This window comes from Nocardioides sp. B129/18 (assembly GCF_055282735.1).
This window is the reverse complement of the sequence record NZ_JBUZJI010000005.1, coordinates 111,392-193,399: the sequence shown is the minus strand read 5'-3', so window position 1 is coordinate 193,399 and position 82,008 is coordinate 111,392. Positions and strand designations below refer to the sequence as shown.

Genomic DNA, 82,008 nt, shown 5'->3' with positions numbered 1-82,008 from the left:
ATCCCGTGCCAAGCGCACGGTTCGCATGCCAAGTCCGACCCCGGACGACGACCTCAGGCGTCGATCGGCACCAGCAGCGTGGCCTGGTAGCCGTCGGTGATGCTGCCGGTGACGGTGGCCAGCTGACGCACGCCCTTGTCGTCGCGGAAGACGTTGTCGGTCGACAGCGAGATCCGGTTCAGGTTGGTGGCCGAGCTGCTGTAGCCCGACGCGTGCCCGTAGACGTGGGCCGACTGCTTGCGGGGCATCGCGATCTGGGAGGTGGCCAGGGGCGTCCCACCGCTGGTGGCCTCCTTGCGCGACCGGTAGACCTCGAAGTGGATGTGCGGCCAGCGCCCGGAGTAGCAGCCGGGGTAGATCGTGCGGAAGCGCACCTTGCCGAGGTGGTTGGTCACCTGGACGCCGCGCAGGTAGTTCTCGTCCTCCAGCCCCCAGGAGTACATCGAGTACCTGCCGTCGCGGGTGGCGTGCCAGGCGTAGATCGCCAGGCCGCTGACGACCTCGCACGTGGAGGTGTCCTGCAGGGTCAGGGTGACGTCGAGCGTGACGCCCTTCGCGACGCCGTCCGCGTCGCCGATGCTGCGACGGATGTCGCGCCGGACGACGCCGTCCTCGAGCAGCACGTCGGGGCCGTTGGAGCCGTCGCCCGGGTACGGGCCCGCGGTCTCGTTCGGGATCTCGGTGCCGACGCAGGTGGCCGCGGACGCGGCGCTGACGCCGCCCTGGCCGAGCGTCAGCAGGCCGGCGGCACCGACGCCGCCGGCGCCGAGAAGACCCAGCAGGCTGCGGCGTCGCATCCGCTGCTGCTGCTCCTCCAGGCGGGCGAGGTCATGGGCGAGGCCGAGGTCGAAGGGGTCGTCGTGGTCGTGGCTCATGACGAGAACGCTCGTGCCGCGCGCTGGCACCGCCGTCGCACGGCGCTGTGGACCTCCTGTGAGCGCTGTGCCCCGCGCCACGTCGCCACCTGAGCCCTGCGGGAACGACGAGGGCCTTGCCGGTGTTGGACACACTGGCACCACCGACCCTTCAGGAGGTCTCCATGTTCTTCACCCGCAAGCAGACGTCGCTCGTCGAGGAGTCCCAGACGCTCCCCGGCCGCACCCAGCGCTCCTTCCCGCTCGCCCCGACGCACGCCGTCCTCGGCACGCCGCTCGAGGCGACCCCCGGCGACGGCACGACGCCCGAGGGCTACGAGGTCGCCCTCTTCGGCCTCGGCTGCTTCTGGGGCGCGGAGGAGATCTACTGGCAGCTGCCCGGCGTCTACTCCACCTCGGTCGGCTACGCGGGCGGCACCACCCCGAACCCCTCCTACGAGGAGGTCTGCTCGGGCATGACCAACCACACCGAGGCCGTCCGGATCGTCTTCGACCCCGCCAAGGTGGCCTTCTCCGACCTCGTCAAGCTGTTCTTCGAGGTGCACGACCCCACGCAGGGCATGCGTCAGGGCAACGACATCGGCACCCAGTACCGCTCGGCGATCTACTACACGACGCCCGAGCAGGAGAAGGTCGCCCGCGAGCTCACCGACGTCTACGGCGCCGAGCTGGCCCGCCGCGGTCTGGGCGACATCACCACCGAGATCCGCCAGGCCCCGACGTACTACTTCGCCGAGGACCACCACCAGCAGTACCTCCGAAAAGTGCCCCACGGGTACCGCTGCCACGCCAACACCGGCGTGAGGTTCCCGACGCTCACCTGAGCTGCCCCGGACGGCGCCTGGCTGCCCACGCAGCCGGGCGCAGCGCGCCATCGACAGCTTGCACCATCGACGATCTTCAGTCCGGCGGGCGGTGCGTCCTTGCTCGATGGCCAGCCTCCGTGCACTCCGCACCACAAACGACGGGAGGACCGATGGATGCTGGTTCGGGGGCCTCAGATCCCGCGCGACGGCGGTTGAGCCAGACCTTCTGCACGATCGGCGAGCGATGCATGATCCTCGGGCAGCGGCGCTGGCGGACACGGCAGGGTGAAGCTGAAGCAGGCGCCGGACGGCTGGCTGTCCGTGATCTCGATGCGACCGCCGTGACTGGTCACGATACGGCGAGCGATCGAGAGGCCGAGCCCTTGGCCGCTTCCGTCCTGACGAAGCCGGTGAAAGGGCCTGAAGACGTGCTCACGCTCCTCAAGCGGGATCCCGGGGCCGTCATCGGCGATGCTGTAGCGCGTCCAGCCGTCGTTCTCGATCCCGCTGATGACGATCGTAGCCGCCCGGCCGTCGCCGGCGTGAGAGATGGCGTTGCCGACGATGTTGTCGACGACCTGTCGGATGAGTCCGGCTTGGCCGACCGCCGGCGGAAGCGGGCCCAGGACGACTCGAGTCTTCGGATCAGCCGAGGCGAGCCGCATGTCCACGACCGAGGTGACCAGCTCCTCCATGTCGATCTGCTCATCGCGGGAGGCCCGCCCCTCGCGGGAGAAGTCGAGGAGATCGGTGATCAGGAAGCCCATCCGCTCGGCTGCCCTGTCAGCACGACTCAGCGTCTCGACGAGCTCAGGATCACGTCCGTGTCGAGATTCGGAGATCATCGCGCTCAGCTCCACCCATCCCCGCAAGGCGGTCAGGGGAGAGCGCAGATCATGTGCGACCGACCCCGCGAAGGACTCCAGCTCCTGGAGACGACGATGCTCGTCGGTGCGATCGCGATAGACCACGAGCACCCGCTCCACGCGCCCCACGTCGCCGTGGAGGGGTGTCGCGCTGACGCGCACCACCCGCTGGTCGCCCCCCTTCAGCGGCGTCACGACGAGATCCATCTCGACAGGCCGTCCCTCTGCGGCTGCGAGGGCGATCGGCAGCCGGCCCTCCCGCACCTCCTCGCCGGCCAGCGTGGTGAATCGGAAGTCGCCCGAGGGAAGGCGCGTCGGCGGAAGTCCATCGTGGCCCTTCATCGCGACCAGCGCCTTGTTGCAGCTGATGACGCAGCCCATCGGATCGACGAGTGCGACACCCTCGTCGACGGCATCGGCGAGCAGGTGGAAGCGATGGGCCTCCACGTCGGACCGGGCCTTCGCGATGGAGAGCTCGACCAACGTCGCCGCCCGCTCCTCACGGCCGAGCGAGAACGCCAGGCCGAGGATGCAGGACGTGACGATGATGAGCTGGGTGATGATCCCGATCGCCTGGACGCTGGGAAGACCTGCGACCGGACCGATGCCGTGAAGAGTCAAGGTCACCACGATCGCGGACACTGAGAGCGCGTGGACCAGCGCGAAGGTGACCCCGAAGCGAGTCCCGGCCCAGAGCGTGGCGAGCATGATGACGAACACGACCGGCAGGTCGGGGTACCTCACGAAGGACGCCCAGTACACGGCCCCGGTGAAGCAGATCAGGGCGATGACCTCGACGCCGCGCTGCCGGAGAAGCTCCAGGCCCTGGACGAGCGTCTCCCGCACGACGGAGCCGGGCGAACCAGCTCCGCGGCCCAAGATGCCGACGGCAGCGACGACGACCACCATGCCGGCGAGGTTCCGCGCCCACCACACCACGAAGTCGGCCGGGCCGAGGTCGACGATGACCCATCGGGCCGCGACAGAGCCGAGGCCGGCCCCCGCGGCGGTCGCGACGAAGGCGTGCCGGGCCATCCGCCAGAGGTCGGCCACGTGCATGGGCACGCCGATGCAGCCCACGACTCCCGCATCGTCCCTTGCACGGGGACCGCGACAGAGCACCACGAACAGCGTCACCTGACAGGTGTTGGCGAGGATGAACGCGATCACCAGCTCCCACGGGGCGCCTGTCACACGGTTGACGACGGCCGTGCAGCCGATGAGCAACGCCATGTCGACGAGGAACCACGATCGGGTCGAGCCCAGGAGCCAGACGGCCGCGATCCCGGCCGCCGGCCAGACGAGGCTCATCGCCGTGCCGTCGATGATCGTCGCGCGCCCGCCGAACGCCGCGAGGACGAACATCACAGCCCAGATCGCGGAGCGCACGAGAGGCTGACGCCGTTCACCGCGCTCCGCCGCCGTGACGAGCGCCTCAGAGATCACCATAGACAGACCATCGTCCGCCGGCCTACCCCCTTGAGCCCGGGTTCCCAACTGTTGCCCGCCTGTTGACCGACTGTGGGTCAGCACCGTCGCCGTCACCGGCGTCGCGCGGCGCTCACGCTCTCGGCAGCGTCAGGGCGAAGGTCGTCCCGTGCGGCCCCGTCGAGGCAAGAGCCAGCTCGCCGCCGTTGGCACGCGCCAGCTGACGTGCGATGAACAGACCGAGCCCCGACCCGGGGAGCGCCGAGTCTCCCCGACTGAAGCGCTCGAACGCAGCGGACGCGACGTCCGGGGTCATTCCGGGGCCTTCGTCGTTGATGAGAAGCACGACCGACTCCCCGTCATCGCCGTCGTCGTCGGGCGCCAGCCGGATGCGGCGCAGACCGGATGCGTAGAGATCCGCGTTGGTCGACAGGTTGTCGATGATGTGGGCGAGATGAGCGGCCTCGCACTGCACGGTCGTCTCCGCAGGCAGGTCGCCCACGTCCATGCCGTCGAGCTCGAGCGAGACGAGGACGTCGTGCACGCGGGTGAGCTCCTCGCGCGCGACGAGCCTGTCGCTCTCGATCGCGACGAGATCGAGGACCTCGTCGACGGTCTGGCCGATGCGGGCCGCGTTCCGAGCCACCAGGGAGACGAAGGCCTCGGCGGTCTCGGGGGTGGGCCTCTCGGCCCAGGTGACGCCGGCCGCGTCCGAGCCGAGGAGCAGCGTCGCCACCGGGTTCTTGAGCTGGTGCCCCATCAGCGCGAGCAGATCGCTCTTCATCTGGTCGCTTCGTCTCAGGTGAGCCAGCGCCTCGTCGCGTCGTCTCTCGGCGCGTCGCTGGTCGCTGATGTCGTGGAAGGCCGAGACGAAGCGGTACGGCCGTCCGTCGTCGTCGCGGATGACCGACGAGGTGAGCCGTACCTCGAGGACGGAGCCGTCGCGCCGCTGGAGCGAGCTGTCGAACTCGACGACGTCCTGCTCTCCGGACATGACCGGCTCGAGGAGGCGACGGCGCTCGTCGCGTGCGGCCACCGGAGCGAGGTCCTCCGCCGGTCGTCCGATCAGGTCGGAGGCCTCCTCGTAGCCCGGCATGCGGAGCAGAGCCGGATTCACCGCCTCGAGGACGTCCTCCCTGTTGCGGATGGCCTGGCCGACGGCGGTGTAGGCGAACTGCGAGTGCAGGAGGCGCTCGCTCCGTCGCAGGGCGAGCTCGGTCGCCCGGAGTTCGGTGACGTCGGTGAGGACGACCAGGAGTCCGCCCGGCCCGGGGTCACCCTCACCGAGCGTGCACGAGCGGCACAGGACGTCGATCTCACGGTCACCGCTGCCCCGTAGGACCACCTCCCCCGTCCAGCGGTCCTGCGTCCGAACGGCGCTCAGGAGGTCGACGTCGGGACTGACGCTCACCACGAGCTGATCCAGCCGGCGGCCGACGGCCTCGGCCAGGCTCCGCCCCAGCAAGGCCTCCGCTCCCGCGTTCCAGTGCCGGATGGAGCCGGCCGCGTCGAGGAGGATGACGGCGTCCGCGGTCTGCTCCACCATCCTGGCGCGATCGGCGAGCCTGCGCTCTCGCTCGATCCGCGAGGTCGCGTCCTCGAGCGTGGTCACGGTCGTCCGCCGGCCGTCGTCCGTGCGCCCCGAGCGGGAGCGGAGCTCGAGGTGGTGCACGCCGTCGTCGTCGCTCGGGATGGTGATCGTCTCGTCGACCCGCTCCCGCGGATCGACGACGGCTCGACCGTGTGCCTCGTCCAGCACCGCCCTCTCCGCCGACGTGAGCGCGGAGCATCGCCCCAGCCGCTCCGTGGACGACGACTCGGCGCCGCCCACGGTCGTCACCAGCACGGAAGCCGGCAGGAGATCGACGGCATCGCGCAGCGAGGCCGACATCCCTGCAGCGTGACCCTCGTGGCGCGCCCGCGCACGCGCGACGGCCAGCACCACGAAGCTCGCCTCGGTCCCGCTCGTCACGTCGAGGTGGGGTGAGATGGAGTGCTGCACCCAGACGTGCCGCCCTGCGGGGAGGGGATGACGCAGGTCGACGGTGACCACCCGGCCCTCGTGCAGCGCACGCGTCGCATGGAGCCCGACGACCCCGCAGTCGGCCGGCTCGGTCAGCTCGTCGAGCCGGCGGCCGTGGATCTCCTCCAGCGTCGAGCCGACCATGTCGGCGAAGGCGCGATTGGCGCGGTGGATCGTGCCACCGAGTCCGCAGGCGAACGCCGGCATCGCGCTGATCCGGTTGTCGTTCAGCAGCGTGCTCCAGGGGTGTCGCGTCGCCGACGTCAGCTCCTGGTCCGGCCGAACCTCGAGGTCGCTCATGGGCAGACCACCAGACCGTCGATCCGAAGTCGGGCGGCGTGAGCGCTCCACACGAGACCGAGGGCCGCGAGGTCGGCACGGCTCAGGGCCGCCCCCAGCATGGCGCTCGGCTCGCCGTCACGATCGACCTGCAGGACGACGCCACGCCAGAAGACACCGTCCAGGCCGCGAATGACCACGCGCTGGCCCAGGCCGAGCCACGATGCCCCCTTCGCTCGGCGCAGGGGCACGATCGCCCCGGCGGCGCGTCCCCGGAGCACGAGCGGCGAGTCGACCAACGCTGGAGCGGGACGGGGCGCGGTGTGGCCGTTCACGCCAGCACCGCCCGCTCGTCGAGCAGGATCTGGACCCGCTCGAGGAGCTCGGTCATCGCGTAGGGCTTTGCCAGGTAGTCATCAGCCCCGGCGACGTATCCGGCTCGGACGTCGGCGCGCGAGCAGAGCGCCGAGAGCATCAGCACCGCGGGCTGCGGGCCGCTCCTCGCACGGATCTCGCACAAGACCTCCAATCCCGTGATGCCGGGCATCATCACGTCGAGCACGAGCAGGTCGAAGGCCTCGTGCTCGGTGAACGCAAGCGCATCGGCGCCGTTGCGGGCGGTGGCCACCTCGTGCCCCACCGACTCCAGGACGATCGCCATCAGCTCGCGCAGATCGGTCTCGTCGTCGACGATCAGCAGCCGGCTCACGAGTCGCCCCCCGCCGACCGACCGGAGGCCGTGGCGCGGACGCGAGCGCGATCCGGCTCGACCCGCTGCTCGCTGGAGCGAGCCGACCTGACGTCCTGCCCCAGTGCCACCAGCAGAGCCCTGGTCTGGCGGGTGGTCAGCATCCGACCCGACACCGGAGGTCGCGCGATCGGGTCCACGTGCCGGAGCGCGCCCATCAGGTACCGGGTGTCGCTGAGACCGAACTCGATGTCGTCGACACGCAGCGTCCACCAGACGTCGTCGAGGCACCGGGCCACGACGATCTCTCCGAGGTCGAGGCCCCGATCGAGCCCCAGGCCGTGATGCCCGACGTCGATCATCGTCGAGGGGCGCCATCCGCGGCCCTCCGCAGGCAGGTCGATGGTGAGCATCCGGCTCCTCCAGCTCTGGCACACGACCCGTCGGCACGGACGCGACGGGATCTCGGCGGCTCTTGGTGACTCAGCATGACCCCGCCCCCCGTGGCTCCGGACCGTGCTTTGGACGATCTTCACGACCGAGGGATGACGCGAAGATGTCGTGAAGGCCGGTGGCGGGAGGACGCGGGCTGCCGATCCTGGGAGCGTGATCAAGACCGCCCTCCACCGCCCCCTCGGCGGCGAGCATCTCGTGCTCAGGCGTGTGCGCGCCCTGAGCGGTCGCGTCGTCTCCGAGACGCGGGTCCCTGACGTGCTCATCTGCGTGCTCCTGCTCGTCGTGGCGACGGGCTCGGTGGCGCTCCGTCCTCCCGGCTCGACCGTCGCCGCCTGGTGGCCCGGCGCCGGCGTGGCCACCTGGCTCCTCCTGCGTCGACGCTCGGCCGTGGGGCGCCTGGCAGCGGCCGGACTCGTCGTCGCAGTGACGGGAGTGGCGAACGTCGTGGCCGGTCATCCGCCCGTGCTGGCCCTGGCGTTCAGCCTGGCGAACGCGACCGAGGCCCTCGTCGCAGTCTGGTTCCTGGCGCCGAGCGCGAGAGCTCCCTTCGCCCTCGACTCCTTCGGCTCCTACGGGCGGCTGCTGGGCGCAGCGGCCGCGGGCGCAGCAGCCATCGCAGCGCTCGTCGCTCTGACGGTGTTCCTCATGTTCCGAGCCGATCCGCGCCCGGTCGCCGTCAGCGTGTTCCCGTCCCATCTCTCAGGCCAGCTCCTCGTGCTGGGCATCGTGCTGGCGCCACCGCGCGGCTCGCTGCAACGCGCGCACGGGCTCGCCATCGCGGCGGTCGCGGGAGTGCTCGTCGCCACGCTTCTTCCGGTGTTCTGGCTGACGAGCGGCCAGTCGCTCGCATTCCTCCCCCTCGCCGCGATGGTGATGGCGACCTTCGTGCTCACGCCCCGGCTGACGGCCTGGACGGCGCTCGCCGTTGCGACGTTCGCGACGATCGGAACCGGCCAGGGGCATGGCCCGTTCGTCGACGACTTCGCGCGCTCGCCTGCCGCGACCGCTGCGATGGTCCAGCTCTACGTCATCTGCGTGATCGCGCTGGCCACCCCTCTCGCGCTCGCCATCCGCGATCGCGCGGTCGCGGTGGAGCACGAACGAGAGGCCCGGGAGGAGCAGATGGAGTTCGTGCGCATGCGCACTGCGCTCCTGTCATCGGTGACCCACGAGTTCCGGACGCCGTTGACGGTGATCATGGGCTACAGCGACGTCCTGGTCTCCGGCCTGGCGGGGGAGGTGAGCGCCGAGGTCCGCGGCATCGCCGGCAGCGTGCACCGCAGCGGTCAGCGTCTCGCCGCGCTCGTGGAGGACCTCCTGCAGGCGACGGCACTCGACAGCACCCCCGGAGCACAGCACGCCCCGGTCTCCCTCGATCAGGTCGTCGAGCAGGCGGTCCACGCTGCCGGCGGAGACGGCGAGGGGGTCATCCTCTCCCTCTCCACGGAGGTCCGCGATCGGTCTGTGGACGGCGACTCGCGGCAGCTCCGCAAGGTCGTCGACCAGCTGCTCTGCAACGCTCGGCACGCGCGATCCGAGGGCACCACCATCGCAGTGGCCCTCCGTCACGCGGACGGGGCACAGGACGCGGCCGAGCTTCAGATCGTGAACCAGGGCGACACGTTGCACGGCGCCGAGCTGGCTCGGGCCTTCGACGCCTTCTATCGCACCGAGGCCGCGGAGAGGGAGGCGCGCCCCGGGGTGGGGCTGGGCCTCACCCTCGCACGCGAGATCGTCATCGCCCACGGAGGACACCTCACGCTGACGTCGCACGACGGCGTGACCGTGGCGACCATGACCATCCCCTGGCACGGCACGAGCCCGGCAGCCGCCGACGGCCTGAGCCCGCTCAGCGCAGCAGCCCCACTGCGTCGTCGACCAGCGACCCGAGGCTCACGACCGCCCGCCCCAGCCGCTCGATAGCCTCCTCGCGGGCTGCATCGCTGAGCCCGACCCGTGGGTCGAGCATGCCCGCGATCACGTTGAGCGTGGCCATCGCGTTGTTCAGGTCATGGGCGAGAGCGGCGTGGCCGCCGCCCTCGAGATCACGCGGCGGAGCACCGCTCTCCGACACCGCACGACTCAGTCGTTGATCGCCGCCGGCGTCCTGATGGACCATGCGATAGCCGATGCCGCTCTCGGTCTCGATGAGCGAGGCCTCGCCGCCTCCCCGGGACAGCTTGGCGCGCAGCGCGCCGACGTGCACCCGCAGCGTCTCGCGCGCCTGCGCGTACTCGGCCTGCCCCCAGACCGACTGCGCCAGGACCCGGTGGCTCACCACGCGGCCGCGGCCCTGCGCGAGCACCTCGAGGACCTTCCACTCGGTCGGCGTCAGGTGACGGGGATGATCGTCGACCATCACGGTCCGCGCGTCGAAGTCGATCACGAGTCCACCCACCGCGATCCTCGTGCCGGGCCCGTCGCCGGCTCCGCGCCTCAGCACGGCCCGCAGACGTGCCTCGAGGTCGCCCAGCCGGAACGGCTTCGCCACGAAGTCGTCGGCCCCGGCGTCCAAGGCGGACGACACCGCGTCGGACTCCCTGCTGCCGCTGAGCACGATGATCGGCGTGGACCGGCTCGCCCGCACGCGACCGATCACCTCGAGCCCGGAGAGACCCGGCAGTCCGAGGTCGACCAGGATGACCTCCGGCTCGTGATCGAGCGCACGGAGTCCTTCCAACCCGTCAGCCGCCGACCGGACGTCGTGCCCATGACGCTGCAGCACCGCCTCCAGAGCCGCTCGGAGCTCGGCATCGTCCTCGATGAGGAGCAGGCGCACCATCCAACCATCCTAGACGTCGGCCGGCTCTGACGGACCTGGACGAGGCCCCGGAGATCCGGCCGCCTTTATGGACTCTTGCTGTGAGGAAGCCGCAAAGTCGCCGTCGCCGCCGACGGGCAGGACCAAGACTCCTCACGTGGTCATCACTCATGCGTCGACTCGCACCTGCGCGGCAGGCATCCGACCGATCGGCACCCTGACCGCCGTCCTTCCAGCCCACGACGAGGCGGCCGGCATCGCCGAGGCCATCGGGTCGCTGCGCCGCCAGATCGCACCCCCGGACCGGATCGTCGTGGTCGCCGACAACTGCACCGACGAGACGGCCGCGATCGCCGCCGCGCACGGCGCGGAGGTCCTCGTGACCACCGGGAACGAGCATCGCAAGGCCGGGGCACTGAACCAGGCCTTCGCGGCACTCGACGGCGGCTGGGGGCCGCACGACCTGGTGCTCGTGATGGACGCCGACTGCACACTCGACCCGCGCTTCCTCCACACGGCCCGCGAGCACCTCGCCGATCCAGGGCTCGGCGGCGTCGGTGGGACCTTCCGGGGTGGGCCTGGCGGCGGCCTGCTCGGCACCTTCCAGCGCAACGAGTACGCGCGCTACGAACGCGACGTCCGCCGGCTGCACGGGCGCGCCCTCGTGCTCACCGGCACCGCCTCGGTCTTCCCGTGGGCGGTCCTGCGGCAGGTGCGCGAGGCCCGTCAGGACGGACGACTTCCCGACGCCTCGGGCTGCGGCGACGTCTACGACGTCCACGTCCTCACCGAGGACAACGAGCTGTCGTTGGCGCTGATGCATCTCGGCCACCGGATCCTCGCCCCCGTCGAGTGCACGCTCGAGACCGAGGTGATGACCACGTGGTCGGCGCTCGCCCAGCAGCGCCTGCGCTGGAAGCGGGGCGCGCTGGAGAACCTGCTCGACTACGGCTGGACGCCGGTCACCCGCCCCTACTGGGGCCGCCAGGTCCTGAGTCTGGTCGGGGTGGTGGCGACGCTTCTCTACCTCGCCAGCGTGATCTACGGCCTCGCCGTGGGCATGACCCTGCACCCCCTATGGCTCGGCGTCACGGCGATCTTCTCCGTCGAGCGGGTCGTGACGGTCAGGGCACGGGGCGCCCGCCAGATGGCGCTGGGCGCGACGGTGGTCGTCGAGATGGTCTTCGACGTGTTCCTGCAGCTCGTGCAGGCGCGCGCCTTCTGGCAAGCGGTGATGAGCTCGGAGAGGAGCTGGTGAGATGTACTCGAACCCGATGGCCGGTCCAGGTGTGATCGCCGGGGCGGGGAGCCTGCTGGGATCCGGCGGCCTCGCAGCGACCGGGATGGCCTTCGACGGCGTGTGGATGTTCCTCGCCGCCTTCGCCCTCCTCTCCGCGCTCCTCGCGATCAGGCGCGTCCTGCCCGCGGGCCGATGAGCGTGCCTGCGTCACCCGGGACGTGGACGCCTCGCGCTGGCCGGGGCCGCGGGAGGCGCGCTCTCGCGCTCCCCCTGGCAGCGACCCTCGCAGCTGTCGCGCTGGCCGTCCTGGCTCCCGACGCCGTCGCATGGTGGTGGGGCACGAGCCGCGCGGAGGTCGCGCAGTCGCGCCTTGCGCGCGAGCTGGATCGCACGGGTCCGCGTCCGGTCGGGAGCATCGGCCGGCAGGTTCCCGGACGGACGGGACCGATGAGGGCTCAGGCTGCGCCGGTGGCATCACCTGCAGCGGAGGGCGACGCTCTGGCGACGCTGCGGATCCCGGCCCTCGGCTCGGACTGGCGATGGGTCGTCGTCGAGGGCACGGCGGCCGAGGATCTCGCAGAGGGCCCGGGTCACTACGCGGCCACGCCGTTGTTCGGGGCTGCCGGCAACGTCGGCGTCGCGGGCCATCGCGCCGGGCACGGCTCCCCCTTCATCGACCTCGACCGGCTCGTCCCGGGGGATCGGATCATCGCCACGCAGGGCCGGGCGCGTTGGACCTACGAGGTCATCCAGGCAGCCCGGATCATCGACGTCGACGACGTGTGGGTGCTCGCGCCGCGCGCTGGACCCACTCTGACGCTCACCACCTGCTGGCCGCGATACGGCTCCTCGCGACGGATGTACCTGGTGGCGCGTCAGGTGTCCGCGCGTTGGTCCGTGCGGTGATCCGTGCCGTCGCCGACCGTGCGCGCCTCAGCGTGAGCGCCGACGTGAGTCCGCGATCGCCAAGCGGAACGCGTCGAGGGACGCGGTGCTCGACTCGACCCGCCAGTCGCGCTCCTTGGTCGCCTGGAACCAGATCAGGGCGCTGACCCTCGGGAAGGCGGTGCTTGCCAGCATCTGGCGGACCCAGGCGCCCTTGCTGTGGGCCGTGTCGATCGGCGCCCCGTCGTCCACCGTCGGCTCCTTCGAGGCCACCTCGCAGATCCAGACTGGCGCGGACGGGTGCAGCGCAGTGAGACGCCGGTACTGGGTGGCGAAGATCTGATCGAAGCTCAGCCACCGACCCCAGGCGCCGTCGGCTCCCCAGTTGAATCCGTCGAGGCCCAGTACGTCGACGTAGGAGGAGCCGGGCCATATCCGCGACACCGCCGTCGTCTCGGCGTAGGTGTCGGCCGTCGGATTGAACACCCACCGCAGGTTCGCGACACCGCGGGATCGGAAGTAGGCGACGACATGGCGCCACGCCGCCTTGAACTCGTCGTAGGTACCGCCGAAGCGACGCTCGCCGGCCGCGGTGGGCTGGAAGTCCTGCCAGTCGCCGTTCATCTCGGGCCACGGCCGGATGAAGAGGATGGAGGGGTACGCACGCGCGGCGTCGGCGATCTGCGCGAGATAGTCGTCGTGCCGGCCCGCCGCCCACTCCGCGAAGCGGGTCGGTCCCATGTCCCACGACACCAGGACGCGCCGACGCCCGCCGTCGGCCAGGGCACGCTCCGTGTCGCCCGGGAACACCTCGCCGTAGCCGCGGTAGTACGACGCGATCGCGGCGCGGCGTCCGATCTGCGACTCGAAGGCAGTGAGCCGAGCCGGGTCGGCGGCCATCCCCTCGACGTAGGTCCCGAGCTGCACCTCGACGATCGACCGTCGAGCGACAGGGCGCGGCGCGGTGTGGCCGTCCGCGGTCGCGGGCTGGATAGTGACCGAGGCGAGGATCGCGAGCGTGGTCGCGACCGCACGAAGGACGCGGACGGGCAGGGCTCTGAGAGGCATGGGGGATCCCTCGGTGAGTGCGGCGTGTCGTCGGGGGCGACGCGTCACGGGGGTGGGATCAGATCATCGGCCCGCCGACGCGCGACCTGAGATCAGTCGCGACGTCCCGGCGTCGTGCCCCCGAAGGGGTGAGACCGAGCCTGCTCGGGTTGCCGACGGCTGCGCGGGGAATGAGGAGGCAGGTCGCGGTCCCGCGGCTCTCGAGCGTTCACCCCTCACCGGCGGAGCTCTCCGCCATCGATCCTGAGAGGCTCACATCATGGGTTACGGATTCGGCGGTTTCCTGACCGCCATCGGTCTCGTCCTCGCCCTCGCGGTCACCGACCGCGTGAACGGGGTCGACCTCACCACCGTCGGCTGGATCCTCGCCGCCGTCGGCATCGTCCTGCTCGTCCTCACCGCCGCGACGGCCAACCGCCGTACCGGCGCCCGCACCACGGTCACGACCACGGACGCGGCGGGCAACCAGTCCGTGCGCGAGTCGCGCTCAGAGTTCTGAAGCAGCAGCGACGAAGGCCTTCGTCATGAGCAGGAAGCCTGTCGATGCCGACGCATCCGACCCTGGGGAGCCCACTCGACCGATCCATCGGCCGTCCGCCCTGCGGACGCCGACCGAATACGTGCAAGCCCAAACTCTGGCAGCAGTACCTGAGGAAGGTCCCCAACGGGTACCGCTGCCACGCCAACACCGGCGTGAAGATCCCGACGCTCACCTGAGCGCAGATTCATCCCGACGCCCGGCTGCCTGATGGTGGCCGGGCGTCGTGCGTCGTCGGCCGACCTCGGCATGCTCCTCGGCTGCGCGCGGATGGGATGCTGCCGTCATGGCGAGACGGGGCGAGCAGTCGAATCATCCGGAGCACTGGGACGCCGAGCTCGAGCGCACCGGCAGCGTCTCCTTCCATCTCTCGACCCGACGGCTCAGATGGGTGTCGGTGGCCGGGGTGGTCTTCTTCGCCGCGGGCGTCGCGACGGCCGTGGCCGGAGAGTCGACGAGCGATCGCATCGTCGGTGCGCTTGCTGCGTTGATGGGCGTCGGGGGCGTGGTGGCGTGCAGCCTGCAGCTGAGGCAGAAAGGCCCGGCGGTCGTGGTCGACTCGCGAGGCGTGACCGCCCACTACCTCCGGCACGGGGAGCGCCTCGTGCCGTGGGCGGAGATCGAGGACGCCGGCGTCTTCCGAGCTCGCGGCACCGCGATGGTCCTCCTCGTGATCAGCTCCGAGTTCGAGTCGCGGTGGCTCTCGGACCACCAGGCAGGACGCGCCAGCCGCGCGCTCGCAGTGGCGAATCGCAGGCTGGTCGGAGCGCCGAGCATCGCCCTGCCGTCGCCCCTGAGGCTCGACCCGGACGAGCTCGCGGGGTGGATCGCTCAGCAGGCCGAGGCACGCCACGGCGGCTGAGCGGATGCGACGCGTCTCCGCCTGCCTGCAGTGAGATCAGGCCGTTCCCCGCGGGCGAACGGCCGACGACGTCGAGGGGCCGAGCACTGAGTGACGCCTGATCGTGTGGCGCCTGCTCGATCGGTGGGGAGTGCATGTCCACGCGCAGGATCCTGCACGGCGCCCGCCGTCACCTCACGCGCCGGCGCCGCCGTCGACGGGCACGATCGCGCCCGTCACCGCGGACGCCCGGTCGCTCAGCAGGAACGCCGCGACCTGAGCGACCTCGATCGCCTCGGCCATCCGGCCCAGCGGGATCCCGGCCGTCGCCGCCGCGATGACGCCGGGAGCGGCCGCGTCCCACTGCGTCATCATGTCGGTGGCGGTCGCCCCCGGGGCGAGGCCGTTGACCCTGATGCCGTCCGGCGCCCAGGAGACGGCCGCGGGCTCGGTGATGCTGTTCAGGGCCCGCTTCATCGCCCCGTAGGCCGGCAGCGTCGGATTCGCCCGGCGGGATCCGATGCTCGAGGTGTTCACGATCGCGCCCCCGCCGCTGCTCCGCATGAGCTCGGCCTCCGCGTTCATCGCCGTCCACTGGCCGCGGAAGCTCACGGCGAACTGCTCCTCGACGTCCGCGTCGCTGGTGGTCTCCGGCGGACCCGGCCGCTGCACGACGCCGGCGTTGGTGAAGGCGCCGTCGAGCCGTCCGCGCAGCTCGGCGACCCGCTCGACGGCCGCCCGGATCGACGCGGGCCGGGTGAGGTCGATCGGCACGGCGTCCGCGGAGCCGCCGGTCCCCCGGATCTCCTCGACGACGCCCTCCAGCGCCGCCAGGCTGCGCGCAGCGAGCACCACGCGGGCCCCCTCTGCGGCGAAGAGGCGCGCGGCCGCGCGGCCGATCCCGCGACTGGCGCTGGTGACGAGCACGACCTTGCCGGCAAGGAGGCCGGGGACGGGGACGGGCTGGGTGCTGTCTGCATCGAAGGTGGTCATGGCGACCACGCTGCGGCACCGCCTGCGGCCGATCCAGGCACGAACCGGGCACCCCTGAGCGGCCCCCGGAGCACGAACCGCCGAGCGTGATGGCGTCGTGGACAGGGAGGAGCTCGGCTCGTTCCTCCGGAGCAGACGCGTGCGCCTGGCACCGGAGGACGTCGGCCTGCCCTCCGGCCCGCGCCGCCGCACCCCCGGCCTGCGCCGCGAGGAGGTCGCCGTGCTGGCCCACATCTCCACCGAGTACTACACGCGTCTGGAGCAGGCCCGCGCCTCGCGGCCCTCAAGCGACGTCTGCGCAGCCCTGGCCGGGGCGCTGCGCCTCGGGGAGAACGAGACGTCCCACCTGTTCGTGCTCGCGGGCGCCGCCGACGTCCGCCCAGGCTGCACAGCCGCCTGGTGCGCCCCAGCATCCTGTCGCTGATCGACGGACTGCCCCGGACCGCCGCGCTCGTGCTGTCGGCCGCCTACGAGGTGCTCGCCTGGAACGGTGTCGCCGCCGTGCTCCTGGAGGACTTCGACGCCCTCGAGCCGAGGGAGCACACCTCGCCCGCCGCGCCTTCCTCGGAGCACCGGGGAGCCCCGCCCTCTACGGGATCGCCGAGGACGCCGCCTTCAGGATCAGCATCGTCGCGACCCTGCGCTCCACCGTCGCCCGCTACCCCGACGACTCTGACGTCGTCCGTCTGGTCGCCGATCTCAGGGAGGTCATCGAGCACTTCGCGCGGCTGTGGGACCGCCAGGACGTCCAGGCGCCCCGGATGCTGACCGAGACCTTCCACCACCCCGAGGTCGGCCCGCTCACGCTCGACTGCGACGCCATGCTCCTGACCGACGGCGACCAGCACCTCGTGCTCGACAGCGCGCGCCCCGGCTCCCCCGCCGACGACGCCCTCGCACTGCTGGAGGTCCTGGGCGCATCGCGCTGACCTCGGCCGCGCACCAGGTCGGGACCAGGTCGGGACCAGGTCGGGACCAGGTCGGGACCAGGTCGGGACCAGGTCGGGACCCGGCAGGACCAACGGCCCTGTCCGCGGCGGCTCCCCACCGCGAAGGCTGACGCCGTGGCTCGGCTCCTGCTCATCGACGACGACCCCGTGCGCGGTGCGCTCCTGGGCGTGCTGGAGCGTCAGGGCTTCGAGGTGCGGGCCGTGTCGGCAGGCCGACTCGACCCGGGGGTCGACCTCGACGGGAGCGACGTCGCGATCGTCGACCTGCGACTGCCCGACGTTCGCGGTCTCGCCGCGATCGAGCGGATCCGGGCGGCGTCGACGGTGCCGATCCTCGTCGTCAGCAGCAGCCGGCAGGCCGACACCGTCGCCCGAGCCCTGGAGGCGGGGGCCGACGACGTGCTCATCAAGCCGTTCCGTCGGGCCGACCTCGACGAGCGGCTGCAGGGCGTGCTGCGGCAGCGCAGGGGCGACGCCGACGCGGACGGGCTGGTCTCCGGCGACCTTCACGTCGACTTCCAGAGCCTCTGCGCGCGCCGCTCGGGCGGCGACGTGCGGCTGACCCCGACGGAGTGGAAGGTGCTCCACTCCCTCGCCCGCGCCCAGGGGCGGGTGGTGAGCCACGGTGCGCTCGCCCGCTCGGTGTGGGGCGACGCGGAGCCGCGGCAGAGCCGTGACGCGCTCCGCGTCCATGTCGGGTCGCTGCGCGCCAAGCTGTGCTCGCCCGTGGCCGAGGACGCCGACCTGATCCGCACCGAGCCGGGCATCGGGTACCGGCTGGCTCCGAGCCCGAGGGCCGGGAGAGCCACCGACGCCCCGACCGCTCCTAACCCGGGACTCCGCCAGGACCTGGTCGCCGCCATGGCGGCGGTGCGGGTGATCGCCGGGATGCTCGACCCCGCCCTCGACCTGAGCCACTCCGCCCGGGCCGAGGCCGGCGAGCGCCTCGGTGACGCCGTCGAGACGCTCGCGCGCCTCGTCGCCGAGGCTGCCCAGCGCCTCCCCTGACCGAGGGCCTCAGGCTCTGACCCCGGGTCAGACCCCGAACGGACGACCCCGCTTGATCGGAACGTGTGGGCAGTGGTCGGGGTGACGGCGCCAGCACCGCCACGCGCTGCGGAGGCTGTGGTGGATGCTGCGATCGACGCTGCGCTGGACCTTGCGCCCGAGCGAGGCCACGTCACACCATCCGCAGCGCGCTCAGGAGCAGCACCGCTGACGCTCCCGCCGCGTAGCCCAGCGCCAGCAGCAGCGCAGCCACCAGCCCGTAGCGCCACCACGGCCCTCGTCCGGCGTCCTCCGCGGTCCCGCTCGGCGGGGCCTGCTCCTCCCAGCCCTCGACGGCGCTCATCCCCATGACGTCCGCACCCCTCTCGCTCTCCCCGAGCCCCGTCGGCCCGGTGCCGGGCCATGGCAGCCGAGAGGACCGGGGCTTGTGGAGGTGGTCTGGGCCGGTGGTCCAGATGGCCTCGCCCCGCCCTGGTCATGCCGCGCCCGGCATGATGGGCCGATGAGGACCATGCGCACCTGGGACGTCCTCCTGGACTACATCGACGGCTGGGCCGACGTGCAGGAGGTGTCCGGCGGGCTCCTCATCACCGTGCCGCAGCAGGGCGGCCGCCGTCAGCGCATCGAGGTGGTGCTCACGCGGGCTCAGTGGGACGTCTACGCGATGGTCATCCACGGGACGGCCGACCCGCGGGCCACGCCGTTCAAGGAGACGGTGCTCGGAGCGCTCGGACGCACGCGGTTCCTCGTGCACCACGAGCACGGCTGGCTCGCCTCCGACACCCGCGAGCCGTTCGAGGACGAGCCGCCGCCAGGGCCCGGGTACTGGGTGGCCGGCTGAGGCTCAGCCGCGGCGCGGGCGGCCGACGCCCAGCTCGCCGAGGATGCCGACGCCGAGGCGCACCAGGAAGCCGCCGATCACCAGCGGCGTCAGGACGGCGCCGACGATCAGCACGGCGCCGAGCAGCGGCGTCCACTGCGTCGCCACGGCGAGCCCGAGAAACGCCAGCCAGATCAGGAAGGCGGAGAGCTCCCAGCCGAGAGGTCGCAGACGCATGCCCCCACGGTAGGCCATCGATGCGGCCGCGCTACTTGATCAGCCGACGAGCGCCTCACGCGTCGTAGTCGACGCGCACCTCCTCGCTCACCGGATGGGCCTGGCAGGTGAGGACGTAGCCGGCGGCGATCTCGGCGTCGTCGAGGGCGTGGTTCTGGTCCATGACCGCGCGCCCGAGGGTCACCTTCGCGCGGCAGGTGCCGCAGGCGCCGCCGGCGCAGGAGTAGGGCGGCTCGAGGCCGGCCTGCAACGCGGCGTCGAGGAGGGTGTCGCCCGACGAGCGCAGGTCGAGGCTGCGCTCGGCGCCGCCGACGGCGATCGTCACCCGGCTCTCGACGTCGAGGGCGGGTGCCGCGCTCTCGGCGTGGAAGACCTCGGTGAGCACGCGCTCGGTGGTGCCGAGCTCGACGGCGAGGTCGTCGACGAGGGCCTGTGGGCCGCAGAGGAGCCAGGCGTCGACGGGCTCGGCGCCCGCGAGCTCGCGCACCAGCGCCGGGGAGATCCGGCCGGGCCGCTCCCCCGCGGCGGGGTCGCAGGCGGCGGTGCGGGAGAGGACGTGGTGGACGCGCACCCGCGGGTCGGCGGCGAGGGCGTCGAGCTCGGCGCGGAACATCGTCGAGGCCGGCGTGCGGTTGCCGTAGACCAGCGTCACGGTGCTGTCGGGCTCCTCGGCGAGGGTGGTGCGCAGGATCGAGAGGAGCGGGGTGATGCCCGAGCCGGCGGCCACCGCGACGTAGCGGCGGCGGGCCGAGGCGTCGAGCTCGGTGCGGAAGTGGCCGGCCGGCGGCAGGACGTCGAGGAGGTCGCCGGGGGCGAGCTCGTCGCGGACGTAGGTGGAGAAGAGGCCGCCCTCGACGTGGCGCACGGCGATGGCGAGCCGGCCCGACGAGCGGGACGCGGCGGCGTCGACGATCGAGTAGGTGCGGGTGACGGCGCGCCCGTCGAGGATCGCGCGGACGGAGACGTGCTGGCCCTGGCGGTGGGCGTAGACCTCGGCGAGGTCCTCGGGCACCTCGAGGACGACGAGGCGGCTCTCCTCGGTGAGCGGCTCGACGGCCGCGACCCGCAGGGCGTGGGCCTGGGCGGGCACTCGGCCGGGGCCGGCGGCCGCGGCGGCCGGGCCGTCGACGGCGGGGTCGGTGAGCCGCCGCCAGGTGCGGTACTCGTCGGGGGTGAGCGAGCGGCCGAACCAGGTGGAGATGGCGGCGTCGCGGTCGAGGTAGGCCTGCTCGTTGCGGCGCCAGGCGCGCACGTAGCGGTAGAACGGCACGCTCGGGTGCAGGTGATGCACCAGGTGGTAGTTCTGGTAGACGAACAGCGGCGTCATCCACGACTCGCGGCCCACGCGCACCCGGGTGGCGCCGTACTTGTGCTCGCGCTGGGTGAACCCCAGGCCGTGGTGGGGCAGGTAGTCGAACCACCAGGCCAGCACGAGGATGCCGAGCCGCTGCCCGGCGAGCCACAGCAGCACCTCCGAGCCGAGGCCGGCCACCGACAGCCCGACCAGGGCAGTGATCGCGACGCCGAACACCGTGAGCGTCGAGACGACCTCGCGACGCGGGCGCTCGCGCACCCGCCCGAGGTAGTAGACGAGGTACCAGACGTCGAGGGTCGCCCAGCGCAGCGGCAGCTGCCAGGCCGGGCCCTCGCTGGTCCACTGGTCGGGGTCGACCGACTTGGGCTCGTTGGTGTTGCGGTGGTGCTCGATGTGGATGAACTTGATGAGCCCGAAGCTCGCGTAGGGCGCCACGAACGGCACCGACGCGCGTCCGAAGGCGTCGTTGAGCCGGGTGCGGGTGCTCACCGCGTGATGCACCGACTCGTGGAGCACGGTGAACATCAGGTAGGTGACGGCGCCGCCGAGGGGCACCAGCAGCCACGGGGTCCAGCCCCGGGCGAGCCCGAGCAGCTGGACGCCGCACAGCGCGAGCGAGACGACGTACAGCGCCGCCGTGGGCCGGGCCAGCGCAGGCACCCGCTCGGCGGGGTCGGGCAGGCCGAGCGCCGGGCGCGGATCGGTGGGCCGGGGCGTCACGGGCGTCGCGGTCATCGTCGCTCCTGCTTGACAAAAGGGGGAGGAATGTCAAGCAGGATGCCATGCGCGACCCACGTCACACAAGCGCCTACGGCCGGTCGCCCGAGGGAGGGGCGACCGGCCGTCGGCAGACCGGGGAGGGCGGGGTGCGTCAGCGGCCCAGGCCGGCGACGTCGATGCGACGGTGGTAGGCCATGCCCGCCACGCCACCGGCGATCGCACCGATCAGAGCAGCGGCGATCACGCCGACGACCGCGACACCGGCCTGCAGCGTCAGCTCACCGAGGTCGCTGGGGATGCGCGGGAAGGAGTCGATCTGACCCAGCACGTCGTACTTCGCACCGGCCACGACACCGAGGACCGCCAGGACGACGGTCATCACCACGGTCCAGGCGAACACGCCCAGACCCTGACGGGCACCGTCGAAGCGCGCCATCCGACCCGCCACGTAGCCACCGGCGACGAAGGAGACCGCGACGACCGCGATCACCAGGATCACCCCGTCCCAGCCGATCGCGTCCGAGGTCTTGCCGTCGGAGACCAGGTTGATCGTCACGCCCGTGGCCGCCACCAGACCCGAGAGGAGCACCACCAGACCGGTCGCGGAGAGCCAGCCGAAGAAGCCGGCCCCGGGCTTGATGCCCCCGAACCGCTCCTTCTGACGCTCCACGACCGCCTTGCGGTCGGTGGCGGTGGTGTCAGCGGGGGTGGCGACGGTGTCGTGCTGAGTGGACATCTCGACCTCTTCTCGCGGCGCGCTCCAGTGCCTCGTGCACTAGATGCTTGCTTTCGAGAGAGTTCCCCGGACGGGCGGCGTCCACGCCACCGGAAGGGTGGTCGGAGCACATCCGTGCACCGACCACCCCGGCGGGCGAGGTCGCCGGCGGACGACCCCGCGCAGGACGGGTCAGCGCCAGACGATGACGTGCAGCGTGCGCGGGCCGTGGACGCCCTCGACGCGGTTCAGCTCGATGTCGCTGGTGGCCGAGGGGCCGCTGATCCAGGTGAGCGGACGCGCGGGGTCGAGCCGGCCGACGGCCTCGGGCACGTCGGCGACGACCTGGTCGGCCGCCACGACGCACACGTGCAGGTCGGGCACCAGCGAGATCGCGCGGCGGCCCTGGGCGTCGTCGTGGTCGAGCACGATCGTGCCGGTCTCGGCGATGCCCACCCGGGCGCGGGTGACGACGGCGTCGAGCGCGTCGAGGGCGGGGGCGTCGAGGCCAGGGTGGTCGACGACGGCGCCGGGCACCTCGAGGTCGAGCCCGGCGGGGACGACCACGCGCGCGCCGTCGGGCAGCGCCGCGGCGACGCGCGCGGGCAGCTCGGCGGCGGTGCACACCTCGGCCACGGCGCGGTAGTCGACGACGCGCTCGACGAACCGCTCGAGCAGCTCGGCGTCGGCGACGGCCGCACCCGGCGGGGAGACCACGGGGGCCGTGGGCGCCTCGACGCCGGCAAGCGCCGAGCGGACGGCGTCGAGGATGCGCTCGCGGGAGCCGGCGCTGCTCATCGGATGCCTCCCTCGGTGCGGTCCCACCAGTCGCGGAACGACTCCGCGGCGGGTGCGGGGACGTCGCGGGCCCCGGACCAGCCCGGCACGGGCAGGGTGGGACGCACGAACCGGCCGGTGCGGCCGGCGATGCGCTCCAGGCGCCGCAGCCGCCGTGCGTCGCCCAGGGCGCGCGAGGCCGCCTTCATGGCCAGCGCCTCGACCTTGGGCACCCGGTCGCCGCGGTGGGCGTCGACGACCTTCGAGCGCAGGTGGACGAGCACCTCGGGGATGTCGATGCGCACCGGGCAGGCCTCGAAGCACGCCCCGCACAGCGAGGAGGCGTAGGGCAGGGAGTCGGTCTGCGGGTCGCCGGTGCCGTGGAGCAGCGGGTTGAGGATCGCGCCGATCGGGCCGGGGTAGACCGAGCCGTAGGCGTGCCCGCCGGTGCGCTCGTAGACCGGGCAGACGTTGAGGCACGCCGAGCAGCGGATGCAGCGCAGCGCCTGGCGGCCGACCTCGTCGGCCAGCGCGCGGGTGCGGCCGTTGTCGAGCAGGACGACGTGCACCTCCTGCGGGCCGTCGCCGGGCGTGACGCCCGACCACGTCGAGGTGTAGGGGTTCATCCGCTCACCGGTGGACGAGCGGGGCAGCAGCCGCAGGAGCGGATCGAGCTCGGCCCAGGTGGGCACGACCTTCTCGATGCCGACGACGCTGATCAGCACCTCGGGCAGCGTCAGGCACATGCGTCCGTTGCCCTCGGACTCCACCACCACGAGGGTGCCGGAGTCGGCGACGGCGAAGTTCGCGCCGGAGACGCCCACCTTCGCGCGCAGGAACTTCTCACGCAGGTGCGCGCGGGCGGTGGCGGCGAGCACGGCCGGCTCGTCGGTGAGGTCGGCGGGCGCGGGCCGGCCGACGGCGGCCATCTCGCGCAGGAAGATCTCGCGGATCTCCGCGCGGTTGCGGTGGATCGCGGGCACCAGGATGTGGCTGGGGAGGTCGCCGCCGAGCTGGACGATGAGCTCGGCGAGGTCGGTCTCCCAGGCGTCGATGCCGGCCTGCTCCAGCGCGCCGTTGAGGTCGATCTCCTGGGTGACCATCGACTTCACCTTGACGACCTCGCGCGCCTCGTGGGCCTGCGCGATCGCGACGACGATGGCATTGGCCTCCGCGGCGTCGTGGGCCCAGTGCACGGTGGCGCCGTTCGCGGTGAGCGAGGCCTCGAGGGTCTCCAGGTGCGTGGCGAGGTCGAGCAGCGCGCGCTCCTTGACCGCCGCGCCCGCGAGCCGCAGCTCCTCCCACCCCTCGACCTCCTCGACGACCGCCGCGCGCTTGGCGCGGATGGTGCCGGTGGCGTGGGCCAGGTTGTGGCGCAGCTGGGAGTCGGCCAGCGCGGCGCGCGCGGCGGTCGGGAAGGCCGGCATGCCGACGAACGTGCCGCTCATGCGGACGCACCAGACACCGGCAGCGCCACGGGCGCGTCCTCGGTGGACGCCAGGATCTCGGCCAGGTGCATCGTGCGGACGCCGGCGCGCTGACGCTGCAGCAGGCCGCCGAGGTGCAGCAGGCAGGAGGAGTCGCCGGCCACGAGCACCTCGGCCCCGGTGGAGCGCACGTGACGCACCTTGTCGACGCCCATGGCCACCGAGGTGTCGGCGTTCTTCACCGCGAACGTGCCGCCGAACCCGCAGCACTCCCGCTCGGAGGGCAGCTCGCGCAGCCGCAGGCCGCGCACCGCCTCGAGCAGGCGACGCGGCCGGTCGCCGACGCCGAGCATCCGCAGCGAGTGGCACGTCGGGTGGTAGGTGACGGTGTGCGGGAAGTAGGCGCCGACGTCGGTGACGCCGAGGACGTCGACGAGGTACTCCGAGAGCTCGTAGGTGCGCGGCGAGACCTCCGCGACGGCCCGCTGGAGGCCGGCGTCGCCACTGCGCTGCGCGACCATCGCGTGCTGATGCCGCGCGGAGCCCGCGCAGGAGCCGGACGGCGTCACGATGGCGTCGTAGCCGGCGAAGGCGTCGACGTAGGTGCGCACCACCGGCACGGCCTCGTCGAGGTAGCCGGTGTTGACCATCGGCTGGCCGCAGCAGGTCTGGGCGTCGGGGAACTCGACGTCCACGCCCAGGCGTCGCAGCAGGCGCACGGTGGCCTGCCCGACCTCCGGACGCAGCGCGTCGTTGAGGCAGGTGACCATCAGCGCCACCCGAGGCGAGGAGCTCATGCGTCCACCCTCTCCCGCAGGCGGGCCTCGGCGCCATCCCAGTCCAGGCCCGGGCGCGGCGTGTAGCGGTGCAGCTCGTGGGTGCGCCGGATGAGCGCGCGCATGGCGGCGAGGTCGGGCAGGTCGGCGCCGAGCGTGCGGGCCTGCACGAGCACGTTGCCCAGCGCCGCGGCCTCCGAGGGCCCGGCCAGCACCGGGACGCCGACGGCGTCGGCGGTGAGCTGGCACAGCAGCTGGTTCTGCGAGCCGCCGCCGACGACGTGGACGACGTCGATGCCCTGCCCGGCCAGCTCGCCCGCGCGCCGCAGGTGGCGGCGGTAGGCCAGCGCGAGGCTGTCGAGCACGCAGCGCGCGATCGCCAGCGGGGTGCGCGGGATCGGCTCGCCGGCCTCCTGGGCCAGCGCGACGATGCGCGCGGGCATGTCGCCGGGCGGCAGCAGGCGGGGGTCGTTGATGTCGACGACGGTGCGCAGCGCCGGCAGGTCGTCGGCCGCGGAGAGCAGCGAGACGAGGTCGGTGCCGGGCAGCCGCTGCTCGCCCCAGGTGCGGATGCACTCCGAGAGGACCCACAGGCCCATGACGTTCTTGAGGAAGCGGATCGTGCCGTCGACCCCGCCCTCGTTGGTGAAGTCGGCCTCGCGGGCGGCCTCGGTGAGCACCGGCGCGTCGAGCTCGAGTCCGACCAGCGACCAGGTGCCCGAGGAGATGTAGGCGAACCGCTCCCCCTCGGCCGCGGGCACGCCGACGACGGCCGAGGCGGTGTCGTGGGAGCCGACGGCCACCACCGGCACCCGCTTCGGGATGCCGGCCTGACGCCCGACGTCGCCGAGCACGGGGCCGATGACGGCGCCGGGGTCGCGCAGCGGCGGCAGGACGCCCCACGGCAGCTCGAGGCGCTGCGCCAGCTCGCGCGACCACTCCCTCGTGCGCACGTCGTAGAGCCCGGTGGTGGAGGCGTTGGTGCGCTCGGCGCCGGCCTCGCCGGTGAGCCAGTACGCCAGCAGGTCGGGCAGCAGCAGGAGGGTCTCGGCGGCCTCCAGCGCCGCCGATCCGCGGGCGGCGACGAGCTGGTAGATCGTCGTGAACGGCAGCTGCTGCAGACCGGTGACGGCGTACATCTCCGCCGGCGGCACGACGGTGGCGACCTGGGCCGCGACGCCGTCGGTGCGGGCGTCGCGGTGGCTGTGCGGGTTGCCGAGCAGGTGCCCGTCGCGGTCGAGCAGGCCGTAGTCGACGGCCCAGGAGTCGATGCCGATGCCGTGCAGCGGCCCGGTGCCGGCCACCGCGCGGATGCCGGCGAGCATCTCGCGGTGCAGGCCCAGGACGTCCCAGTAGAGGGTGCCGTGCGCGCGCACCGCGCCGTTGGGGAAGCGGTGCAGCTCCTCGAGGTGCAGGCCGCCCGGGCTCACCGTGCCGGCCATGATCCGGCCGCTGGTGGCGCCGAGGTCGACAGCGGCGACCCGGACGGCCGCGCTCATCGCAGGAACGCGGCGGCGACGCCCGCGTCGACCGGCACGTGCAGGCCGGTGGTGTGGGTCATCTCCGGGCCGCACAGCACGAACACCGCGTTGGCGATGTGGGCCGGCAGCACCTCGCGCTTGAGGATCGTGCGCTGGGCGTAGAACTTGCCGAGGTCCTTCTCCTCCACGCCGTAGACCGCGGCGCGGTTGGCGCCCCAGCCGGAGGCGAAGATGCCCGAGCCCGCGACGACGCCGTCGGGGTTGACACCGTTGACCTTGATGCCGTGCTCGCCGAGCTCGGCGGCCAGGAGCCGCACCTGGTGGGCCTGGTCGGCCTTCGCGGCGCCGTAGGCGACGTTGTTGGGCCCGGCGAACACGGAGTTCTTGCTGGAGATGTAGACGATGTCGCCGCCGAGGCCCTGCGCGATCATCGCCTTCGCGGCCGCCTGGGCCACGAGGAACGAGCCCTTGGCCATGACGTCGTGCTGGAGGTCCCAGTCGGCCTCGGAGGTCTCCAGCAGCGAGCGCGAGAGCGAGAGGCCGGCGTTGTTGACGACGAGGTCGAGCCCGCCGAAGGCGAGGACCGCGGCGTCGACGGCGGCCTGCACGGCCGCGGCGTCGGAGACGTCGACCTGCACGCCGACCGCGACGTCGGTGCTGCCGATCTCGGCGGCGGTGGCCTCGGCCTTGGCGAGGTCGAGGTCGGCGATGACGACGCAGGCGCCCTCGGCGGCCAGCCGCTCCGCGGTGGCGCGGCCGATGCCGGAGGCGGCGCCGGTGACCAGCGCGATGCGGGTGGCCAGCGGCTTCGGCTTCGGCATCCGCTGCAGCTTGGCCTCCTCCAGCGCCCAGTACTCGATGCGGAACTTCTCCGACTCCTCGATGGGGGCGTAGGTGGAGAGGCCCTCGGCGCCGCGCATGACGTTGATGGCGTTGACGTAGAACTCGCCGGCCACGCGGGCGGTCTGCTTGTCCTTGCCGAAGCTGAACATGCCGACGCCGGGCACCAGCACGATGAGCGGGTCCTTGCCGCGGATGGCCGGGCTCTGCGGCGTCGCGTGGCGGTCGTAGTAGGCCTGGTAGTCCTCCCGGTAGGCCACCGCGAGCTCCTGCAGGCGCGCGATCGACTCCTCCACCGACGCGCTCGCCGGCAGGTCGAGGACGAGCGGCTTGACCTTGGTGCGCAGGAAGTGGTCGGGGCAGGAGGTGCCCAGCGCGGCCAGGCGCGGGTGCTCGGCGCTGGCCAGGAAGTCCAGGACCACCTCGGAGTCGGTGAGGTGGCCGACCATCGGGCGGTCGGCCGAGGCGATGCCGCGGATCGTCGGCGCGAGCGCGGCGGCCTTGGCGCGACGCTCGGCCTCGGGCAGCGCCGCGTAGCCGGGCAGCGCGGGGCCGAACGGCTCGGCCTTCGAGTGCGCGGCGATGTGGGCGGCGGCGGTGTCGATGATGAGCAGCGAGTGGGCCTCGGCCTGCTCGGAGGTCTCGCCCCACGCGGTGATGCCGTGGCCGCCGAGGATGCAGCCGATGGCCTGCGGGTTGGCGCGCTTGATCTCGGCGATGTCGAGGCCGAGCTGGAAGCCGGGACGACGCCACGGCACCCACACGACCTTGTCGCCGAAGATCTCCTTGGTCAGCTGCTCGCCGTCCTTCGCGGTGGCGATGGCGATGCCTGAGTCGGGGTGCAGGTGGTCGACGTGCGGGGCGTCGACGAGCCCGTGCATGGCGGTGTCGATCGACGGCGCGGCGCCGCCCTTGCCGTGCAGGCAGTAGTCGAACGCGGCGACCATCTCGTCCTCGCGCTCGACGCCGGGGTAGACCTCGACCAGCGCGCGCATGCGGTCCAGGCGCAGCACGGCCAGGCCGGACTCCGTCAGGGTGCCGAGGTCGCCCCCGGAGCCCTTGACCCACAGCAGCTCGACGGCCTCGCCGGTGACCGGGTCGGTCTCGGTTCCCTTCGCGGAGGTGTTGCCCCCGGCGTAGTTGGTGTTCTTCGCATCGGCGCCCAGGCGGTTGGAGCGGGCGATCAGGTCCGCGGCGGCGGGGTTCGTCATGACTTCCTCGGGTGGGCTCGGGTGAGTGGTGATGGAGCGGATCGGGGGTGGGGATCAGGTCCAGGACAGCTGGGTGCCGCCGACGCGGGTGGCGGCGATCTCGGCGGCGTGGCCGGAGGCGGCGTACGCGGCCATCGGGTCGGCCGGCAGACCGCGCTCCTCGCGCCAGGCGGCGAGGTCGGCGCGGACGTCGGTGTAGAAGGCGTCCATGAGCAGCTGGTGGGCGCCGAGCACGTCGCCGTCCTCCTGCGCGATGGCCAGCGCGTCACGGTCGACGAGCAGCGCCCGGGCGGTCATCTCCTGCACGTTGAGCACCGAGCGGATCTGCCCGGGGATCTTGGCCTCGACGTTGTGGCACTGGTCGAGCATGAAGGCGACGTCACTGCGGCCCTCGGGGGTCGCCGGGCCGTAGCCGCCTCCGCGGATGACCTCGACGAGGATCCGGAACAGCTGGAACGGGTCGGCCGCGCCGACGATGAGGTCGTCGTCGGCGTAGAAGCGGGAGTTGAAGTCGAAGGAGCCCAGGCGGCCCAGCCGCAGCAGCTGCATGACGATGAACTCGATGTTCGTGCCGGGCGCGTGGTGGCCGGTGTCGAGGCAGACCGTGGCCCGCTCGCCGAGGGCGACGACCTGGGCGTACGAGGTGCCCCAGTCGGGCACGTCGGTGTGGTAGAACGCCGGCTCGAAGAACTTGTACTCCAGCACCAGGCGCTGCTCCTCGCCGAGGCCGACGAGCCGGTCGTAGATGATCGCGAGGCTCTCGGCCAGCCGGTCCTGGCGGCCGCGCATGTCGGCCTGGCCGGGGTAGTTGCTGCCCTCCGCGAGCCAGATCTTCAGGTCGCGCGAGCCGGTGGCGGCCATGACGTCGAGGCACTCGAAGTGGTGGTCGATCGCCTTCTGGCGGATCTTGGGGTCGGTGTGGGTCAGGGCCCCGAGCTTGTAGTCGTCGTCCTGGAAGGTGTTGGAGTTGATCGTGCCGAGCGCCACGCCCTGCTCGGCGGCGTAGGCCCCCAGCGCGGCGTAGTCGTCGGAGAGGTCCCACGGGATGTGCAGGGCGACGCTGGGCGCCAGGCCGGTCAGCCGGTGCACGGTGGCGGCGTCGGCGATCTTCTCCTCGATCGTGCGCGGCGCGCCGGGGCTGCCGAACACCTTGAACCGGGTGCCGGAGTTGCCGAACGCCCAGGACGGCAGCTCGATGGCCTGGCCGTCGAGCTGGTGGGCGATCTTCGCGAACGTGGTCATCTCACATCACTTCTCGGTGGTGGGGTGGTGCGGGGCGAGCTGGTCCTCGAGGTGGAAGACCTCGGTCAGCCGCAGGAAGCCGGTGTCGGGGGCGGCGCCGTCGAGGTCGAGGAAGAACGGCGCCATCTCGGCCTGCCAGCGGGCGTTGACCTCGGTGCGGCCCATCGCGGCGACGGCGCCGACGGGGTCCTCGCTCTCGTAGTAGCCGACGAGCAGGCCGTCCTCGCGCAGGAACAGCGAGTAGTTGCGCCAGCCGGTCTCGTGGAGCGCGGCGAGCATCTCGGGCCACACGGCGGCGTGCCGCTCGCGGTACTCCTCGAGCCGCTCGGGCCGGACCTGGAGGCAGAAGCAGGTGCGGGTCATGGCGAGTCCTCTCCTGCCGGTCCCCCGGCCGGGCCCGTGCAGGCCCGACCGGAGGCGGCGGTGGGCTCGGCGTCGTGGCCGGGCCGCGATCAGAACTTGAACTGGTCGATGTTCTTGGCGTCGAAGACGAACGGGTCGCCGAGCAGGACGGTGGCGTCGGCGCCGACCTTGTAGTCACCGAGCTTGCCGGCCTTGAAGGAGTCGCCCTCCTTGCCGGTGATGTCGCCGTCGACGAGCGCCTTGGCGGCGTACGCGGCCAGGTAGCCGAGGTCCTCGGGGTTCCACAGCGCGAAGGAGGTGACGGTGCCGTCCTTGACGTACTCGCGCATCTGGTTCGGGGTGCCCAGACCGGTCAGGGCCACCTTGCCCTTGTACTGCGAGGTGGAGAGGAAGCGCGCCGCGGCGGCGATGCCGACGGTGGTCGGCGAGATGATGCCCTTGAGGTTCGGGTGGCTCTGGAGCAGCGCCGAGGTCTTGTCGAAGGACGTCTGGTCGTCGTCGTTGCCGTAGACGGTGTCGACGAGCGTGACGTTCGGGTGGTTCTCGGCGAGGTCCTTCTTCATCAGGTCGATCCAGGCGTTCTGGTTCGTCGCGTTCGCGGCGGCGGAGAGGATCGCGACCTCGCCGGAGTCGCCGATCTGCTCGGTGATGAGGTCGACCTGGACCTTCGCGATGCCCTCGGCGGTGGCCTGGTTGATGTAGAGGTCGCGGCAGTCGGTGCTGGTGTCGGAGTCGAAGGTGACGACCTTCGTGCCGGCGTCGCGGGCCTGCTTGATGGCGTCGCAGATGGCCTTGGGGTCGTTGGCCGAGATCACGAGCGCGTCGGTGCCCTGCTGGGCGGCGGTGTTGATGAACTGCACCTGGCCGTCGGGCGTGGCGGTGTCGGGGCCGACCTCGGAGAACTTCCCGCCGAACTCCTCGACGGCCTTCTTCCCGCCGGCGTCGGAGGTGTCGAAGTAGGGGTTGCCCAGGTTCTTCGGCAGGAAGGTGACGGTCGTCGCGCCGCCGCCGGAGGCGGAGGAGTCGGAGTCGCCGCCACCGCAGGCGGTGAGGGAGAGGCTGCCGACCAGGAGGGCGGCGGCCGCGGCGGTCAGCCGCCGGTGCATGGGCTTCATTGCTTCAGTTCTCCTTGGTGGTGGTGGCGACGTCCGTGGGGAGACGCCGTTGACCGGGGCGGGCTGCCGCGGTGGTCCTCGCTGACCGAAGGCCCGAGAGCCAGGCGAGGAGGCTGGTGGACATCACGGAGGCGATGAGGAGCACTCCGATGACGATGTTGATGACGTTGACGGTGTAGCCCTCCAGGCGCATCGCGCTGGAGATGGCGCCGATGAGGACGACGCCGGCGAGCACGCCGTGCAGCGCACCGCGGCCGCCGAAGATCGAGACGCCGCCGAGCAGGACGGCCGCGATCACCTGCAGCTCCATGCCGGTGGCGTTGTCGCCGCGGGCCGAGCCGAAGCGCAGCGTGTAGTAGACGCCGGCCAGCGCGGAGACCGCCCCGGTGAGGACGAAGAGCCACAGCGTGGTGCGGGCGACGTCGACGCCGGTGAAGCGCGCCGCCTCCTTGCTCAGGCCGATCTCGAAGACCCCGCGACCGAACGGCGTGGCGTGCAGCAGCAGCGCGAAGAGCACCGCGAGCACCGCGATCGGGATCAGCACGACGGGATAGCTGCTGGTGCCGATGCGGTCCTGGACGAAGGAGGTCCAGCGGTCGGGGAAGTCGGTGATCGCGTTGGTGCCGAGCAGGCCCACCGCGATGCCGCGGTAGAGCGCCAGCGTGCCGAGGGTGACCGCCAGGGAGGGCAGGCCGACGTAGGCGACGAGGTAGCCGTTGAGCAGGCCGCACACCACGCCGACGGCGATCGCGACGAGCGCGGCCAGCGGGATGGACAGGCCGGCGTCGTGGTGCAGCTGGCCGACCAGCACGCTGGAGAGGCCCACGACGCTGGCCACCGAGAGGTCGATCTCGCCGGTGATGATCACCAGCGTCATCGGCAGCGCGATGAGCAGGATCGGCGCGATGTCGAGGAACAGGAAGTACAGCGTCAGCGGGCCGTCGAAGTTCGGCACGTTGACGTTGGACCACGCCAGCACCGCGACGAGCAGCGCGATGACCGCGACCTCGCGGGTCAGCAGCGCGCGACGCCACAGCGGGCGCGCGTGCAGGGCGTAGGTGCGCGCCGGGGCGGGCGCGGCGGTCGTCGTCGTCACTGGGTGTCCCTCGCATCCGTGAGCTGGGCGGCCTGGCGGGCCGTGAGGAGGCGGTCGAGGACGACGGCGCCGATGATGAGGAGGCCGACGACGGCCTGCTGCCAGAAGTCGGAGATGCCGAGCAGCGGGAGCGCGCGGTTGATGGTGACCAGCAGGTAGGCGCCGATGGCCGCGCCCCACACCGAGCCGCTGCCGCCGAAGATCGCGATGCCGCCGATGACGGCCGCGCCCACGGCCTGCAGCTCGATGCCGTAGCCGGCGCCGGAGGAGACCGTGCCGTAGCGCGCGGTGTAGACGACGCCGGCCAGGCCCGCGAGCGCGCCGCAGATGACGAACGCGGTGAGCACCCGGCGTCGGACGGGGAGGCCGTAGAGGTGCGCGGCCTCGGGGTCGGATCCGATGGCGTAGAGCTCACGGCCGGCCCGGGCGGTGCGCAGGTGGTAGCCGACGGCCACCAGGACCGCGACGGCGATGAGCGTCAGGACCGGGATGGAGAGGATCTGGCGGGTGCCGAGGGAGAGGAACCCCTCGGGCATGTCGGAGGCGTTGATGCGGTCGCTGCCGGCCCAGGTGAGGAACACGCCGCGGTAGACGTAGAGCGTGCCGAGGGTGATCACCAGCGCGGGCACCTTGCCGAAGGCGACCAGAAGGCCGTTGACCGCGCCGAGCAGCGCTCCGAACGCGACGCCGATGAGCACGACGAGCACCACCGGGATGCCGGGGTGGTCGACGAAGAGCCGGCCCGTGAGGTACGCGGTGAGGCCGAGGGTGGAGCCGACGCTGAGGTCGACGTTGCGGGTCACGATGACCACCGCCTGGCCGACGGCGAGGATCAGCAGCAGCGACGGCGCGAGCAGCAGGTCGCGCCAGCCGTCGCTGGAGAGCACGAAGTTCTGGCTCTTGAGCGTGGTGGCCAGCACCAGGGCCAGGAGCACGAGGCCCACGGCGAGCTCGCGCGAGCGCAGCACGCCGGTGAGGACGCGGCGTCCGGGGCTGAGGGCGCTGGGGGCGACCAGCGCGACGTCGGTGCTCACGCGGAGACCTCCTGGCTCGGGGCGGGCGCGGCGTCGGACGCGACCTCGTGGGTGGCACCGGCGGCGCCGTGGTTCGTGGCCGCGAGCATGACCAGCTCGGGGGTGGCCTCCTCGCGGGAGAGCTCGGCGGTGATCCGGCCCTCGCAGACGACGAGGACGCGGTCGGCCATGCCGAGCACCTCGGGCAGCTCGGAGGAGATCATCACGATCGCCAGGCCCTGGCCGGCGAGATCGGAGAGCAGCCGGTGCACCTCGGACTTGGTGCCGACGTCGATGCCGCGGGTGGGCTCGTCGATGAGCAGCACCTTCGGGTTCGTGGCCAGCCACTTGGCGATGACGACCTTCTGCTGGTTGCCGCCGCTCATGGTGGCCGCCGGCATGTCGAGCGCGCTGGTCTTGACCTCCAGGCGCGCGGCCCACGGGCTCGCGGCGCGCAGCTCGGCGCCCGCGGTCAGCACGCCGGCGCGCGTGAGGCCGCGGCGGATCACGGCGGCGACGTTGCGCCCGACGGAGGCGTCGGTGACCAGGCCCTGCTGGCGTCGGTCCTCGGGGATGAGGGCCAGGCCGGCGGCGATCGCGGCCCGGGGGCTGCGCGGCCGCACCGGGCGACCGGCCAGCCGCACCGAGCCGGAGTCGTAGGAGTCGACGCCGAAGATGGCGCGGGCGATCTCGCTGCGGCCCGCGCCGACGAGACCGGCCAGTCCGACGATCTCGCCGGCGCGGACGGAGAGGCTGACGTCGCGGAAGACGCCGGCGGAGGTGAGGCCCTCGACCTCCAGCACGACCTCGCCGAGCGGCGCGGGCGTCTTGGGGAACAGCTCCCCGACCTCGCGGCCGACCATGCGGGCGACGATGGCGTCGGGGCTGGTCTCGGCGATCGGCTCGGTGGAGACGTACTCGCCGTCGCGCATCACGGTGACGGTGTCGCACAGCGCGAAGACCTCGTCGAAGCGGTGGGAGATGAACACCAGCCCGCGGCCCTCGTCGCGCAGGCTGCGGGCGACGGCGAAGAGCCGCTCGACCTCGACCCCGGAGAGCGCCGCGGTGGGCTCGTCCATGATCAGCAGGCTCGCGTCGAGGCTGATGGCCTTGGCGATCTCGATGATCTGCTGGTCGGCGATCGAGAGGCCCTGGGCGGGGCGGCGGGGGTCGAGGGCGACGCCGAGCCGGTCGAAGAGCGCCTGCGCCTCGGCGTGCATGCGGGCGCGGTCGATGCGACGCCAGCGGTCGCGCGGCTGGCGGCCCATGAAGATGTTCTCGGTGACCGAGAGGTCGGGGAAGAGCGTGGGCTCCTGGTAGATCACCGCGATGCCCGCGGCCTTGGACTCCGCGGTGGAGCCGAAGTCGACGTCCTCGCCGCGGAAGCGGAAGGCGCCGGCGTCGCGGCGGTGCACGCCGGCGACGATCTTGATGAGCGTGGACTTGCCCGCTCCGTTCTCCCCCACCAGCGCGTGGATGGAGCCGGGCGCCACCTGCAGGCTCGCCGAGCGCAGGGCGGCCACGGCGCCGAAGGACTTGCTGACCTCGGCGAGCTCGAGCACCCAGGGGGTGGTGGCGGAGCGGGTCACGGCGGGCACCTCGTGTTCGTCGGCGTTCGGCTCGTCTGACCCCTTTTTGAAAGGTTTCAGAACGAGGAGGACGCTAGGTGACGGCGCTCACAGCCGTCAAGCGTTCCTGGGCAAATAGTTTCCGGCACGTGACGACGCCCAGGTGCGGGACAGGCCGGGGTGGTCCAGAATGACCGCGCGGCTGCCGATACGTTTCAGGTCCGCGACACGACGTCAGGAGGTCCCCCCGAGTGAGCCAGGCATCCCGGTCGGCCTCGGTCGTCGACGTCGCCGCCGCCGCCGGGGTCTCCCTCGGCACGGTCTCCAACGTCCTCAACCGCCCCGACCGCGTCAGCCAGCGCACCCGCGAGAAGGTGCTCGCCGCGATGGCCGAGCTCGGGTTCGTCCGCAACGAGTCGGCCCGGGCCCTGCGCGCGGGCCACTCGCGCACGCTGGCCTACGTGATGCTCGACGTCGGCAACCCCTTCTTCACCGACGTCGCCCACGGCATCGACGCCGAGGCCTCCGGGCGCGACCTCTCGCTCTTCCTCTGCGACAGCTTCAACGACGCCGCCCGCGAGGCCGCGCACCTCGAGGTGCTGCGCGAGCAGCGGGTGCAGGGCATCCTCGTCACCCCGGTCGACCCCTTCGCGCCCCTGCTCGACGAGGTCGCGCGGCACACGCCCGTCGTCATCGTCGACCGCACCCGCGGCGACGACTCCCTGTGCTCGGCCGCCGCCGACGACGTCGCCGGCGGACGCCTGGCGGCCGAGCACCTGATCGAGCGCGGCCACCGGCGCATCGCCTTCATCGGCGGGCCGATGAGCATCGGCCAGGTCGCCGAGCGGCGCGAGGGGGCGCTGGGCGCGGTGCGCGAGGCGGGCCTGCCCGACGACGCCCTGGTCGACCTCCCCACCCCGGCGCTGAGCCTGGTGGCCGGACGCGAGGCCGGCGAGCGGCTGGCCGGCCTGCCCGCCCGACGACGTCCGACGGCCGCCTTCTGCGCCAACGACCTCCTTGCCCTGGGCCTGCTGCAGCAGACCACCCAGAGCGGACGACGGGTGCCCGACGACCTCGCGATCGTCGGGTTCGACGACATCGACTTCGCCGGCGCCGCGGCGGTGCCGCTGACCTCGGTGCGCCAGCCCCGCGACGAGCTCGGACGTGCCGCCGCGCGCCTGCTGCTCGAGGAGGCCGGCGGCGGCGACCATGCGCACCGCACGCTCACCTTCACCCCCGAGCTGGTGGCGCGGGCCTCGACGCTCTGAGGCCGGGCCGGCACGCGTCCGGCCCCGGGAACGCAGCAGGGGCGGGACGGCCGATCCGGCCGCCCCGCCCCCGGCGGTGGATCACTCCTGCTCGTCGCCGAACAGGGTCTGGTGCACGAGGCCCGCGATCGCGGCGCCGACGATCGGTGCCAGGATGAAGACCCACACCTGGCCGAGCGCGTCACCGCCGGCGAACCAGGCCACGCCCAGCGAACGGGCGGGGTTCACCGAGGTGTTGCTCACCGGGATCGACACCAGGTGGATCAGCGTCAGCGCCAGGCCGATCGCCAGGCCCGAGAAGCCGACGGCCGCGCGCTTGGCGGAGGCGCCGAGGATGACGAGCACGAAGAACGCGGTCAGCACGATCTCGGTGACGAGCACGGCACCGAGGCCGTAGCCGCCCGGCGAGCGGTCGCCGAAGCCGTTGGTGGCGAAGCCGCTGTCGACGGCCGAGAAGCCGTCCGTGCCGCTGGCGATCGAGAGCAGCACGCCGCCGGCGGCGGTGGCGCCGACGACCTGCGCGACGGCGTACAGCGGCACGTCGCGCCAGGCGAAGCGGCCCGCGGTGGCCAGGCCGACCGAGACGGCCGGGTTGAAGTGGCCGCCGGAGATGGGGCCGAAGGCGTAGGCGCCGGTGAGCACGGTGAGGCCGAAGGCGAGGGCGACGCCGAGGTAGCCCACCTCGTCGCCGGCCAGCACGGCGGTGCCGCAGCCGCCGAGGACCAGCCAGAACGTGCCGAGCACCTCGGCGCCGAGACGGCGCGTCATCTCGGGGGCGACGGGGACGGACTCGACGTCGACGGTGGCGTCGGACATGGGGTTGCTCCTTCTGTCAGGGAGTGGGGAGGGTGGGACGGGAACGGGGAGGATGCGGGGCCGCGATCAGCGGCGGCGCTCCTGCAGCTTGCGCTTGGCGGCGGGGACGCCGAACAGCGCGAGCAGCTTCCAGACGATCCAGCCGAGGATCGCGAACAGGTTGCGCTTGGGCTTGGCCATGGGAGGCCTCCTTCTCTTGCGCCCTTCGACGGCCTTCGACGAGGGCGGGCTGGTGGCGGAACGGCCATTGGTCGCACGTTCGGGGCCTGACGTCACGCACCGAGGGGGTGGTCTGCGCCACCGCATCGTCGCGCCGGGGCGTGGAGTTCGGCGTTCTGCCTCCCCGCCGGGAGATCCGACGCAGGATGCGGGGGTGACCCGCCTCCCTGCCTTCGTGCATGCCTCCGTGCCTGCCTCCGTGCACGCTCCCGTGCGCGCCGCCGCCCTCGCCGTCGTGGCCGGCCTCCTCGTCTGCGTCCCCTCCACCGCCGCGCACGCGGGCTCCTCGACGCCCCAGGCCGTCAACGGCAAGCGCGTCGAGCTGTCGATGCGCGTGGCGGTGAGCCGCCTGAAGGTCGCGCGGGAGAACCGGTCGGGCTACCAGCGCGAGAGGTTCAAGCACTGGGACGACGTCGACCGCGACTGCCAGAACGCCCGCGCCGAGGTGCTGCGCGCGGAGTCGACGGCGAAGGTCAACAGCGGCTGCACGGTGCGCACCGGGCGCTGGACCTCGGCCTACGACGGCGTCGTGATCCGCTCCGCCTCGAGCCTCGACGTCGACCACGTCGTGCCGCTCGCCGAGGCCTGGGACTCCGGGGCCCGCGCGTGGTCCTCGGCCCGGCGCGAGGCCTACGCCAACGACCTGACCGACGCCAACACCCTGCTCGCGGTCTCGGCGTCCTCGAACCGCTCGAAGGGCGACCGCGACCCCGCCCAGTGGATGCCGCAGGAGCGCGGCTGCAGCTACGTCAAGCGCTGGGTGACGGTGAAGATGCGCTGGACGCTCAGCGTCGACGCCCGCGAGCACGACTTCCTCACGCGCATGGCGCGCACCTGCCCGAGCACCACGATCGTCACGCACAAGGCGGCGCTGACGATGGTGCGCTCGTCCAGCGGGTCCTCCGGCGGCTCCTCGGGCGGCTCCTCGGGCGGCTCGTCAGGCGGCTCCTCGGGCACCGACCCGCGGTTCGGCACCTGCAAGGAGGCCAAGGCCCACGGGTACGGGCCGTACTACGCCGGGGAGACCGAGTACGGCTGGTACCGCGACGCCGACGGCGACGGGGTCGTCTGCGAGTAGCCCGCCGGCCGATCAGCGGGGACGCACCACCGCGTACCCGCTGATCGTGCCCTGCAGGAGCGTGCGGTCGGGCAGGATCGTGCCGACCATCTGCAGGGTGTCGGCCTGCGGCCCCACGCCCAGCGGCTGGGTGCTCAGCAGCCGTCCGCTGCCCGGTGCGATCCGCGCCAGGTCGTAGCGCTGGTCGTAGGCCTGGCCCGTCCGGGCCACGGTGTAGATCACCCGCTCGGCGCGGGAGTAGCGCGGCACCGCGGCGGAGGCGACGTCGCTGCGCCAGCGGGTCGTGCAGCCGCCACCGGCACGCAGGTCGATCCGCTCGAGACCACCGGCGATCGGCGCCGACGCCGGCTCGGAGGCGCCCTCGGCGCCGGCCGGATAGGGGTAGCCGTAGGTGCTGGCGACGTAGACCGAGCGCCCCACGCCGATCGGGGAGTTCTCGGTGCCCGAGGCGCCGGAGGCGAACAGCGGACGCCGGCAGGCGAGGGCGCCGGTGTCGGCGCGGTAGACCAGGAGGTGCTCGCGCGGCACGGCGTTGTCGGTGATCGCGACGTACTCGTGGCCGGTGCGCGGGCCGAAGAAGGTCGGCGTCGCACCGCTGCCCCGACTCAGCTGACCGGGCTTGCGGGCCGGGCCGCGGTCGTAGGCGTGCCGCCACACCGTCTCGATGCGTCCGCGCGCGTCCGCGCGCACGAGCACCAGCGCGCGATCGGTGGTGACGGCCGCGCCCTCGGGGCCGGTGGCGATGCTGTTGGCGACGCGCGCTCCCGTCCCCAGGCCGCGCAGCTCCACGCGACGGGTGCGCGGGTCGACGTAGCCGGCCCGTCCGTGGGCGGTCGCGAACCAGATGCGGCCGTCGTAGCCCGGCGAGACGGTGACGATCGCGTCGCACGTCGCGCTCCCGCAGGCGCGCCGCACCGCGGCGGCGACCGGGAGGCGGTCGACGATCCGCAGCCGCCAGGCGCCCAGCGGTCCGCCGCGGTCGTGGGCGATGCGGACGACGTCGCCCGTGGCGCCGTCGACGGTGACCAGACGATCGGCCGCGTCGACGTAGGCGTACACGCCGCCGAGCAGGGCGCCGGCGCCGAGGTGGAGGCGGGCCACGGGCAGGAGGGTCGTGGGATCGAGCAGGTTCACCGTCGGAGCCCGGTCGACGTACTCGGTGCACAGCGCGATCGGCATCGCGTCGGAGCCGGCGAGGATCGTCGGGCACACCGAGCCGAGGACGACCGGCTGCACCGGCGCGGCGTCGGCGCCGGGGCCGGCGAAGGGCGTCGTGTCGGAGGCACCGGCGTCGCCGTGCATCGACGACGTGCCGTCAGGACCGGCGTAGGGGTTCGGCGGCGGGGTGCCGGGCGGACGTCCGGAGGCGCCGTCGGCAGCCGGTGCGCCGAGGACGGCAGCGCAGATCAGGGCGAGCAGGGCGACCCGCAGGCGGGCTCGTCGAGGGGAGGACACGCTCCCCTCAACGAGCCGAACCCACCTAAGTCACTAGACCAAGGTGGGTCCTGGGTCACACGCCGGGCCACCCGCTCCAGACGGAGGCTGGGATCAGACCCCCGGGACGACGCGCAGGTCGCGCACGGCGCCGCCGTCGAGCGCGGCAAGCGCCTCCTGGTAGGCCGGGGAGTCGTGCGCGGCGATGGCCGCCTCGACGCTCTCGAACTCGACGATGACGCTGCGGGTCTCCTGGCCGGCCTCGTAGACCTTCGCGGGCAGGCCGCGGGCCAGGAAGCGCCCGCCCGCGCCCTCGAGGGCGGGCAGCGCGAGCGCGGCGTACGCGCCGAGCTTGGCCTCGTCGGTGATCTCGACGTACGTGCTGATCCAGTAGGCGCTCATGGGCGCCATCCTGCACGACGCCGCCAGCCCGGCGTCCGATGCCGGCGGCGCCGTGCAGGCGGGTGGCCCTCAGCCGGCGAGCGAGTCCTCGTAGGGCTCGAGGAGGTCGTGGGCGGTGCGCAGGGCCGTCCGGACGGCGGAGACGTCGTCCCTGGCGCTGGTGGCGTGCAGCGCCAGCGCACCCGCACGGGCGGCGTCGAGCGCGGTCTGGGCCAAGGCCAGCGCGGCCTGGGCGTCGGCGTCGTCGGCCAGCGTGGTGGTGAGCTCGGCGACGTCGGCGCTCATCCGGGTCGTGGCCCGCAGGGCGCGCACGGCGACCTGGTAGGTCTCGACGCGGACGGCCTTGAGGCCGGTGACGACGCCGGCGAGGCCGGTGGCGTCGGTGGCCGCGGCGGCCTGAGCGCCGAGGTCGTCGAGGGTGGCGTGGTCGACGAGCGCCGAGGCCTGCAGTGCGGCGACGGCATCGGCGTCGAGGCCGGTGAGCGCACGATCGGAGACGGCACGATCCAGGCAGACGCCCAGACGGGTGACGGCCTTCGCGACGGCGGCCTGTGCGGCGGCGAGGTCGGCGACCTTGCGTCCGCCGTCGCGCACGGCGCAGCCGTGCACCTCGGCGCCGCGGACCGATCCGTGGCCGGCGCCGTGGCCGGCGCCGTGACCGTGGCCGTTCCCGGGGCCGTTCCCGTGACCACGACCGTGGCCGGGACCCGCGAGGGCCGGACCGGCGGCGAGCGCGGGCACGAGCACGGCGCTCGCGGCGAGGAGTGCCGCGCGACCGAGCGCGGAGCGGGTGTGAAGCATGGGTCCCTCCCAGGGATCTGTTGACGGCGTGCCGGAGGTCGACCCGAATCGGGGCACGCTCGGAGGATCGGTCCGCCGTCGGCGGGCCGGAGGGATCGCCCCGGACTCTCATCGAGCTCTCATCCACCGCCGTCGGGACGGCCGGGCCTACAGTCGGCTCGTGCACACCCCGACCGACCGAAGGCGCCGATGACCCCCGACGAGCCCGGCCGCCCCGCGCCCGAGTCCCGCGGCCTGATCGGCCGCGTGGCCGGCTCGGTCACCGGCCGCGTCGTCGACGCCGTCGACGACCTCGTGCTCGACCACGTCGACGTCGACGCCCTCATCGAGCGGGTCGACGTCAACGCCCTGCTCGACCGCGTCGACACCACCCGCCTGCTCGACCGCGTCGACGTCGACCGTCTCCTCGAGCAGGTCGACGTCGACCGGCTGCTCGACCGGGTCGACGTCGATCGGCTGATGTCGCGCGTCGACGTCGAGGCGCTGCTCGCGGGCGTCGACCTCGAGGCGATCGTGCGGCGCTCCGGCGTCCCCGACATCGTCGCGGAGAGCACCGGCCGGGTCGCCGGCAGCGCCCTCGACCTCGCCCGCCGCCAGCTGGTGGGCCTCGACGTGCTCGTCGACCGCGTGGTCGACCGCGTCGTCGACGCCGTGCTCGTGACGGCCCTGCGCCGCCAGGCGATGCCGCGCCGCAACGGCCCGCCGGAGCTGCAGATCGACGCGCCCCTCACCGCCGACGACCCGCGCATGGACGTCACCGGGCACTACGCCGGCAGCCTCTCCCGCGCCGCGGCCCTCGGCCTCGACCTCGGCGCCATCATCACCACCTACACCCTCGGCTACGCCGGCCTCGACAAGCTCACCGAGGCGCTGCTGCAGCGTCAGCTCAGCGGCGACTACGGCGCCCCCGTCGCCGCCACCCTGCTCGTGGGCTGGGGCTTCCTCTACGTCTTCGGCAGCCTCGCCGTCGCCGGTCGCACGCTGGGCAAGGCCGTCGTCGGCCTCCAGGTGGTGCACCGCTCGGGCCGCCCCATCTCGGTGCGCCAGTCGCTCCTGCGCACCCTGATGCTCCCCGTCTCCGCGGCTCTCCTCGGCCTCGGCTTCCTCCTCGCCGTGGTCCAGCGCGACAACCGCGCCCTCCACGACCTGCTCGCCGGCACCTCGGTGGTCTACGACTGGGGCGAGCGCACCGTCCAGCTCCCCGGTCCGCTCTCGGACTTCCTGGCGCGCAGCGGCGCGCGGGACTGACGGGGGCGGTTTCCCCGGATATCCGGGGAAACCGGACGTTGTCAGGGGAAGCCTCCCCTGACAACGTCCAGTTCTCCCTGACCTGAGCCCGGCTCGGAGTTGCCTCGGACGGGCACACTGGAACGGTGAACGACCTCCCCCGCAACGCCGCCCGACGCACCGCGCGCCTCGCAGCGCTGCCGGTCGCGTACGCCGGACGCCGCTCGCTCGGCCTGGGCAAGCGGCTGGGCGGGAAGCCGGCCGAGGCCGTCATGAGCGAGATCCAGCAGCGCACCGCCGAGCAGCTCTTCCGCACCCTCGGCGAGCTCAAGGGCGGCGCGATGAAGCTCGGCCAGGCGCTCTCGGTGCTCGAGGCGGCGCTCCCCGACGAGCTCGCCGGCCCCTACCGCGAGCAGCTCACCAAGCTCCAGGACGCCGCCCCGCCGATGCCGACGGCCGTCGTCCGCGACCAGCTGGCCGCCGAGCTCGGCCGCGACTGGCCCGAGCGGCTCACCTGGCTCGACGGCGGCCCCACCGCGGCCGCGTCGATCGGCCAGGTCCATCGCGGCACCTGGGTCGACGGCCGCGACGTCGCGGTCAAGGTGCAGTACCCCGGCGCGGCCGACGCGCTGGTCGCCGACCTGCGTCAGCTCTCCCGCGTCGCCCGCACGATCGGGCCGCTGGTGCCGGGCATCGAGGTCAAGCCGCTCATCGAGGAGCTCCAGGCCCGCGCGGTCGAGGAGCTCGACTACCGGCTCGAGGCCGAGGCGCAGCGCGCCTTCGCCGCCGCCTACGCCGAGGACGCCGAGATCGACGTGCCCGGCGTCGTCGACGCCGCCGAGAAGGTGCTGGTCACCGAGTGGCTCGACAGCGCCCACTCGCTGGCGAAGGTCATCGCCGAGGGCACCCAGGCCGAGCGCGACCACTACGGCTCGCTGTTCGCCCGCTTCCTCTTCACCGGCCCGGCGATCACCGGGATGCTGCACTCCGACCCCCACCCAGGGAACTTCCGCGTCATCCCCGCCGACGACGGCGGCCTGGGCCGCCTCGGCGTCCTGGACTACGGCGCGGTGGCTCGCCTCGACGGCGGCTGGCCGACGTCGATGGGCCGGCTGCTGCGGCGCGCCGCCGACCAGGACGCCGACGGCCTCGTCGCGCTGCTGCGCGAGGAGGGGTTCATCCGCGAGCGGATCACCCTCGATCCGCAGCTGGTGCTCACCTACCTCGCGCCGTTCGTCGAGCCGGCGCGCACCGAGGAGTTCCAGTTCTCCCGCGAGTGGATGCAGGCGACGTTCGCGGCCATCAACAACCCGCGCGATCCCGCGTTCACCGTCGGCATGAAGCTGAACCTGCCGCCGGCCTACCTGCTCATCCACCGCACCTGGCTCGGCGGGCTGGGCATGCTCAGCCAGCTCGGCACCAAGGCGCCGTTCCGTCAGATGCTGCTGGAGAACCTGCCCGGCTTCGCCGAGGGCTGAGGGCCGGGTCCGACCTCGGCCAGCGCCTCAGCGCAGGTCGAGATGCATGACGTGCAGGCCGACGGGGCCGTGCGTCCGCGAGCGGAAGGCCCGCGGGACGGTGCCGACGACCTCGAAGCCGAGGCTGCGCCACAGCCGCACGGCGCCCTCGTTGGTCTCGACGACGGCGTTGAACTGGATCGCCTCGAAGCCCTGCGCCCGGTGCCAGGCGACGACGTGCTCCCCGAGCAGCCGCCCGACGCCGCGGCCGCGCGCCTGCGGGGCCACCATGAACGACGCCGTGCCGACGTGGTCGCCGCGTCCGGGCCGGTTGGGACCCATCTTCGCCGAGCCGAGCACGACGCCGTCCTCGTCGACCGCCACCACGGTGCGGCCCGGCGCCGACTCCAGCCACAGCCCTGCGGCCTGCGCGGAGGTGAGGTCGTCGGGGTAGGCGTAGGTCTCCCCCGCCTCGACGATGGGGGCGAAGAAGCCCCAGATCGCGGGCCAGTCCTCGCGCGTGGCCTCGCGGATCCTCACGCTCACCGCGCCGCCCGGGCGTCCAGCGCCTCGCGCATCAGGTCGGCGTGCCCGGCGTGGCGGGCGGTCTCCTCGATGAGGTGCAGCAGGATCCAGCGCAGGCTGGCGCGCTGGCCGTCGGAGCGGCGGGCGCGGGCGGCCGGGAGGTCGAGCCCCTCGGGACGCGCGAGCGCGTCGTCGAGGATCGCCTCGGAGGCGGCGACGGCCTCGTCGTACCGGGCGAGCAGCGCCGCGGGCTCCTGCCCGGCGGCGACGTGCCAGTCGAAGTCGACGTCGGCCTCCCAGTCGACCCCGACCCAGACGGGCGCGGGTCCGCGGTCGAGGAGCACCTCCCCGAGCCAGTAGTCCTCGACGTAGGCCAGGTGGCTGAGCATGCCGCCGAGGGTCATCGTCGAGGGCGGCAGCGCGGTGTCGAGGGCGGCCGCGTCGAGCCCCGCGCAGCGCTCGCGGACGGCCGCGCGCTGCTCGTCGAGGAACCGGCGCAGGAGGGTGGCCTCGTCGGCCGCGAGCGACGTCATGACCCCAGCCAAGCAGCCCCGGACGGCCCGCGCACGCGGGTTTCCCGGTGTCCTCCCGGACGCCGGCCGGGGCGCCTCAGGACGGCAGACGGCCGGTGCGCGGGTCGCGGTCGGTGACGCAGAAGGCGCGTCCGACCGGATCGGTCAGGGTGGTCCAGCGGGGCCCGCCGCCGACCTCGACGGCGCCGAGCGCGACGAGCCGGGCCACCTCGGCGCGGCGGTCGTCGGTGGCGAGGTCGAGGTGCGCGCCGACCGGACGGTCGCCTGGGTCGGCGTCGTCGGCGTCGTCGGCGTCGTCGGCGTCGAGGCGCTGCAGCATCAGCCGCAGCGGCTCGTCGTCGCGACGCTCCAGCGGGAGGAAGGTCGACGCTGACGACGTGACGGTCGCGCGCTCGAGGAGCGCGGTCCAGTAGGCCAGCTCGGCGTCGAGCAGCCGGGGCGGGACGTCGAGGCAGACCTGGTCGACGAGGCTCGCGTGGCCGGCGTCCGCCCGCAGCGGCGCGGCGCGACGCGACTCCCCACCCGGGACCGTGCAGTGCGCGAGGCCGCCCGGGGAGCGGAGCACGACGTAGCCGTGGTCGGCGACCTCGACGGCGCCGAGGGCGAGCGCCCGGTCGGCCAGCGCCCGCGGGTCGGGGACGTGGAGGTCGAGGTGGACGCCCGCCTCTCCCGCCGCCAGGCGCTGCACCCGCAGGTGCGCGTCGCCGTCGACGGGCAGGAGCGAGGCGAACTCGGCGTGCTCGCCGCGGTCGGGCGAGGGCGTCGTGCCGGTGGCGGCGGCCCAGAACCGCTCGGCGCGGGCGGCGTCGGCGACGGGGTGGTCGAGGAAGGCGGTGAGCCACATGGTCACCACACTCCCAGGACGCTGCCGCCCAGACGCACCACGAAGCCGCCGACCACCACCAGGAAGAAGCCACGCACGAACCGCGAGCCGCGCGCGACCGCCGTCCGGGCGCCGAGGTAGGAGCCGCAGAGGTTGGCGGCGCCCACGGCCAGCCCCACCTTCCACAGCACCGCGCCCTGCGGCACGAAGACGCAGAACGCGGCGAGGTTCGTGGCGAAGTTCGCCAGCCGCGCCTGGGCGGAGGCGTCGAGGAAGCCGTAGCCGAGACCGACGAGGCTGATCACCAGGAAGCTGCCCGTGCCCGGCCCGAGCGCCCCGTCGTAGAACCCGATCACCGCGCCGCCGAGCAGCGCCAGCGCCGTGTGCCGGTGCCCGGCGAACCGCAGCCGGGTGGTCTCGCCGAGCTCGGGACGCAGCAGCACGAACGCCCCCACCCCCAGCAGCGCCACCAGCACGATCGGCTCGAAGGCCGACCGCGGGATCTGCGAGGCCACCAGCGCCCCCGCCGCCGACCCGGCGAAGGCGGTGGCCATCAGCGGCACGAACGTGCGCGGCTCGGGCCGCACCCGCCGGTAGTAGGTGAGCGAGCTCGTCGCCGTCCCGCACACCGAGCCGAGCTTGTTGGTGGCCAGCACCTGCACCGGCGTCGCGCCCGGCAGCGCCACCAGCAGAGCCGGCAGCTGGATCAGCCCACCCCCGCCCACCACGGAGTCGACGAACCCCGCCGTCAGCGCCGCCAGCGCCAGCAGCGCGAGGACGGTGAGGCTCGGGTCGGACATCGTCGGTCAGCCTAGGGCGCGGGCCGGCGTCGGCATGTAACGCGGAGTCCCGTGCACTTCCCACCGTTTATATGCGGGGGTCAGTGCACGGGACTCCGCGTTACAAGGGGTTACATGGGGTGGGGACGCCGGCGCCCGCCTACGCTCGAGACGTGCGCATCGTGTCCCTCCTGCCCTCGACCACCGAGATCCTCTTCGCCCTCGGGGCCGGGGACGACGTCGTGGGCGTGACGTTCGAGTGCGACACGCCGCCGGCCGCGCGCGAGCGTCGCATCGTCTCCTCGACCGCGCTGCCCGAGGGGCTCGACCCCGCCGGCATCGACGCCTTCGTCTCGGCGGCGATGGCGCGCGGCGAGGACCTCTACCGCCTCGACGCGGGCGCGCTGGCCGATCTCGACGCCGACCTCGTCGTCACCCAGGACCTCTGCGCCGTCTGCGCGCTCGACGTCGACACCGTCTCCGAGGCCCTCACCCACCTCGGCTGCACCGCCGACGTCCTCACCGTCGACCCCCACACCCTCGACGACGTCCTCACCAGCATCGTCGTGCTGGGCCGCGCCACCGGCCACCGGGGCGCGGCGGAGGGGCTGGTGCTCGACCTGCGTCGTCGCCTCGACGGCGTCGCGCGCGCCACGGCCGCCCGCACCACCCGGCCGCGGGTCGTCGTCCTGGAGTGGACCGACCCGCCCTACGCGCCCGGCCACTGGATACCCGAGATGGTCGACCTCGCCGGCGGCGAGTGCGTGCTCGGCACCGCCGGGGAGCGCTCGGTGCGCACCACCTTCGACGACGTCCGCGCCGCCCGTCCGGACCTCGTCGTCGTCGCGCCCTGCGGCTACGACCGCGCCGGCGCCCAGGCCCAGGCCGACGCCCTCGTCGCCGCGGGCGTGCTGCCTGAAGGCGTCCCGGTGCACGCCGTCGACGCCGACGGCCACTGGGCGCGTCCGGGTCCGCGGCTCGTCGACGGGGTCGAGGAGCTGGCCCGGGTGCTCGCCGCCCTGCCGTTGTAACGCGGCGGACGCCGGTGGGCGCCTCCAGACCGGGCCGAGGGTCAGCCGACCCAGAACCCCCGGCCCCCGAAGAAGTCCCCCATCGACGGGCCGCGTCCGCCGCGGGTGCGGTCGCCGAGGTAGGAGCCGACGACGGCGGCGCCGAGGTCGTCGAGCTCGGGGGCGACGACGCGGCCGTCGACGCGGCGGGCCATCGACTCGATGAACCGCGCGAGGCCCGGGTCCTCGCCGAGGCGGAAGAACGTGGTCTGCGCGCCGAGGCGCTGCGCGGCGTCGAGCTCCTTGACGGCGTGGGCGATGGTCAGCGGGTGCGGCGGGTAGGAGAACCACACCTCACCGGAGGACTCCAGGTGGGCGGTGGGCTCGCCGTCGGTGACGATGAGAAGCACCGGCTGGGCGTTGGGGTGCTTGCGGAAGTGCCGGTTGGCCAGCAGCAGCCCGTGGTGGAGGTTGGTGCCCTTGTCCCACATGGCGTCGAGCGCGGTGAGCTGCTCGATGTCCATCACCTCGGCGTGCCGGCCGAAGCCGATCAGCTGCAGGGCGTCGCCGCGGAACCGCGAGCGGATGAGGGTGTGCAGCGCCAGCGCGGTGCGCTTCATCGGCACCCAGCGGCCGTCCATGGCCATCGAGAACGAGGTGTCGACGAGGAGGGCGACGGCGGCCTGCGTGCGGGCCTCGGTCTCCTGCACCTCGACGTCGTCGATGGAGAGCCGCACGCCCGACGCGGCCGTGCCGCCCTCGGAGACGGTGCGGACGATCGCGTTGGTGATCGAGCGGGTGACGTCCCAGGGCTCGGTGTCGCCGAACTCCCAGGCGCGGGTGGCGCCGGAGCGCTCGCCGGCGGCGCCGGCCTTGTTCATGTCGCGCTGGCCCTGCCGGCCCGACATCCGCTGGGCGACGTCGCGCAGCAGCGCCTTGCCGAGCTGGCGCATCGCCTTGGGCGTGAGGCGCAGCTGGCCGTCGCTGCCGCGCTGCAGGGTGCCGGAGTCGCGCAGGGCGCGCTCGAGCTCCTGCAGCGTGCGGGCGTCGACGGCGGCCTGGTCGCCGAGCTGACGGGCGAGCGCGTCGAGGTCGACGTCGTCGAGCCGGGCGCCGCCGTAGCCCTGGCTGAGCTGCTCGGAGAGCCGGTCGAGCTCGGCGATGTCCTGCAGGACGCCGGTGCCGTCGCCGAGGCCGACGCCCTCGCCGCCCTCGCCGAAGCGCTCGGAGCCCGACCAGTCCTCGCCGGGCCGCAGGGCCTGGAGGTTGGCGTCGAGCTGGGCCAGCGACTCCATCAGCTGCGGGGAGCCGAAGGCCTGCGCGGAGAGCTCCATGAGCTCCTGACGCTGCTCGGGCGTCATCGAGCTCATCATCCGCTGGGCGGCGGCGGCGCGCTGGGCGAGCGCGTCGATGAGCTCGTCGACGTTCTGGGGCCGCTCGGGGAAGAAGTCCCCGTGCTGGTCCATGAACTGCTCGAAGTCCTCGGGGGTGTCCTCGCCGCGCGCGTGCTTGGCCAGCAGCGCGTTGAGGTCGGTGAGCATCTCGTTGATCGCGGCGCGGTCCTCGTCGGTGGCGCCCTCCAGCGCCTCCTTCATGCCCTGGAAGCGCTGGTCGAGGAGCTCGCGCCCGAGGAGGTCCTTGATCTCCTCGTAGGCCTGACGGGCCTGCGGGCTCTGCCAGTCGTACTGCGCGAGCTCGCTGACGGCGGACGCCGGCGAGGGCGGCAGCGAGTCCAGCTGCATCTCGCGCAGGGCGCGCTCGCCGTCGTTCATCATCGCGTCGCGGGCCAGCTGCTTGCGCTCCTCGAGGACGGCGCGCTCGAGCAGCTCGCGCACCTGCTGGAGGGTGCCGTCGAGGTTGGTGCGCTCGAGCAGCTCGCGACGCCGCTCGGCGACGCGGCGGGCGAGGTCGTCGAGGCCCTGCTGGTCGCGGCCGCCGCGGCGCAGGAACTCGCGCATCGCCCGCTCGGGGCTGTAGCCGGCCATGACGTCCTCGCCGATGGCCTCGAGGGCCTCGGCGAGGTCGACCGGCGGGGCGAGCGGGTCGCCGCCGGTGTAGCGGCGGTAGCGCGAGGGGCGGCTCATCCGTACACCGTCTCCGACCCGTCGGAGTCCTTGCCGATCTTGCGGGCGAGGTAGAGGCCCTCGAGCGCGAGCTCGACGGCGGCGGCCCGGTGGCCGTCGTCGGTGGCGCCGAGCCGCTCGCAGACCTGGTCGTAGAGGTCGGACTCCCCCAGCACCGGCAGCCCGTGCAGGACGTCGCGGGCGGTGACCTTCTCGCCGGTGGTGACCATCTGGCCGTTCTCCAGGGCCTCGACGAGCAGCGCGAAGTCCAGGCCGCGGAAGTGCCCGCGGACGGTCTCGGCGATGGCGGTGCGCAGCAGGTGGGTGAGGATCTCGGCCTCGCGGCCCTCCTCGCCGGACTCGAACTCCACCTTGCCGCCGAGCACCTCGACGGCGGTCTCGACGTCGACGAGCCGCGCGACGGCGGCGTCCTCGCCCTGCGTGGTGGCCCGCCGCAGCGCGGAGGCCGCGATGGTCTCGGCGCCGGCGATCGCGAAGCGGGCGCTGACGCCCGAGCGCTGGTCGACCGCGGAGGACTCGCGCAGGTTGCGGGTGAACCGGGCGAGGATCTCGAGCACGGCGTCGGGCACGGTGGCCACGAGCTCGGCCTCCTGGCGGATGACGGCGATCTCGTCGGCCAGCTCGGTGGGGTAGTGGGTGCGGATCTCGGCGCCGAAGCGGTCCTTCAGCGGGGTGATGATCCGGCCGCGGTTGGTGTAGTCCTCTGGGTTGGCGCTGGCCACGACGAGCACGTCGAGCGGCAGCCGCAGGACGTAGCCGCGGATCTGGATGTCGCGCTCCTCCATCACGTTGAGCATCGCGACCTGGATGCGCTCGGCGAGGTCGGGGAGCTCGTTGATGGCGACGATGCCGCGGTGGCTGCGCGGGATGAGGCCGAAGTGGATGGTCTCGGGGTCGCCCAGGCTGCGGCCCTCGGCGACCTTCATCGGGTCGACGTCGCCGATGAGGTCGGCCACGGAGGTGTCGGGGGTGGCGAGCTTCTCGGCGTAGCGCTCGTCGCGGTGGCGCCAGGCGACCGGCAGGTCGTCGCCGAGCTCGGCGGCGCGACGTCGACTGCCGACGCTGATGGGCTCGTAGGGGTGCTCGCCGAGCTCGGAGCCGTCGATGACCGGCGTCCACTCGTCGAGGAGGCCGATCAGGGTGCGCAGGAGGCGGGTCTTGCCCTGACCGCGCTCGCCGAGCAGCACGATGTCGTGGCCGGCGAGGAGGGCGCGCTCGACCTGCGGGATGACGGTGTCCTCGAAGCCGTGCAGCCCCGGCCAGGGGTCGCGGCCCTCGCGCAGGGCGTCGAGGAGGTTCTCGCGCAGCTCCGCGCGCAGGCTGCGCTGGACGTGGCCCGAGGCCCGCAGCTGGCCGACGGTGCGGATGTCACTGAAGGGGGAGGTGCTCACGTCCTCACGCTAGCGCCGCGCTCCACATCGAGGGCGGCGAAGCGGGGACGGCCTCCGGTCAGCGGTGGGTCGGCGGCGGGTCAGGCGCGACGCGCGGTCGGCACCACGACGACCGACGAGCGCGCGTGCTCGAGCACGGCGCCGGCCAGGGAGCCGAACAGCGCCGTGCCGACCGCGCCGCGACGCTCGGCGCCGACGACGGTGAGGTCGCGCCCCAGCGAGGCGCGCACCAGCGCCTCCTCGGGCGCGCCGTGCCCCACGAGGCGCTCGACGACGACGTCGGGGAACTTCTCGCCGAACCCGGCCAGGGCCTCCCCCAGCAGTGCGTCGGCGTCGCCGTGCGCCTCCTCCTCGACGGGCGTCAGCGGGACCCCCTCCCGGGCGAGGTCGCGTCGCGCGTGGAGGGCGATCAGCCGCCAGCCACGCAGGGAGGCCAGCCGGAAGGCGGTCTCGAGGACGTCCCAGCAGGCGGGGTCACCCGCGACGCCCACCAGGACGCCGCCGGGACGCCCCAGCGGATCGGCGACCGTCGATCCGCCGTCGCGGACGACGACCGTCGGCAGCGTCGCGTGCCGGGCCAGGGCCGCGCTCACCGAGCCGAGCAGCAGGCTCGCCAGCCGGCCGCGACCCCGGGAGCCGACGACGAGCAGCGAGGCGTCGCGGGCGGCGTCGGCGAGCGCGACCCGCGGGTCCCCGTCGCGCAGCACGGCGACGACGTCGAGGTCGGGGTGCCGCTCGTGGAGCCGCAGCTGGGCGGCGAGCAGGAGGGCGCGCGCCTCGACCCGGTCGGCCTCGGCGAGCGCGACGGCGTCGACGCCGGCCTGGTCGATCCAGGCGCTGCTGAGCCCCGAGAGCGGCGTCAGGGCGTGGACGACCACCAGCGTCCGGCGCTCGTGCGCGGCCTGCGCGGCCGCCCAGGCGAGGGCCTGCTCGGAGGCGGACGAGCCGTCGAGGCCGACGACGACCGCGCCGGGCGGGATCGTCGGGGCCGGGAGGGGTGAGGACAGGGCGGAGCCGGGGGTCATGGAGCCACCCTCGGCGATCGCGACGCCCGGGAGCAGGGCCGCGGCGCCTGAGCCGCAGGGACGAACGTCCTTCCCTGCCCGTTCGGCTCGCCTTCCGGCCCGCCGGGGCCGGGGAGTCAGTAGCCTGCGAGACGTGACGACGGTCCTCGCGGTGCTGTGTCTGCTGCTCGGGCTGGCGCTGGTCGCCGTCGCGCTCGGGGCAGGACGGGCGCTGGCCCGCACCCGCGCGGAGCTGGAGCGCACGCGCGCGCAGGTGGCCCGTCTCGAGGCCGATCTCGACACCGCGCTGCGCCCCTCGCCCGCGGCCTCCACCGCCGAGCGGGCGGTGCGGGCGGTCGTCGGCACGGCCGCGCGGGTGCGTCGTCACGGCGTCACCGGGCTGCTGGCGATGTCGCTCGACGAGCTCACCGCCTGGGCGCTGGAGCAGCGTCCCGACATCCTCGAGGTCGCCGCGCCCGACGGCACCGTCACCCTGCTCTTCTCCGACATCGAGGACTCCACCGCCCTCAACCACCGCCTCGGCGACCGCGCGTGGGTGAAGGTCCTCGAGGCCCACGACGCCCTGGTGCGCGGCGCGATCGAGCGTCGCCGCGGGCAGGTCGTGAAGACCGCCGGCGACGGGTTCATGGTGGCCTTCCGCGATCCCACCTCCGCTGCGCTGGCGGCCCGCGCGATCCAGCGCTCGCTGACCCGCTCGCTCGATCCACGCCTGCGGCTGACGCCGGTGCGGGTGCGCATCGGCGTGCACACCGGCACCGTCATCTCCCGCGACGGCGACTACTTCGGACGCAACGTGGCCCTGGCCGCACGCGTCGCGGCGCTGGCCGGCGGCGGGGAGGTGCTCCTCAGCGACGCCGTCGCCACGGCCGTGCGCGGCCACCGCAAGCTGGTGCTCGAGCCGGCCGGCGACGTCGCGCTCAAGGGCCTGCCCGGCAGCCACCGCGTGTGGCGACTGCTGCCCGAGGCGCGACCGCCACGCGAGCTCCCCACGTCCGCGGAGAGCCCCGAAGCCCCCGGAGCTCCTCGGCCACCCGGAGCCCCCGGAGCCCCCGTAGCCCCCGGGGCCGCCGTGGCTCAGCGGGCCAGCAGCACCGACGAGCCGTGACCGAACAGGCCCTGGTTGGCGGTGACGCCGACCCGGGCCCCCTCGACCTGGCGACCCTCCGCCTGCCCGCGCAGCTGCCAGGTGAGCTCGCAGACCTGCGCGATCGCCTGGGCCGGAACGGCCTCCCCGAAGCAGGCCAGACCGCCGGAGGGGTTCACCGGGATCCGTCCGCCGAGCGTGGTCTCCCCCGCCCGCAGCAGCACCTCGGCCTCGCCGGGCTTGCACAGCCCGAGGTCCTCCATCCAGTCCAGCTCCAGCGCGGTGGACAGGTCGTAGACCTCGGCCACGTCGACGTCGGCGGGATCGATGCCGGCCTCCTCGTAGACGGCGTCGCCGATCGACTCCTTGAACGTGCGCGCGGGTGTGACGCCGCCGGAGGCGTCGGTGGAGAGCAGCGGCATGTCGATGACGGTGTTCGGGAAGGTCGGCGTCACGGTGGAGACCGCCTTGACCCGCACGGGGTCCTTCACGCCGAGCCGGGCGGCGTACTCCGGGCTGCACAGCACGACCGCGGCCGCACCGTCGGAGGTGGCGCAGATGTCGAGCAGGTGCAGCGGGTCGCACACCACGGCGGAGTCGAGCACCTCCTGGGCCGCGACCTCCTTGCGGTAGCGGGCGTGCGGGTTGTGCAGGCCGTGACGGGAGTTCTTGACCTTCACCTGCGCGAAGTCGGCCTGCGTGGCGCCGTAGAGGTCCATGCGACGGCGCGCGTAGAGGGCGAAGTAGGCCGGGTTGGTCATGCCCAGCAGCCGGAAGCGCAGCCAGTCGGGGTCGTCCCACCGCTCGCCGGCGTTGGGCGCGAGGAAGCCCTTCGGCGTCGTGTCGGCGCCGACCACCAGCGCCACCTCGCTCATGCCGGCCAGGATCCGCGCCCGCGCGGTGTCGATGGCCTGCGCGCCGGTGGCGCACGCGGCGTAGGACGTCGCGATGCGCGCGCCGTTCCAGCCCAGCGCCGAGGCGAACGTCGAGCCGGCGACGTAGCCGGCGTAGCCGTTGCGCACGGTCTCCCCGCCGACGACGAGGTCGACGTCGGTCCACGGCACCCCCGCGTCGGCCAGGGCGGCCCGCGCCGCGTGGACGCCGTACTGCACGAAGCTCTTGCCCCACTTGCCCCACGGGTGCATGCCCGCGCCGAGCACCACGACGTCGCTCATGCCGACACCGCCTCGGCGGTCTCGTCGACCGGCGCGACCGGCGCGACCGGGCGCCAGCGCCAGATCGTCCGCTCGCCGGTGTCGTCGACGTAGAGCGTCTCGACGACCAGCTCGGCCTCCGCGCCCACCCGGAGGTCGTCGACGCCGAAGCCCGCCGCCACCTGGCCGAGCACCACGAGGCCCTCGGGGAGCTCGACGGCGGCCAGCGCGAACGGCTCGTAGGGGTCGCTCGCCGGGACGTAGGGCGCCGGCGGCCGGTACTGCGCGTCGGTGTAGGACCAGATGCGTCCCCGCCGCGAGAGCGCCGCGCTCTCGAAGTCCTCGCCGTCGCAGGCCGGGTTGCGGCAGAAGCCGGTCGCGGCCGCCGTCGGCGGGAAGAACACGGTGGCGCACGTGGTGCACCGGTCGGCGGTCAACGCCGGCTCGGGCCCGGTCGTGAACCAGCCCTCGATCGCGGGGGTCGCGGTCATGCCTGCCTCCAGAACTAGAACAGGTTCTGATTCTAGGGGCAGGGGGTGGGTCGTCCGAAAGTCTTGGCGGCCAACCGCCGAACCTTTCGGTTGGCGTTCGAACCTTCGAACGCCAACCGTGGGTTTCGGCGGTCAGCCGCTGAAGCGTCTCTCTCCCCCGCGCACTACCCCCGCGCGAGGAACGCCAGGAGGTCCTGCCGCGTGAGGACGCCGACCGGCTTGCCGTCCTCGTGCACCAGCACCGCGTCGGCGCCCTCGAGAAGGCCGACGGCGTCCTGGGCGGCGGCATTGGAGCCGATGGTGGGAAGCGGGCCCGACATGTGGTCCTCGACGGGGTCGGTGAGCCGTGCGTGGCCGGCGAACAGCGCGTCGAGCAGCGCCCGCTCGGACACCGAGCCCGCCACCTCGGCGGCGACGATGGGCGGCTCGGCCCGCACGACCGGCATCTGCGAGACGCCGTACTCCTGCAGGATCGAGACGGCCTCGGCGATGGTCTCGGCCGGGTGGGTGTGGACGAGGTCGGGCAGGCCGCCGCTCTTGCCGCGCAGCACCTCGCCGACGGTGCGGCCGTCGCGCTCGGCGCCGGTGAGGAAGCCGTACTGCGCCAGCCACTCGTCGTTGAAGACCTTCGTCAGGTAGCCGCGTCCGGAGTCGGGCAGCAGGACGACGATGACGGCGTCGCGACCCTCGGGGGTGCCGGCGAGCTCGTGGGCCAGCTGACGGGCCGCGAAGGCGGCCATGCCCGACGAGCCGCCGACGAGCAGGGCCTCCTCGCGCGCGAGGCGTCGGGTGAAGGCGAAGGAGTCGGCGTCGGAGACCTCGATGATCCGGTCGGCCAGGGTGCGGTCGTAGGTGTCGGGCCAGAAGTCCTCGCCGACGCCCTCGACGAGGTAGGGACGCCCGGTGCCGCCGGAGTAGACCGAGCCGGCCGGGTCGGCGCCGATGATCTTGACGTCGGGGTTGCGCTCCTTGAGGTAGCGCCCGATGCCGGAGATGGTGCCGCCGGTGCCGACGCCCGCGACGAAGTGGGTGATGCGGCCCTCGGTCTGCTCCCAGATCTCCGGGCCGGTGGTCTCGTAGTGGGAGCGCGGGTTGTTCGGGTTGGCGTACTGGTTGGGCTTCCACGCGCCCGGCTGGGAGGCCAGGCGGTCGGAGACGTTGTAGTAGGAGTCGGGGTGCTCGGGGGCGACGGCCGTCGGGCAGACGACGACCTCCGCGCCGTAGGCCCGCAAGACGTTGCGCTTGTCCTCGCTGACCTTGTCGGGGCAGACGAAGACGCACTTGTAGCCCTTGGCCTGCGCCACCATCGCCAGTCCGACGCCGGTGTTGCCCGACGTCGGCTCGACGATCGTGCCGCCGGGCTGCAGCTCCCCGGAGGCCTCGGCGGCCTCGATCATCCGGGTGGCGATGCGGTCCTTCACCGAGCCACCGGGGTTGAGGTACTCGACCTTGGCCAGGACCAGCGGACCGTTCGGGTCCGTGGGCATGTCCAGCGTGCGCGAGAGCCTCAGCAGCGGGGTGTGGCCGATGAGGTCCAGCAGAGATTCGACGTAGTCCACGAGCCTCACCCTAGGGCGTACCAGGCGGCGCTCCACCCCCGCGGCTCCGTAGGATCACAGGCATGGGCAAGGCAGCGGCGGCGCGCAGGCTGGCCTCCGCGGCGGCACTCGGCGGCGGAGGCCTCTCCGTCGTGGGCGCCGGGCTCTACGGCGTCCTCACCATGGAGGCGCGCTGGGCGCGCAAGACCATCGGCCCGATCCTCGAGACCCCGCCGCCGGACCCCACCGGCTGGTACGGCCGCGGACGTCCCGGCCCGGCCATCAAGATGGCCGTCCTCGGTGACTCCAGCGCCGCCGGATACGGCGTCGACCGCGTCGAGGAGACGCCCGGCGCGCTGCTGGCCAGCGGCCTGGCCGCCCACGCCGACCGCCGCGTCCACCTGCGCGACGTCGCCGTCGTCGGCGCCCGCACCAGCGACCTCGACGACCAGATCGGGCGGGTGCTGCCCACCTCGCCCGACGTCGTCGTCATCCTCATCGGCGCCAACGACGTCACCCACGTGGTGCCGCCCGCGGTCTCGGTGCGCCACCTCGCCGAGTCGGTGCGCCGCCTGCGCGAGGCCGGCGTGGCCGTCGTCGTCGGCACCTGTCCCGACCTCGGCACCATCAAGCCGATCGCCCCGCCGCTCAAGCAGGTCGCCCGCACCTGGTCCCGACGGCTGGCCGCCGGCCAGACCATCGCGGTGCTCGAGGAGGGCGGCCGCACGGTCTCCCTCGGCTCGATCCTCGGCCCGGAGTTCGCCGCCACCCCGGCGCTGCTCTTCGGCCCCGACCAGTTCCACCCCTCCGCCGAGGGCTACCGCCGCCTGGCCTCGGTGCTGCTGCCGAGCATGCTGGCGGCCCTCGGCGTCGTCGACGAGCGCGAGCTGACGCTGGAGTCGGTGCGCGGCGAGGGCGTCCTGCCCATCACCGACGCCGCCATCCGCGCGGTCAACCACCCCGGCACCGAGCTCGACGGCACCGAGCTCGGGGGCACCCGCCTGGGCGTGCGCGGTCGCTGGGTCGAGCTGCGCCATCGTCGCCGTCGCGACGACACCGCCGGCGAGAGCCCCGACGACACCGAGCACGACCAGCCCGGTCCGGCCGCCGAGCCGGAGCCGGTGCCGGTCTGAGCGCGGGCGGTTTCCTCGGATGTCCGGGGAAGCTGGACGTCGTCAGGGAAGTCACCCCTGACAACGTCCAGTCCTCCCTGACCTGATCACGTCCACGCGGTCGTCGAGCACGGGCGTCGAGCAGGCACCCGGACGCACGAAGGCCCGCCCGAGCCGAGGCTCGAGCGGGCCGACGTGGACCGGCGTGCGGTCCGCAGCTGATCAGTCTTGGGAGAAGAACGCCAGGATGCGCAGCAGGTTGGTGTAGATCCAGACCAGGCTGACGGTCATCGCGAACGCAGCGCGCCACGACTCCCGCTCGGGCAGGCCGTTGCGGATGCCCTGCTCGACGAAGTCGAAGTCCATGATCAGCATGAACACGCCGAGCACCAGGCCGGCGACGGCGGTGATCATGCCGATCCCGCTGACGCCGAAGAGGCCGATCTGGGCGCCGAACAGGCCGAGGACCAGCTCCATGAGCGAGAGGCCGATCATGCCGAAGACGGCGGCGATGACGAACCGCTGGAACTTCGCGGTGACCTTGATGTTGAACACCTTGTAGGCCGTCAGCGTGCCCGCGAAGGCCGCGAACGTGCCGATGACCGCGCCCTGGACGACGTTGCCGTCGGGGTAGGCGATGTTGAACACCTTGCTCAGGCCACCCAGCGCGACGCCCTCGGCGACGGCGAAGAGCAGCACGAGCGCGGGGCTGATGACTCGCTTGAAGGAGTTGACCATCGACAGCACGAAGGCGACGAGGCTGCCCAGCGCGGCGGCGGCGAACAGCGTGCCGAGGCCGCTGGTGTCGGCGCTGCCGTCGGGCAGGGTCGTGACGTCGGGGGTGAGGATCCAGGTGGCCATCGCAGCGAGGATCACGACGCCGATGCTGGCGGCGGTCTTCTGCACGACGGTGTCGATCGTCATGGGGGACTCGGCGCGCGGCGGCACGCCGTAGCCCTGGCCGTAACCCTGGGAACCGGTCTGGGGGTCTCCCGGCGCGCCGACGCCCCACGTGGAGGGGTCATTGGAGTAACCGGGGTAGGTCTGGTTGCCGTAAGCGTTCGAGCCGGCTCGGTTGAACTCCTCCGAGCGGCGGAACACCGGGTTGTTGCTCTGCATGGTCTCCTCCCTGGAGGCCGGACGGTCGCCGCTGTGACGACTCGTCGAGGACGACACCCTAGTGCCGTCCACCTGGTCCAACGCCGCCTGACGGGTGAACGTTCCCGTTCTCAGGGGACCCACAGGGTCAGCGGCGGCGCGCGCGCACCACGGTGTCGACGACGGCGACGGGCACGCCGTCGACGTCCTGCTCGCGCCGCTCCTCGGCGGCGACCTCGACCTCCCAGTCGGCGTCGAGCCCCTGGAGGACCCCCACGACGTCATCGGGCGTCACCAGCAGCTCGATCGGCGGGCGGCGCACGCCGGCGGCCACGTCCTGCGGGTGGTGGGCGACGACCAGGAGCCGGCCGCCGGGCGCCATCGCGTCCGCCATCGCGGCGTAGGCCGGGGCGCGCAGCTGCTCGGGCAGGTGCAGGAAGTGGGACGCGACGAGGTCGTAGGGCCCGCCGGGCACCGGCTCCCCGGAGAGCGCGTCCCACGGCAGCGTGCGGACCTCGACGCCCTCGGCGGCGGCATGCTCGGCGGTGCGCTCCAGCGCGACGAGCGAGACGTCGACGCCGGTCGTCTTCCAGCCACGGGCGGCCAGCCACACGGCGTCGGCCCCCTCGCCGCAGCCGACGTCGAGGGCGCGGCCGGGCGTCAGGGCGGCCACCTGCTCCACCAGCCGCCGGTTGGGACGCCCGCTCCACACGCGCGAGGCCGCGTAGCGGCGGTCCCACAGGGCGCGACTGAAGGGCGGCGGCTCGGCGACGTCGTCCGGCTCGACGGGGTCAGGGCTCACGGCGACGATCCTGGCACGCAGCCCCTGCGGACCCTCGGCTAGCGTCGACGCCGTGACGCGCTCGGTGCCCGTGGTCTCCCAGTACGCCTCCCCCGCGCTGGTCGCGGACGTCCAGGCCGGACGACGGGCCGTCGCCGACGACCCGGCCTGGCCCTCCACCGGGGCGCCCGACCTCGAGGCCTACGCCGCCTGGGCGCAGCGCTGGTGCGGCATGGCCTGCCTGCGGATGGCGCTGCTGGCCCGCGACGGCGAGGCGCCGACGCTGCACGCGCTGGCGACGGCGGCGCACCGGCACGGTGCCTACAGCGACGAGGCGGGCGCCCCCGGCGGCCTGATCTACGCGCCGTTCGTGGAGTTCGTCGGACGCGAGCTCGACCTCGTCGCCCGCTCCGAGCCGCACCTGACGGTCGAGGGGCTCACGGCGGCGATCGACGCCGGAGCGCTCGTGATCGCCTCGGTCACCTCGGAGGTCCGGCGTCCCGAGAGCACGCCCTCGCGCACCGGCGGACACCTCGTGCTCGTCGTCGGCCACGAGGACGGCCACCTGACCCACCACGACCCCGCCGGCGACACCCCGGACTCGCGGGTCGCACGGCTGCCCGTCGAGGTGTTCGCGCGGTTCTTCGCCGGACGCGGGATCGTGCTGGAGGTGTGAGGGAGGTCTGAGCGGTGCCCCCGGCGGGACTCGAACCCGCACTGCGCCGTTTTTAAGACGGCTTCCTCTGCCGGTTGGGATACGGGGGCGGTGCCGGCCGGGCCGGCGTCGGTCCTAGAGGTAGGTCTTGCGCTGGTAGATGGCGTGGGCGCCGGCGACGCGGTCGAGGAACAGCAGACCCTGGCAGTGGTCGATCTCGTGCTGCAGCGCCCGGGCCTCGAAGGCCACCGCTCCGAGGACGACCTCCTCGCCGGTGCCGGGCAGCTGGCCGCGTACGGTGACGCGGGAGGCGCGCTTCACATCGCCCGTGAGGTCGGGGACGCTCATGCAGCCCTCGCGGGCCTTCTCGTTGCGGCTGGACTCCACGACCTCGGCGTTGCACAGCACGAACGTGCCGTGGTGCTCGCGAGTCTTGGGATGCTCGGAGACGTCGACGCAGAACATCTGCGCGCTCACGCCCACCTGCGGGGCCGCGAGGCCGACGCAGCCAGGGCTGACGCGCATCGTCGCGACGAGGTCGGCGGCCAGCTGCACCGACTCCGGGGCGGTGGGGTCGACGGCGGCGCCGACGGTGGCCAGCACCGTGGCGGGCGCGCGGACGACGTCGAGGACCCGGCCCTCGACCCCGAGGTCGGTCTCGCTCCAGGCCGCGACCCGGGGCTCGAGCTCGCTCACAGGTCGTCGGCCTCCGCGGCGCGCAGGGTCGCGCCGACGCCGAGGGCCTCCGCGGCGCCGGCGATGGCCGCACGCACGGCGTCGACGTCGGTGCCGGCGGGCAGGTCGATCTCGGCGATGAGCAGGTAGAGGTCGCCGGCCAGACGCGTGGTGAGGTCGGTGATGTTGCCGCCGACGGCCGCCACCTGGCTGACGACCGAGGAGACGATGCCCGGACGGTCGCCGCCGTGCACGGTGAGCACCCAGCTGCTGCCGACCGCGGCGCCGCCGCCGCTCGCGGCGACCTCGCGGACGCTCACGCTCAGCGAGTCGTCCGCGGCCAGCGGGGCGAGGGCCTGCTCGAGCGCGGCGGCGTCGACCTCGCCGGCGCACACCAGCGTCATGGCGAAGTGCCCGCGCAGGAGGGTCATCGAGGAGTCCTCGAGGTTGAGGCCGAGGTCGGCGAGCCGCCCGGTGGTCTCGGCGATGATGCCGGGCCGGTCGTGCCCGAGGACGGTGATGGCGTGCGAGGTCACCGACGCATTCTCGCAGGTCGCGGCGGCGCGTCCGACGTAGCCTTCCGCGCGTGACATCTCGGGAGCCGACCCTGACGCGCGTGCTGGGCATGGAGGTCGACGCCGGCCTGCTCGCACGCTGGGCCGGCTGGCTGGCGCCGTCGGTGCAGCCCTTCCGCGTCGACGCAGACCTCGCGCGCCTCGTCGCGGACCACGTCGATCCGCGTCCGGCCCCGTCGCTGCGCCCCGTGGATGCCCGCAGGGACGTCTTCGGGCTCTACGCGCCTGCGCCCGAGCCCGACGTCGTCTGGCTCGACGAGGACGCCTTCCACGCCCTCCCCGCGCCGGTCCGCACCGCCCTCGTCCGGGCTCGGCTGGCCGACGACGCCGACCTGGTGCCGAGCGTGCGGGTCTGGCGCGGACGTCTGGGCGAGTACGTCGAGGCGGGACGTCGTCCCAGCCGTCACGGCGAGGTGTCCCCCGCGACCTGGACGGCCGCCGTGACGGTGCTGCCGGACGCGCGCGACGTGGCGGGACGCTTCGCCCCTGAGAGCGGACCCAACTGCTTCGGCGCGGTGATGGCCGCAGCCGGCGTCCCCGGGGCGGCGACGACCTGGATGCAGCGCGAGCCGTTCGAGGCGTTCCTCGCCGACCGCACCCGCCCCGGTGGCCGCGACGAGGACCCGGGCACGGTCTGGGTGTGGCGCTCCACCGACGGCGCCGTCCAGCACGCCGCGGTGACTCTCGGCGACGGGTGGGCGCTGCACAAGCCGTCCCAGGGCTGGATGAGCCCCACCAAGGTGCTCGACCTGCGCGGCTGCCGCGCGAGCTCGCGGTCCCCCGGCCGACGCCTCGCCCGCCGCACGCTCCTCGTCTGAGGCGTCCCCGGGCCGGGACCTGGCACGCGAACTGTCTGCTTGGCACACGACATCTCGCGTGCCAAGCAGACGATCACCCGGTCAGCCGGGTAGTTGACCGGCGCTCAGATGCTCCACGCGATCCCGTCGAGGATGTCCGCCTCGGCCACCACCAGATGCGAGGCGGTGGCGCGAGCGAGCACCCGGCTGACGATGAGGGCACCGGCGGGGATGACGTCGGCGCGGCCGGGGTGCATCCAGCCGAGCTCGAGGCGCTGGGCGGTGGTCATGGCGACGAGCTCGTCGCAGAGACGGTGGACGTCGGCCATCGGCAGGCGGGCGTGGTCGATGGCGTCGGGATCGAAGGCCTTCAGGCGCAGGACGCCGGCGGCCACCGAGGTGAAGGTGCCGGCGACGCCGACGACGGTGGCGCCGAGCGCGGGATCGACGGGGCAGGCGTCGAGCTCGGCGTCGACGTGGGCCACGCACGCCGCGATCTCCTCGGCGGTGGGCGGGTCGGAGCGCAGGAACCGCTCGGTGAGGCGCACCGAGCCGATGTCCATCGAGTGGGCGGCGGTGGGCGCGGCGTCGCCGAGGATCAGCTCGGTGGAGCCGCCGCCGACGTCGATGACGAGCACCGGACGGGCGGCGTCGTCGAGGCCGCGGACCGCGCCGGCGTAGGCCAGGGCGGCCTCCTCGGTGCCGCTGAGCACCTCCGGGCGCACGCCGAGCCGCGCGAGGACGCCGTCGGAGAACTCCTCGGCGTTCGAGGCGTCGCGGGTGGCCGAGGTGGCGCAGAAGCGGATCCGCTCGACCGGGACGTCGTGGGCGGCGATGAGCTCGGCGTACTCCTCGACGGCCGCGAACGCCCGCGCGAGGGCCTCGGGCGCGAGCCGGCCGGTGGCGTCGACGCCCTGGCCCAGCCGCACCATCCGCGAGGTGCGCACGGCGACGTCGGGCAGCGCGCCGATGAGCAGCTTGATCGTGTTGGTGCCGCAGTCGATCGCGGCGACGGGCCTGCTCACTCCCCGGGCCGCGGGGTGCAGGAGCCGGACTCCCACCAGGGGCCGAGGAGGTCGAGCACCTCGTCGCCCAGCGGGTTGACGCCCCGGCCCTGCGCGAGCGCCTGGCCGGCCAGCACGTGCAGGCACTTGACGCGGGTCGGCATGCCGCCGGCGGAGATGCCGGCGATCTCCTCGACCTCGCCGAGCTCGGCGCGGGCGGCCAGGTAGCGCTCGTGCGCGGCGGCGTAGGCGGCGGCGAGCTCGGGATCCTCGCCGAGCCGGGCCTCCATCTCCTTCATCAGACCGCCGCCCTCGAGGCTGCCGATGCGCGAGGCCGCGCGCGGGCAGGTGAGGTAGTAGGTGGTCGGGAAGGGCGTGCCGTCGGGCAGCCGTGGCTCGGTGGTGACGACGTCGGGGTCACCGCAGGGGCAGCGGTGGCCCACGGCGGCGATGCCGCGCGGGGTGCGTCCGAGCTGGGCGGCGACGGCGGCCTCGTCGGCAGGATCGATCACGCCGAGGATTCTCCCCGCTGCGGCCCGGGCGTGCGAGTCCGGGGTGCGGGAGCGGGCCTCAGCGGCCCTGCTTCTCCCGCGAGCCGTCGATCTCGGTGGCCGGGGGCGTGCCGGGGTCCTGCGGCGGGTCGCCGGCCACCTGCACCGAGCGCCAGGCGTCGTCCCACCAGGCGCGCGGCTTGCTGGGCGTGCCCACCGAGGACGGGTCGCCGAGCTCGGACTCCGCGCGCAGCGGCTGGCCGTCCTTGCCGAGCACGACGTAGCAGGTCTCGCCGGGGTCGCAGTAGCCGAAGCGCTCGCGGGCGACCTGCTTGATGTAGGCGGGGTCGGAGAAGCGCTCCTTCTGCTCGCGCAGCGCGTCGATCGCCTTCTGCTTGCGCGCGATGTCGCTGCGGACCTGGTCGAGGTCGGAGCGCTGACGCAGGTAGGCCTTCGCCGAGGAGGCGTAGGAGACGGTGAGCACCGCCAGCACGAGCACCAGCACGGCGGCCCGACCCGTCAGCCGGGGCCGACGCCGCTCGGGACGCGTCGGGGCGCCGCCGGAGCCCCCGGTGCGTCCCGGGCCGCTCGAGCCACCCGAGCCGCGCCCGGAGGAGCCGCCCCCCGACGCGGGTCGGGGGGTGGCGCGCTCGGGGCGCTCGGCGGGTCGGGACCCCGCACGACCCGGACCGACCCCCGGGACGAGGTGCGTCGGGGGTCGGGGCTCACCGTCCTAGGGTGACTCAGGCGGAGTAGCGCGGGAACGCCGACACACCGGCGTACCGGGCCGCGTCGCCGAGAAGGTCCTCGATGCGCAGCAGCTGGTTGTACTTCGCGACGCGGTCCGAGCGCGCCGGGGCGCCGGTCTTGATCTGGCCGCAGTTGGTGGCGACGGCGAGGTCGGCGATCGTGGTGTCCTCGGTCTCGCCGGAGCGGTGGCTCATCATGCAGCGGTAGCCGCTGCGGTGCGCGAGGTCGACGGAGTCGAGGGTCTCGGTGAGCGTGCCGATCTGGTTGACCTTCACCAGCAGGGCGTTGGCCTGGCCGCCGGTGATGCCGCGCTGCAGCCGCTCGACGTTGGTGACGAAGAGGTCGTCGCCGACGAGCTGGGTCTTCGCGCCGAGCTGGTCGGTGATGGCCTTCCAGCCCTCCCAGTCGTCCTCGTTGAGGGGGTCCTCGATCGAGACGATCGGGTAGGCGGCGACGAGGTCGGCGTAGTAGGCGGTCATCTCCTCGGCGGTCTTGGTGCCGCCCTCGAAGGAGTAGACGCCGTCGTGGTGGAACTCCGAGGCGGCGACGTCCATGGCGAGCGCGATGTCGCGGCCGAGCTCGAGGCCGGTGGCCGCGACGGCCTCCGCGATGAGGTCGAGCGCGGCGCGGTTGCTCTCGAGGTTGGGCGCGAAGCCGCCCTCGTCGCCCAGGCCGGTGGAGAGGCCCTTCTTCTTCAGCACCGACTTCAGCGCGTGGTAGACCTCCGCGCCGGAGCGCAGCGCCTCGGCGAAGGTGGGGGCGCCGATGGGCGCGATCATGAACTCCTGGACGTCGACGTTGGAGTCGGCGTGGGAGCCGCCGTTGAGGATGTTCATCATCGGCACCGGCAGCACGTGGGCGTTCGGGCCGCCGACGTAGCGGAACAGCGGCAGGCCGGCGGAGTCCGCGGCGGCCTTGGCCACGGCGAGGGAGACGCCGAGGATGGCGTTGGCGCCGAGGGTGGCCTTGTTCGGGGTGCCGTCGAGGTCGAGCATCGTCTGGTCGAGGACGCGCTGGTCGTCGGCGTCGAGGTTCTCGATGGCCGGGCCGATGGCGTTGTTGACGGCCTCGACGGCCTTGAGGACGCCCTTGCCGAGGTAGCGCTCGCCGCCGTCGCGCAGCTCGACGGCCTCGAAGGCGCCGGTGGAGGCACCGCTCGGGACGGCTGCGCGGGCGAAGGTGCCGTCGTCGAGGACGACCTCGACCTCGACGGTGGGATTGCCGCGGGAGTCGAGGATCTCGCGGGCGCCGACTGCTTCGATGGATGCCACGGTGAACACTTCCTGAGCGAGGGTGACGGACGCACCGCAGCCTAGTGCCGCGCGCCGACGTCGCCGTCCCCGCCGCCCGGGCTCGGACGCGCGAGCCTCTACAGTCGGTCGGCGTGAGCGACGCACGGCTGTGCCTGACCATGATCGTCAAGGACGAGGCCGCCATCATCGAGCGGTCGCTGGCGGCCGCGGCGCCCTGGATCGACGCCTTCGCGATCCTCGACACCGGCTCCACCGACGGCACGCCCGCGGTGATCGAGGCGTTCTTCGCCGAGCGCGGCGTCCCGGGCACGGTGGGGCACGGGGAGTTCCACGACTTCGCCCAGGCCCGCAACGACGGCCTCGACCTGGCCCGCGACTGGTGCGCGGCGAACCCCGACCCCGCCGGGCGCCCCACCTACCTGCTGCTGTGCGACGCCGACATGGAGCTGCGCGTCGACGACCCGACCTTCCGGACGCGGCTGCACGCCCCGCTCCACCTGCTCGAGCAGCGCTCGGAGGCCCTGCACTACGCCAACGTCCGCCTGGTGCGCGCCGACGCCGAGGCCCGCTACCGCGGCGTCACCCACGAGGTGGTCGTCGTCCCGGGCTCCGACCCGGTGCCCGCCGACGGCGCCTGGTTCGTCGACCACGCCGACGGGTCGAGCCGCACGGTGAAGTTCGAGCGGGACCTGCGCCTGCTCGAGGGCGCCCTGGCCGAGGACCCCGACGACGCCCGCTCGGCCTTCTACCTCGCCCAGACCCTGCGCGACCTCCACCGTGACGCCGAGGCCCTGGCCGCCTACGAGCGCCGGATCGCCCTCGGCGGCTGGGAGGAGGAGGTCTGGTACTCCCGCTTCCAGGTGGCGATGCTCAGCGAGCGCCTCGGCCTCGACGACGCGCTGGTGATCGGACGCCACCTGGAGGCCTGGCAGTCGCGGCCCACCCGCGCCGAGCCGCTCGTCGAGCTCGCGCGCTTCTGCCGCGAGCGCGGTCCCCGCTGGCCGCTGGCGGCGCTGGCCGCCCGCCAGGCGTGCGCGCTGGGCCGGCCCACCGACGTGCTGTTCGTCGACCCCTCCGCCCACGGCTGGCGGGCCCTCGACGAGCTCGCCGTCGCGGCGTACTGGATCGGGGACGCCGCCACCTCGCTGCAGGCGGCGCGCCAGGCCCTCGCCCATCCCGACCTGCCCGCCGCGCACCGGGCCCGCGTCGAGGAGAACCTGGGCCACGCCCAGCGCCTGGCCGGCGGCTGACCCGCGGCTGACCCGCGGCTGACCCAGCGGGTTGAGCATTCCTCTCAGGTGCGGTCCGCCCGGGCCGATCGCCCGGTCGTGCAGCAGATCTCCCGCAGCCCGCGTCGTCGTCGAGTCCTCCGCTCCGTCCCGGCCGTCGTGCTGGGCGTCTGCCTGACCACCGGCCTCGCCGGCTGCTCCGGCGGCTCGGACGGCTCCGGCGACTCGGACGCCGGCTCGAAGGCCGCGGCCGCCCGGGCCTCGACGCTGGTCGACCGCGGCGCCGCCCAGCTGCAGTCCGGCGACGCCACCGGCGCCCGCACCACGCTGAAGGAGGCCGTGCGCCTCGACCCCGACAACGTGTTCGGGCACTACGACCTCGGCCTCATCGCCCAGCAGGGCGGCAGCACGCTCGAGGCCGTCACGCACTACGCCGCGGCCATCCGGCTCGACCCGGAGTACGTCCCGGCGCTGAACAACCTGGCGATCCTCACCGAGGGCCAGGACCTGCGCGGTGCCGCCGCCCTGTGGAAGCGCGTCGTCGACCTCAAGCCCGGCGACGCCACCGCGAGGGCCCGGCTGCGGTCGGTCCAGAAGCGCCTCGCCGCCTCGCGCTGATCCGGCGCGACCCGCGTCGATCCTCAAGCCCCGACGTCGCCCCGGCGGCGTCGACGACCCGTCCGGACGGTCCGCGACGGGCACCATGGAAGGTGGAACCCCCACATGACCTCTACCCGCACGATGCGGCGCGCCCTCACGTCCGTGGCGCTCATCGCCACGTCGACCTCGACCCTCATGGCCTTCGCGCCGGCCTTCGCCGACGCCCCCGGCCAGCGCGAGGGCGTCATCACCGCCTGCTTCAGCAAGGACGGCAGCCTCCGCGTCGTGCCCGCCGGTCGCGCGTGCAAGACCGGGGAGACCCCGATCGCCTGGAACGGCCGCGGCGCCACCGGCGCCACCGGCGCCACCGGCGCCACGGGTGCCACGGGTGCCACGGGCGCGACCGGTGCCACGGGCGCCACGGGCGCGACCGGCGCCACCGGCGAGGCCGGCGCCCAGGGCATCCAGGGCGCCACCGGCGCCACGGGTGCCACCGGCGAGACCGGTGCCCAGGGCATCCAGGGCGCCACCGGCGCCACCGGCGCCACCGGTGCCACGGGCGAGACCGGCGCCACCGGCGCCACGGGAGCGACCGGCGCCACCGGCGCGACCGGCGCGACCGGCGCCACCGGCGAGGCCGGCGCCCAGGGAATCCAGGGCATCCAGGGCATCCAGGGCCTGATGGGCCCGGCCGGCGCTGACGGCGCCACCGGCCCGACGGGTCCGACGGGTCCGACTGGCGCCACCGGCCTCGCGGGCGAGAACGGCGCCACCGGTGCCGCGGGCGCGACCGGCGCTGCCGGCGCCAACGGCCTGGACGGCGCCACCGGCCCGACCGGCGCCACCGGTCCCACGGGCGCCACCGGCGCGACGGGAGCCACCGGTCCGACCGGAGCCACCGGCCCCGCGGGCGCCGACGGCACCTTCGCCGGCACGCTGACCTACCGCACCGCACCCGTGCCCGGACTTTCCGGCCCGGTCACGGCCACCGCGAGCTGCCTCACGGGGGAGACCGCGGTCGGCGGAGGCATCATCGGCGGCGAGGGCGACGCCGTCTACAGCTCCTACCCGTCCAACAGCGCCGGCACCCCGGCCCTGAACGGCGCCACCAGCGCCACCTCGTGGACCGTGGGGACCAGCCACGCCGACGGCAGCCCGCTGACGGCCTACGTCGTCTGCGCCTCGGAGACCCTGCCGCAGGCCTGATCCACCCGCACCACCGTCGAGGCCGTCGGGCGCGAGGTCACTCCTCGCGCTCGGCGGCCTTGATCTGCTCCCAGCGCCGGGAGACCTCCTCGGCGCTCAGCCCGGCCGCGGCGGCCCGCTGCTCCGGGGTGCCGAGCACGTGCGGGTTGCGGCGGCGCATCTTCTCGGCCAGGCCCGCGACGACGTCGTCGATCGTGAACTGCCCGGCCTCCTCGGCGATGGCGGCGTGGAAGTAGACCTGCAGCAGCAGGTCCCCCAGCTCCTCGCGCAGGTGCGCGGGATCGCCCTCGGCGATCGCCTCGGCCACCTCGGCGGCCTCCTCGTGGAGGAACGGCACCAGGGAGGCGTGGGTCTGCTCGCGCTTCCAGGCGCACTCGGCGCGCAGCAGCCGCATCGTCTCCCGGAACTCCAGCAGCGGCTCCTGCTCCTGCGGGTGCCCGCCCGAGTGGTCCTGGGACGAGGTCACCGCGCGGTGCAGCGCTGGTCGGCCGGGAGCGCGGCGAGCTGCTCGGGGCCGGGCGACGGCGCGGCCGCCGTCGTGGCGATGCCGCTGACCGGCACCGAGAGGTCGGCGGGAGCGGCCGGCGCGGCGCCGAAGTCGATCGGCGAGAACAGCGGGTTGGTCTCGATGTCGGCAACCTTCTGGGCGTTGAGCAGCAGCTGCTGGCCGGCGGCCGTGCGCACCTGATCGGCGGCGTCCGCGCCGAGGGTGGCCGTCACGGCGCGGTCGAGCACCTCGTTGGCGTAGGTGCCGGCGGCGAAGACCGGCAGGGCCGCGCTGCGGTCGGCGGCGCTGACGCCGGTGAGGCTGGTGCGGGTGGCGTCCTCGACCTGACGGTAGAGGTCGCGGCCGTCGATGCCGTTCTCGCGGGCGATGCGGTCGGCCAGCACCTTCACGGCCAGCTGGGTCAGGACGATGTTGCGCAGCTGGAAGCCGGTGTAGCCCTGGCCCAGCCGCGTGGGGTCGGTGCGCAGCACGTCGCAGGCGGGCCCAGCGGCGTCGTCGACCTCCCGCAGGCTGATCGTGGTGCCGTCGACGACCGCGGCGGTGCCGGGGCGGATGGTCTGGTCGGAGACCCCGCACGCGGAGAGCGAGGAGGCGAGGACGGCGACGGCCGCCGCACCGAGGACGGGACGCATGAGGCGCACGGGCACTCCTTGGCCGCGCTCAGGCGCGCGGTGAGAGGTGACGGGATGTGACGCAGGCCATTCAAGCACCCGCGCCCGGCGTCGCCGCCAGCCCCCGCCCACGGCCCGGGACCCACCGCGGGACTCCCGCGGGCCTCACGCGCTCTTCGAGGCCTCCGGCGGGTCGATGACCGCGTCGATGACCTCGCGGGCCCACTGCAGCAGGGCGATGCCGTCCAGCGGCTTCCCGCCGATCACCGCGGTCTGCGGACGCGGCACCAGGATGGTGTCCAGGGCCGGCTTGATGAGCGACTTGGGGTACATCCGCTGCAGGCGCACCTGACGCGACTCCGGCAGCGAGACCGGCGCGAAGCGCACGTTGCGGCCGGCGATCGTCACCTCGCCGATGCCGGCCTGCCGGGCCCGCGCCCGGAACCGGGCCACCAGCAGCAGCGAGACGACGACGATCGGCGGCTCGCCGTAGCGGTCGACCAGCTCCTCGTGGATGGCGTCGACGTCCTCGTCGGTGCGCACCTCGGCCAGCCGCTTGTACATCTCCAGGCGCAGCCGCTCGGAGGGGATGTAGTCGTGGGGCAGGTGGGCGTCGACGGGCAGCTCGATGCGCACCTCGTTGAGCTCCTGCTCGCCCTCGCCCTTGAAGTCCGAGACGGCCTCGCCGACGAGCCGGACGTAGAGGTCGAAGCCGACGTCGGCGATGTGGCCCGACTGCTCGCCGCCCAGCAGGTTGCCGGCGCCGCGGATCTCGAGGTCCTTCATCGCGATCGCCATGCCGCCGCCGAGGTCGGAGTGCTGGGCCAGGGTGGCCAGCCGCTCGTGGGCGGTCTCGGTGAGCGGCTTCTCCGAGGGGTAGAGGAAGTAGGCGTAGGCGCGCTCGCGGGAGCGTCCGACGCGGCCGCGCAGCTGGTGGAGCTGGGAGAGGCCGAGGGTGTCGGACCGCTCGATGATCATGGTGTTGGCGTTGGAGACGTCCAGGCCGGACTCCACGAGCGTGGTGCACACGAGCACGTCGAAGCGCTTCTCCCAGAAGTCGAGCATCACCTGCTCGAGCTGGCGCTCGTTCATCTGCCCGTGCGCCGTGGCCACCCGCGCCTCGGGCACCAGCTCGGTGAGGCGGGCGGCGGCCTTCTCGATCGAGTTGACCCGGTTGTGGATGTAGAAGACCTGGCCCTCGCGCAGCAGCTCGCGGCGGATGGCGGCGATCACCTGACGATCCTCGTAGGCCCCGACGTAGGTGAGCACCGGGTGGCGCTCCTCGGGCGGGGTCGTGATCGTGGACATCTCGCGGATGCCGGTGATCGCCATCTCGAGCGTGCGCGGGATCGGGGTGGCGCTCATGGAGAGGACGTCGACGCTGGTGCGCAGTCGCTTCATCTGCTCCTTGTGCTCGACGCCGAAGCGCTGCTCCTCGTCGACGATGATCAGGCCGAGGTCCTTGAACCGGATGTCGGCGTTGAAGAGCCGGTGGGTGCCGACGACGACGTCGACGGTGCCGTCGGCCAGCCCCGCCATCACCTCGGCGGCCTCCTTGTCGGTCTGGAACCGGGAGAGGCCCTTGAGCACCACGGGGAACCCGCTCATGCGCTCCATGAAGGTGGACAGGTGCTGGGTGACCAGCAGCGTCGTCGGCACGAGGACGGCCACCTGCTTGCCGTCCTGCACCGCCTTGAACGCCGCGCGCACCGCGATCTCGGTCTTGCCGTAGCCGACGTCGCCGCAGATGAGGCGGTCCATCGGGACGGTGCGCTCCATGTCGCGCTTGACCTCGTCGACGGTGACCAGCTGGTCGACGGTCTCGGTGAACGGGAAGGCGTCCTCGAGCTCGCGCTGCCAGGGGCTGTCGGGGCCGAAGGCGTGGCCCTTCGTGGCCTGGCGGGCGGCGTAGAGCTTGATCAGCTCCGCGGCGATCTCGCGGACGGCCTTGCGGGCGCGGCTCTTGCGCTTGGACCAGTCGGCGCCGCCGAGGCGGTCGAGGCTGGGCTGCTCGCCGCCGACGTAGCGGGTGACCTGGTCGAGGGCGTCGGCCGGCACGTAGAGCCGGTCCGGCGGGGCGCCGCGCTTGGACGCGCCGTACTCGAGCACGAGGTACTCGCGGGTGGCGCCCTGCACCTCGCGCTGCTTCATCTCCACGAACCGGCCCACGCCGTGCTGCTCGTGGACGACGTAGTCGCCGGCCTTGAGCTCGAGGGGGTCGATCTGCTTCTTGCGGCGCGCGGGCATGCGGCGCATGTCGCGGGTCGAGGAGCGCTGGCCGGTGAGGTCCTCGCCGGTGAGCAGCACCAGGCGGGCGTCGTCGTCGACGAAGCCGTGGGCCAGGGTGCCGCAGGAGACCGTGACGACGCCCTCCTCGACGCCGGCGCTCTCGTCGAGGCGCGCGGCGACGTCGGCCTCGCCGAGCACCTGCAGCGTGCGCTGCGCCGGGCCGTGGGCGGGCTGGACGACGAGCACGCGGTAGCCCTGCTGCTGCCAGCGGGCGAGGTCGGCGGTGGCCTTCTCGACGTCGCCGCGATAGGCCTCGGCGGGCTGGGCGGTGAGGGCGCGGGACGCGACGCCGACGTCGCCGGCCCGCACGTCGGAGGCGCCGTCGAGGCCGGCGATGCCGTCGGGGCCGGCGTCGTCGGGCGCGAGGCCGAACGGGCTCATCGACCACCAGGCCATGCCGCGCCCGATGGCGTGCTCGCGGACGTCGGCGAGGGTGCGGTAGGACGCGGCGCCGAGGTCGATCGGCGCCTCGCCGCCCGAGGCGGCCGCGGCCCAGCTGGCGCCGAGGAACTCCTCGGAGGTGGCGACGAGGTCGTGCGCGCGGCGGCGCACGCGCTCGGGGTCGAGCACCAGCACGTGGGTGTCGACCGGCACGACGTCGACGAGCAGCTCGAGGTCGTCGACGAGCACCGGCGCGAGGGACTCCATGCCCTCCACCGCGATGCCGGCGGCGATCTTGTCGGTGAGCTCGATGAGCCGCGGGTGACTGCGCCCCAGCTCGGCGGCGCGGGCGCGGACGTCGTCGGTGAGCAGCAGCTCGCGGCACGGCGGCGCCCACAGGCGCTGCACCGGCTCGAGGGTGCGCTGGTCGGCGACGGAGAAGGAGCGGATGCCGTCGACCTCGTCGCCGAAGAGCTCCACGCGCAGCGGGTGCTCCTCGGTGGGCGGGAAGACGTCGACGATGCCGCCGCGCACCGCGAACTCGCCGCGCTTCTCCACCAGGTCGACCCGGCTGTAGGCGGCGCCTGCCAGGGCCGCGACGACGTCGTCGAGGTCGGCGGTGTCGCCGACCCTCAGCTCGACGGGCGTGAGGTCGCCCAGGCCCTTGACCTGCGGCTGCAGCACCGAGCGCACCGGCGCCACGACGACCTGGAGCGGCCCGGTGGTGGCGTCGTCGCCGGGGTTCTGCAGGCGACGCAGCACCGCGAGCCGGCGTCCGACGGTGTCGCTGCGCGGGCTGAGTCGCTCGTGCGGCAGCGTCTCCCAGCTCGGGTAGTAGGCCACCGCGGCGGGGTCGACGAGCCCGGCGAACGCGGCGTCGCCCAGCGCGGTGACGAGGTCCTCGGCCTCCCGGCTCGTGGCGGTGACCACGAGCACCGTGCGGCCGGCGCCGGCGATGCCGGCGGTGAGGAACGGCCGCAGCCCCTCGGGGCCGGTGAGGTCGAGCGAGCGCAGCCGGCCCTGGCCGGCCTCGACGACGACCTCCGCCAGCGTCGGCTCGGCCAGGACGGCGCGGGTGAAGCCGGAGGCGGGGACTGCGGTGGACACGGGTGCTCCTCGGGGTTCGACGGAGTGTCGGCGCGCGCGGGCGCAGCACGAACGCCCCGGCTCGAGCGAGACCGGGGGTGCGGCGTCGATTCTACGGGCGGCTCGTCGGCGCGCCTCCCCCGCCAGTTTCATCGGTCAACCGATGAAGCTGGCGCTTGGACGATGAAGCTTCATCGGTCAGGCGCCAGTTTCGTGCGCGGGGTCGACGGCGGGGGTCGGTGCGGGCCGATCTGTGCGTTTCGGCGGCTGACCGCCGAACCTTGCGGTAGGCGTTCGAACCTTCGAACGCCCACCGACAGGTCCAGCGGCTGGCCGCTGAAGCTTCAGCGGTTGGCCGCCGAACCTTTCACGACCCCCGCTACCCCAGCCCGCGGAAGCTCAGCGCATGCCAGCGCGGCCCGACGGGGGTGATCTCGACGCGGCGCGGGTCGAGCTCGGCGTCGGGGTCGACGACGGCGTCGCGGACGATCCGCACCTCCAGGCGCGAGTCGGCCAGCCCCTCGGCCAGGCCCTCCCCCCACTCCACGACCGTGACGGCGTGGTCGAGGGAGGTGTCGAGGTCGAGGTCGTCGAGCTCCTCGAGCCCGCCGAGGCGGTAGGCGTCGACGTGCACCAGGGCGGGGCCGCCGACCTCGGAGGGATGCACGCGGGCGATGACGAACGTCGGCGACGTCACCGCGCCCCGCACGCCGAGGCCGGCGCCGAGGCCCTGGGTGAAGGTGGTCTTGCCGGCACCGAGCTCGCCGGTGAGGACGAGCAGGTCGCCGGGCGCGAGCTGGCCGGCGACGGCACGGCCCAGCGCCCGCATGGCGTCGGCGTCGGGGGCGGGGATGACGGCGGTGCGCAGCGGACGTCGCAGCTCCACCAGGGGCGAGCGGCGGGTGATCTCGCGGAACCCCTGACGCTCCCAGAACCGGATGGTGCGCGGCAGCTCCTCGCGGGCCACGACGGTGAGGTCCTCCCCGCCGGTGCCGGTGGCGAGGGCGCGGGCGTCGACGGCCTCGGCGCAGGCGTCGACGAGCGCGGTGGCGATGCCGTGGCCCTGCCGGTCGGGCAGGACGCCGAAGCGGCGCAGGTAGGTGGTGGGGCCGACGGGGTCGAGCAGCACGGCGCCGACGGGCTCGCCGTCGAGGCAGGCGAGGATCCCGCCGCCGGTCGCGAGCGCGGCGGCGATGGTCTCCTCGGTCTCGCTGAGGGCGTCGGCGGGCGGGTCGAGCGGCGGACGCGCCTCGAAGGCGGCGCGGACGACGCCGAGCACGTCGCGGGCGGCCTCGGGTCCGACGCGTCGCACCTCGAGGGTCGGGCCTGCGCTCATCGGCGCCCCACCCGCTCCGTGGCGGCGGCGAGCAGCTGGTCGAGCTCGGCGTTGACCTGCTCGTGCCGCTCCATGATCACCATGTGTCCGGCTCCTTCGCACTCCAGCAGCCGCGACCCGGCGATCCGGCTGTGCAGCTTGCGGCTGTGGCCGATGGCGGTGAGGCGGTCGGCGGTGCCGCAGACGATCGACGTCGGCACGTGCCCCATCACCTCCACGGCGTGGAACTTGTCGAGGCTGCGGAAGCTCGGGAAGAACTGCGCGACGACCTCGAAGGGGGTCGAGGAGAGCATCTCGTCGACGAAGCGCACGTAGCTGGCCGGCACCTCGTCGCCGAAGGCGAACACGTCGGTGGCCACCGACGCGACGGCGCGGCCCATCCGCCGCAGCCGGTCGATGGAGCGGTGCCCGCGGGAGAGCACCCCGACCGTGCTCTGGACGGCCCGTCCGCCGAGGCGCGCGGGCACCATCGGCAGCAGGATGCGACTGGGATCGAGCCCGCCGGCGGTCGTCGAGACGAGCCCGACGCCGACGATGCGGCTGCCGAACAGCTCGGGGTGCTGCTCGGCGAGCGCGACGATCGTCATGCCGCCCATGGAGTGCCCGACGAGCACCACGGGCCCCTCGGGGACGACCTCCTCGAGCACCCGCGCGAGGTCGAGGCCGAGCTGGTCGATGGTGGCGTGCTGGCGGTCCGAGCGTCCCGAGCGGCCGTGCGAGCGCTGGTCGTAGAAGACGGTGCGCACCAGCCCCCGGTAGGCGGCGCGCTGGAAGTGCCAGCAGTCGAGCGTCAGGGCGTAGCCGTGGACGAACACGACGGTGACCGGCGGCACGGCCTGACGACGGCCGGTGGGCTCGTGCTCGTCGACCTCCACGTGCAGCGGAACGCCGTCGTCGGCCACGACGATCTGCGGCGAGGAGCGCAGCGAGCCGAGCGGCACCTGGTCGCCGGCGTCGCGGCGGTGGATGACGCGGCTGTGCCGGGCCACCTGGACGGCGGTGCCGGCCAGTGCGAGGCCGGCCGCGGCGCCGGCGGTGCGCACGAGGACGCGGCGCACCCGCGCGCCGGTGGTGGGCCGGGCGTCGTCGCTCATCGGGCGCTCCCGACGGACGCGGCCACCGCGGCCTCGGCGGGGGTGCCAGGCGAGACGGACTCGGAGTCGACGTGCACCCGCGCGAAGCGGCCGCCGAGGCGGGTGACGATCTCGTAGGAGATGGTGTCGCACCACGCGGCCCAGTCCTGGGCGCTGGGCGCGGGGGCCGGGCCGATCAGCACGGCCTCCTCCCCCGCTCGCTCGAGGGCGTCGGCGCCGAGGTCGACGACGAACTGGTCCATGCACACGACGCCGCGCAGCGGCGCCCGGCGTCCGGCCACGGCCACCTCGGCGCGGTTGCCGGCCGCGCGCGGCACGCCCTCGGCGTACCCGGCCGGCACGAGGCCGACGACGGTGGGCGCGCTCGCCGTCCAGGTGTGGCCGTAGGAGACGGCGTCGCCGGCGACGAGCGGCTTGACCATCGCCAGCCGGGCGCGCACGGTCATCGCCGGGCGCAGCCCGACGTCGGCCGGCAGGCGACCGGGGGCGGGGTCGAGGCCGAAGGAGGCCAGGCCGCAGCGGACGAGGTCGAAGCGGGCCGAGGGACGCAGCAGCGCCCCGGCGGAGTTGGCGAGGTGACGCACCTCGGGGCGCAGCCCGGCGGCCTCGGCGAGCGCGAGGGCCTCGCGGAAGGCGGTCTCCTGCGCGGCGTTGGCGGGGTGCTCGGGCTCGTCGGAGCAGGCCAGGTGCGACCAGACGCCGGTGACCTGCCAGGTGCCGGCCTGCTCGCCGGCGCGGGCGGCGGCGAACAGCTCGCTCCAGGCGGCGCGGGGCGCGCCCCCGCGGGAGAGGCCGGTGTCGACCTTGAGCTGCAGTCGGGCCGGCCGGCCGGTGTCGGCGACGGCGCGGGCGACGGCGTCGAGGTGGTCGAGGTCGTAGGCCGTGACGTCGACGCCGGTGGCCACCGCGGGCGCCCAGTCCTCGCCGGGGACGGTGAGCCAGGCCAGGATCCGGCCGTCGTCGCCGGCGGCGCGCAACGCCACCGCCTCGGCCAGGCTGGAGACGCCCAGCCAGGGCGCGCCGGCAGCACGGGCGGCGCGGGCCGCGGGCAGCATGCCGTGGCCGTAGGCGTCGGCCTTGACGACGACCATGACGGGCGTGCCGGTGAGCTCGCGGAGCCGGCGCACGTTGTGCCGGATCGCCGCGAGATCGACGACGATCTCCGCGCGCTCGACTCCGGTCATGGGTGCGATTGTGCCGAACCGGCAGGTCGGAGCAGCGCGCGGATCGCCGCGGGCAGCGCGGCGGCGACGTCGCCGGCGACGATCGGGCCGCCGTCGGAGGCGAGGGTGGCGGCCGCGCCGTGGAGCCAGGAGCCGACGCTGGCGGCGTCTAACGGGCTCAGCCCGCCGGCCAGCAGCGCGCCGATCAGCCCGCCGAGCACGTCGCCGGCGCCGGCCGTGGCCAGCCACGACGTGCCGGTGACCGTGACCCGCACCCGGCCGTCGGGACGGGCGACGAGCGTGTGCGGCCCCTTGAGCAGGACCACGGCGTCGAGCGTGCGGGCGGCGGCGCGCGCGTGCTCGAGGGGTGCGGCCTCGATGGCGGCGCGCTCGGCGCCGGTGAGCGCGGCCAGCTCGCCGGCGTGCGGGGTGAGCACCAGCGGGGAGCCGGCTCGCAGCGTCGCCGACTGGTCGCAGAGGTGCGGCAGGGCGTCGGCGTCGACGACCACCGGGACGTCGTCGCCCAGCGCGGCGGTCAGGTGCTCGGCCGCGGCCTCGCCCCCGCCGGACCCCACGACCCACGCCTGGACGCGTCCCGCGCCGACGACCTCCGGGTGCGCCTCGCGGACGCGGTCGGTGACGGCGGAGTCGCCGACGTGGCGCACCATGCCGACCAGCCCGCAGGCGGCGCCGGCCACGGACAGCAGCCCGGCGCCGGGGTAGAGCGCGGAGCCGGCACGGACGCCGACGACCCCGCGGGTGTACTTGTGGTCGACGCGGCGCGGACGCGGCAGCAGCGCGGCGACGTCGTCGGCCTGCAGCGCCTCGACGTCGGCCGGCGGCAGGTCGAGCCCGAGGTCGACGAGGTGCACCGCACCGCACGCGGCGGCCGCGGGGTCGACGAGGTGGGCGACCTTGTGGGTGCCGAAGGTGACGGTGAGGTCGGCGGTGACGTGCGGCGCGGGCGTCTCGCCGGTGTCGACCGACACCCCGCTCGGCACGTCGACGGCCACCACGGGCGCCTCGAGGTCGGCCAGCCGGGCCAGGGCGTCGAGCGCCGCCGGCGGCAGGCCGGGACGCCCGCCGATGCCGAGGATCCCGTCGACGACGACGTCGGGGGCCTCGCGCGCGGACAGGTCGCGGGCGCCGTCGTGCACCCGGCCGCCGGCTGCGCGCAGGGCCGCCAGCCCGTCGGCGTGGACGCGCTCGTGCAGCCGCCACGCCTCGACCGACGCCCCGCGGCGCGCCAGCATCGCGCCGGCCCACAGCGCGTCGCCGCCGTTGTCGCCGGGCCCGACGAGCAGCAGCACCCGACGTCCGTAGGCCCCTCCGAGGAGGTCGATCAGCGCCGCCGCCAGCCCGGCCGCCGCACGCTGCATCAGCGCGCCCTCGGACAGCTGCGCCATCCGCGCGGCCTCCGCGGCGCGCACCTCGGCGACGGTGTGGGCGTGACGCATCCGGTCAATGTAGTGGGGCTGGGCCTCCGCTCCGACCCCACGAGGGCCCCGGAGGGAGGGGGTGGCGCGGCCACGCCCCAATTACCCGGCTGACCGGGTAGTTGACCACCGCCGGGCGTGTCTCGCAGGTTCCGCACCGGCAGAACCTGCGAGACACGTCACGCGGGAGCCGATCAGCCCTCCAGCACCACCATCGCCGAGGCCACGCCGGCGTCGTGGCTCAGCGAGACGTGCACGGTGACGACGCCGAGCGCGTCGGCGGCCGCGCGCACCGAGCCGCGCAGGTCGAGGCGCGGACGCCCGCTCGACTCCGAGACGATCTCGGCGTCGTGCCAGGCCAGGCCCGCGGGCGCGCCGAGCGCCTTGGCCAGCGCCTCCTTGGCGGCGAACCGGGCGGCCAGGGACGCCGTCGTCCGCCCGGCCTCGTCGGCGGTGAACAGCCGCTCGCGCAGGCCGGGGGTGCGCTCGAGGGAGAGGCCGAAGCGGTCGATGTCGCAGACGTCGATGCCGACCCCGAGGATCGCCACCGCTACTCGACGGTGACGGACTTGGCCAGGTTGCGCGGCTGGTCGACGTCGTGGCCCAGGCGGGTGGCCAGCTCGCAGGCGAAGAGCTGGAGCGGGATCACCGACACCAGCGGCTGCAGCACCACCGGCACCCGCGGCAGGCGGACGACGTGGTCGGCGTAGGGCTCGATGCGGGTGTCGCCGACCTCGGCGAGGCACAGCGTGCGGGCGCCGCGGGCGCGGACCTCCTGGATGCCCGAGAGCATCTTGTCGTGCAGCTGGTCGCGCCCCTGGGGCGGGACGATGCAGAAGACCGGCAGGCCGTCCTCGATGAGCGCGATCGGACCGTGCTTGAGCTCGCCGGCCGCGAAGCCCTCGGCGTGGAGGTAGGCGATCTCCTTGAGCTTCAGCGCGCCCTCGAGCGCCACCGGGTAGCCGGCGTGACGGCCCAGGAAGATGAACGAGGTGCTCTCCCGGTAGGTCTCGGCGAGGGCGTAGACCTCGTCGGCGCGGCCGAGGATCTCCTCGATCGCGGCCGGGATCTGCTCGAGCTGGCCCATGATCTGGTCGATCTCGTCGCCGTAGCGGGTGCCCTTGACCTGCGCGAGGTAGAGCGCGAGCAGGTAGCAGGCCACCAGCTGGGTGGTGTAGCCCTTGGTGGAGGCGACGCCGATCTCGGGGCCGGCGTGGGTGTAGATGACGGCGTCGGACTCGCGCGGGATCGTGGAGCCGTTGGTGTTGCAGATCGCCAGCACCTTCGAGCGCTGGGTGCGCGCGTGCCGGATGGCCTGCAGGGTGTCGGCGGTCTCGCCGGACTGGCTGATCGCGACGACGAGCGTGGAGTAGTCGAGGATCGGGTCGCGGTAGCGGAACTCGCTGGAGAGCTCGACCTCCACCGGCACGCGGCACCAGTGCTCGATGGCGTACTTGGCCACCATGCCGGCGTAGAACGACGTGCCCGCGGCGATGATGATGATCTTGTCGATGTCGCGCAGCTCCTGGTCGGAGAGGCGCATCTCGTCGAGCTGCAGCTGGCCGTTGCGGCCGCGGCGGCCCAGCAGGGAGTCGGCGACCGCGTGCGGCTGCTCGAAGATCTCCTTGCGCATGAACCAGTCGTGGCCGTCCTTCTCGGCGGCCGAGAGGTCCCAGTCGACGTGGTAGCGGCGGCCCTCGGCGGGCGAGCCGTCGAAGCCGGAGACGCTGACGCCGTCGCGGGTGATCGTGACGACCTGGTCCTGGTCGAGCTCGAGGGCCTCGCGGGTGAACTCGATGAACGCGGCGACGTCGGAGCCGAGGAAGCTCTCCCCCTCGCCGAGGCCGACGACCAGCGGGGAGTTGCGGCGCGCGGCGACGACCCGCTCGGGGTCCTCGGCGTCGACGGCCACCAGCGTGAAGGCGCCCTCGAGGCCGCGGCAGACGTTCTGCATGGCGGTGGTGAGGTCGTGGCCGGCGGCCACCTCGAGCTCGAGGAGGTGGGCGGTGACCTCGGTGTCGGTCTCCGAGAGCAGCTCGTGGCCGGCCGACTCCAGCTGCGCGCGGAGCTCGGCGAAGTTCTCGATGATGCCGTTGTGGACGACGCCGACGCGCCGCACCGCACCCAGGTGGGGGTGGGCGTTGCGGTCGTTGGGCGCGCCGTGGGTGGCCCAGCGGGTGTGCCCGATGCCGGTGGTGGCGGTGGGCAGCGGCGTCTCGGTGATCGCCTTCTCCAGGTTGGCCAGCTTCCCGGCGCGCTTGTCGACGGCGAGCGAGCCGCCGTGCACGAGCGCGATGCCCGCGGAGTCGTAGCCGCGGTACTCCATCCGGCGCAGGCCCTCGATGACGACGTCCTGCGCGGACCGATCTCCGACGTATCCGACGATTCCGCACATGGCCGGTGAGTCTAACGACCCGTGGGCCCATCCCCGGCATGCGCACCGGGGCTGCAAGAATCCCGGCCATGAGCGAGGTGCAGCGGCCCCCCGACGACGCCGCCGGCGCCCACCATCGGGAGTCCTCCCCCTACACCGAGCTCGACCGCGACGCCTGGGCCGCGCTGGCCCGGGAGACCGAGAACCCGCTCTCCGCCGAGGAGATCCGCAGCCTGCGCGGCCTCGGCGACTCCCTGGACCTCGACGAGGTCGAGCAGGTCTACCTGCCGCTCTCGCGCCTGCTGAGCCTCTACGTGAGCGCCGCCAGCAAGCTCCACCACGACCAGGAGTCCTTCCTCCACGACCGCACCCCGCCGCGCACTCCGTTCGTCATCGGGCTCGCCGGGTCGGTGGCGGTCGGCAAGTCGACGACGGCCCGCGTGCTGCAGCAGATGCTGGCCCACTGGCCCGAGCACCCCAACGTCGCGCTGGTCACCACCGACGGCTTCCTCTACCCCAACGCCGAGCTCGAGCGCCGCGGGCTGCTGCAGCGCAAGGGCTTCCCGGAGTCCTACGACCGCCGCGCGCTGATGCGCTTCGTCGTCGACATCAAGTCCGGCAAGGACGAGGTCGAGGCGCCGATCTACTCCCACCTCGTCTACGACGTCGTGCCGGACGAGAAGGTCGTCGTCCGCTCCCCCGACATCGTCATCATCGAGGGCCTCAACGTCCTCCAGCCCGCCCGGGTGCGCGACGACGGCCGCACCGGCCTGGCCGTCAGCGACTTCTTCGACTTCTCCGTCTACGTCGACGCCGGCACCGCCCACATCCGGCAGTGGTACGTCGAGCGGTTCCTGCGGCTGCGCGAGACCGCCTTCCGCGACCCCGACTCCTACTTCTCCAAGTACGCCGCGCTCACCCACGACGAGGCGATCGCCGAGGCCGGGCGCATCTGGGACTCCATCAACGGCCCCAACCTGGCCTACAACGTGCTGCCCACCCGCTCGCGGGCGACGCTGGTGCTGCGCAAGGACCGCGACCACTCGGTGCGCTACGTCCGTCTGCGCAAGCTGTGAGGGTCGGGCCGCCGGCAATGACCCGGCTGACCGGGTGATCGTCTGCTTGGCACGCGAGATATCGCGTGCCAAGCAGACAAGTCGCGTGCCAGGTCCCCCGAAGAGCGCCCGTCGAGGAGCCCTCAGAGCGAGAGGCGCTCGCGGACGACGTCGGCCAGGCGCTCGGCGACGGCCTGCGCCTCGTCGGCGGTGGGTGCCTCGACCATCACCCGCACCAGCGGCTCGGTGCCGGAGGGACGCAGCAGGATGCGGCCGCGCTCGCCGAGCGCGTCGGACTCCTTGGCCACGGCCTCGGCGAGGCCGGGGTCGGTGGCGGAGCGGTCGCGGTCGACGCCGCCGACGTTGACCAGCACCTGCGGCAGCCGGGTGACGACGCCGGCCAGCTCGGCCAGGGTGCGGCCGGTGCCCGCCATCCGCGCCATGACCTGCAGGGCGGTGAGGATGCCGTCGCCGGTGGTGGCGTGCTCGGCCATGATGACGTGGCCCGACTGCTCGCCGCCGAGGCTGTAGCCGCCGGCGGCCATCCCCTCGAGGACGTAGCGGTCGCCGACGGCGGTCTGGCGCACCGCGACGCCGGCCGCGGCCATCGCCTGCAGCAGGCCGAGGTTGCTCATCACCGTGACGACGAGGGTGTCGTCGACGAGGTGGCCGGCGTCGCGCAGGGACAGGGCGAGGATCGCGAGGATCTGGTCGCCGTCGACGACCACGCCGTGCTGGTCGACGGCCAGGCAGCGGTCGGCGTCGCCGTCGAGGGCGAAGCCGGCGTGCGCGCCGTGCTCGAGGACGGCGCGGCGCAGCGGGTCGAGGTGCGTGGAGCCGCAGCCGTCGTTGATGTTGAGGCCGTCGGGCGTCGCGTTGATGACGACGA

At 73.6% G+C, this 82,008-nt stretch carries 79 protein-coding genes, 1 tRNA gene and 1 pseudogene (1 of these 81 running past the window's edge); 24 read left to right on the top strand and 57 right to left on the bottom strand.

Annotated elements, in window-relative coordinates; all coding sequences use genetic code 11:
- Positions 1–53 precede the first annotated feature (53 nt).
- Positions 54–875: a peptidase associated/transthyretin-like domain-containing protein gene (locus ACZDWJ_RS05915; protein ID WP_463520002.1), complete on the bottom strand. Its 822-nt coding sequence runs from the start codon at positions 873–875 to the stop codon at positions 54–56.
- A gap of 164 nt (positions 876–1,039) precedes the next feature.
- On the opposite strand from ACZDWJ_RS05915, the gene msrA reads away from it, so the two are divergent.
- A complete protein-coding gene (msrA, locus tag ACZDWJ_RS05910; RefSeq protein WP_463520001.1) occupies positions 1,040–1,699 on the top strand; it encodes a peptide-methionine (S)-S-oxide reductase MsrA in 660 nt (219 codons plus the stop codon).
- Between the two features lie 173 nt (positions 1,700–1,872).
- Here the strand turns inward: msrA and ACZDWJ_RS05905 are convergent, their stop codons facing one another.
- From ACZDWJ_RS05905 to ACZDWJ_RS05885, 5 genes are all read right to left on the bottom strand, one after another.
- Positions 1,873–3,996, bottom strand: coding sequence for an ATP-binding protein (locus ACZDWJ_RS05905; protein WP_463520000.1), 2,124 nt, complete (start codon positions 3,994–3,996; stop codon positions 1,873–1,875).
- Positions 3,997–4,108: 112 nt separating this feature from the next.
- The gene (locus ACZDWJ_RS05900) at positions 4,109–6,298 is read right to left on the bottom strand and encodes a sensor histidine kinase (protein WP_463519999.1); all 2,190 of its coding nucleotides are present in this window, start codon (positions 6,296–6,298) and stop codon (positions 4,109–4,111) included.
- A complete protein-coding gene (locus tag ACZDWJ_RS05895; RefSeq protein WP_463519998.1) occupies positions 6,295–6,612 on the bottom strand; it encodes a hypothetical protein in 318 nt (105 codons plus the stop codon). The genes ACZDWJ_RS05900 and ACZDWJ_RS05895 overlap by 4 nt, the downstream gene beginning before the upstream one ends.
- Positions 6,609–6,986: a response regulator transcription factor gene (locus ACZDWJ_RS05890; protein WP_463519997.1), complete on the bottom strand. Its 378-nt coding sequence runs from the start codon at positions 6,984–6,986 to the stop codon at positions 6,609–6,611. The genes ACZDWJ_RS05895 and ACZDWJ_RS05890 overlap by 4 nt, the downstream gene beginning before the upstream one ends.
- On the bottom strand, positions 6,983–7,378 hold the full coding sequence (locus ACZDWJ_RS05885; protein ID WP_463519996.1) for a hypothetical protein: 396 nt from the start codon (positions 7,376–7,378) through the stop codon (positions 6,983–6,985). Before ACZDWJ_RS05885 ends, ACZDWJ_RS05890 begins: the two co-directional genes overlap by 4 nt.
- 310 nt (positions 7,379–7,688) lie before the next feature.
- Between ACZDWJ_RS05885 and ACZDWJ_RS05880 the strand changes: the two genes are divergently transcribed.
- Positions 7,689–9,344 (top strand): sensor histidine kinase, encoded by a 1,656-nt coding sequence (locus ACZDWJ_RS05880; RefSeq protein ID WP_463519995.1) that lies wholly within the window; start codon positions 7,689–7,691, stop codon positions 9,342–9,344.
- Here the strand turns inward: ACZDWJ_RS05880 and ACZDWJ_RS05875 are convergent.
- Positions 9,271–10,203, bottom strand: a complete 933-nt coding sequence (locus ACZDWJ_RS05875) for a response regulator transcription factor (RefSeq protein ID WP_463519994.1) — start codon at positions 10,201–10,203, stop codon at positions 9,271–9,273. The genes ACZDWJ_RS05880 and ACZDWJ_RS05875 overlap by 74 nt on opposite strands.
- Before the next feature lie 136 nt (positions 10,204–10,339).
- Here ACZDWJ_RS05875 and ACZDWJ_RS05870 point away from each other — a divergent pair, with 136 nt between their 5' ends.
- From ACZDWJ_RS05870 to ACZDWJ_RS05860, 3 genes are all read left to right on the top strand, one after another.
- A complete protein-coding gene (locus ACZDWJ_RS05870; protein ID WP_463519993.1) occupies positions 10,340–11,440 on the top strand; it encodes a glycosyltransferase family 2 protein in 1,101 nt (366 codons plus the stop codon).
- A gap of 1 nt (position 11,441) precedes the next feature.
- On the top strand, positions 11,442–11,618 hold the full coding sequence (locus ACZDWJ_RS05865; RefSeq protein ID WP_463519992.1) for a hypothetical protein: 177 nt from the start codon (positions 11,442–11,444) through the stop codon (positions 11,616–11,618).
- Positions 11,619–11,890: 272 nt separating this feature from the next.
- Positions 11,891–12,328 (top strand): class E sortase, encoded by a 438-nt coding sequence (locus ACZDWJ_RS05860; protein WP_463519991.1) that lies wholly within the window; start codon positions 11,891–11,893, stop codon positions 12,326–12,328.
- 27 nt (positions 12,329–12,355) lie between these two features.
- On the opposite strand, the gene ACZDWJ_RS05855 is transcribed toward ACZDWJ_RS05860, so the two are convergent.
- Positions 12,356–13,423 (bottom strand): glycoside hydrolase family 26 protein, encoded by a 1,068-nt coding sequence (locus ACZDWJ_RS05855; RefSeq protein ID WP_463519990.1) that lies wholly within the window; start codon positions 13,421–13,423, stop codon positions 12,356–12,358.
- 211 nt (positions 13,424–13,634) lie between these two features.
- Between ACZDWJ_RS05855 and ACZDWJ_RS05850 the strand changes: the two genes are divergently transcribed.
- Positions 13,635–13,874, top strand: coding sequence for a DUF6458 family protein (locus tag ACZDWJ_RS05850; RefSeq protein WP_463519989.1), 240 nt, complete (start codon positions 13,635–13,637; stop codon positions 13,872–13,874).
- A 325-nt stretch (positions 13,875–14,199) separates the two neighbouring features.
- Positions 14,200–14,775, top strand: a complete 576-nt coding sequence (locus ACZDWJ_RS05845; protein ID WP_463519988.1) for an STM3941 family protein — start codon at positions 14,200–14,202, stop codon at positions 14,773–14,775.
- A gap of 174 nt (positions 14,776–14,949) precedes the next feature.
- Here ACZDWJ_RS05845 and ACZDWJ_RS05840 read toward each other — a convergent pair whose 3' ends face one another.
- On the bottom strand, positions 14,950–15,747 hold the full coding sequence (locus ACZDWJ_RS05840; RefSeq protein WP_463519987.1) for an SDR family NAD(P)-dependent oxidoreductase: 798 nt from the start codon (positions 15,745–15,747) through the stop codon (positions 14,950–14,952).
- A 97-nt stretch (positions 15,748–15,844) separates the two neighbouring features.
- Here ACZDWJ_RS05840 and ACZDWJ_RS05835 point away from each other — a divergent pair, with 97 nt between their 5' ends.
- From ACZDWJ_RS05835 to ACZDWJ_RS05825, 3 genes and pseudogenes are all read left to right on the top strand, one after another.
- Positions 15,845–16,171 carry a helix-turn-helix domain-containing protein gene (locus ACZDWJ_RS05835; protein WP_463519986.1) on the top strand — a complete coding sequence of 109 codons (327 nt, stop codon included), beginning with the start codon at positions 15,845–15,847 and terminating at the stop codon, positions 16,169–16,171.
- Positions 16,147–16,676: pseudogene (locus ACZDWJ_RS05830) on the top strand (MmyB family transcriptional regulator). Before ACZDWJ_RS05835 ends, ACZDWJ_RS05830 begins: the two are co-directional and overlap by 25 nt.
- A 135-nt stretch (positions 16,677–16,811) precedes the next feature.
- A complete protein-coding gene (locus ACZDWJ_RS05825) occupies positions 16,812–17,705 on the top strand; it encodes a winged helix-turn-helix domain-containing protein (protein ID WP_463519985.1) in 894 nt (297 codons plus the stop codon).
- 172 nt (positions 17,706–17,877) lie between these two features.
- Here ACZDWJ_RS05825 and ACZDWJ_RS05820 read toward each other — a convergent pair whose 3' ends face one another.
- Positions 17,878–18,048, bottom strand: a complete 171-nt coding sequence (locus ACZDWJ_RS05820; protein WP_463519984.1) for a hypothetical protein — start codon at positions 18,046–18,048, stop codon at positions 17,878–17,880.
- A 159-nt stretch (positions 18,049–18,207) separates the two neighbouring features.
- On the opposite strand from ACZDWJ_RS05820, the gene ACZDWJ_RS05815 reads away from it, so the two are divergent.
- Entirely contained in the window at positions 18,208–18,546 is a 339-nt protein-coding gene (locus ACZDWJ_RS05815; RefSeq protein ID WP_463519983.1) for a hypothetical protein, read from the top strand.
- 3 nt (positions 18,547–18,549) lie between these two features.
- Here the strand turns inward: ACZDWJ_RS05815 and ACZDWJ_RS05810 are convergent, their stop codons facing one another.
- From ACZDWJ_RS05810 to ACZDWJ_RS05745, 14 genes are all read right to left on the bottom strand, one after another.
- Positions 18,550–18,762: a hypothetical protein gene (locus ACZDWJ_RS05810; RefSeq protein WP_463519982.1), complete on the bottom strand. Its 213-nt coding sequence runs from the start codon at positions 18,760–18,762 to the stop codon at positions 18,550–18,552.
- 55 nt (positions 18,763–18,817) lie between these two features.
- Positions 18,818–20,812: a fatty acid desaturase gene (locus tag ACZDWJ_RS05805; RefSeq protein ID WP_463519981.1), complete on the bottom strand. Its 1,995-nt coding sequence runs from the start codon at positions 20,810–20,812 to the stop codon at positions 18,818–18,820.
- 136 nt (positions 20,813–20,948) lie between these two features.
- A complete protein-coding gene (locus ACZDWJ_RS05800) occupies positions 20,949–21,533 on the bottom strand; it encodes a hypothetical protein (RefSeq protein WP_463519980.1) in 585 nt (194 codons plus the stop codon).
- A gap of 171 nt (positions 21,534–21,704) precedes the next feature.
- Entirely contained in the window at positions 21,705–22,310 is a 606-nt protein-coding gene (locus ACZDWJ_RS05795) for a LutC/YkgG family protein (RefSeq protein WP_463519979.1), read from the bottom strand.
- Complete coding sequence (locus tag ACZDWJ_RS05790; protein ID WP_463519978.1) at positions 22,307–23,737, bottom strand: lactate utilization protein B; 1,431 nt, start codon at positions 23,735–23,737, stop codon at positions 22,307–22,309. Before ACZDWJ_RS05790 ends, ACZDWJ_RS05795 begins: the two co-directional genes overlap by 4 nt.
- On the bottom strand, positions 23,734–24,513 hold the full coding sequence (locus ACZDWJ_RS05785; protein ID WP_463519977.1) for a (Fe-S)-binding protein: 780 nt from the start codon (positions 24,511–24,513) through the stop codon (positions 23,734–23,736). Before ACZDWJ_RS05785 ends, ACZDWJ_RS05790 begins: the two co-directional genes overlap by 4 nt.
- On the bottom strand, positions 24,510–25,991 hold the full coding sequence (locus tag ACZDWJ_RS05780; RefSeq protein WP_463519976.1) for a rhamnulokinase: 1,482 nt from the start codon (positions 25,989–25,991) through the stop codon (positions 24,510–24,512). Before ACZDWJ_RS05780 ends, ACZDWJ_RS05785 begins: the two co-directional genes overlap by 4 nt.
- A complete protein-coding gene (locus ACZDWJ_RS05775) occupies positions 25,988–28,024 on the bottom strand; it encodes a bifunctional aldolase/short-chain dehydrogenase (protein ID WP_463519975.1) in 2,037 nt (678 codons plus the stop codon). Before ACZDWJ_RS05775 ends, ACZDWJ_RS05780 begins: the two co-directional genes overlap by 4 nt.
- A gap of 54 nt (positions 28,025–28,078) precedes the next feature.
- Positions 28,079–29,266, bottom strand: a complete 1,188-nt coding sequence (rhaI, locus tag ACZDWJ_RS05770) for an L-rhamnose isomerase (protein WP_463519974.1) — start codon at positions 29,264–29,266, stop codon at positions 28,079–28,081.
- 6 nt (positions 29,267–29,272) lie between these two features.
- Positions 29,273–29,629 (bottom strand): L-rhamnose mutarotase, encoded by a 357-nt coding sequence (locus tag ACZDWJ_RS05765; protein WP_463519973.1) that lies wholly within the window; start codon positions 29,627–29,629, stop codon positions 29,273–29,275.
- 89 nt (positions 29,630–29,718) lie between these two features.
- Complete coding sequence (gene rhaS, locus ACZDWJ_RS05760) at positions 29,719–30,744, bottom strand: rhamnose ABC transporter substrate-binding protein (protein WP_463519972.1); 1,026 nt, start codon at positions 30,742–30,744, stop codon at positions 29,719–29,721.
- A 4-nt stretch (positions 30,745–30,748) separates the two neighbouring features.
- A complete protein-coding gene (locus ACZDWJ_RS05755) occupies positions 30,749–31,840 on the bottom strand; it encodes an ABC transporter permease (RefSeq protein ID WP_463519971.1) in 1,092 nt (363 codons plus the stop codon).
- Complete coding sequence (locus ACZDWJ_RS05750) at positions 31,837–32,874, bottom strand: ABC transporter permease (RefSeq protein WP_463519970.1); 1,038 nt, start codon at positions 32,872–32,874, stop codon at positions 31,837–31,839. Before ACZDWJ_RS05750 ends, ACZDWJ_RS05755 begins: the two co-directional genes overlap by 4 nt.
- Positions 32,871–34,442, bottom strand: coding sequence for a sugar ABC transporter ATP-binding protein (locus tag ACZDWJ_RS05745; RefSeq protein WP_463519969.1), 1,572 nt, complete (start codon positions 34,440–34,442; stop codon positions 32,871–32,873). Before ACZDWJ_RS05745 ends, ACZDWJ_RS05750 begins: the two co-directional genes overlap by 4 nt.
- Positions 34,443–34,672: 230 nt before the next feature.
- Between ACZDWJ_RS05745 and ACZDWJ_RS05740 the strand changes: the two genes are divergently transcribed.
- Positions 34,673–35,689, top strand: a complete 1,017-nt coding sequence (locus tag ACZDWJ_RS05740) for a LacI family DNA-binding transcriptional regulator (RefSeq protein WP_463519968.1) — start codon at positions 34,673–34,675, stop codon at positions 35,687–35,689.
- Between the two features lie 81 nt (positions 35,690–35,770).
- Here ACZDWJ_RS05740 and aqpZ read toward each other — a convergent pair whose 3' ends face one another.
- Positions 35,771–36,505, bottom strand: coding sequence for an aquaporin Z (gene aqpZ / locus ACZDWJ_RS05735; RefSeq protein WP_463519967.1), 735 nt, complete (start codon positions 36,503–36,505; stop codon positions 35,771–35,773).
- A 373-nt stretch (positions 36,506–36,878) separates the two neighbouring features.
- On the opposite strand from aqpZ, the gene ACZDWJ_RS05730 reads away from it, so the two are divergent.
- Positions 36,879–37,802 carry an excalibur calcium-binding domain-containing protein gene (locus tag ACZDWJ_RS05730; RefSeq protein ID WP_463519966.1) on the top strand — a complete coding sequence of 308 codons (924 nt, stop codon included), beginning with the start codon at positions 36,879–36,881 and terminating at the stop codon, positions 37,800–37,802.
- A 12-nt stretch (positions 37,803–37,814) separates the two neighbouring features.
- Here ACZDWJ_RS05730 and ACZDWJ_RS05725 read toward each other — a convergent pair whose 3' ends face one another.
- The 3 genes from ACZDWJ_RS05725 to ACZDWJ_RS05715 all read right to left on the bottom strand — a co-directional run bounded on the left by ACZDWJ_RS05725 (position 37,815) and on the right by ACZDWJ_RS05715 (position 40,439).
- Positions 37,815–39,257 (bottom strand): hypothetical protein, encoded by a 1,443-nt coding sequence (locus tag ACZDWJ_RS05725; RefSeq protein WP_463519965.1) that lies wholly within the window; start codon positions 39,255–39,257, stop codon positions 37,815–37,817.
- A gap of 93 nt (positions 39,258–39,350) precedes the next feature.
- The gene (locus ACZDWJ_RS05720) at positions 39,351–39,638 is read right to left on the bottom strand and encodes a DUF1330 domain-containing protein (protein WP_463519964.1); all 288 of its coding nucleotides are present in this window, start codon (positions 39,636–39,638) and stop codon (positions 39,351–39,353) included.
- A 69-nt stretch (positions 39,639–39,707) separates the two neighbouring features.
- Positions 39,708–40,439 (bottom strand): hypothetical protein, encoded by a 732-nt coding sequence (locus ACZDWJ_RS05715; protein WP_463519963.1) that lies wholly within the window; start codon positions 40,437–40,439, stop codon positions 39,708–39,710.
- 189 nt (positions 40,440–40,628) lie between these two features.
- Here ACZDWJ_RS05715 and ACZDWJ_RS05710 point away from each other — a divergent pair, with 189 nt between their 5' ends.
- Positions 40,629–41,687: an RDD family protein gene (locus ACZDWJ_RS05710; protein WP_463519962.1), complete on the top strand. Its 1,059-nt coding sequence runs from the start codon at positions 40,629–40,631 to the stop codon at positions 41,685–41,687.
- A 125-nt stretch (positions 41,688–41,812) separates the two neighbouring features.
- Positions 41,813–43,144 carry an ABC1 kinase family protein gene (locus tag ACZDWJ_RS05705; RefSeq protein WP_463519961.1) on the top strand — a complete coding sequence of 444 codons (1,332 nt, stop codon included), beginning with the start codon at positions 41,813–41,815 and terminating at the stop codon, positions 43,142–43,144.
- Positions 43,145–43,171: 27 nt separating this feature from the next.
- Here the strand turns inward: ACZDWJ_RS05705 and ACZDWJ_RS05700 are convergent, their stop codons facing one another.
- From ACZDWJ_RS05700 to ACZDWJ_RS05685, 4 genes are all read right to left on the bottom strand, one after another.
- Complete coding sequence (locus ACZDWJ_RS05700; protein ID WP_463519960.1) at positions 43,172–43,663, bottom strand: GNAT family N-acetyltransferase; 492 nt, start codon at positions 43,661–43,663, stop codon at positions 43,172–43,174.
- Between the two features lie 2 nt (positions 43,664–43,665).
- Complete coding sequence (locus ACZDWJ_RS05695; protein WP_463519959.1) at positions 43,666–44,181, bottom strand: DinB family protein; 516 nt, start codon at positions 44,179–44,181, stop codon at positions 43,666–43,668.
- A 76-nt stretch (positions 44,182–44,257) separates the two neighbouring features.
- A complete protein-coding gene (locus ACZDWJ_RS05690; protein ID WP_463519958.1) occupies positions 44,258–45,025 on the bottom strand; it encodes a VOC family protein in 768 nt (255 codons plus the stop codon).
- Between the two features lie 2 nt (positions 45,026–45,027).
- Complete coding sequence (locus tag ACZDWJ_RS05685; protein ID WP_463519957.1) at positions 45,028–45,804, bottom strand: TSUP family transporter; 777 nt, start codon at positions 45,802–45,804, stop codon at positions 45,028–45,030.
- A 152-nt stretch (positions 45,805–45,956) separates the two neighbouring features.
- Between ACZDWJ_RS05685 and ACZDWJ_RS05680 the strand changes: the two genes are divergently transcribed.
- A complete protein-coding gene (locus ACZDWJ_RS05680; RefSeq protein ID WP_463519956.1) occupies positions 45,957–46,814 on the top strand; it encodes a cobalamin-binding protein in 858 nt (285 codons plus the stop codon).
- 41 nt (positions 46,815–46,855) lie between these two features.
- Here the strand turns inward: ACZDWJ_RS05680 and ACZDWJ_RS05675 are convergent, their stop codons facing one another.
- From ACZDWJ_RS05675 to ACZDWJ_RS05665, 3 genes are all read right to left on the bottom strand, one after another.
- Entirely contained in the window at positions 46,856–48,877 is a 2,022-nt protein-coding gene (locus ACZDWJ_RS05675; protein ID WP_463519955.1) for a vWA domain-containing protein, read from the bottom strand.
- Positions 48,874–50,268 (bottom strand): MoxR family ATPase, encoded by a 1,395-nt coding sequence (locus ACZDWJ_RS05670; protein WP_463519954.1) that lies wholly within the window; start codon positions 50,266–50,268, stop codon positions 48,874–48,876. The genes ACZDWJ_RS05675 and ACZDWJ_RS05670 overlap by 4 nt, the downstream gene beginning before the upstream one ends.
- An 80-nt stretch (positions 50,269–50,348) precedes the next feature.
- A complete protein-coding gene (locus ACZDWJ_RS05665; RefSeq protein ID WP_463519953.1) occupies positions 50,349–51,293 on the bottom strand; it encodes a universal stress protein in 945 nt (314 codons plus the stop codon).
- Between the two features lie 133 nt (positions 51,294–51,426).
- Here ACZDWJ_RS05665 and ACZDWJ_RS05660 point away from each other — a divergent pair, with 133 nt between their 5' ends.
- Positions 51,427–52,398: an adenylate/guanylate cyclase domain-containing protein gene (locus tag ACZDWJ_RS05660; protein ID WP_463519952.1), complete on the top strand. Its 972-nt coding sequence runs from the start codon at positions 51,427–51,429 to the stop codon at positions 52,396–52,398.
- On the opposite strand, the gene ACZDWJ_RS05655 is transcribed toward ACZDWJ_RS05660, so the two are convergent.
- The 3 genes from ACZDWJ_RS05655 to ACZDWJ_RS05645 all read right to left on the bottom strand — a co-directional run bounded on the left by ACZDWJ_RS05655 (position 52,368) and on the right by ACZDWJ_RS05645 (position 55,581).
- Positions 52,368–53,552, bottom strand: a complete 1,185-nt coding sequence (locus ACZDWJ_RS05655) for a lipid-transfer protein (protein ID WP_463519951.1) — start codon at positions 53,550–53,552, stop codon at positions 52,368–52,370. The genes ACZDWJ_RS05660 and ACZDWJ_RS05655 overlap by 31 nt on opposite strands.
- Entirely contained in the window at positions 53,549–54,022 is a 474-nt protein-coding gene (locus tag ACZDWJ_RS05650; protein WP_463519950.1) for a Zn-ribbon domain-containing OB-fold protein, read from the bottom strand. The genes ACZDWJ_RS05655 and ACZDWJ_RS05650 overlap by 4 nt, the downstream gene beginning before the upstream one ends.
- Before the next feature lie 164 nt (positions 54,023–54,186).
- Positions 54,187–55,581, bottom strand: a complete 1,395-nt coding sequence (locus ACZDWJ_RS05645; RefSeq protein ID WP_463519949.1) for a cystathionine beta-synthase — start codon at positions 55,579–55,581, stop codon at positions 54,187–54,189.
- A 62-nt stretch (positions 55,582–55,643) separates the two neighbouring features.
- Between ACZDWJ_RS05645 and ACZDWJ_RS05640 the strand changes: the two genes are divergently transcribed.
- Positions 55,644–56,693, top strand: coding sequence for an SGNH/GDSL hydrolase family protein (locus ACZDWJ_RS05640; protein WP_463519948.1), 1,050 nt, complete (start codon positions 55,644–55,646; stop codon positions 56,691–56,693).
- Between the two features lie 201 nt (positions 56,694–56,894).
- Here ACZDWJ_RS05640 and ACZDWJ_RS05635 read toward each other — a convergent pair whose 3' ends face one another.
- Positions 56,895–57,791 (bottom strand): Bax inhibitor-1/YccA family protein, encoded by an 897-nt coding sequence (locus ACZDWJ_RS05635; RefSeq protein ID WP_463519947.1) that lies wholly within the window; start codon positions 57,789–57,791, stop codon positions 56,895–56,897.
- A 127-nt stretch (positions 57,792–57,918) separates the two neighbouring features.
- Positions 57,919–58,572, bottom strand: a complete 654-nt coding sequence (locus tag ACZDWJ_RS05630; protein WP_463519946.1) for a class I SAM-dependent methyltransferase — start codon at positions 58,570–58,572, stop codon at positions 57,919–57,921.
- Between the two features lie 52 nt (positions 58,573–58,624).
- Between ACZDWJ_RS05630 and ACZDWJ_RS05625 the strand changes: the two genes are divergently transcribed.
- Positions 58,625–59,227: a C39 family peptidase gene (locus ACZDWJ_RS05625; RefSeq protein WP_463519945.1), complete on the top strand. Its 603-nt coding sequence runs from the start codon at positions 58,625–58,627 to the stop codon at positions 59,225–59,227.
- Positions 59,228–59,242: 15 nt separating this feature from the next.
- On the opposite strand, the gene ACZDWJ_RS05620 is transcribed toward ACZDWJ_RS05625, so the two are convergent.
- The 3 genes from ACZDWJ_RS05620 to ACZDWJ_RS05610 all read right to left on the bottom strand — a co-directional run bounded on the left by ACZDWJ_RS05620 (position 59,243) and on the right by ACZDWJ_RS05610 (position 60,417).
- Positions 59,243–59,316, bottom strand: a tRNA-Leu gene (locus tag ACZDWJ_RS05620).
- A 25-nt stretch (positions 59,317–59,341) separates the two neighbouring features.
- Positions 59,342–59,902 (bottom strand): peptide deformylase, encoded by a 561-nt coding sequence (def, locus tag ACZDWJ_RS05615; protein WP_463519944.1) that lies wholly within the window; start codon positions 59,900–59,902, stop codon positions 59,342–59,344.
- Complete coding sequence (locus ACZDWJ_RS05610; protein WP_463519943.1) at positions 59,899–60,417, bottom strand: glycine cleavage system transcriptional repressor; 519 nt, start codon at positions 60,415–60,417, stop codon at positions 59,899–59,901. Before ACZDWJ_RS05610 ends, def begins: the two co-directional genes overlap by 4 nt.
- A gap of 50 nt (positions 60,418–60,467) precedes the next feature.
- Here ACZDWJ_RS05610 and ACZDWJ_RS05605 point away from each other — a divergent pair, with 50 nt between their 5' ends.
- Entirely contained in the window at positions 60,468–61,274 is an 807-nt protein-coding gene (locus tag ACZDWJ_RS05605) for a hypothetical protein (protein ID WP_463519942.1), read from the top strand.
- A 104-nt stretch (positions 61,275–61,378) separates the two neighbouring features.
- On the opposite strand, the gene ACZDWJ_RS05600 is transcribed toward ACZDWJ_RS05605, so the two are convergent.
- From ACZDWJ_RS05600 to eno, 4 genes are all read right to left on the bottom strand, one after another.
- A complete protein-coding gene (locus ACZDWJ_RS05600) occupies positions 61,379–62,278 on the bottom strand; it encodes a Ppx/GppA phosphatase family protein (protein WP_463519941.1) in 900 nt (299 codons plus the stop codon).
- The gene (locus ACZDWJ_RS05595) at positions 62,275–62,778 is read right to left on the bottom strand and encodes a DUF501 domain-containing protein (RefSeq protein WP_463520012.1); all 504 of its coding nucleotides are present in this window, start codon (positions 62,776–62,778) and stop codon (positions 62,275–62,277) included. The genes ACZDWJ_RS05600 and ACZDWJ_RS05595 overlap by 4 nt, the downstream gene beginning before the upstream one ends.
- A gap of 49 nt (positions 62,779–62,827) precedes the next feature.
- Complete coding sequence (locus ACZDWJ_RS05590; RefSeq protein ID WP_463519940.1) at positions 62,828–63,253, bottom strand: FtsB family cell division protein; 426 nt, start codon at positions 63,251–63,253, stop codon at positions 62,828–62,830.
- A gap of 238 nt (positions 63,254–63,491) precedes the next feature.
- Positions 63,492–64,769 (bottom strand): phosphopyruvate hydratase, encoded by a 1,278-nt coding sequence (gene eno, locus ACZDWJ_RS05585; protein ID WP_463519939.1) that lies wholly within the window; start codon positions 64,767–64,769, stop codon positions 63,492–63,494.
- A 113-nt stretch (positions 64,770–64,882) separates the two neighbouring features.
- Between eno and ACZDWJ_RS05580 the strand changes: the two genes are divergently transcribed.
- The 3 genes from ACZDWJ_RS05580 to ACZDWJ_RS05570 all read left to right on the top strand — a co-directional run bounded on the left by ACZDWJ_RS05580 (position 64,883) and on the right by ACZDWJ_RS05570 (position 67,786).
- Positions 64,883–66,001 (top strand): hypothetical protein, encoded by a 1,119-nt coding sequence (locus tag ACZDWJ_RS05580; RefSeq protein ID WP_463519938.1) that lies wholly within the window; start codon positions 64,883–64,885, stop codon positions 65,999–66,001.
- A 48-nt stretch (positions 66,002–66,049) separates the two neighbouring features.
- Positions 66,050–66,598 carry a tetratricopeptide repeat protein gene (locus ACZDWJ_RS05575; RefSeq protein WP_463519937.1) on the top strand — a complete coding sequence of 183 codons (549 nt, stop codon included), beginning with the start codon at positions 66,050–66,052 and terminating at the stop codon, positions 66,596–66,598.
- A gap of 105 nt (positions 66,599–66,703) precedes the next feature.
- A complete protein-coding gene (locus ACZDWJ_RS05570) occupies positions 66,704–67,786 on the top strand; it encodes a hypothetical protein (RefSeq protein ID WP_463519936.1) in 1,083 nt (360 codons plus the stop codon).
- A gap of 37 nt (positions 67,787–67,823) precedes the next feature.
- Here the strand turns inward: ACZDWJ_RS05570 and ACZDWJ_RS05565 are convergent, their stop codons facing one another.
- From ACZDWJ_RS05565 to glmS, 9 genes are all read right to left on the bottom strand, one after another.
- A complete protein-coding gene (locus ACZDWJ_RS05565; protein WP_463519935.1) occupies positions 67,824–68,252 on the bottom strand; it encodes a MazG nucleotide pyrophosphohydrolase domain-containing protein in 429 nt (142 codons plus the stop codon).
- A complete protein-coding gene (locus ACZDWJ_RS05560; protein ID WP_463519934.1) occupies positions 68,249–68,935 on the bottom strand; it encodes a SurA N-terminal domain-containing protein in 687 nt (228 codons plus the stop codon). The genes ACZDWJ_RS05565 and ACZDWJ_RS05560 overlap by 4 nt, the downstream gene beginning before the upstream one ends.
- Positions 68,936–69,070: 135 nt before the next feature.
- Complete coding sequence (gene mfd / locus ACZDWJ_RS05555) at positions 69,071–72,682, bottom strand: transcription-repair coupling factor (RefSeq protein WP_463519933.1); 3,612 nt, start codon at positions 72,680–72,682, stop codon at positions 69,071–69,073.
- 358 nt (positions 72,683–73,040) lie between these two features.
- Positions 73,041–73,997, bottom strand: a complete 957-nt coding sequence (tsaE, locus tag ACZDWJ_RS05550) for a tRNA (adenosine(37)-N6)-threonylcarbamoyltransferase complex ATPase subunit type 1 TsaE (RefSeq protein ID WP_463519932.1) — start codon at positions 73,995–73,997, stop codon at positions 73,041–73,043.
- Positions 73,994–75,091 carry an alpha/beta fold hydrolase gene (locus tag ACZDWJ_RS05545; RefSeq protein WP_463519931.1) on the bottom strand — a complete coding sequence of 366 codons (1,098 nt, stop codon included), beginning with the start codon at positions 75,089–75,091 and terminating at the stop codon, positions 73,994–73,996. Before ACZDWJ_RS05545 ends, tsaE begins: the two co-directional genes overlap by 4 nt.
- The gene (gene alr / locus ACZDWJ_RS05540; RefSeq protein WP_463519930.1) at positions 75,088–76,275 is read right to left on the bottom strand and encodes an alanine racemase; all 1,188 of its coding nucleotides are present in this window, start codon (positions 76,273–76,275) and stop codon (positions 75,088–75,090) included. The genes ACZDWJ_RS05545 and alr overlap by 4 nt, the downstream gene beginning before the upstream one ends.
- Entirely contained in the window at positions 76,272–77,711 is a 1,440-nt protein-coding gene (locus ACZDWJ_RS05535) for an NAD(P)H-hydrate epimerase (protein ID WP_463519929.1), read from the bottom strand. Before ACZDWJ_RS05535 ends, alr begins: the two co-directional genes overlap by 4 nt.
- A 173-nt stretch (positions 77,712–77,884) precedes the next feature.
- Positions 77,885–78,238, bottom strand: coding sequence for a holo-ACP synthase (locus ACZDWJ_RS05530; protein WP_463519928.1), 354 nt, complete (start codon positions 78,236–78,238; stop codon positions 77,885–77,887).
- 2 nt (positions 78,239–78,240) lie between these two features.
- Positions 78,241–80,085 (bottom strand): glutamine--fructose-6-phosphate transaminase (isomerizing), encoded by a 1,845-nt coding sequence (gene glmS, locus ACZDWJ_RS05525; protein WP_463519927.1) that lies wholly within the window; start codon positions 80,083–80,085, stop codon positions 78,241–78,243.
- Positions 80,086–80,153: 68 nt separating this feature from the next.
- Here glmS and coaA point away from each other — a divergent pair, with 68 nt between their 5' ends.
- Positions 80,154–81,140, top strand: coding sequence for a type I pantothenate kinase (coaA, locus tag ACZDWJ_RS05520; protein ID WP_463519926.1), 987 nt, complete (start codon positions 80,154–80,156; stop codon positions 81,138–81,140).
- A gap of 122 nt (positions 81,141–81,262) precedes the next feature.
- On the opposite strand, the gene glmM is transcribed toward coaA, so the two are convergent.
- Positions 81,263–82,008, bottom strand: the 3' portion of a protein-coding gene (gene glmM / locus ACZDWJ_RS05515; RefSeq protein ID WP_463519925.1) for a phosphoglucosamine mutase. It continues 619 nt past the right edge of the window; the window shows 746 of its 1,365 coding nt (coding positions 620–1,365); its start codon lies beyond the right edge, outside the window; the stop codon is at positions 81,263–81,265.

Coding starts and splice junctions, on each gene's coding strand:
- coaA (WP_463519926.1), top strand. CDS start 80,154: ATGAGCGAGGTGCAGCGGCCCCCCGACGACGCCGCCGGCGCCCACCAT.
- ACZDWJ_RS05535 (WP_463519929.1), bottom strand. CDS start 77,711: ATGCGTCACGCCCACACCGTCGCCGAGGTGCGCGCCGCGGAGGCCGCG.
- ACZDWJ_RS05795 (WP_463519979.1), bottom strand. CDS start 22,310: ATGAGCAGCGCCGGCTCCCGCGAGCGCATCCTCGACGCCGTCCGCTCG.
- ACZDWJ_RS05780 (WP_463519976.1), bottom strand. CDS start 25,991: ATGAGCGCGGCCGTCCGGGTCGCCGCTGTCGACCTCGGCGCCACCAGC.
- ACZDWJ_RS05640 (WP_463519948.1), top strand. CDS start 55,644: ATGGGCAAGGCAGCGGCGGCGCGCAGGCTGGCCTCCGCGGCGGCACTC.
- ACZDWJ_RS05885 (WP_463519996.1), bottom strand. CDS start 7,378: ATGCTCACCATCGACCTGCCTGCGGAGGGCCGCGGATGGCGCCCCTCG.
- ACZDWJ_RS05790 (WP_463519978.1), bottom strand. CDS start 23,737: ATGAGCGGCACGTTCGTCGGCATGCCGGCCTTCCCGACCGCCGCGCGC.
- rhaS (WP_463519972.1), bottom strand. CDS start 30,744: ATGAAGCCCATGCACCGGCGGCTGACCGCCGCGGCCGCCGCCCTCCTG.
- ACZDWJ_RS05635 (WP_463519947.1), bottom strand. CDS start 57,791: ATGCAGAGCAACAACCCGGTGTTCCGCCGCTCGGAGGAGTTCAACCGA.
- ACZDWJ_RS05865 (WP_463519992.1), top strand. CDS start 11,442: ATGTACTCGAACCCGATGGCCGGTCCAGGTGTGATCGCCGGGGCGGGG.
- ACZDWJ_RS05905 (WP_463520000.1), bottom strand. CDS start 3,996: ATGGTGATCTCTGAGGCGCTCGTCACGGCGGCGGAGCGCGGTGAACGG.
- tsaE (WP_463519932.1), bottom strand. CDS start 73,997: ATGAGCGCAGGCCCGACCCTCGAGGTGCGACGCGTCGGACCCGAGGCC.
- rhaI (WP_463519974.1), bottom strand. CDS start 29,266: ATGACCACGTTCGCGAAGATCGCCCACCAGCTCGACGGCCAGGCCATC.
- ACZDWJ_RS05665 (WP_463519953.1), bottom strand. CDS start 51,293: ATGACCCCCGGCTCCGCCCTGTCCTCACCCCTCCCGGCCCCGACGATC.
- ACZDWJ_RS05915 (WP_463520002.1), bottom strand. CDS start 875: ATGAGCCACGACCACGACGACCCCTTCGACCTCGGCCTCGCCCATGAC.
- ACZDWJ_RS05800 (WP_463519980.1), bottom strand. CDS start 21,533: ATGTCCACTCAGCACGACACCGTCGCCACCCCCGCTGACACCACCGCC.
- ACZDWJ_RS05810 (WP_463519982.1), bottom strand. CDS start 18,762: ATGCGTCTGCGACCTCTCGGCTGGGAGCTCTCCGCCTTCCTGATCTGG.
- glmS (WP_463519927.1), bottom strand. CDS start 80,085: ATGTGCGGAATCGTCGGATACGTCGGAGATCGGTCCGCGCAGGACGTC.
- ACZDWJ_RS05840 (WP_463519987.1), bottom strand. CDS start 15,747: ATGACCACCTTCGATGCAGACAGCACCCAGCCCGTCCCCGTCCCCGGC.
- ACZDWJ_RS05675 (WP_463519955.1), bottom strand. CDS start 48,877: ATGAGCCGCCCCTCGCGCTACCGCCGCTACACCGGCGGCGACCCGCTC.
- alr (WP_463519930.1), bottom strand. CDS start 76,275: ATGACCGGAGTCGAGCGCGCGGAGATCGTCGTCGATCTCGCGGCGATC.
- ACZDWJ_RS05850 (WP_463519989.1), top strand. CDS start 13,635: ATGGGTTACGGATTCGGCGGTTTCCTGACCGCCATCGGTCTCGTCCTC.
- msrA (WP_463520001.1), top strand. CDS start 1,040: ATGTTCTTCACCCGCAAGCAGACGTCGCTCGTCGAGGAGTCCCAGACG.
- ACZDWJ_RS05765 (WP_463519973.1), bottom strand. CDS start 29,629: ATGACCCGCACCTGCTTCTGCCTCCAGGTCCGGCCCGAGCGGCTCGAG.
- ACZDWJ_RS05805 (WP_463519981.1), bottom strand. CDS start 20,812: ATGACCGCGACGCCCGTGACGCCCCGGCCCACCGATCCGCGCCCGGCG.
- ACZDWJ_RS05695 (WP_463519959.1), bottom strand. CDS start 44,181: ATGACGTCGCTCGCGGCCGACGAGGCCACCCTCCTGCGCCGGTTCCTC.
- ACZDWJ_RS05875 (WP_463519994.1), bottom strand. CDS start 10,203: ATGGTGCGCCTGCTCCTCATCGAGGACGATGCCGAGCTCCGAGCGGCT.
- ACZDWJ_RS05815 (WP_463519983.1), top strand. CDS start 18,208: ATGAGGACCATGCGCACCTGGGACGTCCTCCTGGACTACATCGACGGC.
- ACZDWJ_RS05650 (WP_463519950.1), bottom strand. CDS start 54,022: ATGACCGCGACCCCCGCGATCGAGGGCTGGTTCACGACCGGGCCCGAG.
- ACZDWJ_RS05785 (WP_463519977.1), bottom strand. CDS start 24,513: ATGAGCTCCTCGCCTCGGGTGGCGCTGATGGTCACCTGCCTCAACGAC.
- ACZDWJ_RS05720 (WP_463519964.1), bottom strand. CDS start 39,638: ATGAGCGCCTACTGGATCAGCACGTACGTCGAGATCACCGACGAGGCC.
- ACZDWJ_RS05545 (WP_463519931.1), bottom strand. CDS start 75,091: ATGAGCGACGACGCCCGGCCCACCACCGGCGCGCGGGTGCGCCGCGTC.
- ACZDWJ_RS05845 (WP_463519988.1), top strand. CDS start 14,200: ATGGCGAGACGGGGCGAGCAGTCGAATCATCCGGAGCACTGGGACGCC.
- ACZDWJ_RS05710 (WP_463519962.1), top strand. CDS start 40,629: ATGACCCCCGACGAGCCCGGCCGCCCCGCGCCCGAGTCCCGCGGCCTG.
- aqpZ (WP_463519967.1), bottom strand. CDS start 36,505: ATGTCCGACGCCACCGTCGACGTCGAGTCCGTCCCCGTCGCCCCCGAG.
- ACZDWJ_RS05820 (WP_463519984.1), bottom strand. CDS start 18,048: ATGAGCGCCGTCGAGGGCTGGGAGGAGCAGGCCCCGCCGAGCGGGACC.
- ACZDWJ_RS05685 (WP_463519957.1), bottom strand. CDS start 45,804: ATGTCCGACCCGAGCCTCACCGTCCTCGCGCTGCTGGCGCTGGCGGCG.
- ACZDWJ_RS05655 (WP_463519951.1), bottom strand. CDS start 53,552: ATGAGCGACGTCGTGGTGCTCGGCGCGGGCATGCACCCGTGGGGCAAG.
- ACZDWJ_RS05775 (WP_463519975.1), bottom strand. CDS start 28,024: ATGACGAACCCCGCCGCCGCGGACCTGATCGCCCGCTCCAACCGCCTG.
- ACZDWJ_RS05715 (WP_463519963.1), bottom strand. CDS start 40,439: ATGCTTCACACCCGCTCCGCGCTCGGTCGCGCGGCACTCCTCGCCGCG.
- ACZDWJ_RS05900 (WP_463519999.1), bottom strand. CDS start 6,298: ATGAGCGACCTCGAGGTTCGGCCGGACCAGGAGCTGACGTCGGCGACG.
- ACZDWJ_RS05570 (WP_463519936.1), top strand. CDS start 66,704: ATGACCTCTACCCGCACGATGCGGCGCGCCCTCACGTCCGTGGCGCTC.
- ACZDWJ_RS05690 (WP_463519958.1), bottom strand. CDS start 45,025: ATGTGGCTCACCGCCTTCCTCGACCACCCCGTCGCCGACGCCGCCCGC.